The sequence below is a fragment of the Nocardioides sp. Root122 genome, assembly GCF_001425025.1.
Classification (GTDB): domain Bacteria; phylum Actinomycetota; class Actinomycetes; order Propionibacteriales; family Nocardioidaceae; genus Nocardioides.
Map to the genome: position 1 here is coordinate 112,035 of NZ_LMDE01000012.1, position 112,164 is coordinate 224,198.

A 112,164-nucleotide genomic window follows, 5' to 3' on the forward strand; every position below is an offset into this window, starting at 1 on the left:
CGCTCGGTGAGCACGGTCAGCCGGTCCGCCGCGGTCGTCGTGCGCTCCGTCGTGGTCGTGCTGCGCAGCCGGGACACCAGGCTGCGGGTCGCCGAGGGGGACAGCATCGCGTCGCCCGCGGCCACCGTGCGGATGGCGCTGACGATGTCGCTGGGCGGGGTGTCCTTGAGGAGGAAGCCGTCGGCACCCGCTGCCACGGCGCTGACGACGTGGTCGTCGGCGTCAAACGTGGTCAGCACGACGACCGAGGGCGGCGCCGGACGGCTGTGCAGGCGCCGGGTCGCCTCGAGCCCGTCCATGACCGGCATCCGGATGTCCATCAGCACGACGTCGGGCTGCAGGGCGTCCACGAGCTCGACGCCGGCCTGCCCGTCGCCGGCCTCCCCGACCACGTCGATGTCGGTCTGGCCACCCAGCATCAGGGAGAGCGCGGAGCGCACCAGCGGGTCGTCGTCGACGAGCAGGACGCGGATCACGCGCTCCACGGTAGCCACGCCTCCAGCACGAACGTCGAGCCGTCGGTGCGCTGGTCGATCCGGCCACCACGCAGCTCGGCGCGCTCGCGAAGCCCGACCAGGCCCAGACCGGAGCCGGGCGCCCCGGTGGGCACGCCCTCGAGGGGGTTGGCCAGCACCAGCGTGATGCCTGCGTCGGGATCACCCGTCGAGCGGATCGCCATGACCGATCCGGGAGCGTGCTTGCGCGCGTTGGTGATCCCCTCCTGCACGATCCGGAAGACCGTGCGGCCGGTCGCCACCGGCACCGGAACGGAGGTGTCGACCTCGTCGGACCACGCGATGTCGAGGCCGAGGGACCGTGCCTCCGCCACGAGCGCGGGGATGTCGTCGTACGTCGGTTGGGGGCGCGCCGCGGGCGGGCCGGGGTCGTCCTCCCGCAGCACGCCGAGAACGCCGCGGAGCTCGTGCAGGGCCTCGTTGGCCTGGCCCTGGATCTGGCCGAGCCCCTCCCGGAGCCGATGGCCGTCGAGGTCCTCGCGGAAGGCGAGGGCGCCCGCGTGCATCGAGACCTGGGTGATGCGGTGCGCCAGCACGTCGTGCATCTCGCGGGCGATCTGCGCGCGCTCGGTGAGCCGCGCCTGGGCGACGCGCAGCTCCTGCTCGCGCTCGGCGCGCTCCGCGCGGTTGCGGAGGTTCCAGATGACCTCGCGCCGGGACCCGATGTAGAGCCCCCAGCCCATCATCCCGGTGTTGACCGCGAAGTTGACCAAGGTCGTGATCACCGGGTCGTTGTCCTCGATGGGGGCGATCGTCGTGTAGGTCTGCGCGGCGACGAAGTTGGCGGCGCCGACCGCGACCACCTGCCAGAAGTTGCGGCGGGTCGCCACGGACACCGCAGCCAGGGTCGCGGGACCGGCCGCGACTCCCGAGAGCGCGCTCATCGCCGCGATCGCCAGCGCGACGGGCACCGGCGCCCTGCGCCGGAACCACACGAGCACGAAGGCTGCGCAGCCCAGGACCAGCTCGACGACGAAGAACCCCGGGTGATCACGCCACTCGATCACGGCCACGGTCTGCCAGACGGCGGCCGAGATGGCGATGGCGAGCGCGTAGCGCCACGCCTGTGAGACCCAGGTCAGCTTGGGCTGGGTCTCGGAGAGAGCGGGACGGGGCTCCACGGCCCACAGGGTAGCGAGCGCATCTCCTACTTTGGTCGCGCCAAGCACCACCCGAGGGACGATGCGCGACCGGCGTCCGGCGGGCAGGCTGGTGGCGCCACCGCGTGGAGGGAGCTGCGCGGCGTGGGGCCGCGTGCAGTACTGGTCCCGCGGGGTAGGGACCTGTGGGCCGGGCCCGGTGACTCACGGGGGTGACCGGACCCGGCTCCGTCATGTGCAGCCTCTAGGGTCGAGCCATGACTTCGACCCCCCGAGCAGACGGTCGCGCCGACGACGAGCTCCGCCCGATCACCATCACCCGCAACTGGCTCGACCACGCCGCCGGATCGGTGCTGATCGAGTTCGGCGGCACCAAGGTGCTGTGTGCCGCGTCGGCCTCCGAGGGCGTCCCGCGGTGGCGCAAGGGCTCCGGCCTGGGCTGGGTCACCGCCGAGTACGCCATGCTCCCCGCGGCGACCAACACCCGCTCCGACCGGGAGTCGGTCAAGGGGCGCATCGGTGGCCGCACCCACGAGATCTCGCGACTGATCGGCCGCTCGCTCCGCGCGGTCATCGACTACCAGGCCCTCGGCGAGAACACGATCGTCCTCGACTGCGACGTCCTCCAGGCCGACGGGGGCACCCGCACCGCCGCGATCACCGGGGCCTACGTCGCCCTGGCCGACGCGGTCGCGCACCTGCGCGGCAACGGCGCCCTGACCGGCGAGCCGCTCACCGGGTCGGTCGCCGCGGTCAGCGTGGGCATCATCGACGGCGTGCCGCGCCTGGACCTGCCCTACGTCGAGGACGTCCGCGCCGAGACCGACATGAACGTCGTGATGACGGGCGACGGCAAGTTCGTGGAGGTGCAGGGGACCGCCGAGGGCGCGGCCTTCGACCGCGCCGAGCTCGACGCGCTGCTCGCGCTGGCCGAGAAGGGCTGCTCCGACCTGACGCGCCTGCAGCACGAGGCGCTCGCCCGATGAAGGTCTTCCTCGCCTCGGCCAACGCCAAGAAGATCGTCGAGATGCAGCGGATCCTCGCCGAGCACGTGCCCGACATCGAGGTCCTCGGCATCGAGGACGTCGACGGCTACGTCGAGCCCGTCGAGGACCAGCCGACCTTCGAGGGCAACGCGCTGCTCAAGGCGCGCGCCGGAGTGGCGGCGACCGGTCTGCCGTCCGTGGCCGACGACAGCGGGCTGTGCGTCGACGCGCTCAACGGCATGCCCGGCGTGCTGTCCGCGCGGTGGTCGGGCAGCTCGAAGGCCGTCGAGGGCGGGCGCGACGCCCGCAACAACGAGCTCCTGCTCGACCAGCTCCACGACGTCCCCGACGAGCGTCGGGGGGCGCACTTCACCTGTGCGGTCGCCTGGGTCATGCCCGACGGGCGCGAGCGCGTGGTCGAGGGCCGCATGGACGGCCGCATCATCCGCGAGGTCCGGGGGAGCGGTGGCTTCGGCTACGACGTGGTCTTCGTGGCCGCCGAGCACGACGCCGAGGGCCTGACCTCCGCCGAGCTCGACCCGGCCGAGAAGGACCGCATCTCGCACCGCGGCCGCGCGCTGCGCGAGCTGGCGCCCTCCGTCGCCGCCGACCTCAGCTGACCGCGACCTGCTCGCGGGCGCCGACCCGGCGGGACACCCACGACCCCCACAGGGCCGCGAACAGGAACATCACGAGCGAGTAGACAGCGGCGGGCACCGAGATCTCGACCTCGTCGAGCACCTCGACCGCGACGAAGATGGCAAGGGTGGCGTTGTGCACCCCGACCTCCATCGACGAGGCGATGGCCTGCGGGCCGGTGACGCCGAAGGCCTTCGGCACGACGTAGCCCACGACGAGGCTGACCGCACAGAACACCGCGGTGACCAGTCCGACGTCGGCGAGGTAGTCCCCGACGTTCTCGCGCTGGTCGAGCAGGATGCCGAGGACGAGGATCGCGAGGATCACCGCCGAACCGATCCGGACCGGCTTGTCCATCCGGCGGGCGAAGCCGGGCGCACGGTTGTTGACCAGCATGCCGATGCCGACCGGAAGCAGGATGAGCGCGAACACCTTGACGATCTCGACCAGCGGCATCGACACGTCGTCCTGGCGGTCGAAGTACGCGATGGCGAAGCCGGTGATGAGCGGCAGCGTGACCACCGCGATGACGGTGTTGATCGCCGTCAGCGTGATGTTGAGGGCCACGTCCCCGCGGAAGAGGTGGCTGAAGAGGTTGGCCGTGGTGCCACCGGGCGACGCCGCGAGCAGCAGCATGCCGATGCCGAGCAGGGCGGGCAGGTCCAGGAGGACGACCAGGCCGAAGCAGATCGCGGGCAGCAGCACCACCTGGCAGGCCAGCGCCACGGCCACCGCCCTGGGCGCCCGGCCGACGCGCCGGAAGTCGGCGGGGGTGAGGTCCAGGCCGAGCCCGAACATGATGATCGCAAGCGCGAGGGGCAGTCCGACGGTGGTCAACGCGGAGTCCATGCGCGGACCCTAGTGGTGACGTGGCTCACACGGGCGGGACTCACGCGAAACTGGGACGTCGGTCGGGGTGCGCTCGGAGAGACTCGAACTCTCACTGTCACGGACCTAAACCGTGTGCCTCTGCCAATTGGGCTACGAGCGCGCGGGCCAATCCTCACACGTGTCCGAGAGGTCGCCCCGCGGGGCGCCTCCGGAGGGCGACAACTCGGACACGTGCGGCGGTCCTGGCCCGGCACGTCGCGGATCGAGGGCCACGACCGCCGCACGTGCGGCGTACGTCCTCAGTCGAGACCGAGGTCGCGGCGCAGCTTCGCGACGTGGCCGGTGGCCTTGACGTTGTACTGGGCGAGCTCGATGTTGCCGGCCTCGTCGATGACGAAGGTCGAGCGGAGCACGCCCTCGACCTCCTTGCCGTAGAGCTTCTTGGTGCCGTAGGCGCCGTAGGCCCGGTGCACGGCCAGGTCCTCGTCGGACAGCAGGGTCAGGGTCAGGCGGTCGCGCTCGCGGAACTTCGCGAGCTTGGCCGGGGCGTCCTTGGACACGCCGAGGACCTCGTAGCCGGCGCCGCGGAGGGAGTCGAGCGACTCGGAGAAGTCGCAGGCCTGCTTCGTGCAGCCCGGGGTCATCGCGGCGGGGTAGAAGTAGACGATCACCTTCGTGCCGCGCAGGTCGGCCAGGCTCACCTGCTCGCCGGTGTCGCTGGTCAGCGTGAAGTCGGGCGCGGTGTCACCGGTGGTGAGGCGGTCGGTCATGCGAGTCCCTTCTCGATCTGCTCGTCGAACCTGTCCTCGATGCGCGCGAGGTGGTACCACGCCACGCTCGCACCCCAGACGAGGACGAACAATGCCACGAGGCCGAAGCCGGCATACTCCAGGTCGATCCGGCCCGCCCATGCCAGGCCCGGCACCCAGTCGGCCGCGAGCTGGACCAGCAGCAGCAGGCCGATGGAGAGGGCGACCGTGACGGAGAGGATCGTCACGGTGAAGTTGTAGTAGATCTTGCGGATCGGCTTGAGGAAGGCCCACGAGTAGGCCCGGCTCATCAGCACGCCGTCGATCGAGTCGAAGAGCACCATGCCTGCAGCGAAGAGCACGGGCAGCGTGAGCACGGCGTACCACGGGAGTGCGAACGCCGCGGTGCCGCCGGCCAGGACCAGGAGGGCGATCTGGGTGGCGGTGTCGAAGCCGAGGCCCATCAGCAGGCCGACCGGGTAGAGGTGTCGGGCCCGGGTGACCCGCTGCGTGGTGCGCTTGAAGATGCGGGCGAGGAAGCCGCGGTTGTGCAGGTGGTGCTCGAGGTGCTCCTCGTCGAACGTGCCGGCGCGCAGGTGGCGGTAGGCGTGGACGATGCCGAGCAGGGCGCTGAGGTTCATCAGGCCGATGACGATGAGGAAGGTGCCCGCCGTGACGGTGCCGATGGTGCCGAGCGTGCCCTGGAGGACCGAGCCGTCGTCCTTGACGGGGTCGGCGAGGGCGCGTACGCCGATGGCGAGCAGGAAGCTGAGCCCGAACACCACGCTGGAGTGGCCCATGCCGAACCAGAAGCCCGTCGTGGTCGCCGGGCGTCCTTCCCCGACGAGCTTGCGCGTGGTGTTGTCGATCGCGGCGATGTGGTCGGCGTCGAAGGCGTGCCGGGCGCCCAGCAGGAACGCCGCCACCCCCAGTCCCACGCCGAAGACGCCGGAGCTCCCGACCTCGAAGCGCTGCGGGGCGACGACGGCGAGGAGCACGCCCCAGCCGACAGCGTTGAGGCCGAGCACGACCACCGCCATCGCGGCGATGTGGCGTCGGTCGGTGGCGGACCAGCCGCGGGGTGCCTTGTTCACCCCACGATGCTATTGCACATCAGTTGCAACAAGGTCGCCGCACCGGATCGTGCGCACGGCGTTGATAGCCTTCCCGCGTGACCCAGGACATGAGCGCGCTCGAGCGCGAGATCGAGGAGACGCGCCAGCGACTGGCCGTGACCATCGACCAGCTCGCCCACCGTGCCCACCCCAAGACGATCGTCGGACGCCAGGTGACGACGGTGAAGTCGCACTTCGTCGACCTCGACAGCGGGGCGCCGCGCACCGACAACATCCTCAAGGCCGCCGGCGCGGTCGTGGGCGTGATCGTGCTGTTCGCCGTCGTGCGCAAGGTCGCGAGCTGAGCACGGCGTCCGGGGGCGGCAGCCCGAGCAAGTCCGCCCCGATCAAGATGCTGCACGACCGCCTCCTCGTCGAGGTGGACCAGGAGTCCGGCGAACGTCGGTCCAGTGGCGGCATCGTCATCCCGGCGACCGCCGCGATGGGTGCCCGCCGCCTTGCCTGGTCGCGGGTCATCGCGGTCGGGCCGCACGCCCGGTCCGTCGAGGTCGGCGACCGCGTGCTCTTCGACCCCGAGGACAAGGCCGAGGTCGAGGTCCACGGCGAGGTCTACGTCGTCATGCGCGAGCGTGACGTGCATGCCGTCGCCGCCGAGCGCCTCGACGGCGGCTCCACCGGTCTCTACCTCTAGCCCCGAGCACAGGAGCGCCCGATGGCCTACCTCGTCAAGCAGTCCCACCGCGCCGCGGCCGTGACCGAGCCCGTCCCGGTCGACGAGTCCCTGCCGCGCACCTGCGTCATCGGTGCCGGGTCCTCGGGCATCACCGCTGCCAAGCACCTCTACCTCGCGGGCATCCCCTTCGACTGCTTCGAGAAGGGGAGCGACATCGGGGGCACGTGGGTCTACGACAACTCCAACGGCCAGTCCGCGTGCTACGACACCCTCGAGATCAACACGTCGTGCCCGCGCATGGCCTACTCCGACTTCCCGATGCCGGAGGACTACCCCGACTACGCGCGCCACGACCAGGTCCACGCCTACTTCGAGCAGTACGTCGACCACTTCGGGTTCCGCCGCACGATCACCTTCGACACCACGGTCGAGGACGTCTCGCGCGGTGCCGACGGGCGGTGGGACGTCCGGATCAGCGGTCCCGGGGGCACCGAGACCCGCACCTACGACGCGGTCCTCGTCGCCAACGGCCACCACTGGGACCCGCGCTGGCCCGACCCGGCGTACCCGGGTGCGTTCGACGGCGAGCAGATCCACTCCCACGACTACCGTTCCGCCGACCAGTTCGAGGGCCGCGACGTCGTGGTCGTCGGGGCCGGCAACTCGGCCATGGACATCGCCGTGGAGTCGTCCTTCCGCGCCCGTACGACGACGTGGTCGGTGCGGCGCACCGAGTGGGTGCTGCGCAAGTTCTTCCTCGGCAAGCCGAGCGACCAGGGCCTCCTGCCGCCGGGCTGGGTGCCGTGGTGGGTGACCGCCACCCGGCTGCGCATCGGCGCCCTGACCGCGGGCAGCATGACGAAGTACGGCCTGCCCGCGCCCAGCCACAAGCCCGGCCAGTCGCACCCGGTCCAGTCCGAGAAGATCCGTGAGCGGCTGGCCGCCGGGGCGGTGACCGCGAAGCCGGCGATCGAGCGCCTCGAGGGCGACCGCGTCGTGTTCGTCGACGGCACCAGTGCGCCGGCCGACCTGATCGTCTGGGCCACCGGCTACCGCGTGCGCTTCCCGTTCCTCGGCCCCGACCTCGTCTCGGTGGAGGACAACGTGCTGCCGCTGTGGAAGCGCGCCGTGCACCCCGACCTCCCGGGGCTGTTCTTCATCGGCCTGCTGCAGCCGATCGGCGCGGTCATGCCCCTGGCCGAGGCCCAGTCCGCGTGGATCGCCGAGATGCTGGGTGGCGGCTACCTGCCACCGTCCGACGCGGTGATCCGCCGTCAGATGACCGAGGACCACGAGCGCAACGTCCGGCGTTTCTACGACTCGCCCCGCCACACCATGGAGGTCGACTTCGACCCCTACTTGTGGGACCTGCAGCGCGAGCGCGCCCAGGGTCGCGAGCGCGCCGCCGCGGCCAGGGCGCCGCTCGCCGCCGTCCCGCTGGCTCCCGCGCCCACCGGTGCCGCGCGCGTCCGGCGCACGGTCGCCGGGCTGCTGCTCCGAGCCGTGCGGTGGCAGGCCGTGGGGGAGGTGCCCCAGCGCGGGGTGCTGGTCGGCGCACCGCACACCTCCAACTGGGACTGGGTGCTCACCCTCCTCCTCGCCTGGCGCTACGGCATCACCATCCGGCTGCTGGTCAAGAAGGAGCTCTTCGTCGGTCCGCTGGGGTGGCTGCTGCGCCGCACCGGTGCGGTCGAGCTGGACCGCAAGAACCCCGCGGCGACCATCAAGGAGCTGCTCGCCGAGGCCGCAGGCGACGACCCGTGGGTGATCGGGATCGCGGCCGAGGGCACCCGGTCGCGGGGGGAGTACTGGAAGTCCGGCTTCTACCGGATCGCCCAGCAGACCGGGCTGCCGATCACGCTGGCGTTCCTCGACGTCCCCTCGCGCACCGTCGGCTGGGGCCCGACGTTCCACCCGACGGGTGACGTGTCCGCCGACATGGACGTGCTGCGCGACTTCTACGCCGACAAGACGGGCTTCAACCCCGAGGGGTTCACGCCGCCGCGGCTGCGCGAGGAAGGCTGAACCGAGCCTCCCACCCTAGGGGTGTGGGCGATTTCAGGCCCCCACGGCGGGAGGCTAGGTTGAACGCGCAACCGAAGGGAGCATGCAAATGGCATTTCTGCTGTGGATTCTCGCCGTCATCCTCGTGGTGTCCGGCATCGTCTCGCTGGTCCGGGGTCAGATGCTCTGGGGCATCGTCCTCATCATCGTCGGCCTGCTGGTCGGCCCGGGCGGAGTCAGCCTGTTCACGAAGTAGCACCGCACGACGCGAGGAGCCGGTCCCCCGAGGGGCCGGCTCTTCGCTGTTCCCGGGCTGTTCTCGGTCTGTTCGCGGCCTGTTCTCGGGCCGGTGTCGACGTGCGCGGAGGGCGGCCGGACGCGGGAGCTGCGGAAATGACGAGAGCCGGTCCCGAAGGACCGGCTCTCAGCTTCTCGTACGCCATCAGGGACTCGAACCCCGAACCCGCTGATTAAGAGTCAGCTGCTCTGCCAATTGAGCTAATGGCGCGTGCGGTGAAGCGAGGACAACATTACCGCGTCGCCTCCGACGTGCGAAATCGAGGGGGCTCCCCGGTCACAGATCGGCCAGCACGGCCTGCGCGGCGTTGTGCCCGCCGAGCCCGGAGACGGCACCACCGCGCCGGGCGCCGGAGCCGCAGAGGAGCACGACGTCGTGCTCGGTCTGCACGCCCCACTGCTGGGCGGGCGTCTCGAGGCGCGCGCGGTTGGGCGCCCACGGCCACTCCAGGTCGCCGTGGAAGATGTGCCCGCCGGGCATGGCGAGGTCGCGCTCGACGTCCTGGGGGATCTTGGCCTCGATGCAGGGGTTGCCCTCTGCGTCGGTGGCCAGGCAGTCCTGGATGGGCTCGGCGAGCACCGCGTCGAGCGATGCCAGCGCCCGGCTGGTGGCCACGTCGCGCGCCGACGGGTCGGCGTCGAAGAGCGCGGCCGGCGTGTGCAGCCCGAAGTACGTCAGCGTGTGCGCCGAGCCCGCCCGGTCGCCCAGGATCGAGGGGTCGGTGAGGCTGTGGCAGTAGACCTCGCCCGGCATCGGGTCGGGCACCGCGCCGCCGGCAGCGGCGTCGTACGCCCTCTCGAGCTGGGTGTAGTCCTCGGCGAGGTGCAGCGTGCCGGCGAAGGCGACCTCGGGGTCGGCTCCGGAGCGCAGCGCGGGGAGGCGGTCGAGGAGGAAGTTGATCTTCAGCTGGGAGCCGGCCGGCTTGGTGTCCGCGTCCTCGCCCTCGCCGAGCAGGATCCGCAGCACCCACGGCGCCACGCCCGACAGCACCCGGCGAGCGGTGACGGAGCGTTCCCCGGCGCCGTCGTGGAACCTCACCTCGGCGCCGTCCGGGCCCGTGGCGATGGAGCTGACGCCGGCGCCCGTGACGATCTCCGCGCCGGCCTCGACGGCCGCCTTCGCGAGCGCGTCGGTCACGGCGCCCATGCCGCCCACGGGCACCCGCCACTCGCCGGTGCCGTTGCCGATCAGGTGGTAGAGGAAGCAGCGGTTCTGGATCAGCGACGGGTCGTCCAGGGACGCGAAGGTGCCGATGAGCGCGTCGGTCGCCACGACGCCGCGGACGGTGTCGTCGGCGAAGCGCGCGGTGATGGCGCGTCCGAGCGGCTCGGCCACGACCTCGTTCCAGATCCGCTCGTCGACCAACCCGCGCACCTCGCGCTCCAGCGGCAACGGCTGCATCAGCGTGGGGGAGACCGCCTCGGCGAGCCGGCCGACCTCGGCGTAGAACGCCTGCCAGGCGGCGTACTCCTCCTCGCCCCCGGTGAGGTCGCGGAAGGACGCCCGCGTCGCCTCGCCCTCGGGGCGCTCGACGAGGAGCCCGCCGGTCCGGTCGCCGCGCACCCACGGTGTGTACGACGCCGTGGTGCGCGACGCCAGCTGCACGTCGAGGTCCAGGTCGGCCATCAGCTGCTCGGGCATCAGGCTCACGAGGTAGGAGTAGCGCGAGAGCCGTGCGGGGTGTCCCGGGAAGGGCTCGATGGAGACCGCGGCGCCGCCCGTGTGGTCCAGGCGCTCGAGCACCAGGACGCTCAGGCCCGCCCGCGCGAGGTAGGCGGCGCTGACCAGTCCGTTGTGGCCGCCGCCGACCACGACGACGTCATAGCTGCTGCTCCCGGGAGTCACCGGCCCAAGGTAGACCCTCAGCCACTGAAGGAGTCGTTGGGCACGACGACGGCACGCCCACGCACGTTTCCGTGCTCGAGGTCGCGGTAGGCGGCGGGCGCGTCGTCGAGGGTGTAGATGGTCGACTCGGCGTGGATCAGCCCACGCGAGGCCAGCTCCAGCACCTCGACGAGCTCCTGGCGGTTGCCCCAGTAGGTCGTCTGCACGCTGGTCTCGTAGGGGAGGCCGAAGAACGACACCGGCAGGGTGCCGCCGGCGATGCCGACGATGGTGAGGTCGCCCATCTGGCGCACCACCTGGGCGGCGGTCGCCAGCGTGTCGTCGGAGCCCACGAAGTCGAGCACCACGTCGACGCCCCGGCCCTCGAACGTGGCGGCCCGCACCTGGGCGGCCGTGTCCGCACCGGGCGCCATGGCGAGGTCGGCCCCGAGCGCGACGGCGTGCTCGCGCGCCCCTTCGCGACCGTCGATCGCGATCACGCGGGCCGCGCACACGGCCTTGAGGACCTGCACTGCGAGGTGCCCGAGCCCGCCGACACCGATCACCAGCGCGGTGCTCCCCGGCCCGAGCTTGCCGAGCGAGCGTCGTACGGCGTGGTACGGCGTCAGTGCCGCATCGGTGAGCGGGGCCGCGTCGACCACGTCGAGACCCTCCGGCAGCGGGACGAGGTGCCGGACGGAATCGACGAGCATGAACTCGGCCATCCCGCCGTCGAGGCCGAGCCCGCCGCCGCCACCGGGTATCGGCGCACGGTCCGGGCGTTCGCAGTAGGTCTCCAGGCCCGCGAGGCAGTGCTCGCAGTGGCCGCAGCCCCAGGCGCCGACGACCGCGACGGGCTGGCCGACCTGCAGGCCGGTGACGCCCTCGCCGAGCGTGTGCACCCAGCCGGCGTTCTCGTGGCCGAGCGTGAAGGGCGGCGACCACGGCAGGAGGCCGGGCTCGAACTCGTGCATCAGGTGCAGGTCGGAGTGACAGGCGCCGGCGGCGCCCACCTCGATCAGGACCTGTCCGGGTCCTGGCTCGGGGACGGGCACGTCCTCGAGCACCGCGTCGCTCTTCCAGCTGTTCAGTCGCAGGGCCTTCACCGGATCCTCCTGGCTCGTCGGGACCCCTCCAGCATCCTCCTCGCGGGCGTCGCGCGATCAGGGTCGCTCGGCGTACGCCCTCGGGCCCTTGGTCCCTAGGTGGCGCCGCCCCGGCGGAGGACCGTGGAGGTGGGAGATCCCCGACCCGTCGGCCTGAGGAGGACGCCGTGATCGAGCACTCGGACAGCACCGCGGCACCGCCCGTCGTGGTCGCCGTCGGTCCCGACGACGTGAGCTCGGCCGTCCGGTACGGCGCGCAGGAGGCGTTGCGCGCCGGCTGCCCGCTGCACCTCGTGCACGCGGTGCCGGTGGTGCCCCAGGGTCCGGAGACGGTGCTGATCACCGCCGAGGGCGTCGAGAAGTTCGGCCGCGAGAGCCTGGCGATCGCCGTCGAGCAGGCCGAAGACGTCGTGCACGGGCTGGTCCCGGTCGTCGAGGTGCTCCACAAGGGAGCGCCGGTCCCCGTGCTGGTGCGCGCCGCCAAGGACGCGCGGCTCGTCGTGCTGGAGCACCGCCACCTCTCGCGACTGGCCCGACTGGTCAACCGCACGATCGCCGGCGGCGTGGCCGCGCACACGCGCGTGCCCGTGGTCGCGGTGCCGACCGGCTGGACCCCGTCCGGCGCACCCCCCGTCGTGGTCGTCGGCGTCGACGTCCCCGGGCGCTCGGCGGCGGTGCTGGCCGCGGCCAGCGCGGAGGCGCGGGTGCGAGGAGCCACGTTGCGGGTCGTGCATGCCTGGTCGCTGCCCGATCCCTACGACACCCTGCGGATCAGTCCCGAGGAGTCGCAGCGGTGGACCGACCGGTCGCGCGCGGAGGTCTGCGCGGCGCTCGACGCGCTCGGCGACGTCGAGGTGGCCATCGAGGCCGACGTCCGGGTGCGCCGCGGAGGCGCGGTGGAGTCCCTCGTGGAGGCAGCGGCCGACGCCGACCTGCTCGTGGTCGGACGCCACGACCCGATCCTGCCCGTCGGCTCGCACATCGGGCCCGTGGCCCGGGCGGTGCTGCGCGAGGCGACCTGCCCCGTGCTCCTGGCGGCGCCGGAGGTACGCCGCTAGGGAGGTGTCCCGGCTCCCACACCCCGCCCGTAGGGTCGTGACGGGTGGAGGGAAGAGGTCAGGAGATGTGGGCGACGATCCGCGCGCGGGTCGATGACAGGCTCAGCGACCCGGTGTGGTGGAACGACGTCCTCCAGCTGGGCAAGACGGTGCTCGCCGCCGTCGTCGCGTGGGTGCTTGCGGCGAGCGTGCTCGACCTGCCGCAGCCGTTCCTCGCGCCGTGGTCCGCGCTGTTGGTGGTGCACGCCACGGTCTACCGGACCTTCTCGAAGGGGTCCCAGCAGGTGGCCGCGACGGTGGTGGCCGTGGTGCTCGCCTCGGCGGTCGGGGAGACCGTGGGGCTGACCACGGTGTCGATCGCGCTGCTGCTGGGGGTCGCGCTCGTGCTGGGCGCGGTCCCATGGCTCGGCGCCGAGGCGACCACCATCGCGACGACCGGCCTGGTCGTCCTCACGACCGGCTTCGACAGCGACGTGATGCTCATATCCCGGTTGCTCGACACCGCCATCGGCGTCGCCGTCGGCCTCACGGTCAACGCACTGGTGTGGCCGCCGTTGCGACGACACACGGCAGCCAAGGCGCTCGACCGCGTCGACGACGCCGTGGGTGAGCTGCTCGTCGACATGGCCGATGGCATGGCGAGGAGCGGCAGCGTGGAGGACGCTCGCGCCTGGGTCGAGCGCACGCGCGACATCGACGAGGACCTCGACCAGGCGTGGGCGCTGGTCCGCCAGGCGCAGGAGAGCGCCCGGATGAACCCGCGGCGCTCGGCGCGCGCGATGCGCGACCCCCAGCAGTGGCACGACCTCCTGCGACGGCTCGAGCAGTCGGTGGCGGAGACCCGCAGCCTGGCGCGGACGCTCGGGGCCCAGGCCCACCACAGCGCCCTCGACGAGCGGTTCGCCGAACGGTGGATCGGCCTGCTGCGCGAGACCGGCCGGGCCGCGGTCGAGGCGGACCCCGCCACGCTGGTCGACGTACGCCGCCGGCTGCAGGAGTTCAGCGACGACCTGCGCGGCACCGAGCGGTCGCCGCAGTGGGCGGTCTACGGCGCGCTGATCATCAACCTGCGCAACATCGTCGACTCGCTCGACGAGGTGGCCGCGGCCAACCCCATCCGGGGCCGGCCGCTCCGGCTGGGCATCCCCAGCCGCCTGGGCGGGGTCGAGGAGCGCTGACCCGGCAGGCGGGCGGCCGCGGCGGGCTGCCCGCCGCGCCGCCGGTCGCGCCCGATCGTGCTGGTCCGGCCTGCGTCAGTCGGCTTCCCAGTAGGGGCCCGTGCGGTAGTGGTCGGGCTCCACCGTGGTGACCGGGCGGCGCGTGGTGACGTACGTCCTGCGCATCGTGCCGTCGGCCTGGCGCACCATCCGTGCCTGCCGGAACTCCGCGTAGGTGGTGGTGTAGGCGTCCCGCGAGTTGCGCTGGTGGTCCCACTGGTAGTCGAAGTTCGCGACGTACTTCCGCGCGACGCGCTTGCCCTGGACGGTCATCCAGATCTCGTCGTTGGCCGTGCTGAGGCTGGCCCAGTTGGTCGAGCCCGTCAGCACCAGGTTGGTGTCCGGGACGCCGTTGTAGGTGCCCTGGATGACGAAGTACTTCTGGTGGCTGTAGTAGTCGAGGATCAGGTCGTCCTCGCCGTCGTGGTTGAGGTCGAAGTCGTCCTCGGTGTTGTAGTCCATGCCGGTGGACCGCAGCGGGATCCTGCCACGCGCCGTGGGCGCGCCCAGGATCTGCTTGGTGTGGTAGCCGATGAGGCCGTAGCTGACGCGGAAGTCGCAGCCCTCGGCGTACTTGTTGCGGATCGCAGCGGCCAGGTAGTCACCGCGGCGTCCGCGCATCGTGTGCATCGACAGGGCGAGGCGGGTGCGCTTCTGGCCGCCGGCGCCGTCCGGGGTCAGGCACTGGATCCGGTTGAGCATGTCGATGACGAGGTCGTTCTTGGGGCCCGACACCTTGGGGAACGCCCAGACCGTGGACTTGGCGACGGAGTCGTCGCAGTCCGCGCTCGCCGACGTGCCGCAGAAGTGGCGCGGCGGTCGGCGCTTGTCCCAGTCCTTCTTCATGTTGTTGAAGAGCGAGACGAACTGGCGGAAGAGGGTGTGGTCGCCGGAGGAGAAGTAGAGGTCGTTCCACTGGTGCAGGGCGGCGTTGAGCATCATGTTGGCCGACCCGACGGCGATGACGTCCTTCGTCCTGCCGGACTGGGTGAAGGAGTAGAACTTCGAGTGCAGGTTGTTGTACTCGTTCTGCGTGCTGCGGCAGCCGGCCACGCACTTGTAGATGAAGCTCTTCTTCTTGCGGTTGGTGCCCACCTCGGCCCGGATCGCCTGCATCGCGCGGGTGTCCTGGTGGTCGTTGAGCAGCATCTGCACCCGGACACCGCGCTTGTGGGCGTCGATCAGCGCGTTCGCGACGGGCATCCGGTCGAAGGAGTAGACCGCGATCCGGATCGTCTCGCGCCGGGGCGTGTGCCGGATCGCCTTGATGACCTGCTGCTCGATCGTGAAGTGGCCCGCCTTGCGGTGGGGGTCGTTGAAGAAGGGCCCGTTGGGGGCCTTCCACCGCTGCTTCGCGGCGCGCGCGTCGGGGGAGGCGCTCGCGGCCTTCGCGCGGTCTCCGTCGTGGGTCGCGGAGGCCGGGGAGACCCCGGCCAACGCCACGCCGAGGAGCAGGGACGCGACTGCCACGGGGGTCGACCACCTGGACACGAGGCACACCTTTCTGAGCGTCGTGGCGACGTTGGTCACCCCGACGACTGAGGACACGAGCAGCGGACCGAGGCGTGGGAAGCGCGCCCGGCACCCCCTACTTCACGCGACAGACGGCCCGAATGGCAAAACGGCGGCGAGGTGACCTGTGGGCTCGTCGCCCGCTGTCTCGCCGCAACAGGTGTAACACCCTCGTCCTCCGCAGCGCTGTAGGTGGGACGAGGTGTGGCGCAGGGCCACACCGCGACCAGGAGGAATCCAGATGTCTGTCTCCATCCGCTTCGCAAGCGTCGTTGCGACCGCCACGATCGCTCTCGGCGGAGGGTTCGCCGTCTCTGCAGCCAGCGCCGATGACTCCTCGACGCCCGAGCCGTGCGCCAGGCAGCAGGTCCAGGTCGACAAGGCCGAGGCCGCCCTCGAGCGCGTGACCGCCGTGTTCGCGCGCCAGGAGGCCCGCGTGACGAAGGCCAAGGAGGTCGTCGCGCAGGCCGAGACCGGCCGCGCGAAGGCCGAGGCCCGTCGTGCGCTCGCCGACGCGAAGCACGACCGCGACGAGGTGAAGGTGACCAAGCGTGCCCAGCAGCAGCGCGTGGCCAAGGCGCAGGAGCGCCTGACCGAGTGCGATGCCGCTGAGACCACCGAGGCCCCCGCCGCGGGCTGACCCGACGGACGCCGTGCCGGCGTCGGACGTGGATGACGATCGAGCCCCCGACCTGTCCAGGTCGGGGGCTCGATCTCTTCGGGGTGAGCAACGGGACTTGAACTCGACACTGCCAGCATCTTCGAGATCTACAGCAACTACGCCCGCCGCCCGCACGATCGCCGTCAGCCCAACCGGCATCATCGAGACGGCACACGGCCTGACGCTCCTCGCCCTGACCGACGGGGAAGCGCCCGATGCCGACGCCGTCATCCGCGCCGGAGTACGTGGCCCCAGCGGCCATGCCGGCTTCGACGGCGCCCTCGAGCACCTCGCGAACACGGCCGGAGCAGCAATCGCACGGTCCGCCGGCCTCATCCTTGGTCACTCCACCGATCGCAGTGCGGCGACACCGTCAAGCACGAGCGTGAGCCCGGAGTCGAACTCCTTGCCGTAGTCGTAGTCGGGCTGGAGGACGTGCTCGACGGTCATCTCGAAGAGGTAGGGGAAGGTCGTTGCGGGGAACGCTTCCATGATGGAAGTAGTCATGATCGCCAGCTCCGACTGGTCGCGGAACGGCAGGTTTGCTTCCTGGAGCACGAAACCGTGCACGTAGCTGTCCACGGTCGAGATCGCGTGAGCGGCAGCGGCGATCGAGAATCCTCCTTCGCGGAACGAACGGATCCCTGACTCCAGCAGTCCCAGGGTGGCGGGCCCCGGGGTGTTCCTGGACGCCATCAGGCTGACGGCCCACCGGTGGCTGAGCAGGACCGTACGGGTCCGGTGAGCCCGCTGGCTGATCGCCTCGCGCCACTCGGTCGACGGGTCGGGAAGCTCGATCTCGGCGGCAACGACGTCGACCAGCCCGTCGAGAATCTGGTCCTTGCCGTGGAGATGGTGGTAGAGCGACGCGGCTTCCACGCCCAGCTCCCGCCCGAGCCGGCGCATGGTCACGGCTTCGATCCCCTCGCCGTCCGCCACCCGAAGGGCGACTGCCAGCGTCCGCTCCCGGTTCACGGGTGCCCTGGTCGACTCTTCGGCTGATCTGCGTCCCACGGTGTCCCCTTTGCTCGCCCGCCTAGACAATCTAACACCGTTAGGCGTAGGTTGAGACTCCAATCTAACACTGTTAGGGACTCGGGCTCCTTGACGCCGACGGAAGGCGAGCCATGACCACCCTGAGCACCCCGACAGCCACACGATCCAGCGTGGACACCCCGAACAGCAGAAGGACCGCGATCGCGGTGGGCCTCCTCTTCATCCTCCAGATGGTGACCGCCATGTTCGGGACGAACCTGATCCAGACGTTCGTCGACGGCGACCCCGACCGTGTCCGGCTGATCCTCGGGGTCGTCCTGATGGTGTGTTCCGGGCTCGCGGTCGTCGGCATCGGCCTGCTGATGTATCCGGTCCTGCGAGACGTCAGCCCTGGCCTCGCCGGCTGGTATCCGGGCCTGCGAATCACCGAGTGCCTCGTCTCGGCGACCTGCGGGATCTACCTCCTGGCGCAGTCCCACGTGGTGCCGAACCACCTGCTGTGGGTCTACGTGCCCACCGGGCTCGGCGGCATCGTCCTGACCTACCTTCTCCTGATCGGACGGCTGGTCCCGCGGCCCATCGCGATGCTCGGTCTGGTCGGATACGTCTCGCTCACCATCGGCGTACCGCTCGACCTCCTCGGGGTCCTCGACATGGGCGCGGGTGCCGGGCAGCTTCTCCTGGTCCCCGGCGGGCTGTTCGAGCTCGTGTTCCTCCCGGCCTGGCTGATCGCCAAGGGATTCGAGCTACCCGACGCACCAGTCTCGCGCCGCTCGCGGACCGCCTGAGCCTGCAGCACATCCAGGATGCGGAAGACGTCGCGCCAAGCGTCGACGGTGCGCGTCTTCACCGAGAAGCTCCCCTGAGTTGGCATGTGCGCCGACTCAGGAGAGGCCCGGGCAGCTCGACCGACCCGTGACCGGATGGTCAGTGCATGTGCATGTGTCCGGCGTCGGCCTTGCCGGCGGGCATCCGGATGACGGCCACGGCCGCGAAGACCAGAGCTATCGCGGTGATGGCGACCGACCCCCGCGAGTAGGCGTCGACGACGCCTGAAGCGGCGGTGAGGTTGCCGGCTGTTGCGGCGATGGCCGAGAGCACGGCGACCCCGAGTGCTGCACCGACTTCGTGTCCGGTCATCAGGAACCCGGATGCCATTCCGGTGTGCTCGGCCGGGATGCCGTTCAGGGCGGTCCCGGCGACGGCGGCGAACACCATGCCCGCGCCGAGTCCGACCAGGCAGAGCCCGGGGAGCAGACCGCCGAGGTAGGACGATGCGGTGTCGGCGCGGGACAGGAGCAGCCCCCCGCCGGCAACGACGGCGAGGCCGACCGCGGCGATGGCTCGGGCCGACAGGTGGGCGCTGCCGTGGGCGGCGAGGTGCGTGCCGATGACGAGGGTGACGGCCAGCGGGAGGAACGCGAGCCCGGACTCCAGGGCGGAGTAGCCGAGGGCGGTCTGCCCGAAGATCGACGTCAGGAACACCACTGACATGAGGAGTCCGGTGATCCCCAGCATGACCGTGGTGCTCGACACCAGGCTCGAGATCTTCCACGTGTGCGGGTGCACGAGCGGCTGCTCGGCGCGGCCCTCGACGAACAGGAACCCGACCATCAGGACCGCGGCAACAGCCAAGCCGGCAACGGTCTGCACAGACGTCCAGCCCTGCGACTCCACGCGGGCCAGGGTGAACATCAAGGTGGCGAGCGAGCCGACGCCGGCGATGGCTCCGGGGACGTCGAAGTCGGCGAGCTTGGCCGGGGCCTTGTGGTCCTTGGCGACGACGTGGAACGTCGTGGCGATGGCGAGCACACCGATCGGCACGTTGATCCAGAAGATCGCTTCCCAGCTCACCCACGTGGTGAGGACGCCGCCCAGAGCGACGCCGACGGCGATGCCGAGGCCGCCGATGGCTCCCCAGAGGGCGAGGCCGCGCGCCTTCTGCGTGCCGGTGTAGGTGGTGCTGATGATCGAGAGCGCCGAAGGTGTCATCAGGGCGGCGGCTGCTCCTTGGGCGGCCCGTCCGGCGATGAGCTCGGTTGCGCCGCTGGCGAACCCGGTGAACAGCGACGCGGTGGTGAAGAGTGTCAGCCCGGTGAGGAAGACCGCACGCCGTGAGACCAGGTCGGAGATGCGTCCTCCGAGGAGGAGGAAGCCGCCGGACATCAGGAGGTAGGCCGTGACGACCCACTGCAGGTCGCTGCTCGCGAGCCCCAGCTCGTGGCCGATGGTGGGCATGGCGGTGTTGACGACGGAGATGTCGATGACGACGAGGACCTGCGCGACGAGCGCGACGACCATCGGTCCCCAGGATCGTGTGTCGATGTGGGCGTCCGCCTCGACGGCGGGGCCGTGGTGTCCGTGCATGGGTGCCTCCGGGTGTGATGGTGAGCGGTGGATGGGGTCATGGGGTGATGCTGTGGAGCTGACGCTTCCGTCTTCGGGGCTCGCTCGCCCCGGCCACATGGCCGGGGTTGGCCGACTCAGGCGCGGGGTCGCGCGAGCGTCGCTCCCAGAGCTGCGGTGGCGAGTGCCACGACGGCGGCTGCGGTGAACGCTGCGGAGAATCCCGAGGGGTCGAGGGCGCCGTGGATCGGCCGCCCAGCCGTGAGGCCGATGACGATGAGGGCCGCGGTCCCGAGAGCGCCACCGATCTGCACCGATGCTCCCGCGAGGCCGGACGCCAGGCCTGTGTGCGTGGCGGGAACGGCGGAGGCAACGACCATGGTCGTGGGGGTGAAGCTGAGGGCGACGCCGGTCGCGACGAGCAGGAGTCCTGGGAGGACGGCCGTGACGTAGCCGGAACCGGTCGGGACCTGGGCCAGCCACAGGTGGCCGGCGGCGAGGACGACGAGGCCCAGCACCAGGCTGCGTACGGGCCCCATGGCTGCGAGGAGCCGCGGCAGCACGGTCAACGAGACGGCGAACCCGGTCAGCGAGGTGGGGACCATGGCGAGGCCTGCCTGCTCGGGAGACATGGCGAGGACCTGCTGGAAGTAGAGCGCGACCAGGACGAAGGTCGATGCCCGTGAGGCCCCGCCGAACAGCGCGACCACCGTGCCCACGCGCAGGGCACGGGAGGAGAAGAGCTGAAGCGGGACCAGCGGGTCAGTGGCCCGACGTTCGATGGCGACGAAGGCCGCCATCAGGACCAGCGACACGGCGAGGAGTCCGACGACTCGCGGGGAGGTCCAGGCGTGGTCGACCGCGTCGACAGCACTGTGCACCAAGGTGATGACCGCGCCGGTCGCAACGGCTGCGCCGGCCCAGTCGACCGTACGCCGGACACCCGGCACGTCCGCTGGCAGGACCCGGCGCGCCAGCGCCACAGCAGCCAGCGACACGGGAACGGTCACGAGGAACACTGCTCGCCAGCCGACTGTGCCGGCGAGCACTCCGCCGCTCACCACGCCGGTGGCTCCGCCGAGGGCGGAGGCGGCGCCCCAGGCGCCCATCGCCTTGGCGCGTTGCGCGGCTGGGAAGGAGGCCAGGAGCAGAGACATGGCCGCGGGGCTGAGTCCGGCGGCACCGACTCCCTGCACGATGCGGCCGACGATGAGCATCTCCTGGTTGACCGCCGCGGCCGCCAGAACGGTCCCGGCCGTGAACAGCGCCGCCCCGCAGGTGAAGACGCGGCGCCGGCCGACGAGGTCTGCGGCTCTGCCCGAGAGCAGCAGGAGCCCGGCGAACGCGAGCACGTAGGCGTTGACGACCCAGGTCAGGGCTGCCGGACCGAAGTCGAGCTCCTTCTGGATGGACGGGAGCGCGACGTTCACGATCGAGGTGTCGAGCATGACGAGGAACTGCGCGGACACCAGCAGGCCGAGCGTGACCCGGGCGGGCCGAGTCATGGCCGTCGTGATGGTTGAGGGGATGGTGGTCGTGGTCATGGCGGTGCTCCTCACGCGGCCAGTCGGGGCGGCGCGGCTTCGCACCGGGTGGCCCGCGCCGTGCCGCATCGAGGGCAGTGGTGGCCCCGGACGCAGTCCATGTCCTGCCCGCACCAGCAGACGCCGGCCGCCTCACCACGGGTGGGGCGTACCCGCGTCGTGTCCGAGATCGTGGTGTTCGCGATCGTGGTGATCTTGTCCATCGTTCTCACCGCCTTGTTGGTTGGAGCCGTTGCTGGCTGAGGTCTTCACGATGTCGCCGTCCGGACTCGCTCGGACCGGTCGAATGGCCGGGTTGGTGGCCGGGTTGCCAGGTGCGGCGCGAGTCAGGGGGTCGCGACAGGTCCGTTGGTGCGCACCGCACGGACGACGGAGGCGATGGCCTCCATCGAGGCGGCAGCCCCGTCGGCGTCCTCGACGATGCCGGCATGGCTGGTCGCTGCGTCGCGCCGGACGGCGTTGGTCGACAGCCCCGCCAACTCCTCCTGCGCTTCCATCCAGCCATCGCTGTCCCGGGCGTTCTCCGCACTGGTCAGCACCACAAGCGGTCGGTCGCCGAGCGAGGTCAGCGCTCGAGCCTGCTCGAACACCACGGGGAGCATCCAGAGCTCGTCGCGGGCGTTGCGCCCGGCACGGGGTGTGGCGGACATGGCGTCCACGGGTGCCGCATCGTCGCTCGGGAGGTGAGACCCCGCGAGCGCCACTCCCAGGCCCATCCGGGCCAGCGACGGCAGCACCCCGTAGGCGCGCCGCATCATGGCGTACTGCGTGGGGTAGGCAGGGATGACGTCGAACTGGCGAGGAGTCGTGCTGTCCAGCAGCACCATCCCAGCCACCTCGTCGGGGTACTGCTCGGCGTACGTCATGGCGTACGGGCCGCCGATCGAGTGACCGGCCAGCACGAACGGGCCGGTCTCTCCCGCTGCCGCCAGCAGGGCGTGCAGGTCCGCGGCGGCGGCGATGCCGTCCTGGGGGTTCGGAAGGTCGTCACTCCACCCCTGACCTGCGCGGTCGTAGGCGCAGACGCGGGTGGTGGGCGCGACGCCATCACGGATGCGGGCCCAGGAGGCCGAGAACTCACCCATGCCGTTGACCAGGACGACGGTCGGCTGGCCCTGGCCGCGGCAGTCGATGTGAAGGTCGTGATCACCCACGGAGCGGATGACGCCCGGAGCAGGGTAGGTGCTGGCGAAGGAGTCCGTGGTGAGGTTGCGGACGCCGGCCCCGGCAGCGGCGACCGCGAGGAGCACCAGTGCGGTCGTCACCGCCCATCGGCCCAGACCCGCCAGGCTCCGACGCATCTGGACGTACGTCCATCCCGCCAGTGCGAGGGCCAGCGGCGGCCACACCCAGGTGAGCGTGCTGAGAGTGCTCTCGGACGGGGCAGTGAGCACGAGTGCAGCGCCGGTGGCCGTCATCGCGATGGCGGGCACGGTCGCCCAGCGCTGTGGGTGGGTCGTCCAGCGGGACAGCGTGCGCAGCATGGCCCAGCCGAGGCCGAAGCCCAGGAGGGCCGCCCCTGCCGTGACGCCTTCGGTGGCGCCCGGGAACACGACCATGGTGAGGATGGCGGCGGCGCCGAAGCCCGCGGCGAGCGAGCCGACGACGACCGGCCCGGAGGTTCGGTTCACAGGACTCATGTCCTGCGGTCGTGCGCGGTGGTGGAGGGTGACGCTCATCGGACTCTCGCTCTCGCAGTGGGATGTGGCACTGCGGTCGAGCGTGGCCGCACCGACGCGCGCTCACCCCAGCCAGATGGCCGGGATGTCGAAAGCCTCGAGATCCCGAGCTGGTCCAGACGGTCGAGACGGTCTGGTCAGCCGAGGTCGAGCTGGGCGAGCTCGCCCCGCGAGGTGATGCCGGCCTTGGCGAAGACGTTGCGCAGGTGGAACGCGACGGTGCGGGGCGAGATCCAGCACTGTGCGGCCACGTCCTTGTTGGACATCCCCGAGCTGACGAGCTGGGCGATCTTGAGCTCGGTCGGCGTGAGCTGCAGCAACGTGGACGGGTCGCGTTTGCGCGCCGTCTCTCCGGAGGCGCGCAGCTCCTGGTCCGCGCGAGAGGCCAGTGCCTCGGCCCGTACGTCGCGGAAGGTCTCGAGGGCACGGCGTAGGTGGATGCGTGCGTCGACGCGTCGCTGGCTGCGGCGCAGCCACTCGCCGTACGCGAGCTGTACCCGAGCGAGGTCCAGCGGACGGCCACTGACGGCGCCGTGCACCAACGCCTGCTCGAACAGCGACTCTGCGGCAGCCTCCGTGGTCAGGGCACGACCGAACGCCACCGCGCACAGCGCCCACGGCCGCGCGGTGGAGTCGGCGAAGGCCGCGAGCTCGTCGGTCCAGGCGTCCGCCGCCGATGTCTCGCCTGCGCGAACAGCGGCCTCGATCCGCTCCGGCGCGGCCAGGCGGCACAGCACCGGGAGCCTCATGCGACTGAGCTGGTGGAAGGCACCAGACGTGTCGGCCGTACGTGCCGCACGGATGCCTGCGGCCCATCGCGTCATGTCGTGCACCGGGTCGGCCATGATGCCGAGCGGATGGGTGGCGACCAGATGTTCGAGCCGCACGAGCAGGTCGTCGTAGTCGTCTCGCTCCTGCAAGGCTGCCAGGAGCAGGAGCCAGGCGACGGGAAGCGCGGTCACGGCCGGCTGTCCGATGCTCGTTCCCAGGGCTGCCGCCTCCTCGGCGCTGACCCGAAGGGCGATGTGGTCGCCACTCGCCCAGTGGCCGAAGCAGAGCCGTTGCAGGCAGTACGTCACTGCGGTGGCGGCGCCCGCCTGGCGTGCCCGGGAGAGGGCGAAGGAGTAGAACCGCTGCTGGGGGCCGTCGTCGCCGAGCTGGAGTGCGCCGTTGCCGAGGTTCCACAGCACGTCCCGGTCGTCGACGTGCTGACCGACGTCGAGCGCGAGATCGAGCGCTTCCACCGCGGCCTCCCAGTCACCGTCGGCGGCCAGTGTCATCGCCTCGAGCATGTGTCTCAGGCAGCGTGTCCGAGCCGACGTGTCCGCGGCGGTCGCACGCAGGAGGTCGTCGGAACGCAATGGCGTACCGCTGTCGGCGCCGAAGGTCCGCATGACGGCTGCTGCGACCCCGATGTCGAGGGCGCGGACCTGGTCGGCGGGCAGGATGGCGTGCGCGGCGTCGACGAAGATGCGGTGTGCCTCCGGTGCTGAGCCGATGTTGACCTCGATGTGGCCGCACAGTCGGGCCACGTCGCACTGCAGGAGTGGGTCCTCGGTGTCGCGGTCGGCGGCCAGCAGGACCTGGGCGCGCGATGCCTGGCCGCAGGCCCATGCGCTGCGCGCGGCGGCGAACCGTAGGAGTGCGCGTCGAGTCGGGTCGGTGGTCAGCTCCGCCGCACGCTCGTAGGCGGTCAGCGCGGCGGCGTGCCCGCCCCGGCGTTGCGAGCGCTGGCCGACGTCCTCGAGGGCGTCGGCGAGAGCCGCGTCCGGTCCCTCCGCCGCGTGTGCACGATGCCACACCTCACGTTCGAGGTGGCCCGCCCCGGCCAATGCCGCCGCCCACGCCCGGTGTGCGCGTCTCCGGTGGGCTCCGGACGCCGCCTGGTAGATCGCCGAGCGCACCAGCGGGTGCCGCAACGACACCCCGCCGCCAGAGTCGACCAGCAGTCCTGAGTCCAGCGCGTCCTCGAGGACGCCCTCGTTCAGTCCCCACTCGACGCACGCACGGCTCAGCATGCCGCTCGGGCTGCTGTCGTCGGTTGCCGCCAGCAGCAGCAGGCTCTGCACCGGAGCCGGCAGGCTGCGGCTGCGGTCGAGGAAGGCCTGCTCGACCCTGGCAGTCAGGTGCAGCGTCTCGGGCAAGGGTGCGGACCCCTGGAGCTGGGCCTCGGTCAGCTCGCCAGGCAGCTCGAGCAGGGCCAGCGGGTTGCCGCTGCTCTCCGCCACGAGGCGGTGGGCGACCTCGTCGGCCGGTGCCCCAGCCAGGCGGGTGGCGAGCAGGGCACGGGCGGCCTCGACGTCGAGCCCGGTGACAGGGAGGTCAACAAGCCCGGGAGCCTCGAACACCGCTGAGGCACCGTCGCGGGCAGCGAACACCATGACCACGCGGTCTGCTCCGAGCCGCCGGGCACAGAACAGCAGCGCTCCGGCGCTGGCCGGGTCCAGCCAGTGGGCGTCGTCGACCTTGCACAGCACGAGGCTCTCCTCCGCGGCCGAGGTGAGCAGCGACAGCGTCGCTACTCCCACGAGGAACGGCTCAACCGCAGGCCCGTCGTCCTCCCCGAACGCCACCCGCAACGCCCGCGCCTGAGGGGCGGGAAGGTGTTCACGTAGCCGGGCCAGGGGCCGCAGGAGGCGATGTAGTGCTGCGAAGGCGAGCGGCGTCTCGACCTCGAGGCCCTGCGTGTGCAGCACCACGGCCACGCCGCTGTCGGCGACCAAGGCGTCGAGCAACGCGGTCTTGCCGACACCGGGCTCCCCGCGCAGCACCACGCTGCGAGCCGTTCCGTGACGAGCTTCATCGACGAGCGCCGCCAGCAGCGCCCGTTCGGGGTCCCGGCCGACCAGCACGTGTCGAAAGTACCTGCTCGCCAGCCCGACCGGACCCCACAACCCGGCTTTTTGACCGGGGCCACGCCGCCGGTCCAGCCCACATGCTGGACCCGTCAGGAGCTACTCGAACCAGGCCTGACAACCCGACCAGGAGGCACCTCGATGCAACACCGACCCCGCACCGATCCGACCCAGGGCACACCCCCGGACGCAGACCCGGAAGCACCGCACGACGCACACGGGGACGCGACGACACGACACCTCGGCATCCTCGTCTTCGACGGAGTCGAGGAGCTGGACGCCGTCGGCCCATGGGAGGTCCTCTCCCACTGGACGCAGCAGTACCCCGAGGACGGCTGGAACGCCTTCTGCCTGTCGGCCGACGGTGCTCCCGTGGTCGGCGCCAAGTCGTTGGTGCTCGGTGCACACCACTCGATCGATGACGCACCCCCGCTTGACGTGCTCATCCACCCAGGAGGGCCCGGCACCAGGCCGATGCTCCACGACCCCGACCACCTCGACTGGGTCCGCACGACCCGGAAGTCGGTCCCGCTCATGGCATCTGTGTGCACCGGCAGCCTCGTCTACGCCGCCGCCGGGCTGCTCACGGGCCGACGCGCCACCACCCACTGGGCGTCACTGAACCTGCTCTCCGAGATCGACCCCACGATCATCACGGACGTCGCCGCCCGCTTCGTGGATGACGGCGATCTCATCACCAGCGCCGGCGTCAGCGCCGGCATCGACATGGCGCTACACCTCATCGCCCGGTTCGCCGGTGTTGAACGAGCCCGAGAGGTCCGCCGCTACATCCAGTACGACCCCATGCCCCCGATCTGACCACACACCACCGACACGATGCGGGGCCATCACCCAGTCCCGCTACGGCGGCTCCGAGGTCCTGCAGCTCACGCAACTGCCTCGCCCCACTGTCGGCGACAACCAGGTACTGGTCCGAGTGCACGCCGCCGGTCTTGACCGCGGCACCGAGCACCTCATGACCGGCAAGCCGTACGCCATGCGGCTCGCCACCGGCATCCGCCGACCCAAGAACCCGGTGCCAGGACGCGACGTCGCCGGAACCGTAGAGCAGGTCGATGCCGACATCACCTGGTTCAAGCCCGGCGACACCGTCCACGGAGTAGCCCCCGGGGCGTTCGCGGAGTACGCCGTCAGCGGCGAAGACCGGTTGGCGCTCATGCCCGCCGGCCTCACCTTCGCCGAAGCGGCCGTGATCCCCATCTCGGCGGGCACGGCGCCCGGGCCAGTGCAAGCTCTCGGGGGCCACGCACGCCGCAGCACAACGCCCCAACTCCCTTGGAGGGGGCCGGGGCACGGGGCGTTGGCGCCGCGAGCCGTAGCTCTTCGGCGGCGTCTGGCGCGTCGGATGGGGGGTGAGGGCCGACGCGCCGGACGGCTCGTGGCCGAGCTCAGGCGCCCTTGCGGGTCAGGAGCTGGACGCGGATCCGGTGCAGTCGGGGCATCAGGCCGTAGATGACGATGGGGACGGCCACGGTCGCGAGGACGAAGGTCCGCAGGACGGGGTTGGTGTCCTTCAGGCTGGGGCCGATGGTCAGGTTCAGCACCATCAGCGTCGGAAAGACAGCGAGCCAGATCATGAGCGCGAGCTGGTGCTTGGTGGGCGGGGCGACAGGCGGGGCCGTCGACGAACCAGCGGGAGACTGCGTTGCGGAGGTGTTGGCGGACCTGCTGGCGGGCGGTGTGGTGGACATGACGGTGCTCCTTGGTGGGTGGGGGTGGGGTCGACGGCATGGCTGGGACAGCACGTGCCATCAACTGCGGTTCGCGATGAGAGCCCGCGTGCTGAGCGGGCACAGGTGTGGTTGGTTCGGTGGGGCGTCTGAACACCCGGTGGCTAGACGGGGAGGCCGAGCCGGAAGCTGGTGACGGCGATGGGGAGGTCTTCCTCGACGAGGCTGTTGTTGATGGCGATGGCAGCAGACGAGCCTTCCCCGGCAGCGGTGATGACCTGCGCGCGCGGGTTGGTGGCGTTGCCTGCCGCCCAGATGCCAGGGACGCTGGTGGCGCCGGTCGCGTCGACCTGGACCCAGCCGGTGTCTCGGACGATGCAACCCAGGTCGACGAGCAGGCTGTCGTTCGCGACGAGCTGGGGGCGGACGAACACCGCGTCGCGGGGGACGACGCGTCCACCTTCGACGACGACGCCGGTGAGGTGGTCCGCATCGACGGCCAGGCTCACGACCGGTTCGTCGACGACGCCGATGGCGCGGGCGACGAGCTGTTCGCGTTGAGCGGCCGTGAGGGTGGCGCCGTTGACGAAGAACACGACGTCGTCGGACCACTGACGGATGATGTGTGCGTGAGCGAGGGACTCGGCTGTGGTGGCGGGGCCTCCGGCCAGGACGCCGACGGGCCGGTCACGCACCTCGTAGCCGTGACAGTACGGGCAGTGGAGCAGGTCGCGTCCCCACCGCTCGTGGACTCCGGGGATGTCGGGAATGCTGTCGCGAAGACCCGTGGTCACCAGCACGGCCCGCGTCTCCAGCGTCGAACCGTCGGCCAGGGCGACCTCGAAGCGGCGCCGTGACACTCCCGGCGCGTAGCTGCCAGCGCACGGGGCGATGGCCGAGACGATGCCGGTGAGCTGCTCGACGCCGTAGCCCGCGACCTCTGCGCGGCCGCGGGCCAGGAGCTCGGCCGGCGGGAGGCCGTCGGAACCCAAGAAGCCGTGCATGTGGGCGGCCGGCGCGTTGCGCGGGTGCCCGGCGTCCACGACAGCCACGCGTCGCCGAGCCCTGCCGAGGACCAGCGCAGCGGAGAGTCCCGCGGCGCCGCCGCCAACGATGGTGACGTCGTAGGGCCGATTGTCGACCTGGGTCTGGTTCGTGTCGTTCGCGCTCATGACCACAGAGTGGCCTGCCCACGAGCTGTGGGAAACAGTTGTTGCTGATTCTGGGAACCGGCCGGTTCAATGGGGTCATGACTGCACCACAGACGCAGCCGGACGAGGTCCGTGTCGTCGGGTCGGAGACGTCCGCCGACGGGCGCATCGCGGCGGCTCTCGACCTGGTGGGACCTCGCCTGCGCAGGGTCCGCGAGCAGCGACGGCTCACGCTCACCGAAGCAGCCACCCTGGCGAAGATGTCGAAGAGCACCCTGTCGAGGTTGGAGACCGGGCAGCGCAAGCCCAGCCTGGAGCTCCTGCTGCCGCTCGCGCAGATCTACCGAGTGCCTCTGGACGATCTCGTCGGCGCGCCCGAGGTGGGTGACCCCCGGATCCGGTTGAAGCCGCGGCGAGTCAACGGGAGGACTGTTCTTCCGTTGACACGTCCGGGAGGCATTCAGGCCTGGAAGATCGTCATCCCATCCTCGCAGTCGGAACCGAAGCCGCGCACTCACGACGGGTTCGAGTGGCTCTACGTTCTCTCGGGTCGGATGCGGCTGGTGATGGGCGACCAGGACGTGGTCCTGGGCGTCGGAGAAGCGGCTGAGTTCGACACCCTGGTGCCGCACTGGTTCGGCAGCACCGGCGATGGTCCTGCCGAGGTGCTCAGCATCTTCGGTCGACCCGGCGAGCGGATGCACACACACGCCCAGCCCACGGCGCCCGAGCCGGCGCACTGATGGTCGCACCCGTCGTCGAGACCAAGCTCCTCGCGCCGAGTCTGCGACGCGAGGTCGTGCCACGCCCGCGACTGGCCGACCTGCTGGTGCGCGGTGCGCAGGGCCCGCTGACGCTGGTCTCGGCCCCGGCGGGGTTCGGCAAGACGACACTGCTGGCCTCGTGGTTCGCGGCGGCGCCGTCCACCGAGAACGACGACCACGCCGTCGCCTGGGTGTCGCTCGACGAGCGGGACCGTGAGGCTACGACCTTCTGGAGCTACGTCCTGCTCGCCCTCGACCGAGCGGTACCGGGTTCCGGTGCGGCGGCACTCACCCTCCTGCAGTCGGGGCAGACATCGGTGGAAGCGGTCCTGGTCGGCCTGGTGAACGAGCTGAGCGTGCGCTCGGGAGAGGTGACGCTCGTCCTCGACGACTACCACCTCGCCGATGGTGTCGAGGTCGCCTCCGGCATGGCGTTCCTGGTGGACCACCTGCCGCCGCAGCTCCACATCGTCGTTGGCACCCGGGTCGACCCGGCCCTGCCGCTCTCGCGACTGAGGGCCCGCGGGGAGCTCGTCGAGGTCCGCGCCAACGACCTCCGGTTCACTCCACAGGAGGTGTCCGGGTACCTCAACGAGCTGAACGGCCTCGACCTCTCGCCCGACGACCTCGCGGTACTCGAGTCCCGCACCGAGGGATGGGTCGCCGCGCTTCAGCTGGCAGCGCTCTCACTGCGGAACCGGGACGACCGCACCGGGTTCATCGCCGGGTTCGCCGGCGACGACCGATTCGTCGTGGACTACCTCGTCGAGGAGGTCCTCAGCCAGCAGCCCGACGATGTGCGGCGGTTCCTGCTGGACACCTCGATCCTGGATCGGCTCACCGGGCCGCTGTGCGACGCAGTGAGCCCCCAGCCGGAGAGCGCCGGCCCCCGCACCGGCGTTCGCCCCGGCAGGGCGAGGCTCGAGGACCTCGACAGGGCCAACCTGTTCCTCGTCGCGCTGGACGACAACCGCACGTGGTACCGCTACCACCACCTCTTCGGCGACGTCCTGCGCTCCCACTTGATCGACGAACGACCGGACGAGGTCGCGACCCTCCACCGTCGCGCTGCCGGTTGGCATGCGGACGCGGGCCATGTCGACGCAGCGGTCCGGCATGCCATGGCAGCCGGGGACACCGGGCAGGCGGCAGACCTCGTCGAGCTGAGCTTCAGGGCGCTGGGGCGTGAGCGCCGCGAGGACCTCCTGCGCCAGTGGGCCCACCAACTGACCGACGACACCCTCCGCAACCGGCCGGTGCTCGCGGTCGCGCTCATCGGCGGCCTGATGGCCAGCAACGAGTTCGACGGCGTAGATGGCCGCCTCGACCACGTCGAACACCTGCTGACGATGCCGACCGACGAGGTGGTGGTCGTCGACCGCGACGAGCTGCCACGCCTGCCCGCCACCATCACGATGTACCGGGCAGCGCTCGCGCTCGTCGGCGGTGACCCTGCTGGTGCGATCACGTTGGCGGCGCAGGCCATCGCGGTGGCCGAGGACGGCGACGACCTGGCCGTCGGCAGCTCGGCGGCCCTGTCCGGGCTCGCGTCCTGGAGCGCCGGAGACCTGGAGGCAGCCCGCGTCAGCTACGGCACCGCCATCGGTGCCCTGACGCGTGCCGGACACATCGCAGACGTGCTGGGCTGCTCGATCGCCCTGGCCGACATGGAGCTGCGCCTGGGCCACCTGCGCGCCGCTGAGCAGACCTTCGCCCGCGCCCTGGCGCTGGCCGAGGAGAACACCTCGGGGCTGGCGGTCATGCGAGGGACCGCCGACATGCTGGTCGGTCTGAGCCGGGTGGCCTGGTACCGCAACGACCTGGTGGGCATGGCGGAGCACCTGCGCCGCTCCGACGAGCTGGGTGAATCCGCCGCTCTCGCGCAGAACCCCTACCGCTGGCGGGTGGGGCTGGCCCGGATGCGCGCCGCCGAGGGTGACTTGTCCAGTGCGCTGAAGCTGCTGGACGAGGCTGAAAGGGTGTACGTCGCCGACTACGCACCCAACGTCCAACCGATCCACGCGACCCGCGCCCGCGTGCTGGCCGCTCGGGGTGACGTCGCCGAGGCGCACGCGTGGGCCGAGGACCACCTCGTCTCCACCGACGACGTGCTCTCCTACCTCCGCGAGTACGAACACATCACATTGGCCAGGGTCCTGCTGGCGGAGCACGCTGCCACGGGCAGCTCGGCCGCGCTTGATGAGGCCGTCCGGCTGCTGGACCGACTCCTCGCGGCAGCCGCGGGCGGTGGACGCACCGGCTCCGTGATCGAGGTGGAGGTTCTCCGGGCGCTGGCCCACAACGCCGCAGGCGCACGCCGGGAGTCACTCGGTGCACTGCAGCACGCGGTCCAGCTCGCCCGACCGGAGGGCTGGGTCCGGGTCTTCGTCGACGCGAGCCCCGTCGCGTGCGACCTGCTGCGTGAGCTCGCGACCGAACAGCCACGGTCCGGCTACCTGTCCGAGCTGCTCCATGCGACCACCCCGGTCGACGGCGCCCGGGAACAAACGGGTGACGGGCGCGGCGCGAGACCGGGCCTGGTGTTCGGATCCGACCGTTGGCCGGTCGACATGCTGAGCGACCGCGAGATGGAGGTGCTACGGCTCCTCGGCTCGGACCTCGACGGCCCGGCCATCGCGCGCGGGCTGTTCGTGTCCCTCAACACGGTCCGGACCCACACCAAGCACATCTACGCCAAGCTGGGCGTCAACAGCCGTCGCGCGGCGGTCAGCAAGGCCCACCAGCTGGGTCTGCTCTCCGGTCCGGAGAACCGCTGAGCATCCCCGCCCATCGGCGACAGCTGTCCGGACTCACCACGTCAGTCACATCATGTGGTGACGCCAGGTCACCTCGTCGGCTCCTAGGTTCCGGTCATCCCCTGCGGCAGCTGCCGTGGACCGTTCAGACAGGAACCGGACATGAGCATCACATCAACCTCCCTCACGCGGGCGGCGGGCGTCGCCGCCGTCGCCGCTGGGGTCATCTTCATCGGCGTCCAGGTCAATCACCCGGCATCCGACACCTTCACCACCGAGACGACCCAGTGGGTCGCACGCGAGTACGCGAAGGTCGTCATGGCGGGGCTCGCACTGGCGGGCATCACCGGCATGTACCTGCGCCAGCACCGCAGCGCCGGTTTCATCGGCTTGGTCGGCTACCTGGTCCTCGCCACCGGCTACCTGGCCATGTTCTCCGTCGAGGTCATCGCCGCCGTCGTGCTGCCGAACCTCGTCGACACCGAGCCCGGGTTCGTCAACGACGTCGTCGCTGCGGCGAACGGCCGAACCGCCAGCGGTGACATCGGCGGGCTGCAAGCGCTGTTCGGACTGATGGGAGCCGGCATCATCGTCGGCGGCGTCATCTTCGGGATCTCCCTGCTCCGCAGCGGGGTCCTGAACCGCTGGGGCGCGGCCCTGCTCGCTGCGAGCACCGGGGCACTGGCCGCACTGGCAGCGCTCCCGGAGTCCTTCAACCGTCCGCTCGCCGTCCCTGTGGGGTTGGCCCTCATCACGCTGGGCGTGTCCCTGTTCCGCAACGCGGGAGACAACGAGCACGCCGCGCCTGCCGAGACCGCCGCACGCGACCGCGCCCTGCAGCCAGTCGTCCGATGACCGCCCGATGGCCGTCCGGCCCCTCCGAGAGGTTCCGCACCGCAGGGGGTGCCCGATGACGCGGCGGACCGACCGTTGGGTGCCAGCCGGTCTGGTCGTGCTGGCCGCGATCCCCGTCACGGCCGGCACCGCCCGCCTTGTCGAGCTCCTCGGCGGACCGCAGGCCATCGCGACCGACTCCCGCTTCGCTGCCTCACCGGCGCCGGTCGTCATCCATGTCGCGGCTGCCATCGGCTACGCCCTTCTCGGTGCGTTCCAGTTCTCCACCGGCATCCGCCGGCGCCATCCGGGCTGGCATCGACGTTCCGGACGGGTGCTGGTCGCCCTCGGCCTGGCGGTCGCACTCTCGGCGCTGTGGATGACGCTGGTCTTCCCGCGCAAGGAGGGCACCGGCGAGCTGCTGTACCTGTTCCGGCTGCTGTTCGCCTCGGGCATGGCTGCCAGCCTCATCCTCGGCGTCGCCGCCATCCGGCGTCGCGACATCGACCGGCACCGCGCCTGGATGACCCGCGCCTACGCCCTCGCGCTCGGCGCTGGCACGCAGGTCTTCACCGTCGGGTTCGGTGGGGCGATCTTCGGTGCTGGTGTCGTCCGCACGGACCTCATGATGGGAGCGGCCTGGGTCATCAACCTCGCCGTCGCGGAGTGGGTCATCCGACGCCCGTCCGCCCGTCGAGTCCGCCGAAAGGGCACGTCAACCGCGTTGGCCGGTTCACGATGAACACCCGCCCGTCACAACAGCCGCCCGGGCACTACGAGCTCCGCATCGAAGGTCACCTCTCGGAGCACTGGTCGACATGGTTCGACGGCCTCACCCTCACCCACGCCGACGACGGCACCACCATCCTGCGAGGCCCGGTCACCGACCAAGCACAGCTGCACGGCCTCATCGCCAGAATTCGCGACCTCGGCGCCACCCTCCTGTCCGTGAACGTCTCGGACGCTGACTCGTGACACGCCTCCGGCAGGCACCTACCGCTCATGGGAAGACCTCTTGGGTCCAGTGTCGTCCTGGTTGCGCCAGTCGACGCGGTGCTGCTGGCCTCGTTGTTCGATCCACATGATGGGTACTCCCGGTCGGTTGGTGTGGTGACCGGCTTCACCGTGCGGCGGGTTCGAGGGTGTGCAAGCGATCCCGTCACTGCCCCCAGATTCCTTGCGGTGCCCCCGACCTGCCCCAGCCGGGGGGCAGGAGGTGGAACGGATCGAGCCCCCGACCTGTCCAGGTCGGGGGCTCGATCTCTTCGGGGTGAGTAACGGGACTTGAACCCGCGACATCCGCCACCACAAGGCGGCGCTCTACCAGCTGAGCTATACCCACCATGACGCTCGCACTGATGCGAGGACGACGTGAAGTGTAGGGCAATCAGGCGTCAGATTCCGCATCGGGTCCGAGTCCGGTCAGCTGGCCGCCGTGCCGCGCGGCGATCTCCTTGGCCTGCGCGCTGTCCGGGCCGGGCTGCGGGACGAAGACGGCCTCGCGGTAGTAGCGCAGCTCCTCGATGCTCTCCTGGATGTCGGCCAGCGCGCGGTGGTTGCCGCGCTTGGTCGGTGCCGCGAAGTAGGCGCGGGGATACCAGCGGCGCGAGAGCTCCTTGATCGAGGAGACGTCGACGATCCGGTAGTGGAGGAAGGACTCCAGGGCGGGCATGTCGCGGGCCAGGAACGCGCGGTCCGTGGCGACGGTGTTGCCGGCCAGTGGCGGGCGGGTGCCGTCGGGGCAGTGCTCCTTGATGTAGGCCAGCACCTGTCCCTCGGCGTCGGCGAGCGTGGTGCCGCCGGCGAGCTCCTCGAGCAGCCCGGAGGTCTCGTGCATGGTGCGCACGAACTCGACCATCTGGTCGAGCGACTCCTGCGACGGCTTGATGATGACGTCGATGCCCTCACCGAGGACGTTGAGCTCGAAGTCGGTGACCAACGCCGCGACCTCGATCAGCGCGTCCGCGCCGAGGTCGAGGCCGGTCATCTCGCAGTCGATCCACACCAGTCTGTCGCTCACGAGCCGCCACCCTACAGACCGCCACCGACGCCCGTTCTCAGCCTCGACTCAGGCTCACGTCCTACCCTTCGGGATGTGAAGGACTGGTTCGGCCTCGTCGCGCGACTCGTGACGGGCGGCGTGTGGATCGTCGCGGGGGCCCTGAAGCTGCCCTACCCCGCCGACAGCGTCCGCGCGGTGCGGGCGTACGACCTCCTGCCGGAGGCGGTCGTGCCCGCCGTCGGGCACCTGCTGCCGGTGGTCGAGGTCGTGATCGGCCTCTGCCTGGTGCTCGGCGTGCTGGTGCGCGGCTCCGCTGCCGTCTCGGCGCTGCTGTTCGTGGCCTTCGTCATCGGCATCAGCAGCGCGTGGGCGCGCGGGCTCTCGATCGACTGCGGCTGCTTCGGCGGTGGGGGAGAGATCCCCGACGCGGCGGCCAAGTACCCCGGCGAGATCGCCCGCGACGTGGGACTTCTGGCCCTGTCGGCGTGGCTGGTGGTTCGGCCACGCTCACGACTGGCGCTCGACACCGTCCTGTTCCGGTCGTCCACCGACGCCGGACCCGATGCCGACCCCGACCCCGAGCACGACACCCGAATCGACACCGGAGGAAGCCTCGATGGCGCAGAAGAAGAGCTCGCACAGGACCGCGGAGGAGAAGGCCGCCGCGCAGGCCCGGCGTGAGCAGCGCCAGGCGCGCACCGTGCGGGCCCGCGAGCAGGCCGAGGAGCGTCGCAAGGCCGCCAAGCGTCGCGAGCAGCTCACCCGCGCCGGACTGGTCGCCGTCGTCCTGGCGATCGTCGTCGGCGGCTACTTCCTGATCACCAGCCTCGGCTCCGACAAGCCGAGCACCGCCCCCGACGGCGCCAGCGGCAGCTACGGCATGGTCGTCGGTGACCCGGACGCGCCCAAGTCGGCCGTGGTCTACGAGGACTTCCTCTGCCCGTTCTGCGGCCAGCTCGAGAAGACCGTGCGCGAGCGCCTCGACGCGGCTGTCGAGGCCGGCGACGTGAAGGTCGAGTACCGCCCGCTGCCCTTCCTCGAGCGCATCGACGACTACTCGCCCCGCTCCGCCAACGCCTTCGCGGTGGTCCTCGACGCGTCGGGTGCCGAGGTCGCCAAGAAGTTCCACGACCTGCTGTTCGACAACCAGCCCTCGGAGAAGGGTCCGTTCCCCAGCGACGACGACCTCGTCGACCTCGCCGTCGAGGCCGGCGCGACCGAGTCGGAGGTCCGCCCCGGCATCGAGGACATGGCGTTCGAGGGCTGGGTCGACGCGGCCGGCGAGGCGGCGTCCAAGGCCAAGGTGAACTCCACGCCGACGGTGCTCATCGACGGCGAGAAGGCCCAGGGCACCACGATCGAGGCGATCGCCGCGGAGATGGTGAGCTGACCTCCCGGGGCTGACACACTGCCGGGCGTGAGCCTCCAGTCCTTCATCGCCGGCCTGCCCAAGGCCGAGCTGCACGTGCACCACGTCGGGTCGGCGTCGCCGCGGATCGTGTCCGAGCTCGCGGCGCGCCATCCCGACGCCGGTGTCCCCAGCGACCTCGACGGGTTGAAGGACTTCTTCACCTTCCGCGACTTCGCGCACTTCATCGACGTCTACCTGGCCGTCGTCGACCTGGTCCGCACGCCCGAGGACATCCGGCTGCTGACCTACGAGATCGCCCGGGAGATGGCCGAGGGCCAGAACCTGCGCTACGCCGAGCTCACCTGCACGCCGTACACGTCCGTGGTGCGCGGCATCGCGATCCAGGCCTACACCGAGGCGATCGAGGACGCGCGGGTCGCCGCCGAGCGCGACTTCGGGCTGGTGCTGCGCTGGATCTACGACATCCCGGGGGAGTCCGGCATCCCGGCCGCCGACGCCACGCTGGAGTACGCCCTCGGGCACCGCACGGACGCCCTCGTGGGCTTCGGCCTCGGCGGTCCCGAGGTCGGGGTGCCGCGCGCACAGTTCCAGGAGCACTTCGCCCGGGCCCGTGCGGCCGGTCTCCGCTCGGTGCCGCACGCCGGCGAGACGACCGGGCCCGACACGGTCTGGGAGTCCGTGCAGCTGCTCGGCGCCGAGCGGATCGGCCACGGCTGCTCCGCCGCCCAGGACCCCGAGCTGCTGGCCCACCTCGCCGACACGGGGATCGTGCTCGAGGTCTGCCCGACCTCCAACATCGCCACCCGTGCGGTCGACCGGATCGAGGACCACCCCCTGCGGTCCTTCGTCGACGCGGGCGTGACGGTGACGATCAACTCCGACGATCCGCCGATGTTCTCCACGACGCTCAACCACGACTACGAGGTCGCCGCCGGCCTCCTCGACCTCGACGAGCAGGGAGTCGCGGACCTCGCCCGCGCGGCGATCGCGGCGTCGTTCGCCCCGGACGACGTCAAGACGCGGGTGCGCGGCGAGATCGATGCGTACGCCGCTCAGGCCGGCGCATCGAGCTGAGCCATCACCTCGTCGTCCAGCGCGAGCTCGCCGGCCCGCAGGGCTGACTCCAGCTGGTCGAGGCTGCTGACTCCGAGGATCGGCCTGGTGCCGTGTCGTACGAGCCACGCCAGGACCACCACGCTCGGCGCGACGCCGAGGCGGTCCGCGACGTCGGCCAGGACGGCGAGCCGCGCGGTCGTGCCGGGGTGGTCGTAGGCCGCGGGGAACGGGCGGTCCGTGCGGTCGTAGGCCCCCTGGACGAGCGGGCTGTAGGCCCACACCTCCACCTCGGGGTGCTGCTCGACGTAGTCGCGGGTCTCCTCGGTGACCCAGCCGAACCGGTGGTCCTTGCCCTCCACGGCGGCGCCCGGGCGCGGCTCGACGTACGACGTCGAGAGCTGGAGCGCGGTGACGGTCTCCAGGCCCTGGGCGATGGCGTGGCTGCGCGCGCGCTCGACCAGCCACGTGGGGTGGTTGGACAGGCCCAGGCGGTGGGCCATGCCGTCGTCGACGAGGATGCCCATCGCCTCGACGGTCTCCTCGATGGGGGTGCCGAGGTCGCGCGCGTGCGCCCAGAACAGGTCGATGGTCTCCACACCGAGCCGCTCGCGGCTCGCGGTGGCGCCGGCGCGCACGACCGGCGCGGAGAGGCCCTCGGGAGCGCCGTCGACCGGCTCCACGCCGACCTTGGTCGAGAGCGCGACCTGCTCGCGGGCACCCGGGTTGGCGCGCAACCAGGCGCCGATGACGGACTCGCTCTGTCCACCGTGGCCGCTCGGGTCCGCCCAGAACGCGTAGCAGTTCGCCGTGTCGACCCACCTCCCGCCGGCCTCGACGAACCGGTCGAGCAGCGCGAAGGAGGAGTCCCGGTCGGTGCGGGTGCCGAAGTACGTGGTCCCCAGGACGAGGTCACTGATCACGGCGCCGAAGATACTCGCGCGCGACCACGTCAGGAGACGTACATGGCCCGGCGAACTCATACTCCGCCGGGCCTGCTGGGATCTTCACGCGTCGCGGCGCCCCGATGGGGGACGCTCGGCGGCGTGTCGGCCATCTGGACCGCGGCCGAGTAGGGTCCCGCCGTGCGCTTCCTCCTCGGACCGACCATCAGCCACGACCGGTTCCTCGCCGACCGCCACTTCGGCGGCCTCGACGGCGTCCGGGCGATCGCGGCGCTCGCGGTGGTCGGGTTCCACTTCAGCGGGCCTGCCCCGATGTTCGCGGGCGGCTGGCTCGGCGTGCACATGTTCTTCGTGCTCTCGGGCTTCCTGATCACCACGCTGCTGCTGCGTGAGGAGGCCGCGACCGGCCGCGTCTCCCTGCTCGGCTTCTGGGTACGCCGCATCTTCCGCATCGCCCCGGCCTACTACGCCGCCCTGCTCGGCTCGGTGCTGCTGCTGAAGTGGGGCGGCGTCTACGAGGCCGCGGGCGGTCCGCAGGCGATCAAGTGGTTCCTGACCTTCAACCCGGAGCTCGCGCCGAGCCCGATGAACTTCACGCAGGCCTGGACGATCGGCATCGAGCAGAAGTTCTACCTCGTCTGGCCCCTGCTCGGCTTCGTCCTGCTGCCGCTGCTGGGCGTCGTGCTCGGCGGGGCCGGGCGGGCGCGGGCACTCGCGGGCCTGGCCATCCTGCCTGTGATGCTGTGGCTGATCTGGCACCACAACATCTCCTGGGTGCACTACGTAGCGATCTTCCTGGGGTGCGGGGTGGCGCTGATGATGCATGCGCGCCCGACCTTCCGGGTCCTGTCGCTGCTGTCCTCGCGGGTGGTCCAGGTCGGGCTCATCGTCGCGCTCTACTGGGTGCAGAGCCACTCGGCCGAGCTCACCGCGCGCTGGGCCGGCCCGGAGCAGCTGATCCTCCTCTTCGCGGTGCTCTCCGCGCTGAGCCTGCCCAGCCTCTGCGGTCGCACCGAGGTCAGCCGCGTCCTCGCGATCACGCCGTTCAAGTGGCTCGGCGAGCGGTCGTACTCGATCTACCTGTTCCAGGTGATCGCCGGTCACTTCGTCGCCATGGCGCTGCCCCAGTGGCGCAACGACCTGCACAAGACCCTCGTGGTGCTGGTCGTCGTCGTGATGATCGCCGACTTCGTCTACCGCTTCGTCGAGCGACCGGGGATCCAGGCGGGCCGCTGGCTCGCGTCGTGGCTCGCGGCGCACCCGCTGCGCCGCCGGGGCTCGGCGGCCCCCGCAGAGCCCGTGCCGGCAGTGGGCGACGTCCTCCCGGTCGGAGCCGCGCCGGAGCGCCCCCGGCAGGACTCGAACCTGCAACCCACGGATTAGAAGGCCGTTGCGCTATCCATTGCGCCACGGGGGCAACGGCGCCCAGTATCCCAGCCGCCGCTGCCCCCGCTGACGCAGGCACGTCGTTTCCGTCAGGCAGGCACGACCTCCGGCGCCGTCGCCTCCACGTCGTGGCGCGACTGCGCTGATGCGGCGTCCTCGCGCCACGGCGTGCCCGCGCGCGGGGCGTCGTACGCCTCCCGGTCGAGGATGCCCTCACGCTTGGCGACGATCGTGGGCACCAGCGCCTGGCCGGTGACGTTGACCGCGGTGCGGCCCATGTCGAGGATCGGGTCGATCGCGAGCAGCAGGCCCACGCCCTCGAGCGGGAGGCCGAGGGTCGACAGGGTCAGCGTGAGCATGACCGTCGCGCCGGTGACGCCCGCGGTGGCGGCCGAGCCGATGACCGAGACGAAGGCGATCAGGACGTAGTCGGTGATCGACAGGTCGAGGCCGAAGAACTGGGCCACGAAGATCGCGGAGATCGCCGGGTAGATCGAGGCGCAGCCGTCCATCTTGGTGGTCGCGCCGAGCGGCACCGCGAAGGAGGCGTAGGCCCGCGGCACGCCGAGGTTGCGCTCGGTGACGCTCTCCGTGACCGGCATGGTGCCGACCGACGAGCGGGACACGAAGGCCAGCGAGATCGCGGGCCATGCACCGGAGAAGAACTGCTTGACCGACAGGCCGTTGAGGCGCAGCAGGATCGGGTAGACGCCCGCGACGACCAGCAGCAGCCCGGCGTAGATCGCGAGGGTGAAGGTGCCCAGCGAGCCGAGGGCGTCCCAGCCGTAGGAGGCGACGGCGTTGCCGAGCAGGCCGACGGTCGCGATCGGGGCGAGCAGGATGATCCACCACAGCACCTTCTGGACCACGGCGAGCGCGGACCGGACGAAGGTGAGGAACGGGTCGGCCGCCTCGCCGACCTTGAGGGTCGCGATGCCGACGGCGATGGCGACGACGAGGATCTGCAGCACGTTGAACGACATGCCGACGGTGCCGTCGCCGTTGTCGTACCCCTGGAGGCCGAGCACGTTGGCCGGCACGAGGCCGGTGAGGAAGTCGAGCCACGAACCGGTGCTCGACGGGGCGCTCGCCGCGTCGGCGGTCACGCTGGTGTGGTCTCCGGGCCGCAGCACGAGGCCGAGCACGATGCCGATCGACACCGCGATGAGCGCGGTGATCGCGAACCACGTGAGGGTCTTCCACGCCAGCCGCGCGGCACCGGTGACGTCACGCAGGTTGGCGATCGAGGCGACGATGGCGAGGAACACCAGCGGAGGTACGACGGCGCGCAGCAGGGTGACGAAGGTGCCACCCACCGTGCTCAGTGTCTCGGTCAGCCAGTTCGGGTCGACCTCGCCGGTGGAGGCGTCGACGCCGTCCGCTCCGATGCTGCGGGCGACGAGTCCGAGAACCACGCCGAGGACCAGTCCCACCAGGACCTGGACGCCGAACGAGGGAAGCCGGAAGCGGGCCCGCTTCGAGCTCGAAACAGAAGTATTCATACTGAAAAGATAACCTTTCGGAACCGCGACCCGCAGTGGCGGGTGCGGACGACGTGCGGGATCAGTCGACGGCACACGCGAGGCGACAGAGTGCGCTCTCGGTGCGGGCGAGGTCGACGGCACGACGCTGCGTCAGGAGGTCGCCGACGGTCGCCGGGGGAGTCGAGGAGGCACGCACACCTGGCCCAACCGGTGCTCGGTGAGCAGGATTCCGTGGTTCGCGTCACAGGCAGTGCTGGACTTCCCTAGGGTTCAGCGCATGTCTCGCCTTGCCACACGGCTGCTCGCCGTCCTCGCCCCTGCCGCCCTCCTCCTGCCGGCAGCTGCTCACGCCGATCAGGTGAGCGTCGACGACGCCGCCGGTGACGCGAAGGCCGTCAACATGGCCGTCGCCCTCGGCGGGTTGCTCGACGGCTCGACCCAGGACGGGCCGCTCCTCCTCGACGCTGCGGCGGAGACGTCGACCGACGTCGTGCGCACCACGATCGACCACGCGCGCAAGCGCCTCACGCTGACGGTGCAGCTCCGCGACCTCGTCGACACCGATGGACACTCGGTCGAGTTCCGCATCTTCACCCCCGAGGGTCGCTACGCCCTCACCGCCGGCGTCGTGGACGGCCGGACGATGGCCGACCTCTTCCCGCTCGGACGCAGCGGCACCTCCGTCAGCGTGTCCGAGGACGGCACGGTCACGGTCACGGAAGGCCCGGTCACCAAGCCCTGCCGGACGGTGCGGGCCCGCTACGACGTGGCAGCCGACACGCTGACGGCGTCGGCGCCCACCTCCTGCCTCGGCTCGCCGAAGTGGGTGCAGGTCGCTGCTGGGGTGAGCCGCACCAAGGTCACGCCGCAGGCTGACGGTTCGGCCAACCTCGCGAGCTGGGTCGACGACGCCTTCCGCGGTGGCGTGAGCCTCAACAGCCTCGGCCGCAGCCCGAAGGTGCGCCGCGGCTGACCCTCAGCGCGAGAGCAGCACGATCACCTCGTAGTGGGTGGTGTGCGGGAACATGTCGAGCACCCGGGCCTGCACCGGGCGCAGCGACGGCATCGCGGCCAGGTCCCGCGCCAGCGAGTCGGCGTTGCACGACGAGTAGACGACGTGTCGCACGCCCGACGCCTCCAGCCAGCCGCCCAGCTCGGGGCCGATCCCGCGCCGGGGCGGGTTGACCACGACGAGGTCGGGGACGGTCGACTGGTCGAGCGCCCACTGGGTGGCGTCCGCCGCCACGAAGGTGGCACCGGCGACCTGACCATCGAGCGCGGCCCGCACCGCCTCGGCCGATGCCTCGACGCCGACCACCTCGCGGCCGTCGCCCGCCAGGTGCAGCGCGAACCCGCCGACCCCGCAGTAGAGGTCCCAGATGGTGCGCACGTCCGGGAGGTCGTCGACCCAGGTGCGTGCCTGCTCGTAGAGGGCCTCCGCGACCGCGGTGTTGGTCTGGAAGAACGACTGGGGTCCCAGCCACAGGGTCACGCCGGTCGCCAGCCGCATCGGCACCGTCGACTCCGGCGTCAGCACGATCTCGCGCTCGCCCTCGAGGACCGCCTTGTGCTCGGGCTGGACGTTGACGGTCACCACCCGCAGCGCCGGCAGCGCCTCGCGCAGCTCAGGCAGCCGCGAGCGGACGCGCGCCTCGAGCGCCGTCGACCTCATCACGAGCCGCAGCAGCAGCTCGCCGTCGGGTGACTCGGTGAGCAGGACGTGCTTGAGCTCGCCGCGCCGCGCCGCGACGTCGTACGGCGTCAGGGCGGAGGTGGTGACCCACGAGGCGATCACACCGAGGGCCGCCCTCAGGCCGTCGGAGTGCAGGCCGCAGTCGTGCAGGTCGATCCCGGTGTGGTCGCGAGCGAGGATCCCCAGCGTCGGTGCCTCGACCGTCCCGCCGACGGCCATCTTGGCCTTGTTGCGGAAGCCCGCGTCCGCACCGGCCACCGTCGGCAGCCACACCGGGGAGTCGACCAGCGAGCGGGCGTCCGCCTCCTTGTCGCAGAGCTGCTGCTCCCGCGCGGTCCCGAGCAGGGTGCACGAGCGGCAGCGGTGGGCGTCGTAGTGGTGGCAGCGGGGCAGGCCGTCGACGATCGTGAGGCTGGGCGCGGGCGCCGGGTCAGCCACCGATGCGCGCACCCATCCACTCCTCGACGTCGGCCGACGTCCGGGGCAGCGAGGCGGAGAGGTTCCGGTTGCCGTCGGCGGTGACGAGGATGTCGTCCTCGATGCGGATGCCGATCCCGCGCAGCTCCTCGGGGACGAGCAGGTCGTCCTCCTGGAAGTAGAGACCGGGCTCGACGGTGAGCACCATCCCCTCGGCGAGGTCGCCCTTGGGGTAGATGTCGACCGAGGCCCGACCGCAGTCGTGGACGTCCATGCCGAGCATGTGCGAGGTGCCGTGCAGCGTCCAGCGGGCGTAGACCTTCGACTCCGGGTCGAGCGCCTCCTCCGCGGTGACGGGGAGCAGGCCCATGTCCTCGAGCCCGTGGGCGAGCACGTCCATCGCGGCGTTGTGGGCGGCGAGGAACGCCGCACCCGGGCGGACCGCCTCGATGCCGGCCTGCTGCGCCTTCTGCACGAGGTCGTAGAGGTCGCGCTGCAGCGGCGTGAAGGTGCCGTCGACCGGGAGAGTGCGCGTCACGTCGGCGGTGTAGAGGTTGTGGCCCTCCACGCCCATGTCGAGCAGCACCAGCTTGCCGGGCTGGATGGACCCGGTGTTCTCGATCCAGTGCAGCGTCGTCGCGTGCGAGCCGCCCGCGCAGATCGAGTCGTAGCCGATGTCGTTGCCCATCGCCCGGGCGCGACGGAAGAAGGTGCCCTCGATCCAGCGCTCGCCGAACTCGCGCACGCGGTCCCACTCGCGGACCGAGTCCTCGAAGCCGAGGGTCGTGATGTCGCAGGCCTCCTGGAGCTCGCCGACCTCCCACTCGTCCTTGACCAGCCGCAGCTCGTCGGCCACGCGGGCCAGGTCCTCGTCGCTGGTGATGTCGCGCGTCTTGCGGTCGTCGTCGAAGGACGGCAGGTCCTTGACGTGACGGACCTCGATGCCGAGGGAGTCGGAGATCTCCTGCGCCGACGGCCGCCGCCCGGCCCACAGCTCGCCGTACTGGCGGTCGCGGAAGAACTCGTCGGTGGTGCGCTCGGAGCGAGGGCGCGCGTAGAGGACCGACTCGCCGTCCTCGACCACGAGCACCGCGTCCGAGGTCTGGTTGCCGGTGAAGTAGGTGTGGGCGGTGTCGGGGCGGAAGCGGTAGTCGGTGTCGTTGGCCCGCACCTTGTAGGTGCCGGCGGGCAGCACCAGGCGCTCGCCGGGGAACGCCTCGGCCAGCTTCGCGCGCCGAGCGGCCGCCCAGTCGGCCACGGGGTGGCGGGGCAGCTCGAGGTCGCGGTTGCCCCAGCCCTCGCGCATGAACGCGGCGTAGGCCGCCGGGACGGCCGGGTCGTGCGACTCGGTCTTCGGCTGGTCAGCAGGGTTCTCGACGGGGTTCTCCGCAGTGGGCTCGCTCACGCGGCCACTGTACGACGCACGCACGCGCGTGGACGAGGCAGACGAGCCACCCCCGGAGGGGTGCGGCGGGGAGGTCCGCGCGGTGCCTGCTCCGTTAGGGTCAGGACATGCACCGAGGCCGCCGCGACAGTGTTGCCTTCACCGTCGTGGTGGGCATCCTCGTCCTGCTCGGCGGCATCGCGATGGCGCTCGTCGTCGGCCTCTCGGGCGCACCCGGTTCGCTGGCCCTCGCGGCCCTGCTCGCCGCCGTACCCGTGGGGCCGCTCGTCGGCTGCTTCATGTGGCTCGACCGCTACGAGCCCGAGCCGCGCAACCTGCTGGTGGCCGGCCTCCTGTGGGGCGCGTTCGTCGCGACCGCGGCGGCCCTGGTCTTCCAGGGCATCGGGCTGGCCGGCGGCGCCAGCGAGCGCGACAGCCTCGCGGTCCTGGCCCCGGTCACCGAGGAGGCGACCAAGGGATTCTTCCTGCTGCTGCTCCTGTGGTGGCGCCGCCACGAGCTCGACGGGGTGCTCGACGGCATCGTCTACGCCGGCATGGTGGGCATCGGCTTCGCCTTCACCGAGAACATCCTCTACCTCGCCGCGGCCTACGACGGCACCGACGGCATCGGTCCGGGCGGCACCACCGCGCTGACCGGCACCTTCGTCCTGCGCTGCCTCATCAGCCCGTTCGCCCACCCCTTCTTCACCGTCTTCACGGGCATCGGCGTCGGCCTGGCCATCACCTCGCGTCGCCTCCCGGTGCGGGTGCTGGCGCCGCTGGTCGGCTTCGCGATCGCTGCCCTGCTGCACAGCCTCTGGAACTCCTCGACGTTGTCCGGCACCGGCCACTTCTTCGTCGTCTACGGCACCTTGATGTTCCCGGCGTTCGTCGGGGTGGTGGCCTTCGCGGTCTACCGCCGGCGCTCGGAGCGCCCGCTCCTGGCCGAGGCGCTCCAGGACGCCGCCGACCGCGGGCTCCTGCCCGCCACCGACATCCCGTGGCTGGTGGACCTCCGCGCGCGCCGGCAGGCCCGGCGCTGGGCCCGCCGGCAGGGCGGGCCGCAGGCCGAGCGCGGGATGCGTGCCTACCAGGCCGCGGCGGTCGAGCTCGGCTACCTGCACCACCGCTACCTCAAGGGCACGGCCCCGGACGACTTCGGCGTCCGCGGCCAGGAGCACGTCGAGGAGCTGCGACGCATCCGCCCCTACATCTCCTTCCCCGGACAGGTGGTGCCCACCCGATGACCGACAACACCGCGATGGTGACCGCCCTGGTCCGGCTGCGGGGTGCCCTGCAGGAGGCCCGGCTGCCGCTGGAGCTGCCCGGCGCCGGGGAGCAGCGCGAGGCCCGGACCGAGATGGTCGACCAGCTCGAGGACTACGTCATCCCGCGCCTGATGACCCTCGACGCGCCGCTCCTCGCGGTCGTCGGCGGGTCCACCGGCGCCGGCAAGTCGACCCTGGTGAACTCGCTCGTCGGCACCCGCGTCACCACGCCCGGGGTGCTGCGGCCCACCACCCGGTCGCCCGTCCTGGTGCACCACCCCGACGACGCCAAGTGGTTCGGGCAGGACCGGCTGCTGCCCGAGCTCGAACGGGTCTCGCGCCAGACCAACGACCCCGAGGCGCTGCAGCTCGTGGCCTCGCCGGCGATGACCCCCGGCCTGGCGATCCTCGACGCGCCCGACATCGACTCGGTCGAGGAGCGCAACCGCGTGCTCGCCGCCCAGCTGCTCGCGGCGGCCGACCTCTGGCTCTTCGTCACCTCGGCCGCGCGCTACGCCGACCAGGTGCCGTGGGAGTTCCTCCGCAAGGCCGCCGAGCGCTCGGCCGCGGTGGCGATCGTGCTGGACCGCACCCCGCCCGAGGCCGTCGACACGATCTCCACCCACCTGGCCCGCATGCTCGCCAGCCGCGGCCTCAAGGACTCCCCGCTGTTCAGCGTCGAGGAGGGCCCGGTCTCCGACATGGGGCTGCTTCCCTCGGCGTCGGTGGCCGAGATCCGCCAGTGGCTCCAGGCGCTCGCCGACGACCAGGACGCGCGCGCGGCAGTGGTCCAGCAGACCCTCGACGGCGCGATCCGCACCCTCGGTCGTCGTACCCACACGGTGGCCGACGCCGCGACCGAGCAGACCGACGCCGTACGCCGTCTGCGCGAGGACGCCAACGAGGCCTACGACCGCGCCGTTGCCGCAGTCAGTGAGGCGTCGGCCGACGGCACCCTCCTGCGCGGCGAGGTGCTCGCCCGGTGGCAGGAGTTCGTCGGCACCGGTGAGCTGCTCCGCTCGCTGGAGACGCGGGTCGGCTGGATCCGCGACAAGCTGGTCAACGCGATCAAGGGCAAGCCGCAGCAGGCCGAGCGGGTCACCGTCGCGGTCGAGTCCGGCCTGGAGACGCTGATCCTCGAGCACGCCGAGGCGGCAGCCGAGCGCGCCGAGGCCTCGTGGCGCAGCACCGCCGCAGGTCAGGTGCTGCTCAAGGACGCGGGGGAGGACCTCGGTCGCGCCTCGCGCGACTTCCGCCGCAAGGCCGAGCGGGCCGTGCGCGACTGGCAGGCCGACGTGCTGGAGATGGTCCGCACCGAGGGTGCCGACAAGCGCTCGACCGCGCGGTTCCTGGCGTTCGGCGTCAACGGCCTCTCCGTGGCGCTGATGGTCGTCGTCTTCGCCCACACCGCGGGCGTCACCGGCGCCGAGGCAGGCATCGCCGGCGGGTCGGCCGTCCTCGGGCAGAAGCTGCTCGAGGCCGTCTTCGGCGACCAGGCGGTGCGCTCCCTCGCCGATCGCGCCCGGCAGCGGCTGGAGGCCTCCGTCGGGGAGCTGCTCGACGCGGAGCGGCGCCGCTACACCGACCTGCTCGACGCCCTCGAGGTCTCCCCGGAGGCCCCCGAGCGGATGCGCGCGGCGGCGCGCAAGGTCGACGACCTGCGCTATGCCGCGAACCACACCGCCCAGGTTTCGCTGGCCGAGGACAGCGAGCCCTAGGGTTGAGGCCCGAGAAGTCCACCAGTGCCGTGAGGGAGTCATGACGTCGTTGCTCGAAGGGGCCAAGAAGCTGGTCACCCGGAGCTCTGACATCGGCGCCCGCGTCGACGGACTCGAGCGTGCGGCGGCCGCCGCGCGGGGGCGGGTGGACGACGCCGTCGTCGACGACGCGACCGTCGTCGCCGCGCGTGCCGCGGGCCGCCTCAAGCTCTCCGCCGACCACACCGTCGTCGCCCTCGCCGGCGCCACCGGGTCCGGCAAGTCCTCCACCTTCAACGCCCTGACCGAGCTCGAGCTCGCCGCGGTCGGCGTCCGTCGTCCGACCACCTCCTGGGCGACAGCGTGCGTGTGGGGCAAGGAGGGGGCCGAGGAGCTGCTCGAGTGGCTCGGCATCCCCGCCCGCCACCAGGTCACCCGCGACTCGATGCTGTCCAAGGGCGACGAGGACGTGGAGATGCGCGGCGTCGTCCTCCTCGACCTGCCCGACCACGACTCCACCGAGGTCTCCCACCACCTCGAGGTCGAACGGCTGGTCCAGCTCGCCGACATGCTCGTGTGGGTCCTCGACCCCCAGAAGTACGCCGATGCCGCCATCCACGACCGCTTCCTCAAGCCGCTGGCCGGACACCGCGACGTGATGCTGGTCGTGCTCAACCACATCGACACGGTGCCGGAGGACCGACGCCAGTCGATGCTCGACGACGTACGCCGCCTGCTGGAGGCCGACGGGCTGCCCGGCGTGCCGGTGCTGCCGGTCAGCGCGCGTCACGGCTGGGGCGTCGACGAGCTCCGCTCGCTGATCGTCAAGCGGGTGGCCGAGAAGAAGGCGACCCGGGCCCGCCTCGAGGCCGACGTCCGCACGGCCGCGCTGCGGCTGCAGGAGGAGGTCGGCAGCGGCAAGCCGCCGACGCTCTCCACCGCGCGCGTCGCGGCGCTCGACGACGCCTTCGCCGACGCGGCCGGGGTGCCGATCGTGGTGAAGGCCGTGGCCGACTCGACCCGGATGCGCGCCAACCGGGCGACCGGCTGGCCGGTGACCGCCTGGTTCTCCCGCCTGCGTCCCGACCCGCTCAAGCGGCTCCACCTCGACCTCGGCGCGTCCGGCAAGGAGCTGGCCGGCACGGCCCGCACGTCCGTGCCGCAGGCCACCGGGGTGCAACGCGCACGCATCGACAGCGAGGTGCGCGCCCTGGCCGACCAGGTGGGGGAGGGCATGTCCCCGTCGTGGGCCAGCGCCGTGCGCGCCGCGTCGGTGTCGCGGCTGCCCGACCTCAACGACCGTCTCGACCGCGCCGTCGCCGCCACCGACCTCGGCCCCACCCGGATCCCCGTCTGGGCCGGACTGGTCCGGGTCCTGCAGTACCTCCTCATCCTCTCCGCCCTCGTCGGTGCCGGGTGGCTGGCCCTGCTGGCCCTGGGCTCCTACGCCCGTCTGCCCGAGCCGCCGACCCCCGAGGTCGGGGCCTTCCCGGTGCCGACGCTCCTGCTCCTCGGCGGGATCCTGCTGGGGCTGCTGCTCGCGCTCGTGTGCCGCTGGCTGGTGTCGCTGACCGCGAGGTCGCGGGCGCGGGCCGCCGACAAGCGGCTGCGCGACGCGATCTCGGAGGTCTCCGCTGAGGTCGTCGTCGAGCCGATCCAGGCCGAGCTGGCGTCCTACGCCGCGGTGCGCGACGGCCTGTCCGCCGCCCTGAAGTAGCCCGGTCCCGGGCCGCCGACCGTCCACAGGGGCGCTCGGGGACGCGTCGTCCCCAGCCGGGACGTGTCGACGGACGGCAGTGTCGGCCGTCGCGTCGAGCCTTGGGTCATCGCGGCGGACGGTCCGCCGCCGACACAGGAGGCATCGTGCGATGAACGACACCCAGATCACCCTGACAGGCTGGATCGGCGGCGAGGTCACCCTGCGCCAGGTCGGGGAGGACCGCCACGTCGCCTCGTTCCGCGTGGCGTGCACGCCCTGGCGTCTCCGCGACGGCGAGTGGGTCAGGGGCGCCACGACGTGGCACACCGTCAAGGCGTGGAACCGACTGGCCCGTCACGTCGCCCAGTCACTCGGCAGCGGCGACCCCGTGGTGGTGCACGGTCGTCTCGTCGCTGACGTGTGGGAGCGCGACGGCAGGCCGCAGACCAGCTTCGAGGTGGTGGCCACGTCCGTGGGTCCCGACCTGTCCCACGGCACCGCCACGTTCTCCCGGGCGGTGTCCGCCGAGCCCACCACCGAGCCCACCACCGAGCCCACCACCGCGGAGCGCCCCGACGCGGGCGTCGGGTCGAGCACCGGGGTGGGCGCGGAGGCGGCCTGACGCCGCGGGCGACCGGCGCCCACGGGCGGGCGTGCGTCGACCGGGACCACGGGGGCCCTCCGCGCTCGGTGCGATTGTCGGCGGGGGCACCGTTCCCCGTAGGCTCGCCCGCATGGCTGAGTACGTCTTCACACTGCGCAATGTGCGCAAGGCCCATGGTGACAAGGTCGTCCTCGACAACGTCACCCTCTCGTTCCTCCACGGCGCCAAGATCGGCGTCGTCGGACCCAACGGCACGGGCAAGTCCTCGCTGCTCAAGATCATGGCGCAGCTCGACCACGCCAACAACGGCGACGCGATCCTCGACCCCGACGCGACCGTCGGGATGCTCCAGCAGGAGCCGCCGCTGAGCGAGGGCAAGACCGTCCTGGAGAACGTCGAGGAGGCCGTCGGCGACCTCAAGGCCAAGATGAAGCGCCTCGAGGACGCCTACATGGAGATGGGCGAGCCCGACGCCGACCAGGACGCCCTCATGCAGGAGACGGGCGACCTCCAGACCGAGCTCGACAACGCCAACGCGTGGGACCTCGACAGCCGCCTCGACCAGGCCATGGACGCGCTCCGCTGCCCGCCGCCCGACGTGCTGGTCGACAACCTGTCCGGTGGTGAGCGCCGCCGCGTCGCCCTGTGCAAGCTGCTGCTGCAGCAGCCCGACCTGCTCCTGCTCGACGAGCCCACCAACCACCTCGACGCCGAGTCGGTGCAGTGGCTCGAGGGCCACCTCGCCTCCTACCCCGGCGCCGTCCTGGCCGTGACCCACGACCGGTACTTCCTCGACAACGTCGCGCAGTGGATCCTCGAGCTCGACCGCGGCAAGGCGCACCCCTACGAGGGCAACTACACGACCTACCTCGAGACCAAGAAGGAGCGGCTCAAGATCGAGGGCCAGAAGGACGCCAAGCGCGCCAAGGTCCTCGAGCGCGAGCTCGAGTGGGTCCGCTCCAACGCCAAGGCCCGCCAGACCAAGAGCAAGTCCCGTCTGGCGCGCTACGAGGAGATGGCGGCCGAGGCCGACCGGATGCGCAAGATCGACACCTCCGAGATCAACATCCCGGCCGGTCCGCGACTCGGCGACATCGTGCTGGAGGCCGAGAAGCTCGGGAAGGGCTTCGAGGGCCGCACGCTCATGCACGACCTGACCTTCAAGCTGCCCCGCGCCGGCATCGTCGGCGTCATCGGCCCCAACGGTGTCGGCAAGACCACGCTCTTCCGGATGATCACCGGTCAGGAGCAGCCCGACGAGGGCGAGTTGAAGGTCGGCCAGACGGTGAAGATCTCCTACGTCGACCAGAGCCGTGGCGGCATCGACCCCAACAAGAACGTCTGGGAGGTCGTCTCCGACGGGCTCGACTTCATCAAGGTCGCCAACTTCGAGATGAACTCGCGGGCCTACGTCGCCTCGTTCGGCTTCAAGGGTCCCGACCAGCAGAAGAAGGCCGGCGTGCTGTCCGGTGGTGAGCGCAACCGCCTCAACCTGGCGCTGACGCTCAAGATGGGCGGCAACATGCTGCTCCTCGACGAGCCCACCAACGACCTCGACGTGGAGACCCTGTCCTCCCTCGAGGACGCGCTGCTCGACTTCCCCGGCTGTGCCGTGGTCACCTCCCACGACCGGTGGTTCCTCGACCGCGTCGCCACCCACATCCTCGCCTGGGAGGGCGACGACGAGGACCCGGCGCAGTGGTTCTGGTTCGAGGGCAACTACGCGTCCTACGAGGAGAACAAGATCGAGCGCCTCGGCATCGAGGCCGCGCGCCCGCACCGCGTCACGCACCGCCGCCTGACGCGCGACTGACCTCGTCCGACCTCGTCCTGTCCGACAAGCCCCGGGTGTGTCGGACAGGACGAAGTGCGTTCATGCCGGCAGTCCCGGGGGTGCGCAGGTGCAGCCACCCGCGGTTCATCCTGCTCGACGCGCCGCGCGCGCAGCCGTCAGCGGATCTCCGACTCGGGATGGCGGGTAACCAGGTGGTCGGCCACCCGGTCGAAGACCCGGCCCACAGCGGCGAAGTCCTCCTCGGCGACCAGGTCGACGACGTTGCGCCGCACGCTCTCGACGTGGCACGGAGCGGCCCGCACGAGCAGGTCGTAGCCCTTCTCGGTCATCGTCGCGACGACGCCGCGGCCGTCCTCGGGGGTCGTCCCGCGAGTGACGTAGCCGACCGCCTCCATCCGGGCGACCGTGTGCGTCACCCGGCTGCGCGAGTGCGCCATCGCGTCGGCGAGCTGCGCCATCCGCATGGCGCGTCCCGGCCGCTCGGAGAGCCGCACGAGCACCTCGTACTCGGTGAGCGACATGCTGAACTCGCGCCGCAGGTCGTCGTCGAGGCGCTCCTCCAGCAGTGTCATGCCCATCATCAGGGCACGCCACGAGTGCTGCTGGTCGTCGTTCAGCCAGCGAGGTTCCCCCGGGGTGGTCATGGGGGCAGCCTAGTGTCAGGAGACCCGCTCGAGGATCAGCGCCATGCCCTGCCCGCCGCCCACGCACATGGTGATCAGCCCGGTGGACTTGTCGTGCCAGTCCAGGCTGTTGAGCATGGTGTTCTGCAGCCGGGCACCGGTCATGCCGAACGGGTGGCCGACGGCGATGGCGCCGCCGTTGACGTTGAGGCGGTCGAGGTCGATGCCGAGGTCCTGGTAGGACGGCACGACCTGAGCGGCGAAGGCCTCGTTGATCTCGACGAGGTCGATGTCGCCGATGCTCATTCCGGCGTGCTTGAGGGCGTTCTTCGTCGCCTCGACCGGGCCGAGGCCCATGATCTCGGGGGAGAGGCCGGAGACACCGGTGGACACGATCCGCGCGAGCGGCGTGAGGCCGAGCTCGGCCGCCTTGGTGTCGGACATGACCACGACGGCCGCGGCGCCGTCGTTGAGCGCGCAGCAGTTGCCGGCGGTGACCACGCCGTCGGGGCGGAAGACCGGGTCGAGGCCGGCGATGGCGTCGTACGTCACTCCGGCGCGCGGGCCGTCGTCCTTGCTCACCACGGTGCCGTCCGGCGTCGTGACGGGCGTGATCTCGCGCTCCCAGAAGCCGTCGGCGATGGCCTTCTCGGCGAGGTTCTGCGAGCGGACCGCGAACTCGTCGAGCTCCTTGCGGTCGAGACCACGCAGGCGGGCGACGTTCTCGGCCGTCTGGCCCATGGCGATGTAGATGTCGGGCAGCTGACCGTCCTCGCGCGGGTCGTGCCAGTCCTGCCCGCCCTGGGCGTACTGCTCGGTGCGCGCACCGGCGTCCTCGAACAGCGGGTTGCGGGTGCCGGGGATGTGGTCGGAGGTGCCCTTGGCGAAGCGCGAGACGGTCTCCACGCCGGCCGAGACGAAGATGTCGCCCTCGCCTGCCTTGATGGCGTGGAAGGCCATCCGGGTGGTCTGCACCGACGAGGAGCAGTAGCGGGTGACGGTCGCGCCGGGAACCTCGAGACCGAGGAGCGTGGTGACCACGCGCGCCATGTTGTTGCCGGACTCGCCGCCCGGGAGGCCGCAGCCGAGGAGGAGGTCCTCGATGGTCGTCGGGTCCAGGTCCGGGATCTTGTCCAGCGCGGCCTGCACGGCCAGGGCGGTCAGGTCGTCGGGACGGAAGTCCTTGAGCGAGCCCTTGTTGGCGCGGCCGATGGGGGTGCGCGCTGCGGAAACGATCACTGCCTCGGGCATGGAGAACTCCGGTTACTCGTGGGTCACTGTCTCCCCGGCAGACTAGTGCCCCCTCAGGTCGAGGTCTGCCCCAGCCCGGTCAGCAGCTGTTCGACGCTCTCGCTCACGAACGTACGACGTCGCCGCGGCGGCAGCAGCAGGGATGCGAGGAGCACGCCGTCGAGCGCAGCGACCAGCGTCCGGGCCGAGGCGCCGCCCTCCTTCCCCGCGCCGGCCAGCACCGCGTCGACCATGGCGACCAGGTCCTCGCGCCAGAGGGCGAAGCGCTCCTTGAGGTCGTCGTCACGGGTCGCCGCCACGGTGAGCTCCAGCCGGGCGGCCAGCAGGTCGGGCTGGTCGAGCCAGCGCGAGAACAGCCTCGAGACCTCCGCCACCGCTCGCTCGTGGTCCCCGGGGCACGAGGCGAGGCGCCCGCCGAGCGCCTCGACATCAGCGGCGAGCCGGTCGGCCACGAAGTCGCCCAGGGCGCCGAGGAGGGCGCCCCGCGACCGGTAGTAGGCCGAGCTGCTGCCCTCCGGGAGCCCGGCCTCTCGGTCGACGGCCCGGTGGGTGAGCCCGCGGTTTCCCTGCCGGGCGAGGACGGTCGTGGCAGCGGCCAGGATCTCGCGACGACGCGGCGACAGCTCCTCGCTCGCTCGGTTCACAGGCCCTCCTCCGCGTTGGTGCTCGACCGCCCCTGGACGGTGACGCAGGACACTACCGCCACGACTTGCTCTACGTATGTAGAAGCGTATGCTTCTACATACGTAGAACTTCTCCATCTGTAGAAAGGACCCGCCATGCAGCTCATCGACCCCACTGCTGTCGTCACCCTCCTCGTCGTCGTCGGCATCGCCGCCGTCGCCTCGATCGCGCTGGCCGCGGTCGCCCTCCCCGCCACCCTGCGCGTCACCCGCACGGACCGCCAGGCCCGCCGCGAGTCCATCCCCACCTACTACGGGCGCCTCCACTTCGCTGGCTGATGGCGCTCGCTGGCTGAATGGCGCTCGCTCCGCTCGCGCGTGCTCAGGCAGCTGGGGCGATCCGGGCCTGTGCTTGTCGGACTCGCTCCGCCAGCGCGTGCTCGGCGCCACCGAATGACACCGCAACGCCCCGACCGTCGGTTTCTGCGACGATCGGGGCGTGCGCCATTTGTACCGCTGTCCGCTGCGTTGGGCCGACCTCGACCTGCTCGGCCACGTCAACAACGTCACCTACGTCGACTACCTCCAGGAGGCGCGGGTGGACATGTTCCGCACCCACGCCCCGGACAGCCGCAGCGAGGACCTCGCTGAGGGTGTCGTGGTCGTGCGCCACGAGGTCACCTACGTCTCGTCGCTCACCTTCTCCTCCGAGCCGGTCTCGGTCGAGTGCTGGGTCACCGAGCTCCGCGCCGCGAGCTTCACCATGGCCTACGAGATCTTCGCCGAGGACGGCGACGGCGAGCGCAGGGTCTTCCTGCGGGCGCGCACGGTGCTGACGCCGTACGTCTTCGCGACGGAGCGCCCGCGTCGCCTCAACGAGGCGGAGAAGGAGTCGCTGACCCGGTTGCTCGAGCCCGACGAGCCGGTTCGTCCCACGCCCGCACCCGAGGTCGTCGAGGTGCCGGGAGGCGACTACGCGGTGCACGTGCGCTTCTCGGACGTCGACGTCTACGGCCACGTCAACAACGTGAAGTACTTCGAGTACTTCCAGGAGGCCCGCATCCAGCTGATGACGGCGCAGGGCCGCGAGCTGGGGGAGGGCCTCCACCTGGTCGTCGCGCAGACCGACGTCGACTACCGCCGGCCGATCCTGTTCCGCGCCGATCCCTACGACTGCCGCACCTGGGTGTCCCGGATCGGCAGCACCTCGCTGGTCTTCGAGTCCGTGGTGCGCGACGGCGACGAAATCCTCGCCCGGGCCCGCGTGGTGGGGGTCTGCATGGACAGCGAGACCGGGCGGCCGGCACCGGTGCCTGAGGGGCTGCGCGCGCTGGTCAGCGCGTGAGCACCGCCTGCCTTGCCGGCAGGCTCACTCGATCGTGTTGACCATGAACTGGGCTGCGTGCGTCACGTAGTCCCAGAACCGGGCGTCCTGCTCGGGGGTCAGCCCCGCCGCGTCCAGCCCGGCGCGGAAGTGCACCAGCCAGTGCTGGGCGGCCGTCGGAGTGACCTCGAACGGTGCGTGCCGCATCCGCAGCCGGGGGTGGCCTCGCGTGTCGCCGTACGTCGTCGGGCCGCCCCAGTACTGGATGAGGAACAGGGCGAACCGCTCCTCTGCGGGGCCGAGGTCCTCCTCGGGGTACATCGGACGCAGGACCTCGTCGGTGGCCACGCCCTCGTAGAAGCGGTGCACGATGGTGCGGATGGTCTCCGCGCCGCCGATCTCGTCGTAGAACGTGGTGGTCACGCCGCCCATTCTCCCGTGCGACGCCAGCCCGGTCAGGCCGGGGTGTCCCCGTCGCCCGCGTCCGTGGACGCGGCCGAGGGCGCGCTCTCCTGCCACAGCACGCGCTGGGCGACGGCGAGGTTGATGCCGTCGCTCTCGAAGCGCGCCTTCACCCGCTCGCGCATCGTGCGGGCCACGGCCCACTGCTCCATGGGCGCCGTCTTCAGCGTGACGCGTACGACGATCCCGTCGACGCCGAGGGACTCCACGCCCCACACCTCGGGCTCCTCGATGATCACGCCGCGGAAGTCCTCGTCGACCCAGAGGTCGTGCGCGACCTCCTCCAGCGCGCGGCGCACCTGCACCAGGTCCTCGGTGTAGCCGACGGTGACGTCGAGCACCGTCCGCGCCCAGTTCTGGCTCATGTTGCCGACCCGGAGGATCTCGCCGTTGCGGACGTACCAGACCGTCCCGTTGACGTCGCGCAGCCGTGTCACCCGCAGGCTGACGGCCTCGACGGTGCCGGAGGCCTCGCCGAGGTCGATGACGTCGCCGACGCCGTACTGGTCCTCGAAGATCATGAAGATGCCGGACAGGAAGTCCTTGACCAGCGCCTGCGAGCCGAAGCCGAGGGCGACGCCGATGATGCCGGCGCTGGCGATGAGCGGCGCGATGTCGTAGCCGAGCTCGGAGATGAACATCAGCGCGATGACGGTGAGCACGACGCCGGTGACGATGCTCTTGAGCAACGAGCCCATCGTCGCGGCGCGCTGCACGCGCCTGGTGAAGCCGGGGTCCTCGCGGAGGTTGAGGGCTGCGCCCATCTTGCCGCCGGCGATCGCGCGGCTGAGCCGGTTGGGGAGGACGCCGACCTCGGCGCGCTTGACGACCCGGTCGATGACCCGGTGGAGCAGCCACCGGACCAGCAGTCCGATGAGGATCAGGCCCACCAGGGCCGACGGCTTGCCCACGATCCAGTCCACCGCGGTGGCGAGCTTCTCGTTGCCTGTCTGCTCGAGCACCCAGGTGCACAGGTTCTCGTCGCTGGAGCAGGTGACGAGGGAGTTGGCGGTCTCGCTCCCGGAGACCTCGGTCACGTTGATGATCGGGGTGATGAGGGGGTGAGGCATGCCCGCCAGTATGGCGATAGCCTTGGCGCCGTGACCAAGCCCGTCATCACGTCCCCGTCGTCCCCGCCGTCATCCCGGCGTCGTGTCCGCGCGCTCGTCCTGACGAGCGCGCCGGTGCTGGCCCTGCTGGCCACGCCCGTCTGGGCCGACGTGCCCGAGGGCTGGGACGGCCAGACCGAGCACCGCAGCCCGGACTTCCTCCACGCCCTCGGCGTCTACCTCGGCGCCCCGCTGCTGCTGTTCGCGTTGATCGCCCTGGCGGTCTACCTGCCCGCGATGATCCGCGGCGAGCGGCTGCTCCCCGACCACTCCGGCGGTGAGGCGCAGTGGATCGGCGGCCCCCGTCAGGGCGTCGCCGAGCTCCCTGCCGCCGACGGCGAGGACTCCCGAGCGGGTGGCGCCAGTGGCAGCTGGTGAGCCGCTGAGCGACTCCGACCGGCTCGCGCTCGATCGCGCGATCCGCCTGGCCGAGCAGGCCAGCCGGTTCGAGTTCTCCGTCTACGTCGGTCCGGTCGAGGGTGACGACGCCCGCGCCTGGGCCACCCGCCTGCACAACCGGCTCGTCGCCCCCTCGCGCAGCGTGCTGGTCCTCGTCGACCCGCGCCGGCGCGTCACCGAGGTCGTCACCGGTGGCGACGTACGCCGTCACCTGACCGACGCCGAGGTCGAGCTGGCCGTCGTGGCCATGGCCTCGGAGTTCGGCGGCGGCAACCTCCTCGGCGGCCTCCTGCGTGGCATCGCGATGCTCGCCGAGCACGCCCGCCCCCAGAACACCCTCCACGCAGGTTGATGGCGCTCGCTCCGCTCGCGCGTGCTCGACGCCCCTGAAGACGTCGTCTTCCCTCGTCGCTCCCGAGCTGTCTCGCTGCGCTCGTCGCACTCGCTCGCTCCTCAGTCCAGACGACGTCGGGCGCCGAGCTGTGCCTGATGGGGGTTGAGGCGGCCCGGGGGAGATCTGGACAGCGCACGCCGACCGGGCACTTCGTTCCCGTCAAGAGCACCGACCGGGCAGTTCGTACCCGTCACAAAGGCCGACCGGGCAGTTCCTCGCGATACAGCGCGAGGAACTGCCCGGTCGGTGTGTTCTACAGCGAGGAAGTGCCCGGTCAGCTGGCGTCGTACGCCTGGGCGGTGAGGGCGCGGGCGATCTCCGCGCGGGCCTCGCCGATGTAGCGCTTGGCCTGCTTGGGCGCGTCGGAGGTGGCGAGCCACTCGTCCAGCCGGGCGAGGACGGCCTCGGAGCCGAGCGGCTTGGGGAAGCCGTACTCGAGGACGGTCGAGGCCTTGTGGAAGCCCAGCACGTCGACGAGCGTCTCGGAGGCGGTGAGGAACTTCTCGAGGTAGGGCTCGAGGACGTCCTCCTGGCCGAACCGGAAGATCGAGAAGGCGATCTCGCGCGACGTCTCGTTGGGGGTCGTCGGGTCGAGGATCGCGTTCCAGGCGGCCTCCTTGGCCTCCGGCGTCGGCTGCGACGCCCGGGCCGCGGCCGCCTGCTCCTTGCCCGAGATGGTCTTGTCGACCTCGAGCTCGGCGTCGATCTCCGCCTCGCCGAAGCGACCGGCCTTCGCGAGCGCCGTGATCAGCACCCAGCGCATGTCCTGGTCGATCGCGAGCCCCTCAACGGTAAAGGACCCGTCGAGCAGGCCGATCAGGTCGTCGAGGGCGGCGTCACGGTGCGCGGCGCCGGCGTAGGAGCGCGCGAACGTGAGCTGGTGGTCGCTGCCCGGCTCGGCAGCCAGCAGCAGCTCACGCAGGCCGGACTCCCAGGTCGCCCGCAGCTCGGCCCGGTGCGCCGGGTCCGAGTAGAAGTTCACCGCGAGCGCGGTGGAGGCGGGGATCCTGGTGACGGCCCAGGCGTCGCTCTCCTGGCCGATGTTGGCCAGCACGAGGTCGAGCCAGTCGCGGGTGCGCATCTCGCCGTCGCGGGTCATGTCCCACGCGGCACCCCACACGATGGCGCGGGGGAGCGAGTCCTCGAAGGTCGACAGCGCCGAGATCGCCGTCGCGCGCGAGCGCTCGTCGAGGCGGATCTTGGCGTAGGCGTGGTCCTCGTCGTTGAGGAGGAGCAGCGCGGGCTGCTTCACCCCGACCAGCTCGGGCACGTCGGTGCGCTCGCCCTCGACGTCGATCTCGAGGTAGTCCCGGCGGACCAGCCGGCCGTCGACCTCGTCGTACAGGCCGATGCCGAGGCGGTGGCGCCGCAGCGTGGGCCAGTCGGGGTGGGCCGACTGGGCGACCGCGAAGGACGCGTAACCGCCCTGGCCGTCGAGCTCGAAGGCCGGGGCGAGGGTGTTCACGCCGGCCGTCTGCAGCCACTCCTGGGCCCAGCTGTCCAGCTCGCGGCCGGAGGCCTTCTCGAGGGTGGCGAGCAGGTCCTTGAACTCCGGGTTGCCGTACTCCCACTCCTTGAAGTAGCTGCGCAGGCCCTCCAGGAAGGGCTCGATGCCGACCCACGCGACGAGCTGCTTGAGCACCGAGGCGCCCTTGGCGTAGGTGATCATGTCGAAGTTGACCTCGACCGCGTGGAGGTCGACGTTGTCGGCCGCGATCGGGTGGGTGGAGGGCAGCTGGTCGGCGCGGTAGCCGGTCTGCTTGCGGGCATTCGCGAAGCCGGTCCAGGCGTCGGTGAACTCGGTCGCGTTGGCCTCGCACCAGTAGCAGGCCCACTCGGCGAACGACTCGTTGAGCCAGAGGTCGTCCCACCACTTCATGGTCACCAGGTCGCCGAACCACATGTGCGCCATCTCGTGGGTGATCACCGAGGCACGGAACTCGAAGAACGAGCGCGGCTGGCGGCTGCGCGGGAGGTACTCGTCGCGCAGCGTGACGCAGCCGGCGTTCTCCATGGCCCCGGCGTTGTACTCGGGGACGTAGAGCTGGTCGTACTTCCCGAACGGGTAGGGGTAGTCGAACTGCTCCTCGAAGAACTCGAAGCTCTGCTTGGTGAGGGCGACCAGCTCCGCGGTGTCCATGTGCTCCTTGAGCGACTGGCGGCAGTAGTGGCCCAGCGGGATCGTGCCGAACTTGCCCTCGTAGGTGTCGAGCTCGGCGTGGTACTCGCCGGCCACGATGGCGGTGATGTAGGTCGACATCCGCTTGGTGGTGGGGAAGTGCCACACCGAGACGCCGTCCTGCCCGGCGGGCCGGGGCTCGGGCGTCGGTGCGTTGGAGACCACGACCCAGTGCGAGGGGGCGGTGACGGTGAAGGTGAAGACGGACTTCAGGTCGGGCTGCTCGAAGGTGGTGAAGACGCGGCGGGCGTCGGGCACCTCGAACTGGCTGTAGAGGTAGACGCGGTCGTCGACCGGGTCGACGAAGCGGTGCAGGCCCTCACCGGTGTTGGAGTAGGCGCAGTCCGCGGTCACGACCAGCGTGTTCGTCGCCTCGAGGTCGTCGAGCGCGATGCGGCTGTCGGCGTACGCCGTGGCGGGGTCGAGGCTGCGGCCGTTGAGGGTGATCTCGCGCACCGTGGGCGCCACGAGGTCGGCGAAGGTGCTCGCCCCCGGCTCCCGGCAGGTGAACTCGAGCGTGGTGACAGAGGCAAAGGTGGTGTCGCCGGTCGTGAGATCCAGGTCGATGGAGTACGACGTGACGTCCAGGAGGGCGGCGCGGGTGGCGGCCTCGTCCCGGGTGAGGTTGGTTCCAGGCATGCGCGCATCCTGCCACCTGTCGGCGCGGGGTCGTGCCCCGCCGGTGGCGCTCCGGCGCCGTCAGGTTCCAGGGACAGTTGCAACTGCTCGTGACACTCCCGGTGACCGCTCCCTCACGGGGCAGCCGCCGCGGAATAGTCCGGGCCGATGCGCGATTGTGGTCGACATGGCTACTGCTGACCTCTGGTTCGACCCGCTCTGCCCGTTCGCCTGGATCACCTCGCGCTGGATCCGCGAGGTCGAGCAGGTCCGCGACATCGAGGTGCAGTGGCACGTCATGTCGCTGGCGTACCTCAACAAGGACAAGGACATCCCCGCGGACTACCGCGAGATGCTCCAGGGGACCGAGAAGCCCGTGCGCGTCGCGATCAAGATCGCGCAGGAGCACGACAACGCGACCCTCGGCGACTGGTACACCGCGATCGGCACCCGCCGGCACAACAACGGCGAGGAGCTGTCGAAGGAGACCGTCGCCGCGTCGCTGGCCGATGTCGGCCTCCCCGCCGAGCTGATCGAGGCCTGGGACGACGCGTCGCTCGACGACGCCGTCGCCAAGAGCCACCACGAGGGCATGGACCCCGTCGGCGACGACGTGGGCACGCCGACGATCCACATCAACGGCTCGGCGTTCTTCGGACCCGTGCTGTCGAAGATCCCGCGCGGCGAGGAGGCCGGCGAGCTGTGGGACGGCGCCGTCGCCGTCGCGAAGTTCCCGTACTTCTACGAGCTCAAGCGCTCGCGCACCGGCGACCTCGACTTCTCCTGACCCCCGGCGTGCCCGCGTCGTCCCACCCAGCGTGATCACGGACGCCACCCGACGAATTCGGGTGGCGTCCGGTCACTAGGCTTGCGCCCATGACTCGTGTCCTGTCCGCCGTCGCCTGGCCGTACACCAACGGCCCGCGCCACATCGGCCACGTCGCCGGTTTCGGCGTGCCCTCCGACGTCTTCAGCCGCTTCATGCGGATGGCCGGGCACGACGTGCTGATGGTCAGCGGCACGGACGAGCACGGCACGCCGATCCTGGTGCTCGCCGACAACGAGGGCGTGCCCGCCCGCGAGCTCGTCGACAAGTACAACCAGGTCATCGTCGACGACCTGTGCGGTCTCGGGCTGTCCTACGACCTCTTCACCCGCACCACGACGGGCAACCACTACGCGGTGGTGCAGGAGATGTTCGAGACGTGCCGCCGCAACGGCTACATGGTCGAGGAGACCACCAAGACCGCGATCAGCCCGTCGACCGGTCGCACCCTGCCCGACCGCTACATCGAGGGCACGTGCCCCATCTGCAGGTACGCCGAGGCGCGCGGCGACCAGTGCGACAACTGCGGCAACCAGCTCGACCCGACCGACCTGATCAACCCGCGGTCGAAGATCAACGGGGAGACGCCGGAGTTCAAGGACACCCAGCACTGGTTCCTCGACCTGCCGGCGCTGGCCGCTGCGCTGGGGGAGTGGCTCGACCAGCGGGAGGCCACCGGGCTCTGGCGGCCCAACGTCATCAAGTTCAGCCAGAACATCCTCAAGGAGATCCGTCCGCGCGCCATGACGCGCGACATCGACTGGGGCATCCCGGTGCCGGGGTGGGAGGACCAGCCGACCAAGCGGCTCTACGTCTGGTTCGACGCGGTCATCGGCTACCTGTCCGCCTCGATCGAGTGGGCCCGGCGGCTCGGCGAGCCCGAGAAGTGGCGCGAGTGGTGGAACGACGCCGACGCGGAGTCCTACTACTTCATGGGCAAGGACAACATCGTCTTCCACTCCCAGATCTGGCCGGCCGAGCTGCTGGCCTACAACGGCGCAGGTGACCGCGGTGGCGAGCCGGGCGGCTTCGGCACGCTCAACCTGCCGACCGAGGTGGTCTCCAGCGAGTTCCTGACCTTCGGCGACACGCAGTTCTCAACCAGCCGCGGCAACGTCATCTACGTCGGCGACTTCCTGGCCCGCTACGGCGCCGACGCGCTGCGCTACTACATCTGCGCCGCCGGGCCGGAGACTTCCGACGCCGCCTTCACGTGGGCCGACTTCGTGACCCGCAACAACTCCGAGCTCGTCGCCGGCTGGGGCAACCTGGTCAACCGCACCGCGACCATGATCGCCAAGAGCTTCGGTGAGATCCCCGCCGCCGGTGCGCTGGAGGAGGTCGACGAGCAGGTGCTGGCCACCGTCCGCAGCGGGTTCGACACCGTGGGCGGGCTCATCGAGAAGCACCGGCTGCGCGCCGCGATCGCCGAGGCGATGCGCGTCGTCGGCGAGGTGAACAAGTACCTCACCGTCACCGAGCCCTACAAGATGAAGGACGCGTCGCAGCGCGAGCGCCTGGCGACCGTGCTCCACGTGGCCGCGCAGTGCGTGAGCGACTGCAACACGCTGCTCTCGCCCTTCCTGCCGCACTCCGCCAACCAGGTGCACGCCGCGCTCGGTGGGGACGACGACTTCATGCCGATGCCGCGCATCGAGCAGGTCGACGAGCTCGAGCCGGACAACGGCGCCGGCCACACCTCGTACTCGATCATCACCGGCGACTACACGGCGACGCCCGCCTGGGAGTCGCGTCCGGTGACGGTCGGTGCCGCCGTGGCGAAGCCGACGCCGATCTTCACCAAGCTCGACCCGTCAGTGGTCGAGGAGGAGCTCGCACGGTTCAGTGGCTGAGTGGACCTGACTAGGCTCCGGGCATGTCCTCCGAATCGACTGCCGAGATGTACCTGCCCCACTTCGTGGTGAAGCAGAAGCTCACCATGATGATCAACCGCTACGAGATCTCGGAGTCCGACGCGGCGGGCAACCCGGTCCGGCTGATGGCCCTGGCCGAGCAGAAGCGGATGGCGTTCAAGGAGCAGGTGACCTTCTACTCCGACGCCGGCAAGTCGCGGCCGGTCTTCGGCTTCAAGGCGCGCAAGAAGCTCGACCTCAACGCCGGGTACGACATCACCGACGAGGCCGGCGCCCAGATCGGCTACTTCAAGAAGGACTTCGGGGCCTCGCTGCTGCGCTCGACCTTCCACGTGGAGGGCCCCGGCTACACAGGCACCGGTCAGGAGCGCAACCAGCTGGTCGGCCTGCTGCGCCGCTTCACCGACGTCGACTTCCTGCCGATCCACTTCGACTTCGTCGACCCCTCGGGCCAGCCGCTCCTCTCCGTGGAGCGCAAGATGTCCATCGGCGACCGCTACCGCGTCACCGTGCCCGACCAGCGGGTCGACTTCCGGGTCGCGGCCGCGATCGCCGTCGGGCTCGACGCCCTGATGTCGCGCTGAGGCCCGCCCCGTGATGTACCCCGAGGTCCGGGCGGCGGTCGCGGCCGACGCCGGTCCCGACCTCACCGCGCCCGGCTTCGACCTCGCCGCGCACCGCGAGGACGTCCGCCGCTTCAACCTGCGCCAGCCCCGTGAGGACGTCGCCTCCGTCCAGGACGTCGACGCTGACGGCGTGCCGTGCCGCCTCTACACGCCCGCCGACGCGCTCGACGGGCTCGTGGTCCACGCCCACGGCGGCGGCTTCGTCCTCAACGACGTCGACGTGCACGACGCGGTGGTCCGCCGCTTCACCAACCGGCTGCGCCGTCCGGTGCTGGGCGTGGACTACCGGCGCCCGCCGGAGGCGAGGTTCCCGGCGGCACCCGACGACCTCGACACCGTGGTGGGCTGGCTGCGCCGCGAGGGCCCGTCCGGGCCGTACGCCGTCCACGGCGACTCGGCGGGCGCGAACCTCGCTCTGGTCGCCGCGCTCCGCAACCCCGGTGTCTTCCGCGCGGTCGCGCTGATCTACCCGTTCCTCGACCCGCGGGCCGGCTTCGCGTCGTGGTCCGAGGGTGCCGGATCGGGCTTCGACCCGTCCGAGGCCGCCTGGTACTGGCAGCAGTACGCCCGCAGCGAGGCGGACTACGACGACCCCGACCTGGCGCCGCTGCTGTCCGACCGGCTGCACACGCTGCCGCCCACCTTCGTCGCCACCGCTGAGCACGACCCGCTGCGCGACGAGGGCGAGGAGCTGGCCAGGCTGCTCGCCGAGGCGGGGGTCGAGACCGTCGGGATCCGCTGCCTCGGCCAGGTGCACGGGTTCTGGCGGCATGCGCAGTTCACCGCGTCCGAGCCGCTCGTGCGTCAGGTCGCGGGCTACCTCGATCAGCACCTGCAACTCGTGTGAGCCGGTGTCCGCGGGCTCTGGTTGGATTGTCACCATGCGCGTTCACCTGGGCTCCGACCATGCCGGCCTCGAGCTGAAGGACCACCTCATGACCTGGCTCGTCGACCACGGCTACGAGCCGGTCGACCACGGTCCGTTCGTCTACGACGCGCTCGACGACTACCCCTGCTTCTGCCTCCGGGCCGCCGAGGGCGTGGCCGGCGACCGCGCCGAGGGCCTGGACAGCCTCGGCGTGGTGATCGGCGGCTCGGGCAACGGCGAGCAGATCTCGGCCAACAAGGTCGAGGGCATCCGGTGCGCCCTCGTGTGGTCCGAGGAGACCGCCGTCCTCGCCCGGGAGCACAACGACGCCAACGTCGTCTCCGTCGGCGGCCGGATGCACTCGGTGGACGACATGACCCGCTTCGTCGAGGTCTTCCTCACCACGCCGTTCAGCAACGACGAGCGCCACGTGCGCCGCATCGGCCAGGTCATGACCTACGACGCGACCAAGGAGCTCCCCGACCTGCCGGAGTCGGCCCTGCGCGGCCCGGGCGACGACACCCGGGTCACGGATGCCTGAGGGACACACCCTTCGCCGACTCGCAGGCGACCTGAACGACGCCTTCGCCGGACGCCCGGTCCGTGTCTCCTCGCCCCAGGGCCGCTTCGCCGCCGACGCCGAGCAGCTCGACGGCTCCGTGCTGGTCGGGGCCGACTCGGCAGGCAAGCACCTGTTCGTGGAGCTCGACGGCGAGCGCTTCGTCCACGTCCACCTCGGCCTCATCGGCCAGTTCGACGTGCACACCGGCGTCGAGGAGGTGCCGGCCCCGGTGGGGGCGGTGCGGCTCCGGATGGTGACCGCCGACGCACCGCCGACCTCCTACGCCGACCTCCGCGGCGCGATCCTGTGCGACCTCGTCGGGCCGGCCCGGCGCGACGAGGTGCTTGCGCGGCTCGGTCCCGACCCGCTGCGGCCGGATGCCGACCCCGACCTGGCGTGGCGCCGGATCTCGCGCAGCCACCGTCCGATCGGCGACCTGCTGATGGACCAGAAGGTGCTGGCGGGCGTCGGCAACGTCTACCGCGCCGAGGTGCTCTTCCGCCACCGCATCCACCCGCTGCGACCCGGCGACACGCTGCGGGTCGGCCAGTGGCGCGCGATGTGGGCCGACCTGGTCGAGCTGATGGCCGAGGGGGTGCGGTCCGGTCGGATCGACACCGTGCGCCCCGAGCACACGCCCGAGGCGATGGGTCGCGCCCCTCGCAAGGACGACCACGGCGGCGAGGTCTACGTCTACCGGCGCACCTCGATGCCGTGCCTGGTGTGCGGATCGACCGTCCGCACAGGTGAGCTGGTGGGACGCAACATCTTCTGGTGCCCGAAATGTCAACCGGTCTTCCGCTCCCGCGCCGTACGATCTGCCAGCAACACCCCTGAGACGTCGCGAGGAGCTCGGCCATGAGTTCTTCCGCTGAGCGCCGCACCAACACCGGCGCTGGCACGCGGTTCAGCGGTGCCCTGGGCCGGGTCGTGCCGCGGGGCTCGCGGATGCTGACCGCCCTGGTGGTCTCCACGGTGGTGATCGGCCTGGCGATCTGGCGCTTCGACATGGTCGTCCCGCTGGTGATGTTGCTCGTCCCCCTGGTCGTCTCCAGCCTCGTGCTCGGGCCACGTCAGCTGCCGTGGTTCGTGGTGTTCGTGCTGCTCGTGCTGGCCGTGACCGTGCCGACCCAGGAGATCAGCGTCCGCACCGCCGTGGCGGTGGTGGTCATGTTCGCGCTCGGCTTCCTGGTGCTGCTCTCGTCCTTCCGCCGCTCGCGCCTCGGCGTGGCGGGTCTCCAGGGCGAGCAGATGTTCGTCGACCTGCGCGACCGCATCCTGCGCCAGGGCGGCATCCCGGCGCTTCCCCCCGACTGGTACGCCACCGCGGAGCTGCGCTCGGCCGGTGGCACGCCGTTCGCCGGCGACTTCGTCGTCGCCTCGCGCGTCGGCGACCGGCTCGAGGTCGCGGTCGTGGACGTCTCCGGCAAGGGCCAGGGTGCCGGCACCCGGGCGCTCCTGCTGTCCGGTGCGCTCGGCGGGCTGCTCAGCGCGCTGCCCCCCAGCGAGTTCCTGCCGGCCGCCAACACGTTCCTGCTCCGCCAGGACTGGGACGAGGGGTTCGCGACCGCCATCCACCTCTCGCTCGACCTGCGGAACGGGACCTACGACCTGCGCTCCGCCGGGCATCCGCCGGCAGCCCTGCGCCACGCCGGGTCCGGCCGCTGGGAAGTCGTCGAGACGGAGGGCCCGGTGCTCGGCCTGATCGACGGTGCCGTCTACACCGCGACGTCGGGGCAGATGCGCTCCGGCGACGCGCTGCTGCTCTACACCGACGGCATGGTCGAGTCCCGCAACCGCGACATCAGCCTGGGTATCGACAAGATGCTCGGGCAGTTCGAGCGCCTGCTGCGCGGTGAGTTCGAGGGCGGGGCAGTCCGACTGGTCGAGGCCCTCGGCTCGCGCAACGACGACGCCGCGCTGCTCCTGGTCCACCGGCGATGACCGGTCCGGGGGACCTGCACGGCCGGGTTGGGGCGCCTGCTCGCGCGTGTGGCACCATGACTCCCGCACCGGCGATGGAGACGTCGACCGGGGCGCGCGGATGTAGCTCAATGGTAGAGCCCCAGTCTTCCAAACTGGCTACGCGGGTTCGATTCCCGTCATCCGCTCCAAGCAGGCCACCGACCCGGGCAGTCCCGGGCCGGCGGCCGGTTTGGCGGGGCGTAGCGTAGTGGCTAGCGCGCCTGCTTTGGGAGCAGGAGACCGCAGGTTCGAGTCCTGTCGCCCCGACCGGTCAGCCGCTGCGCGGGCGTGATTCGGCCTGTGCCCCACCCGTCGATAGACTGACGAGGTTTGCGGCCGCCGGCTTCCCCCGTGCGCGCGGCCGCGGCGATCCCGTACGACCCCCGTGGTCCATGCCAGTCCACCCCACTGACCTTCAGCATCAGGAGACATTTGTGAAGAGCGCCGTCGAGACCTTGAGCCCGACCCGGGCCAAGCTGACCGTCGAGGTGCCCTTCGAGGAGCTCAAGCCGAGCCTCGACGCGGCCTACCAGAAGATCGCGAAGCAGATCAACGTCCCCGGCTTCCGCCGCGGCAAGGTCCCGCCCGCCGTCATCGACCGCCAGGTCGGCCGTGGCCCGGTCCTCGACGAGGCGATCAACGCCGTCGTGCCGCAGCAGTACATGGCCGCGCTCCAGGAGCACGACCTCGAGCCGCTGGCCCAGCCGGAGATCGAGGTGACGAAGTTCGAGGACAACGAGTCGCTCGAGTTCACCGCCGAGGTCGACGTGAAGCCCGACTTCGACCTCCCCGACTACGAGGGCCTCGAGGCCAGCGTCGAGGACATCGAGATCACCGACGCCGATGTCGAGGAGCAGGTCGAGGCGCTGCGTGAGCGCTTCGGCACGCTCGTGCCCGTCGAGCGCGCCGCCGCCGACGGCGACTTCGTGACCATCGACCTCGTGGCTGCCAAGGAAGGCGAGACCGTCGAGGGCGGCGAGGTCACCGGCATGTCCTACAAGGTCGGCCGTGGCGGGATGATCGACGGCCTCGACGAGGCCCTGGCCGGTCTGTCCGCCGGCGAGGAGAAGACGTTCGACTCCGAGCTCGTCGGTGGCGACCTGGTCGGCGAGCCCGTCCAGGTGACCGTCAAGGTGACCGCCGTGCAGGAGCAGCAGCTCCCCGAGGTCGACGACGAGTTCGCCCAGCTCGCCTCCGAGTTCGACACCGCCGAGGAGCTCACCGCCGACGTGCGCGAGCGCCTCGGCCGCGGCAAGCGCCTCGAGCAGGCCGCCGCCGCCCGCGACGCGGTCCTCGAGGCCCTGCTCGAGAAGGTCTCCATCCCGCTGCCCGAGGTCATGGTGACCGACGAGCTCAACGCCCGCCGCCAGAACGTCGAGCAGCAGCTCGGCTTCGCCGGCATCACCATGGAGAAGTACCTCGAGGACGAGGGCCAGACCCAGGACGAGTTCGAGGCCGACCTCGACCGCCGCGTCCGCGACGCTGTCGCTGCGCAGTTCATCCTCGACAAGATCGCCAAGAAGGAGGAGTTCGGCATCGACCAGGCCGAGCTCTCCGAGCACCTCGTGCGGCGCGCCCAGCAGTCCGGCCAGGACCCGCAGGAGTTCGCCAACCACATGTTCGAGCACAACCACATCCCCGAGCTCGTGCAGGAGATCCTGCGCGGCAAGGCGCTGGCGACGATCGTGGAGTCCGCGACGGTCAAGGACGCCTCGGGCAACGTGGTCGAGCTGAAGAACCTGCGCCCCGACGGCACCATCGGTGACCCGGCCGAGGACGAGGCGGCCGCGACCACCGACGAGAGCACCGACGAGGACACCGAGGCCTGAGCCTCCCGCCCTCCTCGCCACCGGCGTCCACCCCTCGGGTGGGCGCCGGTCGTGCGTCGCGGTCCGGCGTCGACGTGCTGCACCTGCCGCGGACGAGCCCCATGGCCTTGCTCAGCCACCCCGACGTGCACGCCGCGCCGCGGGAGTGGCTGTCCTGGGACCGCTCAGCCCGGCTCGGTCGCGTCGAGCACGTCGAGCGAGTACGCCGCCATCGCGGCACGCTGGGCGACGTGGTGGGTCGCCGCGTCCTGGTCGGCCTCGCCGAGCGCGTCGACCGTGATGCTCGGCAGGCCGTTGAAGAGCACCAGGCTCACGGCGTGCGAGCGCCGGACGACGGCGGGGTCTACCGGGTGCCCCTCGGCGGCCAGCCCGTCGGCGTACGCCTCGAGACAGGCGGCCGCACGCTCGGGCAGGCCGTCGGCGTCGAGGCGACGCATCTGGATCTCCCCGACGAGGAGCTGGGAGATGTCGTACGCGACGGGCTGGGGTCGCCAGAAGCCGTAGTCGATCAGCGTGAAGCCGTCGTCCCCGAGGTGGCGCAGCAGGTTGTTCGGGCAGGCGTCGCCGTGGGCGGCGAGGTGGGGGAGTGCGGCGTACTCGTCGGCGAGCGCATCGAGTCGTGCGGCGACCTCGGCCAGGCGCGGCCGGAGCGGCCCGAAGTGCTCGGCGACCGCCGGGTGCTGCCACACCGTCTCGTCGGCGAGCACGGGGAGCACGGTGTGGGCCACCCGCCCGGCCACGAAGGACCGGATGTGCCACGGCTGGGGATCGATGGCGGCGAGCTCGGCGACCCGCGGGCTGCCCGAGACCCGCCCGAGCAGGCGTGCGGCGCGCACGTAGGTGGTCTCGTCCCAGGGCGCGGGGTCGTGCTCGACCGTCTCGAGCCACAGCACCGCGGTGTCGTCGGGTCGGTCGTCGACGCGCAGCGCCCGCGGCACGGTCAGGCCCGCGGGCAGGCGCTCCGCGAGGTCGGAGCCGTAGACGAGGACCTCCGCCCGCCACGGCACCGACTCGGCGGCCCACGCGGCGATCTCCGGCGGCACGAACGCGAAGGCGGGGGAGTGGCGCCAGTGATGCACCCGCTTGACGAAGAAGGTGAACGGCCGTGGTCCCCGGCCGGCGTCGGCATGGCCGCGCACCCAGGTGCGGGCGCCGGTGAGGATCGAGGGGACGTCGTAGTCGACCTCCTCGGCGACCGAGTCGAGGAGACGCACGGCCGGGACGCCCCAGAGGTCGGCCACCAGCGCAGAGAGCTCCGCGTCGGTGACGTCGTCGTCGCCGAGGAGCTCGTGGCGGCGGTGCTCGCCCGCGGAAGTGAAAGCTACTTTCACGACAACAAGGTAAGTTGCTTTCATGATGGCCGTCAACAACCTTCCCGAGGACCTCGAGCCGCACGTCCCGCTCCTCATGGGACTCGTCTTCGCCCGGCTCCGCGACCGGCTCGCCCAGGACGCTCCGGCCCTGCGACCCTCGCAGCTGCGGGTCATGGAGTGGCTGCCGGCCGAGGGCCTCACCATCACCGAGCTGGCCGAGCGCACGGGCATGACGACGCAGGGCTGCGGCCAGTTCGTGCGCCAGCTCGCGGGCCTCGGCATGGTGGAGGTCTGCCCGGAGCCGCAGGACCGCCGGGCCAAGCGGGTGACCGTGACCGACCGCGGCCGCGACGGTCTGGCGCGTGCTCAGCGGGTCCTGGCGGCGTGCGAGCGGGAGTGGGCCGAGTCCGTGGGTGACGAGCGCTACCGCGTCTTCCGCGAGGTGCTGGACCAGGTGGCCCGCGGCTGAGGCCGTCAGCGAATCCGCTGTGGGCGAACAGGGTGGGTCATCGCGTGGAAGTGTCCGTCCTTCCGGCTAGTGTCGCCAGCGTGAACCAGAACTCCAGCCCAGCCCTCTCGCCTGAGATGAACGGCGCCGGTGGGATGTATGGCCTCGACGACCACATCTACCAGCGCCTCCTCCGCGAGCGCATCGTCTTCCTCGGTTCGGAGGTGCGCGACCAGAACGCCAACGCGATCTGCGCCCAGCTCCTGCTGCTCTCCGCCGAGGACCCGGAGGCCGACATCTTCCTCCACATCAACAGCCCCGGCGGCTCGGTCGACGCCGGCATGGCGATCTACGACACGATGAACTACATCCCCAACGACGTGGCGACCGTCGGCATGGGCCTTGCGGCCTCGATGGGCCAGTTCCTGCTGTGCGCCGGCACCAAGGGCAAGCGCTACGCCCTGCCCCACGCGCGCATCATGATGCACCAGCCGTCCTCGGGGATGGGTGGATCGGCCTCCGACATCAAGATCCAGGCCCAGCAGTCGCTGCACATCAAGAAGGTGCTGCTCGACCTGATCGCCGAGCACACCGGCCAGAGCGTCGAGCAGGTCGTCGCCGACGCCGACCGTGACCGTTGGTTCACCGCCGACCAGGCGGTCGAGTACGGCCTGGTCGACCAGGTGATCACCAGTGCCCGCGAGGCAGCCGACGAGGGTCGCCCGGCCCGGACCAAGGACTGAACATGAACTACTACATCCCGCAGTGGGAAGAGCGCACCTCCTACGGCTTCCGCCGCATCGACCCCTACGCCAAGCTCTTCGAAGAGCGCATCATCTACCTCGGCACGCCGATCAGCGACGACGTCGCCAACGCGGTCATCGCCCAGCTCATGTGCCTGGAGACGATGAACCCCGACACCGACATCAGCATCTACATCAACAGCCCCGGTGGCTCGTTCACGGCGCTGACGGCGATCTACGACACGATGAAGTTCATCAAGCCCGACGTGCAGACCGTGTGCCTGGGCCAGGCGGCCTCGGCGGCCGCGATCCTGCTCGGCGCCGGCGCCAAGGGCAAGCGGATGGCGCTGCCCAACAGTCGCATCCTGATCCACCAGCCCTACACCGAGGGCACGTTCGGCCAGACCTCCGACATCGAGATCCAGGCCAACGAGATCCTCCGGATGCGCGAGCTCCTGGAGAAGATGATCGCCGAGTCGAGCGGCAAGGACATCGAGCAGGTCAGCCGCGACATCGAGCGCGACAAGATCCTGACCGCCGAGCAGGCCGTCGAGTACGGCCTCATCGACGCGGTGATCGAGTCGCGCAAGGGCGCCCCGGCGCTCGCCTGAGGCACACCACAACAATGATCGGCGACATCTCGTGTCCGGCCCCCGACGGGGGCCGGCACGGGGTACCGTCGTGGGGCCCGTTGCAGGGTGATGACAGCCGGGACCCCCGTCCGGCGAGACTGGAGGACACGACTCGTGGCACGTATCGGTGACGGTGGCGACCTGCTCAAGTGCAACTTCTGCGGAAAGAGCCAGAAGCAGGTCAAGAAGCTCATCGCAGGACCCAATGTCTACATCTGCGACGAGTGCATCGAGCTCTGCAACGAGATCATCGAGGAGGAGCTCGCCGAGGGCTCGGAGGTGAGCCTCGAGGAGCTCCCCAAGCCGCGGGAGATCTTCGAGTTCCTCAACTCCTACGTCATCGGCCAGGAGCACGCCAAGAAGTCCCTCGCCGTCGCGGTCTACAACCACTACAAGCGCGTCCAGTCCGGCCTCCAGCCCGTCTCGGGCAAGGCCAAGGACGACGTGGTCGAGGTCGCCAAGTCGAACATCCTGGTGATCGGCCCGACCGGCTGCGGCAAGACCTACCTCGCCCAGACCCTCGCCCGGATGCTCAACGTCCCGTTCGCGATCGCCGACGCCACGGCGCTCACCGAGGCCGGCTACGTCGGTGAGGACGTCGAGAACATCCTGCTCAAGCTCATCCAGGCCGCCGACTACGACGTCAAGAAGGCCGAGACGGGCATCATCTACATCGACGAGATCGACAAGGTGGCCCGCAAGTCGGAGAACCCCTCGATCACGCGCGACGTCTCCGGTGAGGGCGTGCAGCAGGCACTGCTGAAGATGCTGGAGGGCACGACCGCGTCGGTGCCCCCGCAGGGCGGTCGCAAGCACCCGCACCAGGAGTTCATCCAGATCGACACTACCAACATCCTCTTCATCGTGGGTGGTGCCTTCGCCGGCCTCGAGCAGATCATCGAGCAGCGCGTCGGCAAGAAGTCCCTCGGCTTCACCGCGGAGGTGCGCGGGGCCGCCGAGCGCGAGGGCGACGACCTGCTCGCGCAGGTCCGTCCCGAGGACCTCACCAAGTTCGGCCTGATCCCCGAGTTCATCGGCCGCCTGCCGCTCATCGCGAGCGTCAGCAAGCTCGACCGCGAGGCGCTCGTCCAGATCCTCACCGAGCCGCGCAACGCGCTCGTCAAGCAGTACCAGAAGCTCTTCGACCTCGACGGGGTCGAGCTCGAGTTCACCGACGACGCCATCGACTCGATCGCCGAGGCTGCGCTCGAGCGGGGCACCGGCGCTCGCGGACTTCGCGCCATCATCGAAGAGGTCCTCCTCTACGTCATGTACGACGTCCCCTCCCGCGGCGACGTGGCCAAGGTGATCGTCACCCGCGAGGTCGTCGAGGACGAGGTCGCCCCGACGCTGGTCCTGCGTGAGTCCGAGGCGAAGAAGAAGAAGTCCGCCTGACCTCCTGCCGGTCACGGCGACCTCCTCACACGCCCCGCTCCGTCATGCGACGGTGAGCCGATGCGGTCGGGTCGCGATGACGGATCGGCCAGCGGGCACGACGCCTGCTCGATCGGCGCCGCAGCACGCGGCGTGACCCGCAGGGACTAGTCGTCCCTAGTCATTTCGGACTATTCGGGGCCATCGACCGTGCCTCTGCGTCATGACCCGTTCAGACTGACGTCACGTCTGCATGTGGGAAGGGGAACCCGTGGGGGTTGATCAGAAGCGGCCGCTCGCCGGGTTCGCCCTGGTGGCGGTGCTGTGCGCCGTCCTGATGACGCTCTCGGTGAGCCGGGGATGGGGGCTTGACCTGATCCACCCGGGCCGGCCGATCGTGTCCGCGAGTCAGGCCGAGAAGGCCCCGCACGACCCACGGCCCGCCGAGCCGACCGCCGACGAGACGACGGTGAGCGTCCCCGTCGAGCTGAGCGCCCAGCCGTTGGGAACGGCGCGCGGCGTCGTGGCCCGAGCAGGCCGTTCGCAGGCGCGTCCCGTCCGGGCGGCGGGTCACTCCGTGTCGCCCGTGCGCAGCACCAGCACCGGCGGCGACGACGAGCAGGCCGAGCCCGAGATGGAGGACGACACCACCCAGACGGAGGACGAGGCCGAGCAGCAGGCCGAGCAGGAAGCCACCAAGGCGCAGCGCGAGGCCGAGCGGGAGGCCGCCAAGGCGCAGCGCGAGGCCGAGCGGGAGGCCGCGAAGGCGGCCCGTGAGGCCGAGCACGCGGCAGTGAAGGCCGCTCGCGACGCAGAGCGGGATGCCGCCAAGGCCACCCGCCAGGCAGAGCACGAGGCCGCCAAGGCGGCTCGCGAGGCCGAGCACGCCGTGGAGAAGGCCGCTCGCGACGCGGAGCGCGAGGCCGCGAAGGCGGCCCGTGAGGCCGAGCACGCGGCAGTGAAGGCCGCTCGCGACGCGGAGCGCGAGGCCGCGAAGGCGGCCCAGCAGGCCGCGAACGAGGCGGCGAAGGCCACGCGTGATGCCGAGCGGGAGGCCGCCGAGGCCGCTCGGGAGGCCGAGCGGGAGGCGGCGGAGGCCGCTCGTGACGCCGCGAAGGCCGCCCGTCACCCCTGAGCTGGTCTAGTCCTGACCGGGCGTCGACAGAAATGTCGGCCCGAACCGTGTCATGGACCCGCGTGACCCACGTCTCGTCTGCATGTGGGGCGAAGACCCGTTGAGGGCTGAGGAGAAGCGACCGATCATCGCGGCGGTGCTGGTCGCCGTGCTGTGCGTGGTCCTGGTCGTCCTCGTGTGAGGCAGGGGGACGCCCGGCTGCGGCTTCGTGGGTCCGCAGCCGGGCCATTCCCCCGGACGTGTGCTCGGCTCAGGCGTCGGTCGGCGCGAGCTCGGCGGTGACGCGCAGCTCGGTGGCCGACTCGTCGGTGGTGAACACCAGATCGCCCACGATCGTGCCGACCGCGCGGAGGTCGTCCTGGGCCTCCCGGGCCGCGGTGACGAGGTGCTCGGGCCCAGTGATCTCGACGCGGGAGAGCGGCGCGCGCATCTTGGCCTTGGCCTGTGACTTCGCCCCGCGGATGCCGGTGAGGGCGGCGGCGACGGCATCGAGGACCAGCGGCTGCGCGGCCGCGGCGGAGCCGAGGTCGGCGGCCGTCGGCCATGCGGCGTGGTGGATCGAGCCGTCCTGCCACCACGACCACACCTCCTCGGTGGCGTACGGCAGGAAGGGCGCGAGCAGCCGCAGCTGGGTGTGCAGCGCGATGGCGAGGGTGGCCTTGGCCGACTCGGTCGCGACGCCGCCGTCGGTGTCGTACGCGCGCTCCTTGACCAGCTCGAGGTAGTCGTCGCAGAACTCCCAGAAGAACTTCTCGGTGACTTCCAGCGCGGTCGTGTAGTCGTAGGCGTCGAATGCCTCGGTCGCCCTGCGGACCACGATCTCGAGACGACCGAGGAGCGCACAGTCCACCGCGGCGCTGACGGCGCTGGGGACCAAGGTGGTCGCACCGACGTTGCCGAGGACGAACTTGGACGCGTTGAGGACCTTCATCGCCAGGCGTCGGCCGACCTTCATCTGCGACTCGTCGAAGGGCGAGTCGAGTCCCGGGCGGCCGATGGCGGCGCGCCAGCGGACGGCGTCGGCGCCGTAGGTGCCGAGGATGTCGGTCGGGACGACGACGTTGCCCTTCGACTTCGACATCTTCTTGCGGTCGGGGTCGACGATGAAGCCGGAGATCATCGCGTGCGACCACGGCACGGCCTGGAACTCGTAGTCGGAGCGGACCACGCGGGAGAACAGCCAGGTGCGGATGATGTCGTGCGCCTGCGTGGCGAGGTCGTAGGGGAAGACGCGCTGGAACAGGTCGTCGTCGACCTCCCACATGCCGGCGATCTGCGGCGTGAGCGAGGAGGTGGCCCAGGTGTCCATCACGTCGGGGTCGCCGATGAACCCGCCGGGCTTCCCGCGCTGGTCCTCGGTGTAGCCGTGGGGAGCCTGCGTCGACGGGTCGATCGGGAGCTGGTCCTCGGTGGGCAGCAGCGGGTGGTCGTGGTCGGGCTCGCCGTCGGCGTCGAGCGGGTACCAGACGGGGAACGGGATGCCGAAGAACCGCTGGCGGGAGATGAGCCAGTCGCCGTTGAGGCCGCCGACCCAGTTGTCGTAGCGGTGCTTCATGTGGGCGGGGATCCAGGTGATCTCCTCGCCGCGGACCAGCATCTCCTTGCGCAGCGCCGCGTCGCGGCCGCCGTTCTTGATGTACCACTGGCGGGTGGCGATGATCTCGAGCGGCTTGTCGCCCTTCTCGTAGAAGTTCGCCATCCGCTGCGTCGCCTTGGGCTCGCCGTCGAGGTCGCCCGACTCGCGGAGCAGGCCGACCATCGCCTCGCGGGCGCTGAAGGTGGTCTTGCCGGCGAGCTGCTCGTAGGCCTCCGCAGCCTGCGCCAGCCACTCCGGCGTCTCGCGGGCGAGGCGGCCGTCGCGGCCGACCACCGTACGCACCGGCAGGTCCAGCTCACGCCACCACATCACGTCGGTGAGGTCGCCGAAGGTGCAGCACATCGCGATGCCGGCGCCCTTGTCGGGCTCGGCGGCCGGGTGCGCGAGGACCGGGATCTCGACGCCGAAGACCGGCGAGGTGACGGTCGTGCCGAAGACGTCCTGGTAGCGCTCGTCGTCGGGGTGCGCGATGAGCGCGACCACGCTGGGGATCAGCTCGGGGCGGGTCGTCTCGATGTGGATGGGCGTGCCGTCCGGTTTGTGGAAGGCGACGCGGTGGTAGTGGCCGGGGTAGTCGCGGGCCTCGAGCTCGGCCTGGGCGACGGCGGTCTGGAAGGTGACGTCCCACAGCGTCGGCGCCTCGGAGAGGTAGGCCTCGCCGCGGGCGTAGTTGCGCAGGAACGCGCGCTGACTGACCGTGCGGGAGTGGTCGCCGATCGTGGTGTAGGTGGGGTTCCACTGCACGGACAGGCCGAGCTGGCGCCACAGCGCCTCGAAGGCCTTCTCGTCCTCGACCACGAGCTGCTCACACAGCTCGATGAAGTTCGGCCGGCTGATGGAGACCTGGCGCTTGGGGTCGGGCTTCTCCGGCGGCGTGAAGTCGGGGTCGTAGGGCAGGGTCGGGTCGCAGCGGACGCCGAAGTAGTTCTGGACGCGACGCTCGGTCGGCAGGCCGTTGTCGTCCCAGCCGATCGGGTAGAAGACGGCCTTGCCCTGCATCCGCTGGTAGCGCGCGATGAGGTCGGTGTGGCTGTAGGAGTAGACGTGTCCGACGTGCAGCGAGCCGCTCACCGTGGGGGGCGGGGTGTCGATGGAGTAGACGTTCTCGCGCGGCTGGGTGCGATCGAAGGCGTAGGTGTCGTTGTCCGCCCACGCACGCGACCACTTGTCCTCGAGGCCCTCCAGCGCCGGACGCTCCGGTACGACGACAGCACGCGGATCGGTGCTGGTCGTCTCCGGGGCCTGGGTGCTGGGGTTGTCAGTCATGTCGGAAGTCTATTGACGGGCCTCCGGCCTGCGAAAACGAGTATCGACCCATGAGTGCCACGCCCTAGCGTGCCGCCATGGAACCGGACCCCGACGACGCCGTCACCCTGCAGTTCTTCGACGCCCCGGAGCCCTTCCTCGACGCGGCAGGCGGGCTCCTCGCGGCGCAGCCCGTGCTGGGGAGCGTGATCGCCAGCGTCAGCGAACGGGTCCAGCGCGAGCTCGCCGAGGGGCGTGACTCGTGGGCGGAGGCGGCGGCGCCGTTCCCGCGCTGGTGGCTCGTCGTGCGTGACAGCTCCGGCGCGGCGGTGAGCGCCGCGATGCGCACCGCCACCTTCAAGCCCTACCCGACCTTCGCGCTGCCGATGACGGAGGTGGCCGCACGTGCTCTCGCGGCCACGTTGCACGAGCGCGGGGAGCTCCTCGGCGGGGCGAACGGCGCGCTGCCGGGTGCGGAGGTGCTGGCCCGCGCCACCGCGGAGCTCACCGGCGGGGAGATGGTGACCGACAAGGCGACCCGGCTCTGGGAGGCCACCTCGGTCGACGTGCCGCCGGCGCCCGAGGGGCGGCTGCGGCAGGCCACCGAGGACGACGCCGAGCTGGTGCTCGCGTGGTTCACCGCCTTCCACGAGGAGGCCGACGAGCAGGCCGGCCGCGAGCCCGACCCGCACTCGGGCGAGCACAACACCCTCGACAGCGCCCTCGTCCGCATCCGCGAGGGCGTGGAGTGGCTCTGGGAGATGCCCGACGGCGAGGTCGCGCACCTGTCGGGCGTCAGCCTGCCGTCGTACGGCGTCTCGCGGGTCGGGCCGGTCTACACGCCCAAGGAGTTCCGCGGCCGCGGGATCGCGTCGTACGTCGTGGGGGAGCTGACGCACCGCGGGCTCGATGCCGGGCACCGGATGTGCCTGTTCACCGACCAGGCCAACCCGACCTCGAACAAGATCTACGCGAGCCTCGGCTACGAGCCGGTGGTCGACATGGCCGAGCACCTCGTCAGGGCCCCCACCACGCCCTAGGCTCGGCCGATGCGGCGTACGACCCCGGCTCTCGCGCTCGTCCTCCTCGCCCTCGTCCTGCCGGTCACCGCGGCCCCGGCCTCGGTGCCCGACGGCGGAGCCAGGGAGGCGGCACCCCGTGTCCACCGGATCGGCGGCTGCCAGGTCTTCCCGGCTGACAACCCGTGGAACCGGCGCGTCGACCGGCGGCCGGTGTGGCGGTCGTCGGACGCCATCGTCGGACGGCAGCTCGCCGGCCACGACCTGCACCTCGACCTCGGCACGACCGAGGAGTACTACGGCATCCCGGTCAACGTGGTGCCCGAGGACCAGCCGCTGCTGCCGCTGCAGTTCGGTGTCGACGGCGAGGACTACGGCGACGAGAGCGACCGCGGACCCGTGTTCGTCCCGGCCGACGCCGCGATCGAGGGCGGCAGTCGCGCCGAGCCCGACCCGGGGGAGGGGGACCGGCACGTGCTGACGGTCCGCAGCGGCACGTGCGACCTCGTCGAGCTGTACGCCGCCGAGCGGGTGCGCGACGCCTCCGGCAGGGTCGTCGCCTGGCGCGCCGCGGCCGCCGCCCGCTGGGACCTCTCGTCCAACGCGCTGCGCCCGGCTCGCTGGACCTCCGCCGACGCGGCGGGCCTGCCGATCACGCCCGGCCTGCTCTCCTACGACGAGGCCGCGTCCGGACGGATCACCCACGCCCTGCGGTTCACCATGCCGAGCGCCCGCAACGCCTACACCTGGCCGGCCCGCCACTGCGGCCCGAGCGGCAACACCGCGCGCGACCTGCCGGCGTACGGCCTGCGCTTCCGGCTGCCGAGGTCGTTCCCGGCGAACCGCTACACGGGGGTGGCGCGGACGATCGTGAAGGCGATGAAGAAGTACGGGCTGGTCTATGCCGACCAGGGCTCGGCGATGTACGTCACCGGCACCGCCGACCCGCGGTGGGAGGACGCACTCGACCAGTTCCGCGCCAGGCCGCTCGACGGCAAGGCGCTCCAGGTCGTGAAGCCGTGGCGGCGGGTCGTCTCCTGCTGACCGGGGTCAATAGACTCGAGGTCCCATGACTGAGACCCCCCGCCCCGATCCTGGCGCCGCCGACGGCCCGCGCCTCGCCGAGACCTTCGACGAGGTCGAGGACGCGCTGCTCTCGCGCTGGCCCGAGACCAAGCTCGAGCCCAGCCTGGACCGGATCGAGGCGTTCACCGAGCTGCTCGGCGAGCCGCAGCACTCGTTCCGCTCCGTGCACCTGACCGGCACCAACGGCAAGACCAGCACCAGCCGGATGATCGAGACGCTGCTGCGCGCGCTCGACCTGCGCACCGGCCGCTTCACCTCACCGCACCTGGAGCGGATGAGCGAGCGGATCAGCATCGACGGCGAGCCGCTGGACGACGAGGCCTTCGTCCGCGCCTTCAACGACGTCGCCCCCTACACCCACCTCGTGGACGCCGGGCAGGACCACCCGCTGAGCTTCTTCGAGACCATCGTCGGCATGGCCTACGCCGCCTTCGCCGACGCGCCGGTCGACGTGGCCGTGGTCGAGGTCGGCATGGGTGGCAGCTGGGACGCCACCAACGTCATCGACGCCGACGTGGCCGTGGTGCTGCCGATCGCCGTCGACCACGCCAAGTACCTCGGCGACGACCCCGCCACGATCGCGGTCGAGAAGGCCGGGATCATCAAGGCCGGCTCGATCGCCGTCCTGGCCGAGCAGACCCCCGAGGTCGCCGCGGTCCTGCTCGAGCGGGCGGGCGAGGTCGGCGCGACGGTGGCACGCGAGGGCATCGAGTTCGGGGTCCTGGCGCGCACCCCCGCCGTCGGCGGACAGGTCGTCACCCTCAAGGGGCTGCGCGCGACCTACGACGACGTGTTCCTGCCGCTCTACGGCGCCCACCAGGCTCAGAACGCCGCCGTGGCGCTGGCCGCGGTCGAGGCGTTCGGCAGCGGTGAGCTCGACGACGAGCTGGTGCGGGCGGCGTTCGCCGAGGTCACGTCGCCCGGCCGGTTGGAGATCATCCGCCGCAGCCCCACGATCCTGCTCGACGCGGCTCACAACCCGCATGGCGCCGAGGCCGTCGGCGAGGCGCTCGAGGACTCGTTCTCGTTCAGCCCGCTCGTCGGCGTCATCGGCGTGATGGAGGACAAGGACTACGAGGGCGTCCTCGCCGCCCTCGAGCCGCACCTGGCCTACGTCGTGTGCACGCAGAACTCCACGCCCCGCTCCATGTCGGCCGCCGCCCTCGGCCGTGTGGCCGTCGAGGTCTTCGGCGAGGACCGGGTCTCCGTCGTCCCCGACCTGGCCGACGCGATCGACCGGGCCGCCACCCTCGCCGAGGCCGGCGAGGCGATCGACGTCTCGATCGGGTCCGGCGCCGTCCTGGTCACCGGGTCGGTCGTCACGGTCGGCGAGGCACGTGCACTGCTCAAGGGCCGTCGATGAGCGACGAGACCCCCGACCGGATCCTCGAGCAGGACGCGCCCACCAACACCGAGCGCTCGCCGCGCCGCGGCATGTGCGCCGCCGTGCTGAGCCTCGAGGCCATCACCCTCGGCCTGACCACACCGGTGATGATCACCATCGCCGACGTGGACACCGGCACGGCGTTGTCCGTGGGCCTCGGCCTGGCCGTGGTCTGCCTGCTGCTCGCCGGCATGCTCCGGGCGGAGTGGGCCTACCTCGCCGGCTACGCCGTCCAGGTGGCTGCGATCGGCCTCGGCCTCGTCGTCCCGGTGATGTTCGCGCTGGGCGCGGTCTTCGCCGCGCTCTGGGCGGCCGCCGACCTGCTGGGTCGCAAGATCGAGCGGGAGCGCGCCCAGGCATGGGCCGCCTGGCGGGCCGAGCAGGCCCAGCAGGACTGACCGAGGCCGCCGCTGGCTAGGCTGCAGCCCATGACCGACGTCCAGCGCTCCCTCGTCCTCGTCAAGCCCGACGGCGTACGCCGCGGCCTCTCGGGCGAGGTCCTCCGCCGGATCGAGGCCAAGGGCTACGTGCTCGCGGCCGTCGAGCTGCGTGAGGCGACCACCGAGATCCTCGCCGCGCACTACGCCGAGCACGAGGGCAAGCCGTTCTACGGCCCGCTCGTGGAGTTCATGCTCTCCGGACCGGTGCTCGCCGTCGTGATCGAGGGCGAGCGCTGCATCGAGGGCTTCCGCTCCCTCGCCGGCGCGACCGACCCGACCGTCGCCGCCCCCGGCACCATCCGCGGTGACCTCGGGCGCGACTGGGGCGTGGCCGTCCAGCAGAACATCGTGCACGGCTCGGACTCCCCGGAGTCCGCTGCCCGCGAGATCGGCATCTGGTTTCCCGAGCTCAGCGCGTAGCCCACGAGCTCGGCGAGGGGTTGTCAGGCACTCGCTGAACATGTCAGGCCGTGCACGAGCCGACATGTTCAGCGATCCCCGGTCAGCCGGGGATCACTGAACGGGCGAAGGATCAGCCCTTGCGGCCGCCGCCGAGCAACCCGCCGAGCAGGTCGCCCAGGACGCCGCCGAGCCCGCCCGACGGCTGGGACCGCGGCGAGCCGCCTGCGCCCTGGGCCGCGCCGGCGAGGATCGAGGACAGGACCGTGCCGAGGACGCCCCCGCCGGCGGCCCCGCCCTTGGCCCCCATCTGCTTCGCGACGTAGGACAGCACGATCGGCGCCAGGATCGGCAGGAGCTTCTGCACGAGCGAGCTGCCGGCCCCCGTGCTGCCGAGCTGGTGCACGACCTGGTCCTGGTGACCGCCGAAGATGTGGGCGGTGATCCGCTCCCCGTCCTGCGGGTCGACGTCGGCGAGGTCGATCGGCGGTGTGGCCACCGAGGCGTCGTGCTGACCGAGCGCCTCGGCCAGCGAGGCCTCGCCGCCCGGGTCCTCGGCGTTGGCCCTGAGCCCGCCGAGCAGCGCGGGCAGGGCGACGTCCACCGCGCGACGTACGTCGTCGGGGTCCTCGCCCAGCTGCCCCGCGATCTGGTCGACGGGCAGCGACGCCCGGAGCTCGTCGAGGTCGGAGGTGTGGTCAGCCATGTCCCGAACCTAGACCCGCGCGTGTCCTCCCCGGAACACCCCTCCGCGCTCCTTAGCCTGAGCGTGGGTCGGCGAGACCGTTGACCCCACTTCCCGGCACGACCCGACCTGCAAGGGCATCTGCGGCATGGCACTGAACATCACTTCTGGGGGCTTCATCGGCCGCGACATGGCCGTCGACCTCGGCACCGCCAACACGCTGGTCTATGTCCGCGGCAAGGGCGTCGTGCTCGACGAGCCCTCCGTGGTGGCGATGAACACCGCCAACGGCGAGGTGCTCGCGGTCGGCCACGAGGCCAAGCGGATGATCGGCCGCACGCCCGACACGATCGCCGCGATCCGCCCGCTCAAGGACGGCGTGATCGCCGACTTCGAGGCGACCGAGCAGATGCTGCGCTACTTCATCCACCAGGTGCACCGCCGCCGCTACTTCGCCAAGCCCCGCATGGTGATCTGCGTGCCGAGCGGCATCACCGCGGTCGAGCAGCGTGCGGTCAAGGAAGCCGGCTACCAGGCCGGTGCCCGCCGGGTCTACATCGTGGAGGAGCCGATGGCCGCCGCGATCGGGGCCGGGCTGCCGGTGCACGAGGCGACGGGCAACATGGTCGTCGACGTCGGCGGGGGCACCACCGAGGTCGCCGTGATCAGCCTCGGCGGCATCGTCACCAGCCTGTCCGTCCGCACCGCCGGCGACGACCTCGACCAGGCGATCATCGCGTGGATGAAGAAGGAGTACTCCCTCATGCTGGGGGAGCGCACGGCCGAGGAGATGAAGATGACCCTCGGGTCGGCCTTCCCGCTGCCGACCGAGCCCGACGCCGAGATCCGCGGACGCGACATGGTCTCCGGCCTGCCCCGCACGGTGGTGGTCTCCAGCTCCGAGCTGCGCCAGGCACTGGAGGAGCCGCTGCACAACATCATCGACGCGGTGCGCACCACCCTCGACCAGACGCCGCCCGAGCTGGCCGGCGACATCATGGACCGCGGCATCGTGCTCACCGGCGGTGGCGCCATGCTCCGCGGTCTCGACGAGCGCCTGCGCCACGAGACCGGCATGCCGGTGCACGTGGCCGAGGACCCGCTGTCGTCGGTCGCCTACGGCGCCGGCAAGTGCGTGGAGGAGTTCGAGGCGCTCCAGCAGGTCCTGGTCTCCGACGTGAGGCGGTTCTGATGCGTGGCCTCGGGGGCAGGCAGGACGGCAGGGAGCGACGCTGGACCGGTCTCGACCGGCTCGAGTCGCGCAACCGTGCGCCGCGCTCGCTGCTGGTGGCGCTGGTCCTGGCGAGCGTCACGCTGATCACGCTCGACGTCTCCGGAGGTGGCAGCTCGCCGATCGAGCCGGCCCGACGCGTGGTGGGGGAGGCCTTCGGCCCTGCCGAGTCGGCCGCGGCAGCCGCCGTACGCCCCTTCACGGCGGTGCCCGCGTGGTTCCGCAGCAAGGGCGACCTCGCCGACGAGGTCCGTGACCTCGAGGCGAGCAACGCCGAGCTGCGCGGCAAGGTCGAGCTGGCCGGGTTCGACCGCAACCGCCTCGAGCAGTACGACGGCCTCACCAGCGCCGCGACCGACCTCGGGTCCGCGCTGGTCCCCGCCCGGGTGGTCGCCCTCGGCTCCCGCCAGTCGCAGAGCTTCACCGTCACCATCGACGCCGGCTCCGACGCGGGCATCGGGCCCGACATGACGGTCGTCAACAACGACGGCCTCGTCGGACGGGTCCTGCGCGTCACCCGCAGCACCGCGACGGTCCTGCTCATCGTCGACCCCGACTCGACCGTCGGTGGCCGCGTCGGCTCGAGCATGGAGATCGGCTTCGTCACCGGCAGCGGGTCGCTGAAGGAGGCCGCAGGCCTCGACCTCCGCCTGGTCGACGACGCATCCGTGCCCTCGCGCGACGACACGGTCGTGACGTGGGGGAGCAGCACGGGTCCCTACGCCCCGGGCGTGCCGATCGGCACGATCACCGAGGTCTACAGCTCGCTGCGCGAGGCCTCCCAGCGCGCGGTGGTGAAGCCCCTCGTGGACTTCTCCGCCCTCGACGTCGTGGGCGTGATGGTGCCCAGCGGCTCGGCGAGCGACCGCGCGATCATCGAGGCCGACGGGAGCCTGCGGTGAGCTACCTCCGCTGGCTCGCCGCCCTGGCCGCCGTCGTGGTCGCGCTCACCCTCCAGGTGTCGCTGTTCCCGCACGTGGCGTGGCACGGCATCGTGCCCAACCTCTGCCTCCTCGTCGTGGTGGCGGCCGCCCTCACCGTCGAGGCGCCGTTCGCCCTGGTCCTGGGGTTCGTGGCGGGCATCACGCTCGACCTGGCGCCGCCGGCCGACCACATCGCCGGCCGCTGGGCGCTCGCCCTCACCGTCGCGGCCTTCCTCGCCGCGCGCGTGCGCCAGGACCAGAAGCCCACCGCCCTCGCGGTGATCGGCACGGTCGCCGCCTCCTCGTTCGTCGCCACGTCGCTGTTCGCCCTGACCGGCGTCGTGCTCAAGGACCCGACGATGTCGGTCTCCGGCCTGCTGGAGGTCGTGCTCGTCGCCGTGGTCTGGGACGTCCTGCTCACCCCGTTCGTCCTGCCGCCGCTGATGAAGCTGTTCACCCGGCTCAGCCCGCAGTGGGCCACCACGTGAGCCCCGCCGGCCACCGGAGCCGCCTGCGCCTCGTCGTGGTGCAGGTGCTGGCCTTCTCCCTGTTCGCGACGCTGTTCGTGCGGCTCTACTACCTCCAGGTCATCGGCGGCGAGTCCTACCAGGCGCAGGCCGCCAACCAGTCGGTGCGCGACATCGTCGTGCAGCCGCAGCGCGGCCTGATCGTCGACAGCCAGGGCCGCCCCCTGGTGGCCAACCGCACGTCCTGGGTGATCTCGGTCGACCGCACGCTGCTCGGCAAGCTCGACGACGACCAGCGCACCGAGCTGGTCCGACGCGTGGCCGTCGCCGTCGACAGCACGCCGAAGAAGGTCGAGGCGCGCCTGGTCACCTGCGGCGACCCCGGCAGCGTCCGTGACGTGTGCTGGAACGGCTCGCCCTACCAGCCGGTGCCGGTCGCGATCGACGTCTCCAAGGACGTCGCGCTGCGCGTGCTCGAGCAGCCCGAGGACTACCCGGGCGTGCTCGCCGAGCAGCAGAACGTCCGGTCCTACCCCCGGCCCTTCGGCATCAACCTCGCCCACGTCCTGGGCTACCTCAGCCCGATCACCGAGGACGAGTACGACCTCGCCTCCGAGCGCGACGACCGCTCGCTCAACGGCGCCTCCGTCGTCGGCCGTGCCGGCGTGGAGAAGGAGTACGACGAGTGGCTGCGCGGCCTGCCCGGCTATCGACGCGTCGCGGTCGACTCGATGGGTCGCGTGCTCGGTGACGACTCGCTCGTCGAGAGCACGCCCGGCGACACGCTGGTCACCTCCATCGACGCGAAGGTCCAGGCGGTCGTGGAGAAGCAGCTCGCCGAGCGGATCAAGGTCCAGCGCGCCACGCTCGACCCGGTCACCGGCCGCAAGTTCGCCGCCGACTCGGGGGCGGCGGTGGTCCTGGACGCGAAGACCGGCCGCGTCATCGCGATGGCCAGCCAGCCGACCTACGACCCCGACGTGTGGACCGGCGGCATCAGCGAGCCCGAGCTGGCCCGGCTCTACTCCGAGAAGGCCGGCACGCCGCTGCTCTCCCGGGCGACCCAGGGCCAGTTCGCCCCGGGCTCGACGTGGAAGCCGTTCATGACGGCGGGTGCGCTCACCAACGGCTACTCGACCGACACCCGGCTCGACTGCTCCTCGAGCTTCCAGGTCGGCAACCGCCCCTTCAGGAACCACGAGTCCGCCGCCGAGGGCTTCATCGGCTTCGCGCGGGCGCTCGAGGTCTCCTGCAACACCTTCTTCTACCGCATCGGCTACGACTTCTGGCAGCGCTTCGGCAGCGACCCGGCCGACGTCGACGCGAGGGACCCGCTCGTCGAGATCGCCAAGGTCTTCGGCTTCGGATCGCGCACCGGCATCGACCTGCCGGGCGAGGCCCCGGGCCGCATCGCCGACCGTCACTGGAAGCAGGCCTACTACGAGTCGCAGAAGGACTACTACTGCGACCTCAGCAGCAAGCCGCAGGACGCCGACACCAGCGACTTCGTCTACACCTTCGCGCGGGAGTTCTGCGTCGAGGGCAACCTCTACCGGGCCGGCGACGCGGTCAACTTCTCCATCGGGCAGGGCGACACGATCGTCACGCCTCTCCAGCTCGCCCGCGCCTACGCCGCGCTCAGCAACGGCGGCACCCTCTGGGCGCCGACCGTGGCCAAGGCGATCGTGAGCCCCGAGGGCGAGGTGCTGCGACGCATCGCCCCGCGCAAGGTCGCGAAGGTCGACGTGCCGGAGAAGGACATCGACTTCATCGACAACGCGCTCAAGGGCGTCACCAGCGTGGGCACGATGGCCTGGAAGATGGGTGGCTTCCCGCTCGACAAGGTCACCGTCCGGTCCAAGACGGGCTCGGCCGAGGTCTACGGAAAGCAGTCGACCGGCTGGGTGGCGTCCTACACGAAGGACTACGTCGTGGTGATGATGATCAGCCAGGCGGGCACCGGCTCCGGCTCGACGGGCGAGGGGGTCCGCGCGATCTGGGAGTCGCTCTACGGCATCGCCGGCGAGACCGTCTCCCCGAAGCGCGCCGCCATCCCGGGCACGGTCCCGCCGGCGAAGCTGCCGCAGTTCCTCGCCGACGGCTCGATCATGCCGCCGGCCGTCCGCACCAAGCTCGCAGGGGAGTGAGCCGGTGACGATCCGATCGGGACCCGCCTCCAGCAGCCTGCGCGCCCCCGGCCTCGACTGGCTGCTGATGTTCGCGGCCACGACGCTGGTCGCCCTCGGCAGCCTGCTCGTGTGGTCGGCCACGTCCACCCGGGCCGACCTCACCGGCGGTGACCCGAACGCCTACCTGCGCAAGCAGCTGGTCAACGTCGCCATCGGCGTGGTGCTGATGGTCGCGGTGATGGCCGTCGACCACCGCTGGGTGCGGATCCTCGCGCCGCTGGCCTACCTCGCGAGCGTCGCCGGGCTCGTGATGGTGCTGGTCGCGGGCAGCACCGTCAACGGCTCCCGCTCGTGGCTCCAGGTCGGCGGGATGTCGATCCAGCCCTCGGAGTTCGCCAAGCTCGCCGTGGTCATCGGGATGGCGCTCGTCGTGGCCGAGCGGACGGAGCGGCGCTGGGGCCGGAGGGTGGGGAGCCTCGAGGTCCTCGCCATGCTCGCCATCGCCGGCCTGCCAGCCGTGCTGATCCTGCTGCAGCCCGACCTCGGCACCATGCTGGTCCTCTCCGCCACTGTCTTCGGCGTGCTCGCCATCGCAGGTGCCGGACGCCGCTGGCTGGCCGGGCTGACCCTCGGCGCCGTCGTCGGCGCGATTGCCGCGGTCTCGGCCGGTGTGCTCAAGCCCTACCAGGTCGACCGGTTCCTCGCCTTCACCAACCCCGGCCTCGACCCCCGGGGGGCGGGCTACAACACCGAGCAGGCGCGCATCGCGGTCGGCAACGGCGGGCTCCTCGGCCAGGGGCTCTTCGAGGGCTCCCAGACCCGGTCGGGCTTCGTGCCCGAGCAGCACACCGACTTCATCTTCACCGTCGCCGGTGAGGAGCTGGGGCTGGTGGGCGCGGGCGTGATGATCCTGCTGCTGGCGGTGCTGGTCTGGCGCGCGCTGGCGATCTCGGCCGGGGCCGGCGACCTGTTCGGTCGCGTCGCGGCCGCCGGCATCGCCTGCTGGTGGGGGTTCCAGGCCTTCCAGAACATCGGCATGTGCCTCGGCATCATGCCCGTCACCGGCGTGCCGCTGCCCTTCGTGTCCTACGGCGGCAGCTCGTTGTTCGCGGGCATGCTCGCCCTCGGCCTGCTCCAGAACATCCACCTGAGGTCGTCGGGGCAGGTGCGTCGCGGAGTCGTCGCGGAGCCGGCCCTGGGCAGGCCGCTGGCCCGCCGCTGACCCGTCGTTGAGTAGGCCGCACCACCTGCCGCGACGTAACCTAGGTGGTCGGCCGCCGGAGGTGGTGTGCCGGCTTCCCCGTCTCCCGTCCTTCATCGAGGTGTTCCGCCATGTCCGTCGCGTCGGTCTTCCCGCGCCTGGAGGCCAGGCTTCCGTCGGTGCAGAAGCCCATCCAGTACGTCGGCGGGGAGCTGAACTCCGTCGTCAAGGACTGGGACTGCGCCGCCTCCTCGGAGGTCGGCGGCCCGACCGTGCGCTGGGCCCTGATGTACCCCGACGCCTACGAGGTCGGCCTGCCCAACCAGGGCGTGCAGATCCTCTACGAGGTGCTCAACGAGCGTGACTGGATCCTCGCCGAGCGCACCTACTCGGTGTGGCCCGACATGGAGCAGGTGATGCGCACCGGCGACGAGCACGGGCCGATCCCGCAGTTCACCGTCGACAGCCACCGTCCGGTCGGCGCCTTCGACCTCTTCGGCCTGAGCTTCTCCACCGAGCTCGGCTACACCAACATGCTCAACGCGCTGGACCTCGCCGGCATCCCGCTGCACGCCTCCGAGCGCGGCGAGGACGACCCCGTCGTGATCGCCGGCGGGCACGCCGCCTTCAACCCCGAGCCGATCGCCGACTTCGTCGACGCGGCCGTGCTCGGTGACGGCGAGGAGGTCGTGCTGGCGATCTCGGAGGTGGTGCGCGAGTGGAAGGCCGAGGACCGCCCGGGTGGACGTGAGGAGCTGCTCCGCCGGCTCGCCGTCACCGGCAACATCTACGTCCCGCGCTTCTACGACGTCGCCTACGCCGCCGACGGCTCGATCGAGGCGGTCGTGCCCAACCGGCCTGGCATCCCGTTCCGGGTGCGCAAGCACACCCTAATGGACCTCGACCAGTGGCCCTACCCAGCCAACCCCCTGGTGCCCCTCGCCGAGACGGTGCACGAGCGGTTCTCGGTGGAGATCTTCCGCGGCTGCACCCGCGGCTGCCGCTTCTGCCAGGCCGGGATGATCACCCGCCCGGTGCGTGAGCGGTCGATCAAGACCATCGGCGACATGGTCGAGAACGGCATCCGCAAGACCGGCTTCGAGGAGGTCGGCCTGCTGTCGCTGTCCAGCGCCGACCACACCGAGATCGGCGAGGTCGCCAAGGGCCTCGCGGACCGCTACGAGGGCTCGAACGTCTCGCTCTCGCTGCCCAGCACCCGCGTCGACGCCTTCAACATCACCCTGGCCAACGAGTTCTCCCGCAACGGTCGCCGCTCCGGCCTGACCTTCGCCCCCGAGGGCGGCTCCGAGCGGATGCGCAAGGTCATCAACAAGATGGTCAGCGAGGACGACCTGATCCGCACGGTCGCGGCGGCGTACTCCCACGGCTGGCGCCAGGTGAAGCTCTACTTCATGTGCGGCCTGCCCCAGGAGACCGACGAGGACGTCCTCGCCATCGCCGACCTGGCCAAGCGCGTGATCAAGACCGGGCGCGAGGTCTCGGGGCGCAACGACATCCGCTGCACCGTCTCCATCGGCGGCTTCGTGCCCAAGCCGCACACGCCGTTCCAGTGGGCCGCCCAGCTCGACCACGAGGCGACCGACGAACGGCTCCGGCTGCTGCGCGAGGTCGTCCGCGAGGACAAGAAGTACGCCCGCGCGATCGGCTTCCGCTACCACGACGGCAAGCCCGGCATCGTCGAGGGCCTGCTCTCGCGCGGCGATCGCCGCGTCGGTCGGGTCATCGAGGAGGTCTGGCGCGACGGCGGCCGCTTCGACGGCTGGAGCGAGCACTTCTCCTACGACCGCTGGATGGCGTCCGCCGACAAGGCGCTCGCCGGCACCGGCGTGGACGTCGACTGGTACACCACCCGTGAGCGCGACTACGACGAGGTGCTCCCGTGGGAGCACCTCGACTCCGGCCTCGACAAGGACTGGCTCTGGGGTGACTGGGAGGACGCCCTCGCGGCCGCCGACGGCGCCGACATCGAGATCGAGGACTGCCGCTGGACGCCGTGCTACGACTGCGGTGTGTGCCCCGAGATGGGCACCGAGATCCAGGTCGGGCCGACCGGCCAGACGCTCCTGCCGCTGAGCGTCGTCTGACCGGGCGCGACACCTATACTGCTGCACGTTTGACGGGGGCGTGGTGACGCACCCCGGCTGCTCGGACCTAGCCACAGGAGGAATGCGCGTGCTCGATGAGCCACGACTCGATGAGCCGGTGATCATTGGAGTGCAGTCGCTGCTCTACCACACCCCGATGGCGGGCGTGGTGCGCATGCTGGAGGCGCTCGACAACTCCTCGCGCATCGGTCAGAGCGAGGGCATGTGCACCGGTTTCGTGGTGACTCTCGGCGACGCGTCCTCGGAGCGGCTGCTCAGCGACGCCGACCTCGACGAGCTCCGGGCTCGCCTGCCGCACATCCACCAGCTGCGCTACCACTTCTTCGCCGACAACGTCGGGACCTCGCGCGGTCACAACGAGATGGCGCAGATCCTCGACGACCCCGACTACCTCATCTTCTCCAACCCCGACGTCGTCCCCGAGCCGCGCGCGATCTGGCGCATGCTCGCCGCCTTCAAGGACCCCTCCGTGGGCTTCGTCGAGGCCAAGCAGCTGCCCATCGAGCACCCGAAGGACTACGCCAGCGGCACCGGCTTCACCTCCTGGGCCACGACCGCGTTCGCGATGACCCCGCGCGACCTCTTCGTCGAGCTCGGCGGCTTCGACTCCCAGACCTTCTTCATGTACTGCGACGACGTCGACTACTCCTGGCGCGTGCGCGAGGCCGGCAAGCAGGTCGTCTTCCAGCCGGCCGCCGTGGTCTTCCACGACAAGTACCTCGACACCGACGGGCGCTGGATGCCCACGAGCGCCGAGGTGAGGTTCTCCGCGGAGGCGGGTCTGCTCATCGCCCACAAGTGGTCGAAGCCGGGGCTGGTCAAGTCGATCCTGCGCCGCTTCGAGTCCGCCGACGCCAGCCCGGAGGAGAAGGCCGCGGCCCGGGAGTTCCGCCAGCGTGAGCGCGAGGGCACCCTCGTCGAGCAGCGCGACCCCGACCACACGATCGGCACCTTCGCCAAGGGCCGCTACGCAGAGCACAGGTACTCGCTGTGAACGACTTCCACAAGTACGACAACGAGGTCCAGCCCGACAACAAGTTCGGCCACGCCCTCCGCCTGCTCGAGCAGCACCTGCCGGCCGACCTCGACCAGGACGGTGTGCACCTCGACCTGGCCTGCGGGTTCGGGCACGTCGCCGAGCCGATCAAGGACTGGTTCGGGCTGCACTACGTCGGCGTCGACGTCGACGAGCTCGAGCTCGACCAGCTGCGCGCGCGCGGGCTGGAGGCGCACGCGGCCGACCTGACCGACCCCGACGTCGCCGAACGGCTGCGCAAGGTGCTCGACGGTCGACGGCTCGTCTCGGTGACCTTCCTCGACGGGCTCGAGCACCTCACCGACGGCTCGCACGCCCTCGCCGCGCTCGGCGAGCTGCTCGCCGAGCACCGCGCGGTGGCCGTGACGAGCGTGCCCAACGTGACCCACCTCGACGTCGGCATCAAGACCCTCCTCGGCACCTGGGACTACACCGAGGCGGGCCTGCTCGACGTCACCCACGTCCAGCTCTACAGCGAGAAGAGCCTCACGGCCGCGCTCGCCTCGGCCGGGCTCTCGCGCATCGGCCGCGAGGACGTGCTGCTGGCGAGGAGCGACCAGCACTTCCCCGGCGACCACGTCGGGCTCTCCGAGGCGACCACGTTCTCCCGCTACCTCCGCACGGTGCGCGGCGACGCCGAGCCCAACGGCCTGGTCAACCAGTTCGTGTGGGCGCTCACCGCGGCGCCGCCACGCCCCGCCCCGAGCTACGTCGACCCCCGGAGCACCGAGACCGACCGGTTCCTCAGTGTGGTGATGCGCACCCAGGGGCGCCGCATCCAGGAGCTCCGCGAGGCGCTCGTGTGCCTCGCCGCGCAGTCCTGCCAGGACTTCGAGGTGCTGGTCGTCGCCCACAAGACCAACGCCGAGGAGCAGAAGGCCGTCGAGGTCGTCATCGACGACCAGCCGCCTGCCCTGCGCGAGCGGATCCGTCTGGTGCTGCTCGACCACGGCCAGCGCTCCGCCCCGATCAACGCCGGCATCGAGGCCGCAGCCGGACGCTACGTCGCGATCTTCGACGACGACGACGTGGTGATGGGCGACTGGGTCAAGGAGTTCCGCGACGCCGAGCGTGAGCACGGCGGCCGGATCCTCCGCACCATCGCGATGAAGCAGGGCGCCTCGGTCGACACCGTGCGCGGCCTGCCGGGCATCCGGTCCACGACGGCGCCGGAGAAGGCCTACGACGACGACTTCTCCTTGGCGGGTCACCTCGTGGCCAACCAGTCCCCGCCGATCGGCTGGATCTTCCCGCGGTCGCTGGCCACCCACTTCGGCCTGGCCTACGACGACTCGATGACGACCACCGAGGACTGGGAGTTCCTGCTGCGCGCGGCGCAGCTCGCCGGCGTCACCGACATCGGCCGTGGCACCGCGATCTACCGCTGGTGGGAGACCCGCGAGTCCTCCCGCACCGCCCACCCGATCGACGAGTGGGCGCAGAACCAGCGCGAGATCGAGCGCCGCATCGACTCGCGCCCGTTCCTGCTGCCGCCGGGGGAGACCCGGCAGCTGCGCGCCGACCTGCTGGAGCTCACGGAGCTGCGCAAGCGCACCCGGCAGATGCAGCGTCGCGTCACCCAGCTGGAGAAGAAGTCCGCGCAGAAGCAGACCCAGATCCGTCGCCTCCAGCGACGCCTGCGGCAGCAGCGGAGGGCCAAGGCGCCAGCGCCCATGCCTCCGACGCTGCGCCAGCGGCTCCGCCCGCGCACCCGCCTGAAGGCGATGGCGCGCCGGGTCCGCGGGAGCTGAGCCTCAGGCCGTCGGGCGGACCGGTCGCGGCTTGTGCCGCAGCGCCGGCCGCTCGACCAGGCGCCACGAGGCGATGGCCAGCAGCCACACGATAGGAGTGGCGATGATCATGATCGTCCACGGGCTGGTGTCCGGCCCGCCGACCTGGACGATCGTCTGCTGCACGGGGAACGCCCAGATGTAGACGCCGTAGGAGGCGTCCCCGAAGCGCGTGAGCGCTCGGCCCACCGGCGGCACCGCGAAGGCGAACCAGTAGCTCAGGTAGACAGCGGCGAGCGTCCACGTGACGACGCGGACCGGCTCGGGGCCGAGCCCGGCGGCGATGCACAGGGGCACGAGAAGCAGGGCGACCGGCCAGGCGAGCACGATGCGCTCACGCCAGGAGTAGGCCGCCGCACCGACGGCGAACCCGGCCAGGACGTACGTCGCCCCGATGGCGGTCGAGGTCACCGTCACCCACCAGCCGGCCCAGACCAGGCTCAGGACGGCGACCGCGGTGACGACGCCGCGCTTCTTCAGCAGGCCGGTCACGCCCAGCACGAAGAGGAAGAAGTAGGCCAGCACCTCCACCGGCAGGCTCCACAGCGGGCCGTTGACCCCCGGGTGCACGTTGTCCTCGAAGACGCCCGGGAGCGGGGCGCCGAAGGTCCAGAGCAGGGTGATGCGGACCGGGTAGAACCAGGTCTGCCACGACGAGAAGTAGTCGCCCGGCGACAGGCTCGTCACCACCGGCCCGAGCACGAACGCGGTGACCACTCCCACCACGGCCAGCGCCGGCAGCAGGCGCAGCGCACGCTTGGTCCAGAAGTCGCGCGGCCGGGGGTCGTACTCCCAGCTGCGACGGATCAGCAGCCCGCTGACGGCGAAGAAGATCAGGACGGAGACGTGGCCGAGCGAGGTGCCGAACCACGAGAGGGGCTCGGCTCGGCCGACGAGGGCGAAGGAGTGCGAGACGAGGACCGCCCACGCGGCGAAGAGCCGCAGGACGTCGAAGTTGTTGTCCCGGGTCGCGACCTTGTCACCGAGCCGGACCGTCCACCGGTCCTCCGCGGCCGCCGTGGGCGCCTCGTCCCGGCTCGTGCTGCTGACGGGGGGACGCATGCTCGCACGGTACCAACGCGGCCGGGCGGCCGGCGTATCGGCGGAGCCCGGCCTCATGCCTCGGCGCGACCCTCGCGGCCGGCGACACCGGCACGCAGCCCGGCCGCAGCCGCGGACAGCCGGGGTCCGCGCCCCGGCACGAGGACGGTGACGATGCCGAGGTGGCGCACGGCCTTCCAGACCGCGTGCGCCGCCCACCCGGGATGCCTCCGCGCGTGCCGGCGCAGCAGCCGGACGAGGTTGCGCCACTGGTAGAAGTAGCGGAAGTCGGCGGCCACCACGAGGGCGGGCCCGCGCCGCACCGGACCCGCGTGGGCGTCCCCGAGCCGGTGGCCGATCCGGGTCGCGGGCGCGACGACGCAGGTGTAGCCGGCGTCGAGGGCGCGGAGGTAGAAGTCGGTGTCGACCCCGTCGATGAAGAGGGTGTCGTCGAAGTCGCCGACGTCCTCCAGCACGGCCCGCGGGACGAGGAGACCGGACTGGATCGGCTCGCCGCCGACGAGCACCGCGTCCTCCTGCCGGGCGGACATCCGCCCGATCGACTCGACGACCGCAGGCGCGACCATGCCGACGCGTACGCCGTGGTGGTCGGCGAAGCGGTGGGCGGCGACAAGCTCGGCGACGTAGCCGTCCTCGAGCCGGCTGTCCTGGTCGAGGGTGAGCACGAAGTCGGTCTGCCCGTCCAGGGCGCGCAAGCCGGAGTTCAGCGCGGCCCCGATGCCCAGGTTGTCGTCGTGACGCACGAGGCGCGCGCCCTCGGCGACGCAGTGGTCGAGCAGCAGCTCCGTGGCAGGCGCGGGGTCGGCCTCGTCGAGGACCAGGACGACGTCGTCGACCTGCTGCAGGACGCTCGCGACACCGGCTGGGAGGTCGGCACCGGGCCGGAAGACCGGCACCACGCACCCGACGCGTGCTCCGCCGCTCATGGCTCCAGGGTCAGCGTCGGCGGGGGAGGCACTGCGATAGGCTAGCCGACGATGTCCGAGCCAGTCCTGTCGCCCGCTCGGGAGGCTCCGGGCGCCGGACGAGCAGGGCAGGTGGCCCTCGCCTCGCTCCTCGGCGCCATCGTCAGCTACCTCGTCCTGTGGCTCGGCGCGCGCACCCTGAGCACGGCCGACAACACCGTGCTGCTGACCTTCTTCTCGATCCTCTTCGCCGTCTACGGCGTCCTGTCCGGGGTCGCCACGGAGACCACCCGCTCGGTCGCGACGAGCATCCGCGACGACCGCACGGTCGGCCCTCCGGTGTGGGTGGCAGGGGCAGCCGTGGCCGTGATCACCGGTGCCCTGGTGCTCGCGCTCTCGCCGTGGTGGCAGCCGGAGGTGCTGCACCGGACCTCGCCCGTGCTCGTCGGCGTGCTCGCCGTCGGCGCGGTCGGCTACACGTTCCACTCCGCCGTGATGGGCTCGCTCGTGGGCAGCGGCTGGTGGCGCGAGGCCGCCGTGGTCCTCACGGCCGACGCGCTGTGCCGGTTCGCTCTCTGCCTGCTCGTGGTGCTCGCGATCGGCGCGTCGACGACGCTCCTGGCGGCGGCCTCGGCGGGAGGTGCCGGCGCCTGGCTGCTGGTGCTCCTGGCGAAGCCGCACGTGCGCGAGGCACTGCGGCGACGCACGGACTCCGCCCCGCGGGTGCTGGCCAGGCGGATGTCGGCCTCGGTGCTCGCCCAGGCAGCCAGCGCCATCCTCATCGTCGGCTTTCCTGCCCTGCTGTCGGTCACGACCAGCAAGGCCGACTTCCGGCACAGCGCTCCGCTGCTGCTCGCGATCTCGCTCACCCGGGCGCCGGTCCTGATCCCGCTGAACGCCGTCCAGGGGCTGGTGGTGTCCCACCTGGTCCACGCGCCGTCGGTCGGCCTGCGCCTCGTGCTGCGCGCGGTCGCGCTGGTCGGCGCCGTGACGGCCCTCGGTGGTGTCCTGGCCTGGCTCGTCGGCCCGTGGCTGATGGCGACCCTGTTCGGCGCCGACTACCGCGTCGACGGCGCGGTGCTGGCCGGCCTGACCGTCGGCGCGTGCGCGATCGCCGCCCTCACCCTGTCCGGTGCAGCGACCCAGGCCTCGTCCGCGCACACGTGGTTCGTGGGCGGCTGGACGCTGGCGGCGGTCGTCGCCTTCCTCGTGCTGCTGGCCCCGGGATCGATCGAGCAGCGCTCCGTGACCGCGCTCGTCGCCGGTCCCGCGGCGGGCCTGCTCGTGCACGCCCTCGGGTTCGTGCGGGCCATGTCACGACGTCGCCACCGGCGACAGGAGGAGGTGACCCACGATGGCTGACCGCCCGTCCGTGTCGGTCGTGATGGCGACCTACAACGGCGTCGCCTACGTCGAGGAGCAGATCGCCTCCATCCTCGAGCAGCTCCACCCGGGAGACGAGCTCGTCGTGGTCGACGACGCGTCGACCGATGCCACCGCCGACGTCGTCGCCGCGATCGGCGACCCGCGCATCCGGCTGGTCAGGTCGCTCGAGAACCGCGGCTACGTCCGGACCTTCGAGGCCGCGATCGGTGCCTCCTCCGGTGAGGCCGTGCTGCTGGCCGACCAGGACGACGTGTGGCTCCCGCGGCACGTCGAGGCCCTCGCCGAGGCGCTGCGCGACCACCGGGTCGCCGCCAGCAACCTGCGGGTCCTCGGCACGGGGGCGGGCCTGCAGGGCCCGACGGGCAAGGCCGGATGGGAGCTGCGGGCCCGCGACGAGGACCGGACCCTCGCCAACCTGGGCGGGGTGCTGGCCGGGGTGCGTCCCTACTACGGCTGCGCGATGGCGGTGCGCCGCGACGCCCTCGCCACGGCCCTGCCCTTCCCGCACTGGCTGACCGAGTCGCACGACCTGTGGCTGGCGACGTACGGCATCCTGGCGGGCAGCATCGCGCACGTCGAGGAGCCGACCGTGCTGCGTCGGCTGCACGCCGACAACCAGACCCCGGTGCGGCCGCGCGGCGTGGTGCCGGCGCTGCGCTCGCGCCTGATGCTCCTGCGCGCCGTCGTGGAGCTGCGCCGCCGGATCTCGCGGCGACGCTGAGCCGCTGCCGGGCCGCTGCTACCCGAAGGCGTGGCGGGCCAGGCCGCGGAGCACGGTCCTGTCCCCCCGACGGACCGCGCCCGGCACGAGGGAGAGGGCGTGGAGCCGGGAGGTGAGCCGACGGCGGCCCGCGCGGGCGGCTTGCGGCCAGCCACGCGCCTCCATCTGGGCGACGGCCTGCGCGTAGTAGCGGCGGTCGTCGGCGAACCGGCTGCCCGCGGCGAGGGTGAGCGCGGAGGCGCTCCCGCCGTGCCGGCGGTAGAAGAAGCACGGTGTCGGGTCGAGGACCAGCGACTCGCCCGCGGCGACCATGTCGATCACCAGTGCGAGGTCCTGCACGATCGGCAGTCCCTCGCGGAACTCGTGTCGGCGCAACGCATCGGTGCGGAAGACGAGGGAGGGCCAGTAGAGCCAGTTCCCGGTGAGCAGGCTGGCCGCGAGACCCTGGCCGGACAGGACGATCGGCCCGTCAGCCGATGGGCGGATCCTCGCCTTGATGCGGTCGGCGAGCGGGTTGACCTCGGCTCCGTCGCTGTCGATGACACGCACCCCCGGCTGGATGATGGCCGCATCGGGGTGGTCGCGGTGAGCAGCGACGACGGTCTCGACGAAGGTGCGGTCGAGCAGGTCGTCGCAGCCCAGGAACATCATCAGCTCGCGCGAAGCGAGGTCACGGCACAGCTCGTAGTTGGCGGTGATGCCGAGGTTGACCTCGTTGCGCACGTAGCGGATCCGCGGGTCGGCCTCGGCGGCGAAGTGCTCCGCGACGCTGGGGTCGGGATAGCAGTCGTCGACGACCACGACACTCCAAGCGGGGTCGGTCTGGGCCTTGACGCTGTCGATGGTGGCGTAGAGCAGGGCCGGGTCACCCCAGAAGGGGATGAAGATCTCGAGCGGTCCCGCCGAGGGGGCGCTCACTCGCGCGTCTCGTTCTGCTGCCGGTCGGGGTGCAGGACGTCGTGCTCGCCGGCCGCTGCGCTGCGGTGCTGGTCGATCTCGAGGCGCAGCAGCGCGATCTCCTCGGCGAGGGTGCGGGTGCGCTCCTCCAGCCGTCCGAGCTCGGAGCTGTGCTGGAGCGTGAGGACCATGATGACCATCGATGCACCGAAGAAGAGCAGGTTCGCGGGCACCTCGAGCCCGATCGCCGCCGACGTCCTGATCAGCAGGACGGGGAACGCCGCCACGGTGACGATCAGGAGGGCGACCAGCGCCCAGATCAGGGCGTACTTCTCGCGGAGCCGGTGACGGCGCATCATCTCGAAGAGGGCGAGCAGGATGATGGCCGATCCGGCCAGTCCGAGGATGGTCACTCCGCTCATCGTGGCTGCACCTCCTGGGGATGTGCCTCGGCAGCGACCTCTCGGTGCGCGATGGCCTCGTCGCCGTCCTCGATCTGGGCGGGCCAGTCGCGGACGAGTGCGAGGAGGAGGGCGACGATCGCCCGGAACAGGTAGAGGGCTGCCTTCAGGGGCGAGTGGGACGCCCGTCCCGCCGTGCGGGCGCGCATGGTGACGGGGACCTGGGTGATGGTGCAGCCGGCACGGGCGGCGATCACCAGCGACTCCACGGTGTCGCCGAGGTACTCGGCGGGGTAGTGGGTCGCGAAGAGCGAGATCGCCCGCCGGTTGGAGACCCTGAACCCCGAGGTGACGTCCGTCAGGCGCGTGCGAGCGAGTCGCGACAGGACCGCGGCCAGCATCACCATCGCCCACCGGCGAGGCCCGCGGACCTTGTAGGGGTCGTCGGGGGTGGCGAAGCGGGCGCCGATGACGACGTCGGCGGGAGCGGTGTCGGCTCCGCCGCCGAGACGGTCGACCAGCGCGGCGACGTAGTGCGGGTCGTGCTGACCGTCGGCGTCGATCTGCACGGCGACGTCGTAGCCGTTGCGCAGGGCGTGGCGGTAGCCGGTGCGCATGGCGCCGCCGACGCCGAGGTTGAACGGCAGCTGGCACACGATCGCGCCGGCCGCACGTGCACGCACCGCGGTGAGGTCGAGGGACCCGTCGTCGACGACGAGGAGGTCGGCACCGGGGACCGCGGACAGGATCTCGGCGACGGTCCCGCCGACGGAGTCCTGCTCGTTCCACGCGGGGACGATGATCAGCACACGCGGCGCTCGAGTACCCCCGGACATGGCTGGGATCCTAACAACGGAGGCGTTCCTGCCCCGATTCGACGACCGGCCACCGACCTCAGCGACCGAAGAACTCCCTCGGCGTCACGACCTCGTAGGCCGCGGGGTCGGCGGTGCACCCCTTCGCCAGCTTCTTGGTCAGGCGTTCGGGGTCGTGCTTGGTGAGGACGGTGACCCCGCCGTTCCAGGACGTGATCGCCCAGCAGAGCCCTGCCGGGTCGCGGGAGTTCATCGTGTAGGCGGGGAACCGGATCGGGTCGGCGATGCCGTAGGCCCCGGCCTCGAGCAGCCAGAAGTTGGTCTGGCTGTCCTCGCCCTCACCGCCGGGTGGTCCGAAGTAGGAGGACACGACCGTCTTCGGTTCCACCGCCATGATGTCGAACATCTCGTCGTAGACCGCGTCGAGGTTGCTGTCGTGCAGACGGACCGGGGTGAAGACCCCGCTGACGGTGACCGGGCGGTTGGGCGGGCTGAGCTGGAAGAACAGGGCGTAGACGATGCCGAGGGTCAGCAGCGCCCCGCTGCCGCGCCAGAGCCGGCGGGCGGCGCGGGCGACGTAGGGGTAGGTCTCGGCGAAGCCCACGAGGGCCGCGACGGTGATGGCGATCCAGGCGAACTTGACCGGGTAGTAGCCCCAGAAGGGGAGGTCCTGCGCCTGGCGCGCGCGTCCGAGCTGGAGCAGCACCAGGCCCGCCGCGGGTGCGGCGACCCAGAAGCCCCACTGCAGGTCGGCGTCGACGCGGCGGTGCAGCACCACCAGCGCCACCGCGGTCACGGCGAGCACCCCGATGACCCAGTGCTGGTCGAGCGGGGGGTGGGCGCCGTCGGCGCCGGGGACGCCGCCCTGCGCCCTCAGGTCGCGCAGCGTGACCAGCAGGGCGTACGCCAGCGCTCCCGCGAGCGTCGCCAGCGGCAGCACGAGCGCCCGGCCCGCGTGGCGGAGCGCACGTCGCTGCCGCACCGCTGCCGCGACGAGCAGGAAGGCCGGGATCAGGAGGGTCGGACCCCACGCGATGGCGGAGGCCCAGGTGGCCAGCACCAGGCCGGTCACCGCCGTCACGGCGTGCCGCCGCTGCTCGGTCCAGCACAGCCACGCCAGCGCGAGCATCAGCATGCCGGGCGTGGCGTTCTGGTAGCCGTAGCCGAAGACGTAGCCGCTGACGCACCACAGCCACGGGATCAGACCGGCCGCCACGCCGGCAGCCACGCGCTGGGGAGATCCCACGGGGAGCCGGCGGAGGGCCATCATCGAGCCCAGGACGCTGAGCAGCGCGACCAGGGCGAGCATCATCACGCCGGAGCCGGTGACGATCTGGCGCACGGCCTCGGCCGGGGAGTCGAGGTCGAGTCCTGGGGCCGCCCAGCTGCCGTGGAGCACGGTGGCGAGGGGCGCGCCGTTGCCCTGGGAGCGCAGCAGGCCGCCCTGCTGCACGAACTCCCGGTTGAGGATCATGTTGTTGGCCGAGTCGCCCTGCATCGACCACCCGAGCCAGCTGCTCGTCGAGGTGTACGCCGTCCAGCCGAAGTAGCAGGCCAGGGCGAGCGGGACGAGCCCGATCGACACCAGGTCGCGGACCCGCGGGCGGTACCAGGTCCCGGCGGGCAGCCGCGCGACCAGCGCGACGTGGACCAGCGCCCACGCGCACCACGCGATCGCGCTGTCGGTCGCCAGCGACCAGCCCACGTGCGGGGCGAGCCACGACAGCACGACCTGGAGCACGGTCAGCGCCAGCAGCACCACCGCGGTCGAGAGGTGCCAGCCGACCCGCGGGGCGTGCGCGGCGATGGAGACGCCCAGCGTGACCGCGACCACGGGCAGGGCGGTGTCGAGGGTGGCCGAGGCGACCACGGACACCAGCACCAGCAGAGCCAGGGCCAGCGGCGTGGCCAGGCCCTTGCGGCCCTCGGTTCCGAGCATCACGACGTGCTTCCCCCTCTGTCCATCGATCCGGAAGGCTACAAGTTGCCGCCGGAGGCGTCTTCTCGGCGGCGTCCGACTACCGTGGCGCCGTGCCACAGCAACAGCCCGAGCAGCAGGCCCCGCCGGTCCAGCGCCTCCGCGTGCGCTACGCCAAGCGCGGACGGCTCCGCTTCACCAGCCACCGTGACTTCAGCCGCGCCTTCGAGCGTGCAGTCTTCCGTGCGCGGGTGCCGATGGCGTACTCCTCGGGCTTCAACCCGCACCCCCGGATCTCCTACGCCGGCGCCGCACCCACCGGCTCGGCCAGCGAGGCCGAGTACCTCGAGCTCGCGCTCTCCGAGGTCGTCGTGCCGGCCGACGTCCACGCGATGCTCGACGAGTCGCTCCCTGACGGTCTCGACGTCCTGGAGGTCGTGGAGTCGCCCGGCGGGTCGCTGGCCGACCTGCTCGAGGCCAGCCGCTGGCGCATCGACCTCGCCGCCGACCGCGACAGCACCACCGCGGCGGTCGAGCGCTTCCTGGCGGCCGACGAGGCCCTCGTGGAGCGGATGACCAAGAAGGGCATGCGCGAGTTCGACGCCCGGGGGGCGGTCGTCTCGCTCGCCGTCCTGCCGTCCGACGACGTCGCCGGGAGCCGTACGTCCCTGGACGTGGTGCTGCGGCACGGCACCCCGGCCGTACGACCCGACGACGTGCTGCGCGGGCTCGAGGCCGTGGCCGGCCTGGCGGCCGGTGAGGCGCCGCTGATGACCCGGCTCGCCCAGGGCCCCCTGCTCCCGACGGGTGAGATCGGCGACCCGCTGGCCGGTCGCGCATAGGGACTCGTCGGGCGGGGTGTGCGATACTCGCCACGTTCGACGTCCCCGACACCGTCGGGATCCCGTCGAGCCGACGACGTTCTCGCCGGTCACACCAGTGCCCGGCACCCCGGAGGGGTGGACGTCACCGGACCGCGACGCGGCCCCGGGGTTGGTGACAGCGACTCCGACCAGGGCCCGGCGACCGCGGCAGGTGACCGACAGCCGCCGGTGACGCACACGCGGAGGGTGTCGCCGCCACAGAAGCTTTGCGTCCCCGGGATCGCTCACGCGTGAGAGTGGACGCCGTACCCGGCACCCGTGCGGTGCCCGAGGAGCACCACATGCTCGATTCCGACCAGCCCGACAACACCACCGACGCCGGGACCTCCCAGGCCGGCAGCGAGACCGCCGCAGAGGTGCCCGCCGCCCCCGTGGTCACCCGGCGCACGCGCAAGTCGCCGGCCAAGAAGGCCGCCGCACCTGCCGAGACCGCGACGGAGCCGACCGCCCCCGAGGCCACCGACGCACCGGTCGCGAAGAAGACGGCCGCACGCAAGGCACCCGCCAAGAAGGCCGCTGCCAAGAAGACCGCCGCCAAGAAGACCGCCGCCGCCGAGCCGGTCGTGACCCCCGAGGCCACCGAGTCGCGCGTCGCCGACGCACCCTCCGAGGAGCCTGCGAAGAAGACCGCGGCACGGAAGGCGGCCAAGGCGCCCGCCAAGCGGGCTGCGAAGAAGACCGCTGCTCCTGTCGAGCCCGTCGCGAGCGACGTCGCTGCGGACGACTCCACCGACTCCTCCACTGACGCCGCCACCGGTCACGCCGTGCTGTTCCAGGCCCCGGTGGTCACCAGCACGCGACGGACCCGCAAGAAGGCCGTGGCCCCGCCGGTCGAGGACGCCACCGAGGACGCCACCGAGGAGCCCACCGAGTCCGGGACGGCTGCTCCCGAGTCGGAGCAGCCGGCCGACGGGTCGCGGTCCGGCTCGCGGTCCAGGTCCGGTTCCCGGTCCGGCAGGAAGTCGGGCAAGAAGTCCGCCGCGAAGAAGGTCGCCGACACCGAGTCCGACGAGGACCTCGCGGCGCTGACCGACGACGAGGACGAGACCACCGAGTCCGCCGAGACGACCGGCGCGGCGACCACCGAGGGCCAGGACGCGGAGGGCCAGGACACCGGCTCCACCGAGTCCACCGAGGACGCCGACGACGAGGGCGAGGGCGGTCCCGCCCGACGCCGTCGCCGCCGCGGCGGCCGCCGGCGCCGCAAGGCCGGGGACGGCGGGGGCGAGGGCACCGACGCCGACGACGAGGCCTCCGACGAGACCGCGTCCGAGTCCGACTCCGCCACGGGCGACGACTCCGACTCCGCCGACGGGGCCGACTCCGCGGAGGGCAACGGTGAGGGCACCTCCCGCCGTCGTCGTCGCCGGCGTCGCGCCGGCGAGGAGGGTGGCTCGAACGACGACGAGCCCAACACCGTGACGCGGGTCCGCAGCCGTCGTTCGGCCGAGGACCAGATCACCGCCGTCGCCGGCTCCACGCGCCTCGAGGCGAAGAAGCAGCGTCGTCGCGAGGGCCGCGAGGCCGGCCGCCGGCGCGCCCCCATCGTGAGCGAGGCCGAGTTCCTGGCCCGCCGCGAGGCCGTCGACCGGGTCATGGTCATCCGCCAGCGCCACGACCTGACCCAGATCGGCGTGCTCGAGGACCGGGTGCTCGTCGAGCACTACGTCGCCCGCGAGTCGCAGACCTCCATCATCGGCAACGTCTACCTCGGCCGCGTGCAGAACGTGCTGCCCTCGATGGAGGCCGCCTTCATCGACATCGGCAAGGGCCGCAACGCCGTGCTCTACGCCGGTGAGGTGAACTGGCAGTCGCTGGGCCACAAGGAGGGCTCGCCGCGCAAGATCGAGTCGGTGCTCTCCAGCGGCCAGATGATCCTGGTCCAGGTCACCAAGGACCCGATCGGCCACAAGGGCGCCCGCCTCACCAGCCAGATCAGCCTGGCCGGCCGCTTCCTCGTCTACGTCCCGGACGGCACCACCTCCGGCATCTCGCGCAAGCTGCCCGACACCGAGCGCAACCGCCTCAAGACGCTCCTCAAGGAGATCGTCCCCGACACCGCCGGCGTGATCGTGCGCACCGCGGCCGAGGGCGCCAGCGAGGAAGAGCTGACCCGCGACGTGGAGCGGCTCAAGGCGCGCTGGGAGGACATCGAGAAGAAGTCGGGCAACAAGGGCTCCGGCCCGCAGCTGCTCTACGGCGAGCCCGACCTGACGCTGAAGGTCGTCCGCGACCTGTTCACCGAGGACTTCTCCAAGCTCGTCATCGAGGGTGACGACGCCTGGGACACCGTCCGCGGCTACGTCGAGTCCGTCGCTCCTGACCTGGCCGAGCGCGTGGAGAAGTACGAGCGCAACGGCGCCGGCGACGTGTTCTCGACCTACCGGATCGACGAGCAGATCCACAAGGGCCTGGACCGCAAGGTCTGGCTGCCCTCCGGCGGCTCGCTGATCATCGACCGCACCGAGGCGATGACCGTCGTCGACGTCAACACAGGCAAGTTCACCGGCTCCGGTGGCAACCTGGAGGAGACGGTCACCAAGAACAACCTGGAGGCGGCCGAGGAGATCGTGCGCCAGCTCCGGCTGCGCGACATCGGCGGCATCATCGTCGTCGACTTCATCGACATGGTCCTGGAGTCCAACCGCGACCTGGTCGTGCGTCGCCTCGTCGAGTGCCTGGGCCGCGACCGGACCCGTCACCAGGTGGCCGAGGTCACCTCGCTCGGCCTGGTGCAGATGACCCGCAAGCGGATCGGCACCGGCCTGCTCGAGGCCTTCAGCGAGAACTGTGAGCACTGCCAGGGACGCGGGGTGGTCGTCAAGGACCAGCCCGTCGACCCGAACGCGAAGTCCGAGGACGGCGAGGGCCGGCGCAGCAGCCGGCGCCGCGGCCGTCGCGGTGCCTCGGGTGAGGGCGATGGCAACGGAAGTGGAAACGGCAACGGCAACGACAAGCAGGCCGAGCACCACGCCCCGTCGCCGAAGGACGTCGCCGCGATGGCCCGCCACGAGAAGCCCGCGGACGAGGCGCCCGGCGGGTCCGGGGACGACGCCGACGACGCCGACGACATCGAGGCAGCCGAGGTCACCGCGCCCAGCGTGGCGGCCGAGCCCACCGAGCCGACGACCGCTCCTGTCGCACAGGACGAGCCGTCCGCGGCCACCCGGGTGGAGACGCCTGCGGAGACCACTGCGGACACCACTCCGGAGACCCCGGTGGAGACGCCGGCCCACGAGGCCCGGGCCGACGCGGTGGCGGAGCCCGCCGCGGAGACCCCGGCCGAGACGACCGCAGGGACCACCACAGGGACCACCGAGTCGACCACCGCGGGCAGCACCGCTGAGCCGGTCGCCGACGAGGCGCCCGCCGAGCCCGAGAAGCCGCGGGTGGTGACCCGGACGCGTCGCCGCTCCGCGAGCCGTCCTGCCGGCCCCCCGGCCCTTCCCGCCCTGTCCGAGTCGCGACCCGTGTCGTCGGGCGTCACCGGCACGCTGCCGGACTCCGGCGCCGTCGAGCCCGGCACGGCCGGCGTCGAGCCGGGCGTGGGCACGCCGGCGGCGGGGGAGGAGTCCGACGCCGCCGATGCGCCCAGCGTCGGGCACGTCCCGATCAAGAAGAAGGGCTCGCGCAAGCGCTGAGCTCCTCGAGGTCAGCGAGCAGGCGCGACGGAGTCGCGCTCATCGCTGGCCTCTGAGGACGCTCGTGCCGGCACCACGGACGTCGTTTTGCCCGGCCGCCACCCGATCCCGTAGTCTTGTCCCTCGGTGTTCGATCACCAATCCTGCGCACCCGCCCCGCGGCCGCACCTCGCCCGAAGTCCAGGCGGTGTCGTGCGCAGACCCCAAGTTCTCAGACCCGCAGTTCGTATCAAGGAGAGTGACTCGCCGTGTACGCAGTCGTGCGCAGTGGCAGCAAGCAGCAGAAGGTTGCCGTGGGCGACGTCATCGAGATCGACGCGATGGCCGCCGCCGGTGACACCCTCACCCTTCCCGTGGTGATGGTGGTCGACGGCGACAAGGTCACCGCGACCGGCCTCGACAAGGCGAGCGTGACCGTCGAGGTCACCGGCCGCACCAAGGGCCCGAAGATCATCATCCAGAAGTACAAGAACAAGACCGGTTACAAGAAGCGCCAGGGTCACCGCCAGAAGTACACCCAGGTCAAGGTCACCGACATCTCCCTCTGAGCGTTCGCTCGAGGTCGGCTCGTCTCTCTCCACAGATACCTAAGGACTGAACAATGGCTCACAAGAAGGGTGCTGCGAGCACCAAGAACGGTCGTGACTCCAACGCGCAGCGCCTCGGCGTGAAGCGCTTCGGCGGCCAGGTCGTCGGCGCCGGCGAGATCATCGTCCGCCAGCGGGGCACCCACTTCCACCCGGGCACCGGCGTGGGCCGTGGCGGCGACGACACCCTGTTCGCCCTGCAGGCCGGCGCGGTCGAGTTCGGCACCCGCCGCGGCCGCAAGGTCGTCAACATCACGCCCGTCGACTGAGCCTGCGAAGTCGACAGCAGGGCGGGAGATTGAGGAGAGCTCGGCTCAGATCCGAGCTTGCGAGGAGCTGAGCGACTCGTCTCGAAGTCCGACCACACAGGGCGTCCCGATCGGGGCGCCCTTCGTGGTTTCGAGGCTCGCTCCGCTCGCACCTCAACCACCGAGAGCAAAGAAGGAACCACCATGGCCCTCCCCACCTTCGTCGACCACGTCACGCTGCACGTCGCAGCCGGACGGGGCGGGAACGGTGTGGCCTCGGTGCACCGCGAGAAGTTCAAGCCCCTCGGCGGCCCCGACGGCGGCAACGGCGGTCCCGGCGGGTCGGTGATCCTCGAGGTCGACACCAGCGTGACGACACTCGTCGACTACCACCACAGCCCGCGGCGCAAGGCCGAGCACGGCGGCCACGGTGCCGGCGGGCACCGCAACGGGGGGCACGGCAAGGACCTCGTCCTCCCGGTGCCCGACGGCACGCTCGTCAAGGACGTCGAGGGCAACGTGCTGGCCGATCTCGTCGGTCATGGCACCACCATCGTGATCGCCCAGGGCGGCCGTGGCGGCCTCGGCAACGCCGCCCTCGCGTCCTCCAAGCGCAAGGCCCCCGGCTTCGCCCTCCTGGGCGAGCCCGGGGACGAGCTCGACGTACGCCTCGAGCTCAAGGTCGTCGCCGACATCGGCTTGGTCGGCTTCCCGAGCGCGGGCAAGTCGTCGCTGATCGCCGCGATCTCGCGGGCGCGGCCCAAGATCGCCGACTACCCGTTCACCACCCTCGTGCCCAACCTCGGGGTGGTCACCGCCGGCGAGACGACGTTCACCGTCGCCGACGTGCCCGGCCTGATCGAGGGCGCCGCGGAGGGTCGCGGCCTGGGCCACGACTTCCTGCGCCACATCGAGCGCTGCGCCGCGCTCGTGCACGTCGTCGACACCGCCTCCATCGAGCCGGGCCGCAACCCGGTCGACGACCTCGACGTCATCGAGGGCGAGCTCGCCCGCTACGGCGGCCTCGAGGATCGCCCGCGCCTGGTCGCGCTCAACAAGGTCGACGTCCCCGATGGCCAGGACATCGCGGACATGGTCGTGGAGGAGCTGCGCGGGCGGGACCTGCGCGTCTTCGAGGTGAGCGCCGCGTCGGGCGCCGGCCTGCGCGAGCTCACCTTCGCGATGGCCGAGATCGTGGCCGCGTCCCGCGCCGAGCGTCCCGAGGTCGAGGCGCAGCGCATCGTGCTCCGCCCACGCGCGGTCGACGGCGGTGGCGACTTCGAGGTCACCCAGACCGAGGACGGCTGGCGCGTGCGCGGGCCCAAGCCGGAGCGCTGGGTGCGTCAGACCGACTTCAGCAACGAGGAGGCCGTCGGCTTCCTCGCCGACCGTCTCAACCGCCTCGGGGTGGAGCTCAAGCTCACCCAGATGGGCGCGCAGGAGGGCGACACGGTCCTCATCGGCTCCGAGGACAACTCGGTGGTCTTCGACTTCAAGCCCAGCATCGAGTCCGCGGGGGCGGAGATGCTCGGTCGCCGCGGTGAGGACGAGCGGCTCCGCGAGAACCGTCCCGCCCGCGACCGGCGTCGCGACATCGCCGAGGCGATGGAGACCAAGAGCGAGGAGGAGGCCCGCGCCGACGTGGCCCGTCGCCTCGACGCGCAGCGCCGCGCGAAGGGACCCAACCGCAGCACCGGCTCCTCCGGCGTCGGCCCGATGTCCTACGAGATCGGCTCCAAGGACGACCCCGACTGGGACGGCAGTGACGACGACTGACCGGTCGAGCCTCGTCGGCGGCGCCAAGCGCGTCGTCGTCAAGGTCGGCTCGTCGTCGCTGACCACCGCCTCCGGCGGGATCGACCCGGCGCGGGTGCGCCAGCTCGTCGAGGTGCTCGCTGCGGCGCGCGACAGCGGCGCCGAGCTCGTCCTGGTCTCGTCCGGCGCCATCGCGGCCGGCCTCGCGCCCCTCGGCCTGTCGAAGCGGCCGCGCGCCCTGCCCCTCCAGCAGGCCGCGGCCTCGGTCGGCCAGGGGTTGCTCGCCCACCGCTACCAGGAGGAGTTCGCCCGGCACGGCATCATCACCGGCCAGGTGCTGCTCACCGTCGACGACGTCACCCGCCGGGTGCACTACCGCAACGCGCACCAGACCTTCGCCAAGCTGCTCGAGCTCGGGGTGGTCCCGATCGTCAACGAGAACGACACGGTCGCGACGTCCGAGATCCGCTTCGGCGACAACGACCGACTGGCCGCGCTGGTGGCCCACCTCGTGCACGCCGACCTCCTCGTCCTGCTCTCCGACGTCGACGGCCTCTACGACGGTCCACCGGACCGCCCCGGCTCCCGACTGGTCCCGGTGGTGCACTCCGAGGCCGACCTCGCGTCGGTGACGATCGGGACGACCGGCCCCTCCGGCGTGGGCACGGGCGGCATGACGACCAAGGTCGACGCGGCCCGGATCGCCACCGGCGCCGGGATCGACGTCGTGCTCACCTCCGCCGACCAGGCGGCCGCCGCCCTGGCCGGTGCCGAGGTCGGCACGCTCTTCGAGGCCACCGGCAAGAGGCGGCCGACCCGGCTGCTCTGGTTGGCCCACGCCACGTCCGGCCAGGGCACGCTCACCCTCGACGCGGGCGCCGTACGAGCCGTGGTCGAGCGCCGGGCATCGCTGCTGGCGGCCGGCATCACCGCGGTCGACGGCACCTTCGTGGCCGGTGACGCGGTCGACGTGCTCGACCCGGCCGGCACCCCGGTCGCCCGCGGGCTGGTGAACTTCGACGCCGACGAGCTCCCGGCGCTGCTCGGCCGCTCGACCAAGGAGCTCAAGGCGGCCCTCGGGGCGGCGTACGAGCGCGAGGTCATCCACCGCGACGACCTCGTCCTGCTGGGCTGAGCCCGGACGGCAGCTCGTCAGCCCGCCGCGGACAGGTCCTGGTCCAGCTCGTCCATGGTGCTGGTGAAGGCGCCCTCGAGGTCCACGCCGTAGGCGTCGGCGAGCGTCAGCACGCTCCAGAGACAGTCGGCGAGCTCGTGCGCGAGCGCCTCGTCGAGGTCGTCGCGCGGGCGTACGCCGGCCTTGCCCTGCACGAGCTTGGCCAGGTCGCCGACGTCGCCGAGGAAGCCGAGCATGATCTCCTCAGTGGTCCACGACCGTCCGTAGTCCGACGCCTCGACCTCGGCGTACTTCGCGCGGACCGCGCGTGCCCGTGCCTGCATCTGCTGGAACTCCATGGGTCCACCGTTCCACAGCCGGCGAGCAGTAGCGTCGATCCATGACGCACGAGCGGGAGCCGCTGCACCGCACCGCCGAGGAGGTCGCGGAGGACGAGAGGTTCTTCCGCTGGTACGGCGAGTGGGACCCGCTCGACCCCGACGGCGTCGTGGCGATGATGGCCGGCTTCGAGCGGCCGTGGTGGATCGTCGGCGGCTGGTCGATCGAGGCGTTCACCGGTGTGCCCCGTGAGCACGAGGACGTCGACGTCTCCCTCCTCGGCTGCGACCTCACCGCCTTCCGCGAGCACGTCGGCGACGCGTGGCACCTGTGGAGCAACCACGGGGGCACCCTGCGTCCCTTCGACGACCGCCACCCGGAGGTGCTCGACGTGGGCAGCCAGGTGTGGATCCGGCGGAGCGCCCGCGACCCGTGGGTCGTCGACATGGTGCCCACCCCCGACCGCGACGGCCTGTGGACCAACAAGCGCGACCCCGACCACGTCGCGCCGCTGGAGGACGTCACGTGGGTGGCCGACACGGGGGTGCGCTACCAGCGGCCCGAGGTCACCCTCCTCTACAAGGCCCGCCTCGCCCGACCCAAGGACGACCGCGACCTCGCCGTCACGTGGCCCCTGCTCGGTGCGGACGCGCGGGCGTGGCTGCGCGAGGCGGTGGCCCGCCTCCACCCCGGGCATCCCTGGCTCGACGGCACGATGGCGGGTTGACTCCGGTCGCCCCGTAGGCTTGGCAGGTCATGAGCGAGCGCATCGTCTACCTCGACCACGCCGCGACCACGCCGATGCTGCCGGTCGCGGTCGAGGCGATGACCCGCCAGCTCAGCGGCGTGGGCAACGCGAGCTCGCTGCATGCCTCCGGCCGCGGCGCGCGTCGCGTCGTGGAGGAGTCGCGCGAGACGATCGCCGGCGTCATCGGAGCCCGGCCAGGGGACGTGGTCTTCACCTCGGGCGGCACCGAGTCCGACAACCTCGCGCTCAAGGGGATCTTCTGGGCGCGACGGGCCGAGGACCCGCGCCGCACCCGCATCCTGTCGTCCTCGATCGAGCACCACGCGGTCCTCGACCCGCTGCACTGGCTCGCGGAGACCGACGGCGCCGAGGTCGAGCTGCTGCCCGTGTCGGGGCAGGGCGTGCTGGACGTCGAGGCACTGCGGGAGTCCGTGTCCCGCGACCCCGCATCCGTCGCGCTGATCTCGGTGATGTGGGCCAACAACGAGGTCGGCTCGCTGCAGCCGATCGACGAGGTGGTGGCGATCGCCGGCGAGCACGGGATCCCGGTGCACACCGACGCGGTGCAGGCGGTGGGGCAGGTGCCGGTGGACTTCGCCGGCTCCGGCGTCGACGCACTCACCTTCACCGGGCACAAGGTCGGCGGTCCCTACGGCGTGGGTGCGCTCGTCGTACGCCGTGACCTGGCCGTCAGTGCCCTGGTGCACGGCGGCGGCCAGGAGCGTGACATCCGCAGTGGCACCCTCGACGTGCCCGCGATCGCCGGCCTCGCCGCCGCTGTCGAGGCATCGGTGAAGGACCAGCACGAGCACGCCGTGCGCGTCGCCGCGCTGCGCGACGACCTGGTCCGCCGGGTGGTCGAGGTGGTGCCCGACGCCCACCTGCACGGCACGCCGTGCGGTCCGCTCCGACTGCCCGGCAACGCGCACCTCGGCTTCCCGGGCTGTGAGGGCGACTCCCTGCTGATGCTGCTCGACGCCCGCGGCATCGAGTGCTCGACCGGCTCCGCCTGCTCGGCAGGCGTGCCGCAGCCGTCCCACGTCCTCCTGGCGATGGGGTGCACCGACGACCAGGCACGCCACTCCCTGCGCTTCACCCTCGGCCACTCGACGACCCCGGCCGACGTCGACGCGCTCGTCGAGGCGATCGGCCCCGTGGTCGAGCGCGCCCGCGCCGCCAGGGGG

General features: G+C 71.4%; 104 protein-coding genes and 6 tRNA genes (2 of these 110 running past the window's edge). 70 read left to right on the forward strand and 40 right to left on the reverse strand.

Annotated elements, in window-relative coordinates; translation table 11 throughout:
- Window positions 1-476 carry the 5' portion of a response regulator gene (locus ASC64_RS16005; RefSeq protein ID WP_056908743.1) on the reverse strand. The gene continues 175 nt to the left of window position 1, outside the view, so only the first 476 of its 651 coding nucleotides appear in the window; the start codon lies at window positions 474-476; its stop codon lies beyond the left edge, outside the window.
- On the reverse strand, window positions 473-1,636 hold the full coding sequence (locus ASC64_RS16010; protein WP_056908550.1) for a sensor histidine kinase: 1,164 nt from the start codon (window positions 1,634-1,636) through the stop codon (window positions 473-475). The genes ASC64_RS16005 and ASC64_RS16010 overlap by 4 nt, the downstream gene beginning before the upstream one ends.
- A gap of 236 nt (window positions 1,637-1,872) precedes the next feature.
- On the opposite strand from ASC64_RS16010, the gene rph reads away from it, so the two are divergent.
- Both rph and rdgB read left to right on the forward strand, forming a co-directional pair.
- Entirely contained in the window at window positions 1,873-2,601 is a 729-nt protein-coding gene (gene rph, locus ASC64_RS16015; protein ID WP_056908551.1) for a ribonuclease PH, read from the forward strand.
- Complete coding sequence (rdgB, locus tag ASC64_RS16020; RefSeq protein WP_056908552.1) at window positions 2,598-3,221, forward strand: RdgB/HAM1 family non-canonical purine NTP pyrophosphatase; 624 nt, start codon at window positions 2,598-2,600, stop codon at window positions 3,219-3,221. Before rph ends, rdgB begins: the two co-directional genes overlap by 4 nt.
- On the opposite strand, the gene ASC64_RS16025 is transcribed toward rdgB, so the two are convergent.
- The 4 genes from ASC64_RS16025 to ASC64_RS16040 all read right to left on the reverse strand — a co-directional run bounded on the left by ASC64_RS16025 (window position 3,214) and on the right by ASC64_RS16040 (window position 5,914).
- Complete coding sequence (locus tag ASC64_RS16025; protein WP_056908553.1) at window positions 3,214-4,089, reverse strand: bile acid:sodium symporter family protein; 876 nt, start codon at window positions 4,087-4,089, stop codon at window positions 3,214-3,216. The genes rdgB and ASC64_RS16025 overlap by 8 nt on opposite strands.
- 68 nt (window positions 4,090-4,157) lie before the next feature.
- Window positions 4,158-4,231 (reverse strand) — tRNA-Leu (locus tag ASC64_RS16030).
- 139 nt (window positions 4,232-4,370) lie between these two features.
- Window positions 4,371-4,841: a thioredoxin-dependent thiol peroxidase gene (gene bcp / locus ASC64_RS16035; protein WP_056908554.1), complete on the reverse strand. Its 471-nt coding sequence runs from the start codon at window positions 4,839-4,841 to the stop codon at window positions 4,371-4,373.
- Window positions 4,838-5,914: a HoxN/HupN/NixA family nickel/cobalt transporter gene (locus tag ASC64_RS16040; protein WP_235563786.1), complete on the reverse strand. Its 1,077-nt coding sequence runs from the start codon at window positions 5,912-5,914 to the stop codon at window positions 4,838-4,840. Before ASC64_RS16040 ends, bcp begins: the two co-directional genes overlap by 4 nt.
- A 77-nt stretch (window positions 5,915-5,991) precedes the next feature.
- On the opposite strand from ASC64_RS16040, the gene ASC64_RS16045 reads away from it, so the two are divergent.
- From ASC64_RS16045 to ASC64_RS22555, 4 genes are all read left to right on the forward strand, one after another.
- Window positions 5,992-6,240 carry a DUF3618 domain-containing protein gene (locus tag ASC64_RS16045; protein WP_056908555.1) on the forward strand — a complete coding sequence of 83 codons (249 nt, stop codon included), beginning with the start codon at window positions 5,992-5,994 and terminating at the stop codon, window positions 6,238-6,240.
- A gap of 47 nt (window positions 6,241-6,287) precedes the next feature.
- Window positions 6,288-6,587 carry a GroES family chaperonin gene (locus ASC64_RS16050; RefSeq protein WP_056908556.1) on the forward strand — a complete coding sequence of 100 codons (300 nt, stop codon included), beginning with the start codon at window positions 6,288-6,290 and terminating at the stop codon, window positions 6,585-6,587.
- Between the two features lie 21 nt (window positions 6,588-6,608).
- Entirely contained in the window at window positions 6,609-8,594 is a 1,986-nt protein-coding gene (locus tag ASC64_RS16055; RefSeq protein WP_162245817.1) for an NAD(P)-binding domain-containing protein, read from the forward strand.
- 88 nt (window positions 8,595-8,682) lie between these two features.
- Window positions 8,683-8,829 carry a GPGG-motif small membrane protein gene (locus ASC64_RS22555; protein WP_200937839.1) on the forward strand — a complete coding sequence of 49 codons (147 nt, stop codon included), beginning with the start codon at window positions 8,683-8,685 and terminating at the stop codon, window positions 8,827-8,829.
- A gap of 179 nt (window positions 8,830-9,008) precedes the next feature.
- On the opposite strand, the gene ASC64_RS16060 is transcribed toward ASC64_RS22555, so the two are convergent.
- From ASC64_RS16060 to ASC64_RS16070, 3 genes are all read right to left on the reverse strand, one after another.
- Window positions 9,009-9,081: transfer RNA gene (locus ASC64_RS16060), tRNA-Lys, on the reverse strand.
- 66 nt (window positions 9,082-9,147) lie between these two features.
- Window positions 9,148-10,716, reverse strand: coding sequence for a phytoene desaturase family protein (locus ASC64_RS16065; protein ID WP_056908557.1), 1,569 nt, complete (start codon window positions 10,714-10,716; stop codon window positions 9,148-9,150).
- Between the two features lie 17 nt (window positions 10,717-10,733).
- A complete protein-coding gene (locus ASC64_RS16070) occupies window positions 10,734-11,801 on the reverse strand; it encodes an NAD(P)-dependent alcohol dehydrogenase (protein WP_056908558.1) in 1,068 nt (355 codons plus the stop codon).
- Window positions 11,802-11,968: 167 nt separating this feature from the next.
- Between ASC64_RS16070 and ASC64_RS16075 the strand changes: the two genes are divergently transcribed.
- Both ASC64_RS16075 and ASC64_RS16080 read left to right on the forward strand, forming a co-directional pair.
- Entirely contained in the window at window positions 11,969-12,859 is an 891-nt protein-coding gene (locus ASC64_RS16075) for a universal stress protein (RefSeq protein WP_056908559.1), read from the forward strand.
- 65 nt (window positions 12,860-12,924) lie between these two features.
- On the forward strand, window positions 12,925-14,037 hold the full coding sequence (locus ASC64_RS16080; protein WP_056908560.1) for an FUSC family protein: 1,113 nt from the start codon (window positions 12,925-12,927) through the stop codon (window positions 14,035-14,037).
- Between the two features lie 75 nt (window positions 14,038-14,112).
- On the opposite strand, the gene ASC64_RS16085 is transcribed toward ASC64_RS16080, so the two are convergent.
- Window positions 14,113-15,546, reverse strand: a complete 1,434-nt coding sequence (locus ASC64_RS16085; protein WP_056908561.1) for a phospholipase D-like domain-containing protein — start codon at window positions 15,544-15,546, stop codon at window positions 14,113-14,115.
- A gap of 283 nt (window positions 15,547-15,829) precedes the next feature.
- Here ASC64_RS16085 and ASC64_RS16090 point away from each other — a divergent pair, with 283 nt between their 5' ends.
- Entirely contained in the window at window positions 15,830-16,228 is a 399-nt protein-coding gene (locus ASC64_RS16090; protein ID WP_056908562.1) for a hypothetical protein, read from the forward strand.
- Between the two features lie 363 nt (window positions 16,229-16,591).
- Here the strand turns inward: ASC64_RS16090 and ASC64_RS16095 are convergent, their stop codons facing one another.
- Window positions 16,592-17,407, reverse strand: coding sequence for a TetR/AcrR family transcriptional regulator (locus tag ASC64_RS16095; RefSeq protein ID WP_327152675.1), 816 nt, complete (start codon window positions 17,405-17,407; stop codon window positions 16,592-16,594).
- A gap of 8 nt (window positions 17,408-17,415) precedes the next feature.
- On the opposite strand from ASC64_RS16095, the gene ASC64_RS16100 reads away from it, so the two are divergent.
- Window positions 17,416-18,033: a DUF4386 domain-containing protein gene (locus ASC64_RS16100; protein ID WP_162245818.1), complete on the forward strand. Its 618-nt coding sequence runs from the start codon at window positions 17,416-17,418 to the stop codon at window positions 18,031-18,033.
- Between the two features lie 139 nt (window positions 18,034-18,172).
- Here the strand turns inward: ASC64_RS16100 and ASC64_RS16105 are convergent, their stop codons facing one another.
- The 4 genes from ASC64_RS16105 to ASC64_RS16120 all read right to left on the reverse strand — a co-directional run bounded on the left by ASC64_RS16105 (window position 18,173) and on the right by ASC64_RS16120 (window position 25,666).
- A complete protein-coding gene (locus ASC64_RS16105) occupies window positions 18,173-19,612 on the reverse strand; it encodes an MFS transporter (RefSeq protein WP_056908565.1) in 1,440 nt (479 codons plus the stop codon).
- Window positions 19,613-19,728: 116 nt separating this feature from the next.
- Entirely contained in the window at window positions 19,729-21,135 is a 1,407-nt protein-coding gene (locus ASC64_RS16110) for an MFS transporter (RefSeq protein ID WP_056908566.1), read from the reverse strand.
- A 326-nt stretch (window positions 21,136-21,461) separates the two neighbouring features.
- The gene (locus ASC64_RS16115) at window positions 21,462-22,775 is read right to left on the reverse strand and encodes an alpha/beta fold hydrolase (RefSeq protein WP_162245819.1); all 1,314 of its coding nucleotides are present in this window, start codon (window positions 22,773-22,775) and stop codon (window positions 21,462-21,464) included.
- A gap of 176 nt (window positions 22,776-22,951) precedes the next feature.
- Complete coding sequence (locus ASC64_RS16120; RefSeq protein WP_056908568.1) at window positions 22,952-25,666, reverse strand: helix-turn-helix transcriptional regulator; 2,715 nt, start codon at window positions 25,664-25,666, stop codon at window positions 22,952-22,954.
- Window positions 25,667-25,810: 144 nt separating this feature from the next.
- Here ASC64_RS16120 and ASC64_RS16125 point away from each other — a divergent pair, with 144 nt between their 5' ends.
- Window positions 25,811-26,488, forward strand: coding sequence for a DJ-1/PfpI family protein (locus ASC64_RS16125; protein ID WP_082550554.1), 678 nt, complete (start codon window positions 25,811-25,813; stop codon window positions 26,486-26,488).
- Window positions 26,427-27,146 (forward strand): alcohol dehydrogenase catalytic domain-containing protein, encoded by a 720-nt coding sequence (locus ASC64_RS23180; protein ID WP_368858764.1) that lies wholly within the window; start codon window positions 26,427-26,429, stop codon window positions 27,144-27,146. The genes ASC64_RS16125 and ASC64_RS23180 overlap by 62 nt, the downstream gene beginning before the upstream one ends.
- Here the strand turns inward: ASC64_RS23180 and ASC64_RS22840 are convergent.
- Together ASC64_RS22840 and ASC64_RS16135 are read right to left on the reverse strand one after the other, a co-directional pair.
- Window positions 27,079-27,381: a hypothetical protein gene (locus tag ASC64_RS22840; protein WP_235563787.1), complete on the reverse strand. Its 303-nt coding sequence runs from the start codon at window positions 27,379-27,381 to the stop codon at window positions 27,079-27,081. The two genes, ASC64_RS23180 and ASC64_RS22840, sit on opposite strands and share 68 nt — an antisense overlap.
- A 143-nt stretch (window positions 27,382-27,524) precedes the next feature.
- Complete coding sequence (locus ASC64_RS16135) at window positions 27,525-28,532, reverse strand: NAD(P)/FAD-dependent oxidoreductase (RefSeq protein WP_056908747.1); 1,008 nt, start codon at window positions 28,530-28,532, stop codon at window positions 27,525-27,527.
- A 77-nt stretch (window positions 28,533-28,609) separates the two neighbouring features.
- On the opposite strand from ASC64_RS16135, the gene ASC64_RS16140 reads away from it, so the two are divergent.
- From ASC64_RS16140 to ASC64_RS16160, 5 genes are all read left to right on the forward strand, one after another.
- Window positions 28,610-29,254 (forward strand): helix-turn-helix domain-containing protein, encoded by a 645-nt coding sequence (locus ASC64_RS16140; protein ID WP_082550581.1) that lies wholly within the window; start codon window positions 28,610-28,612, stop codon window positions 29,252-29,254.
- Window positions 29,254-32,052, forward strand: coding sequence for a LuxR C-terminal-related transcriptional regulator (locus ASC64_RS16145; protein ID WP_056908569.1), 2,799 nt, complete (start codon window positions 29,254-29,256; stop codon window positions 32,050-32,052). Before ASC64_RS16140 ends, ASC64_RS16145 begins: the two co-directional genes overlap by 1 nt.
- A gap of 141 nt (window positions 32,053-32,193) precedes the next feature.
- Window positions 32,194-32,886 carry a hypothetical protein gene (locus ASC64_RS16150; protein WP_056908570.1) on the forward strand — a complete coding sequence of 231 codons (693 nt, stop codon included), beginning with the start codon at window positions 32,194-32,196 and terminating at the stop codon, window positions 32,884-32,886.
- A 55-nt stretch (window positions 32,887-32,941) separates the two neighbouring features.
- Window positions 32,942-33,607: a DUF2306 domain-containing protein gene (locus ASC64_RS16155; protein WP_056908571.1), complete on the forward strand. Its 666-nt coding sequence runs from the start codon at window positions 32,942-32,944 to the stop codon at window positions 33,605-33,607.
- Window positions 33,604-33,840, forward strand: a complete 237-nt coding sequence (locus tag ASC64_RS16160; protein ID WP_056908572.1) for a hypothetical protein — start codon at window positions 33,604-33,606, stop codon at window positions 33,838-33,840. Before ASC64_RS16155 ends, ASC64_RS16160 begins: the two co-directional genes overlap by 4 nt.
- Before the next feature lie 294 nt (window positions 33,841-34,134).
- On the opposite strand, the gene ASC64_RS16165 is transcribed toward ASC64_RS16160, so the two are convergent.
- Window positions 34,135-34,207 (reverse strand) — tRNA-His (locus ASC64_RS16165).
- Window positions 34,208-34,252: 45 nt separating this feature from the next.
- Window positions 34,253-34,885 carry an oligoribonuclease gene (orn, locus tag ASC64_RS16170; RefSeq protein WP_056908573.1) on the reverse strand — a complete coding sequence of 211 codons (633 nt, stop codon included), beginning with the start codon at window positions 34,883-34,885 and terminating at the stop codon, window positions 34,253-34,255.
- 75 nt (window positions 34,886-34,960) lie between these two features.
- On the opposite strand from orn, the gene ASC64_RS16175 reads away from it, so the two are divergent.
- Genes ASC64_RS16175 through ASC64_RS16185 form a run of 3 tightly spaced genes read left to right on the forward strand, consistent with a single transcriptional unit; the run spans window position 34,961 to window position 37,313 of the window.
- Window positions 34,961-35,548: a MauE/DoxX family redox-associated membrane protein gene (locus tag ASC64_RS16175; RefSeq protein WP_082550556.1), complete on the forward strand. Its 588-nt coding sequence runs from the start codon at window positions 34,961-34,963 to the stop codon at window positions 35,546-35,548.
- A complete protein-coding gene (locus ASC64_RS16180) occupies window positions 35,484-36,257 on the forward strand; it encodes a DsbA family protein (protein WP_082550557.1) in 774 nt (257 codons plus the stop codon). The genes ASC64_RS16175 and ASC64_RS16180 overlap by 65 nt, the downstream gene beginning before the upstream one ends.
- Before the next feature lie 27 nt (window positions 36,258-36,284).
- Complete coding sequence (locus tag ASC64_RS16185) at window positions 36,285-37,313, forward strand: adenosine deaminase (protein WP_056908574.1); 1,029 nt, start codon at window positions 36,285-36,287, stop codon at window positions 37,311-37,313.
- On the opposite strand, the gene ASC64_RS16190 is transcribed toward ASC64_RS16185, so the two are convergent.
- Complete coding sequence (locus ASC64_RS16190; RefSeq protein ID WP_235563788.1) at window positions 37,292-38,215, reverse strand: aldo/keto reductase; 924 nt, start codon at window positions 38,213-38,215, stop codon at window positions 37,292-37,294. The two genes, ASC64_RS16185 and ASC64_RS16190, sit on opposite strands and share 22 nt — an antisense overlap.
- 261 nt (window positions 38,216-38,476) lie before the next feature.
- Between ASC64_RS16190 and ASC64_RS23185 the strand changes: the two genes are divergently transcribed.
- A complete protein-coding gene (locus ASC64_RS23185; protein ID WP_442937988.1) occupies window positions 38,477-39,580 on the forward strand; it encodes an acyltransferase family protein in 1,104 nt (367 codons plus the stop codon).
- Here ASC64_RS23185 and ASC64_RS16195 read toward each other — a convergent pair.
- A tRNA-Arg gene (locus ASC64_RS16195) sits at window positions 39,542-39,614 on the reverse strand. The two genes, ASC64_RS23185 and ASC64_RS16195, sit on opposite strands and share 39 nt — an antisense overlap.
- A gap of 58 nt (window positions 39,615-39,672) precedes the next feature.
- On the reverse strand, window positions 39,673-41,085 hold the full coding sequence (locus ASC64_RS16200; protein ID WP_056908575.1) for a dicarboxylate/amino acid:cation symporter: 1,413 nt from the start codon (window positions 41,083-41,085) through the stop codon (window positions 39,673-39,675).
- Between the two features lie 259 nt (window positions 41,086-41,344).
- Here ASC64_RS16200 and ASC64_RS16205 point away from each other — a divergent pair, with 259 nt between their 5' ends.
- The gene (locus ASC64_RS16205) at window positions 41,345-42,040 is read left to right on the forward strand and encodes a hypothetical protein (RefSeq protein WP_056908576.1); all 696 of its coding nucleotides are present in this window, start codon (window positions 41,345-41,347) and stop codon (window positions 42,038-42,040) included.
- A gap of 3 nt (window positions 42,041-42,043) precedes the next feature.
- On the opposite strand, the gene rlmC is transcribed toward ASC64_RS16205, so the two are convergent.
- Both rlmC and ASC64_RS16215 read right to left on the reverse strand, forming a co-directional pair.
- Window positions 42,044-43,210, reverse strand: coding sequence for a 23S rRNA (uracil(747)-C(5))-methyltransferase RlmC (gene rlmC / locus ASC64_RS16210; RefSeq protein ID WP_082550559.1), 1,167 nt, complete (start codon window positions 43,208-43,210; stop codon window positions 42,044-42,046).
- Window positions 43,191-44,582, reverse strand: a complete 1,392-nt coding sequence (locus ASC64_RS16215) for an aminopeptidase P family protein (protein WP_056908577.1) — start codon at window positions 44,580-44,582, stop codon at window positions 43,191-43,193. Before ASC64_RS16215 ends, rlmC begins: the two co-directional genes overlap by 20 nt.
- 107 nt (window positions 44,583-44,689) lie before the next feature.
- Here ASC64_RS16215 and ASC64_RS16220 point away from each other — a divergent pair, with 107 nt between their 5' ends.
- The 5 genes from ASC64_RS16220 (at window position 44,690) to ettA (ending at window position 51,642) form a co-directional block, all read left to right on the forward strand.
- Window positions 44,690-45,808 (forward strand): PrsW family intramembrane metalloprotease, encoded by a 1,119-nt coding sequence (locus tag ASC64_RS16220; RefSeq protein WP_056908578.1) that lies wholly within the window; start codon window positions 44,690-44,692, stop codon window positions 45,806-45,808.
- Window positions 45,805-47,547, forward strand: coding sequence for a GTPase domain-containing protein (locus ASC64_RS16225; RefSeq protein ID WP_235563790.1), 1,743 nt, complete (start codon window positions 45,805-45,807; stop codon window positions 47,545-47,547). The genes ASC64_RS16220 and ASC64_RS16225 overlap by 4 nt, the downstream gene beginning before the upstream one ends.
- Before the next feature lie 40 nt (window positions 47,548-47,587).
- Window positions 47,588-49,243 carry a YfjP family GTPase gene (locus ASC64_RS16230; RefSeq protein WP_056908579.1) on the forward strand — a complete coding sequence of 552 codons (1,656 nt, stop codon included), beginning with the start codon at window positions 47,588-47,590 and terminating at the stop codon, window positions 49,241-49,243.
- A 151-nt stretch (window positions 49,244-49,394) separates the two neighbouring features.
- Complete coding sequence (locus tag ASC64_RS16235) at window positions 49,395-49,847, forward strand: single-stranded DNA-binding protein (protein WP_056908580.1); 453 nt, start codon at window positions 49,395-49,397, stop codon at window positions 49,845-49,847.
- 112 nt (window positions 49,848-49,959) lie between these two features.
- Window positions 49,960-51,642 carry an energy-dependent translational throttle protein EttA gene (ettA, locus tag ASC64_RS16240; protein WP_056908581.1) on the forward strand — a complete coding sequence of 561 codons (1,683 nt, stop codon included), beginning with the start codon at window positions 49,960-49,962 and terminating at the stop codon, window positions 51,640-51,642.
- A gap of 137 nt (window positions 51,643-51,779) precedes the next feature.
- On the opposite strand, the gene ASC64_RS16245 is transcribed toward ettA, so the two are convergent.
- Genes ASC64_RS16245 through ASC64_RS16255 form a run of 3 tightly spaced genes read right to left on the reverse strand, consistent with a single transcriptional unit; the run spans window position 51,780 to window position 54,142 of the window.
- Window positions 51,780-52,268, reverse strand: a complete 489-nt coding sequence (locus tag ASC64_RS16245; RefSeq protein WP_056908582.1) for a MarR family winged helix-turn-helix transcriptional regulator — start codon at window positions 52,266-52,268, stop codon at window positions 51,780-51,782.
- A 15-nt stretch (window positions 52,269-52,283) separates the two neighbouring features.
- Entirely contained in the window at window positions 52,284-53,498 is a 1,215-nt protein-coding gene (locus ASC64_RS16250; RefSeq protein ID WP_056908583.1) for an acetyl-CoA C-acetyltransferase, read from the reverse strand.
- Between the two features lie 53 nt (window positions 53,499-53,551).
- Entirely contained in the window at window positions 53,552-54,142 is a 591-nt protein-coding gene (locus ASC64_RS16255; protein ID WP_056908584.1) for a TetR/AcrR family transcriptional regulator, read from the reverse strand.
- Between the two features lie 135 nt (window positions 54,143-54,277).
- Here ASC64_RS16255 and ASC64_RS16260 point away from each other — a divergent pair, with 135 nt between their 5' ends.
- Together ASC64_RS16260 and ASC64_RS16265 are read left to right on the forward strand one after the other, a co-directional pair.
- Complete coding sequence (locus ASC64_RS16260; protein ID WP_056908585.1) at window positions 54,278-54,460, forward strand: hypothetical protein; 183 nt, start codon at window positions 54,278-54,280, stop codon at window positions 54,458-54,460.
- Window positions 54,461-54,620: 160 nt separating this feature from the next.
- The gene (locus ASC64_RS16265; RefSeq protein WP_056908586.1) at window positions 54,621-55,466 is read left to right on the forward strand and encodes an acyl-CoA thioesterase; all 846 of its coding nucleotides are present in this window, start codon (window positions 54,621-54,623) and stop codon (window positions 55,464-55,466) included.
- A 24-nt stretch (window positions 55,467-55,490) separates the two neighbouring features.
- Here ASC64_RS16265 and ASC64_RS16270 read toward each other — a convergent pair whose 3' ends face one another.
- Together ASC64_RS16270 and ASC64_RS16275 are read right to left on the reverse strand one after the other, a co-directional pair.
- Window positions 55,491-55,877 carry a globin gene (locus ASC64_RS16270; RefSeq protein WP_056908587.1) on the reverse strand — a complete coding sequence of 129 codons (387 nt, stop codon included), beginning with the start codon at window positions 55,875-55,877 and terminating at the stop codon, window positions 55,491-55,493.
- Between the two features lie 23 nt (window positions 55,878-55,900).
- A complete protein-coding gene (locus ASC64_RS16275) occupies window positions 55,901-56,977 on the reverse strand; it encodes a mechanosensitive ion channel family protein (RefSeq protein WP_082550560.1) in 1,077 nt (358 codons plus the stop codon).
- Between the two features lie 30 nt (window positions 56,978-57,007).
- Between ASC64_RS16275 and ASC64_RS16280 the strand changes: the two genes are divergently transcribed.
- Window positions 57,008-57,394 carry a hypothetical protein gene (locus tag ASC64_RS16280; RefSeq protein WP_156385241.1) on the forward strand — a complete coding sequence of 129 codons (387 nt, stop codon included), beginning with the start codon at window positions 57,008-57,010 and terminating at the stop codon, window positions 57,392-57,394.
- Window positions 57,381-57,767 (forward strand): DUF5130 family protein, encoded by a 387-nt coding sequence (locus ASC64_RS16285; protein WP_056908589.1) that lies wholly within the window; start codon window positions 57,381-57,383, stop codon window positions 57,765-57,767. Before ASC64_RS16280 ends, ASC64_RS16285 begins: the two co-directional genes overlap by 14 nt.
- A gap of 316 nt (window positions 57,768-58,083) precedes the next feature.
- Here the strand turns inward: ASC64_RS16285 and pepN are convergent, their stop codons facing one another.
- On the reverse strand, window positions 58,084-60,627 hold the full coding sequence (gene pepN / locus ASC64_RS16290) for an aminopeptidase N (RefSeq protein ID WP_056908590.1): 2,544 nt from the start codon (window positions 60,625-60,627) through the stop codon (window positions 58,084-58,086).
- 166 nt (window positions 60,628-60,793) lie between these two features.
- On the opposite strand from pepN, the gene ASC64_RS16295 reads away from it, so the two are divergent.
- The 10 genes from ASC64_RS16295 (at window position 60,794) to tig (ending at window position 69,156) form a co-directional block, all read left to right on the forward strand.
- Window positions 60,794-61,393, forward strand: a complete 600-nt coding sequence (locus tag ASC64_RS16295) for a mycothiol-dependent nitroreductase Rv2466c family protein (protein WP_056908591.1) — start codon at window positions 60,794-60,796, stop codon at window positions 61,391-61,393.
- Window positions 61,394-61,482: 89 nt separating this feature from the next.
- Complete coding sequence (gene metG, locus ASC64_RS16300) at window positions 61,483-63,285, forward strand: methionine--tRNA ligase (protein WP_056908592.1); 1,803 nt, start codon at window positions 61,483-61,485, stop codon at window positions 63,283-63,285.
- A 23-nt stretch (window positions 63,286-63,308) separates the two neighbouring features.
- Window positions 63,309-63,890 (forward strand): hypothetical protein, encoded by a 582-nt coding sequence (locus tag ASC64_RS16305; RefSeq protein ID WP_056908593.1) that lies wholly within the window; start codon window positions 63,309-63,311, stop codon window positions 63,888-63,890.
- Between the two features lie 13 nt (window positions 63,891-63,903).
- Entirely contained in the window at window positions 63,904-64,779 is an 876-nt protein-coding gene (locus tag ASC64_RS16310) for an alpha/beta hydrolase (RefSeq protein WP_082550562.1), read from the forward strand.
- 34 nt (window positions 64,780-64,813) lie between these two features.
- Window positions 64,814-65,341 carry a ribose-5-phosphate isomerase gene (locus ASC64_RS16315; RefSeq protein ID WP_056908595.1) on the forward strand — a complete coding sequence of 176 codons (528 nt, stop codon included), beginning with the start codon at window positions 64,814-64,816 and terminating at the stop codon, window positions 65,339-65,341.
- The gene (locus tag ASC64_RS16320; RefSeq protein ID WP_056908596.1) at window positions 65,334-66,224 is read left to right on the forward strand and encodes an Fpg/Nei family DNA glycosylase; all 891 of its coding nucleotides are present in this window, start codon (window positions 65,334-65,336) and stop codon (window positions 66,222-66,224) included. The genes ASC64_RS16315 and ASC64_RS16320 overlap by 8 nt, the downstream gene beginning before the upstream one ends.
- Window positions 66,221-67,306, forward strand: coding sequence for a PP2C family protein-serine/threonine phosphatase (locus ASC64_RS16325; protein ID WP_056908597.1), 1,086 nt, complete (start codon window positions 66,221-66,223; stop codon window positions 67,304-67,306). Before ASC64_RS16320 ends, ASC64_RS16325 begins: the two co-directional genes overlap by 4 nt.
- A gap of 96 nt (window positions 67,307-67,402) precedes the next feature.
- Window positions 67,403-67,476, forward strand: a tRNA-Gly gene (locus tag ASC64_RS16330).
- Window positions 67,477-67,521: 45 nt separating this feature from the next.
- A tRNA-Pro gene (locus tag ASC64_RS16335) sits at window positions 67,522-67,594 on the forward strand.
- Between the two features lie 167 nt (window positions 67,595-67,761).
- Entirely contained in the window at window positions 67,762-69,156 is a 1,395-nt protein-coding gene (gene tig / locus ASC64_RS16340; RefSeq protein WP_056908598.1) for a trigger factor, read from the forward strand.
- A gap of 164 nt (window positions 69,157-69,320) precedes the next feature.
- On the opposite strand, the gene ASC64_RS16345 is transcribed toward tig, so the two are convergent.
- Entirely contained in the window at window positions 69,321-70,487 is a 1,167-nt protein-coding gene (locus ASC64_RS16345) for a phosphotransferase (RefSeq protein WP_056908599.1), read from the reverse strand.
- A gap of 22 nt (window positions 70,488-70,509) precedes the next feature.
- Between ASC64_RS16345 and ASC64_RS16350 the strand changes: the two genes are divergently transcribed.
- The 6 genes from ASC64_RS16350 to ASC64_RS23025 all read left to right on the forward strand — a co-directional run bounded on the left by ASC64_RS16350 (window position 70,510) and on the right by ASC64_RS23025 (window position 74,982).
- A complete protein-coding gene (locus ASC64_RS16350; RefSeq protein ID WP_056908600.1) occupies window positions 70,510-70,938 on the forward strand; it encodes a MarR family winged helix-turn-helix transcriptional regulator in 429 nt (142 codons plus the stop codon).
- 116 nt (window positions 70,939-71,054) lie between these two features.
- Window positions 71,055-71,660 (forward strand): ATP-dependent Clp protease proteolytic subunit, encoded by a 606-nt coding sequence (locus ASC64_RS16355; protein WP_056908601.1) that lies wholly within the window; start codon window positions 71,055-71,057, stop codon window positions 71,658-71,660.
- Between the two features lie 2 nt (window positions 71,661-71,662).
- Window positions 71,663-72,271 carry an ATP-dependent Clp protease proteolytic subunit gene (locus ASC64_RS16360; protein ID WP_056908602.1) on the forward strand — a complete coding sequence of 203 codons (609 nt, stop codon included), beginning with the start codon at window positions 71,663-71,665 and terminating at the stop codon, window positions 72,269-72,271.
- Window positions 72,272-72,406: 135 nt separating this feature from the next.
- Window positions 72,407-73,687, forward strand: coding sequence for an ATP-dependent Clp protease ATP-binding subunit ClpX (clpX, locus tag ASC64_RS16365; protein WP_056908603.1), 1,281 nt, complete (start codon window positions 72,407-72,409; stop codon window positions 73,685-73,687).
- A gap of 250 nt (window positions 73,688-73,937) precedes the next feature.
- On the forward strand, window positions 73,938-74,801 hold the full coding sequence (locus tag ASC64_RS16370) for a hypothetical protein (RefSeq protein ID WP_056908604.1): 864 nt from the start codon (window positions 73,938-73,940) through the stop codon (window positions 74,799-74,801).
- A 52-nt stretch (window positions 74,802-74,853) separates the two neighbouring features.
- A complete protein-coding gene (locus ASC64_RS23025) occupies window positions 74,854-74,982 on the forward strand; it encodes a hypothetical protein (protein WP_268788250.1) in 129 nt (42 codons plus the stop codon).
- A 69-nt stretch (window positions 74,983-75,051) separates the two neighbouring features.
- Here ASC64_RS23025 and valS read toward each other — a convergent pair whose 3' ends face one another.
- Window positions 75,052-77,664 carry a valine--tRNA ligase gene (gene valS / locus ASC64_RS16375; RefSeq protein ID WP_056908605.1) on the reverse strand — a complete coding sequence of 871 codons (2,613 nt, stop codon included), beginning with the start codon at window positions 77,662-77,664 and terminating at the stop codon, window positions 75,052-75,054.
- Between the two features lie 77 nt (window positions 77,665-77,741).
- On the opposite strand from valS, the gene ASC64_RS16380 reads away from it, so the two are divergent.
- From ASC64_RS16380 to ndk, 5 genes are read left to right on the forward strand one after another with little or no spacing between them, the layout of a single operon-like run.
- Window positions 77,742-78,683 carry a GNAT family N-acetyltransferase gene (locus ASC64_RS16380; protein ID WP_056908606.1) on the forward strand — a complete coding sequence of 314 codons (942 nt, stop codon included), beginning with the start codon at window positions 77,742-77,744 and terminating at the stop codon, window positions 78,681-78,683.
- Window positions 78,684-78,692: 9 nt separating this feature from the next.
- Complete coding sequence (locus ASC64_RS16385; RefSeq protein ID WP_056908607.1) at window positions 78,693-79,706, forward strand: hypothetical protein; 1,014 nt, start codon at window positions 78,693-78,695, stop codon at window positions 79,704-79,706.
- A 25-nt stretch (window positions 79,707-79,731) separates the two neighbouring features.
- A complete protein-coding gene (gene folC / locus ASC64_RS16390) occupies window positions 79,732-81,111 on the forward strand; it encodes a bifunctional tetrahydrofolate synthase/dihydrofolate synthase (protein ID WP_056908608.1) in 1,380 nt (459 codons plus the stop codon).
- Window positions 81,108-81,530: a DUF4233 domain-containing protein gene (locus tag ASC64_RS16395; RefSeq protein WP_235563791.1), complete on the forward strand. Its 423-nt coding sequence runs from the start codon at window positions 81,108-81,110 to the stop codon at window positions 81,528-81,530. Before folC ends, ASC64_RS16395 begins: the two co-directional genes overlap by 4 nt.
- Window positions 81,531-81,560: 30 nt before the next feature.
- The gene (gene ndk, locus ASC64_RS16400; protein WP_056908609.1) at window positions 81,561-81,992 is read left to right on the forward strand and encodes a nucleoside-diphosphate kinase; all 432 of its coding nucleotides are present in this window, start codon (window positions 81,561-81,563) and stop codon (window positions 81,990-81,992) included.
- A gap of 112 nt (window positions 81,993-82,104) precedes the next feature.
- On the opposite strand, the gene ASC64_RS16405 is transcribed toward ndk, so the two are convergent.
- The gene (locus tag ASC64_RS16405; RefSeq protein ID WP_056908610.1) at window positions 82,105-82,677 is read right to left on the reverse strand and encodes a DUF937 domain-containing protein; all 573 of its coding nucleotides are present in this window, start codon (window positions 82,675-82,677) and stop codon (window positions 82,105-82,107) included.
- 127 nt (window positions 82,678-82,804) lie between these two features.
- Between ASC64_RS16405 and ASC64_RS16410 the strand changes: the two genes are divergently transcribed.
- The 8 genes from ASC64_RS16410 (at window position 82,805) to ASC64_RS16445 (ending at window position 93,520) form a co-directional block, all read left to right on the forward strand.
- Entirely contained in the window at window positions 82,805-83,848 is a 1,044-nt protein-coding gene (locus ASC64_RS16410) for a rod shape-determining protein (protein ID WP_056908611.1), read from the forward strand.
- Entirely contained in the window at window positions 83,848-84,789 is a 942-nt protein-coding gene (gene mreC / locus ASC64_RS16415; RefSeq protein ID WP_082550563.1) for a rod shape-determining protein MreC, read from the forward strand. Before ASC64_RS16410 ends, mreC begins: the two co-directional genes overlap by 1 nt.
- Window positions 84,786-85,298 carry a rod shape-determining protein MreD gene (gene mreD, locus ASC64_RS16420; protein ID WP_056908612.1) on the forward strand — a complete coding sequence of 171 codons (513 nt, stop codon included), beginning with the start codon at window positions 84,786-84,788 and terminating at the stop codon, window positions 85,296-85,298. The genes mreC and mreD overlap by 4 nt, the downstream gene beginning before the upstream one ends.
- Window positions 85,295-87,424 carry a penicillin-binding protein 2 gene (gene mrdA, locus ASC64_RS16425; RefSeq protein WP_056908756.1) on the forward strand — a complete coding sequence of 710 codons (2,130 nt, stop codon included), beginning with the start codon at window positions 85,295-85,297 and terminating at the stop codon, window positions 87,422-87,424. Before mreD ends, mrdA begins: the two co-directional genes overlap by 4 nt.
- 4 nt (window positions 87,425-87,428) lie before the next feature.
- Window positions 87,429-88,628 (forward strand): rod shape-determining protein RodA, encoded by a 1,200-nt coding sequence (gene rodA / locus ASC64_RS16430; RefSeq protein ID WP_056908613.1) that lies wholly within the window; start codon window positions 87,429-87,431, stop codon window positions 88,626-88,628.
- Between the two features lie 110 nt (window positions 88,629-88,738).
- A complete protein-coding gene (locus ASC64_RS16435; RefSeq protein WP_056908614.1) occupies window positions 88,739-90,712 on the forward strand; it encodes a TIGR03960 family B12-binding radical SAM protein in 1,974 nt (657 codons plus the stop codon).
- Window positions 90,713-90,800: 88 nt separating this feature from the next.
- Window positions 90,801-91,727 (forward strand): glycosyltransferase family 2 protein, encoded by a 927-nt coding sequence (locus ASC64_RS16440; protein WP_156385242.1) that lies wholly within the window; start codon window positions 90,801-90,803, stop codon window positions 91,725-91,727.
- Entirely contained in the window at window positions 91,724-93,520 is a 1,797-nt protein-coding gene (locus ASC64_RS16445) for a methyltransferase domain-containing protein (RefSeq protein WP_056908616.1), read from the forward strand. The genes ASC64_RS16440 and ASC64_RS16445 overlap by 4 nt, the downstream gene beginning before the upstream one ends.
- A gap of 3 nt (window positions 93,521-93,523) precedes the next feature.
- Here the strand turns inward: ASC64_RS16445 and ASC64_RS16450 are convergent, their stop codons facing one another.
- Window positions 93,524-94,621, reverse strand: a complete 1,098-nt coding sequence (locus ASC64_RS16450; protein WP_056908617.1) for an acyltransferase family protein — start codon at window positions 94,619-94,621, stop codon at window positions 93,524-93,526.
- A 53-nt stretch (window positions 94,622-94,674) separates the two neighbouring features.
- Window positions 94,675-95,547, reverse strand: a complete 873-nt coding sequence (locus ASC64_RS16455) for a glycosyltransferase (protein WP_056908618.1) — start codon at window positions 95,545-95,547, stop codon at window positions 94,675-94,677.
- A gap of 51 nt (window positions 95,548-95,598) precedes the next feature.
- Between ASC64_RS16455 and ASC64_RS16460 the strand changes: the two genes are divergently transcribed.
- Both ASC64_RS16460 and ASC64_RS16465 read left to right on the forward strand, forming a co-directional pair.
- Complete coding sequence (locus tag ASC64_RS16460; RefSeq protein ID WP_156385243.1) at window positions 95,599-96,888, forward strand: hypothetical protein; 1,290 nt, start codon at window positions 95,599-95,601, stop codon at window positions 96,886-96,888.
- Window positions 96,881-97,633: a glycosyltransferase gene (locus ASC64_RS16465; RefSeq protein ID WP_056908620.1), complete on the forward strand. Its 753-nt coding sequence runs from the start codon at window positions 96,881-96,883 to the stop codon at window positions 97,631-97,633. The genes ASC64_RS16460 and ASC64_RS16465 overlap by 8 nt, the downstream gene beginning before the upstream one ends.
- Before the next feature lie 18 nt (window positions 97,634-97,651).
- On the opposite strand, the gene ASC64_RS16470 is transcribed toward ASC64_RS16465, so the two are convergent.
- From ASC64_RS16470 to ASC64_RS16485, 4 genes are read right to left on the reverse strand one after another with little or no spacing between them, the layout of a single operon-like run.
- Window positions 97,652-98,551, reverse strand: coding sequence for a glycosyltransferase (locus tag ASC64_RS16470; protein WP_056908621.1), 900 nt, complete (start codon window positions 98,549-98,551; stop codon window positions 97,652-97,654).
- Window positions 98,548-98,952 carry a DUF2304 domain-containing protein gene (locus ASC64_RS16475; protein WP_056908622.1) on the reverse strand — a complete coding sequence of 135 codons (405 nt, stop codon included), beginning with the start codon at window positions 98,950-98,952 and terminating at the stop codon, window positions 98,548-98,550. The genes ASC64_RS16470 and ASC64_RS16475 overlap by 4 nt, the downstream gene beginning before the upstream one ends.
- On the reverse strand, window positions 98,949-99,767 hold the full coding sequence (locus ASC64_RS16480) for a glycosyltransferase family 2 protein (protein ID WP_056908623.1): 819 nt from the start codon (window positions 99,765-99,767) through the stop codon (window positions 98,949-98,951). The genes ASC64_RS16475 and ASC64_RS16480 overlap by 4 nt, the downstream gene beginning before the upstream one ends.
- A gap of 58 nt (window positions 99,768-99,825) precedes the next feature.
- Window positions 99,826-101,685 carry a hypothetical protein gene (locus ASC64_RS16485; RefSeq protein WP_156385244.1) on the reverse strand — a complete coding sequence of 620 codons (1,860 nt, stop codon included), beginning with the start codon at window positions 101,683-101,685 and terminating at the stop codon, window positions 99,826-99,828.
- A 92-nt stretch (window positions 101,686-101,777) separates the two neighbouring features.
- Here ASC64_RS16485 and ASC64_RS16490 point away from each other — a divergent pair, with 92 nt between their 5' ends.
- The 6 genes from ASC64_RS16490 (at window position 101,778) to proB (ending at window position 109,914) form a co-directional block, all read left to right on the forward strand.
- A complete protein-coding gene (locus ASC64_RS16490) occupies window positions 101,778-102,506 on the forward strand; it encodes a TIGR03936 family radical SAM-associated protein (RefSeq protein WP_056908625.1) in 729 nt (242 codons plus the stop codon).
- Between the two features lie 323 nt (window positions 102,507-102,829).
- Entirely contained in the window at window positions 102,830-106,189 is a 3,360-nt protein-coding gene (locus tag ASC64_RS16495) for a ribonuclease E/G (RefSeq protein WP_082550585.1), read from the forward strand.
- Window positions 106,190-106,437: 248 nt separating this feature from the next.
- Complete coding sequence (gene rplU / locus ASC64_RS16500) at window positions 106,438-106,737, forward strand: 50S ribosomal protein L21 (protein WP_056908626.1); 300 nt, start codon at window positions 106,438-106,440, stop codon at window positions 106,735-106,737.
- A 53-nt stretch (window positions 106,738-106,790) separates the two neighbouring features.
- On the forward strand, window positions 106,791-107,045 hold the full coding sequence (gene rpmA, locus ASC64_RS16505) for a 50S ribosomal protein L27 (RefSeq protein WP_056908627.1): 255 nt from the start codon (window positions 106,791-106,793) through the stop codon (window positions 107,043-107,045).
- 183 nt (window positions 107,046-107,228) lie between these two features.
- A complete protein-coding gene (gene obgE, locus ASC64_RS16510) occupies window positions 107,229-108,800 on the forward strand; it encodes a GTPase ObgE (RefSeq protein ID WP_056908628.1) in 1,572 nt (523 codons plus the stop codon).
- On the forward strand, window positions 108,787-109,914 hold the full coding sequence (gene proB, locus ASC64_RS16515; protein WP_056908629.1) for a glutamate 5-kinase: 1,128 nt from the start codon (window positions 108,787-108,789) through the stop codon (window positions 109,912-109,914). The genes obgE and proB overlap by 14 nt, the downstream gene beginning before the upstream one ends.
- 17 nt (window positions 109,915-109,931) lie before the next feature.
- Here the strand turns inward: proB and ASC64_RS16520 are convergent, their stop codons facing one another.
- Window positions 109,932-110,252 carry a MazG nucleotide pyrophosphohydrolase domain-containing protein gene (locus tag ASC64_RS16520; protein ID WP_056908630.1) on the reverse strand — a complete coding sequence of 107 codons (321 nt, stop codon included), beginning with the start codon at window positions 110,250-110,252 and terminating at the stop codon, window positions 109,932-109,934.
- A 41-nt stretch (window positions 110,253-110,293) separates the two neighbouring features.
- On the opposite strand from ASC64_RS16520, the gene ASC64_RS22560 reads away from it, so the two are divergent.
- Complete coding sequence (locus ASC64_RS22560; protein WP_056908631.1) at window positions 110,294-110,959, forward strand: nucleotidyltransferase domain-containing protein; 666 nt, start codon at window positions 110,294-110,296, stop codon at window positions 110,957-110,959.
- A 29-nt stretch (window positions 110,960-110,988) separates the two neighbouring features.
- Window positions 110,989-112,164: the 5' portion of a cysteine desulfurase family protein gene (locus ASC64_RS16530; RefSeq protein WP_200937847.1), read on the forward strand. 6 nt of this gene lie beyond the right edge of the window; the window shows 1,176 of its 1,182 coding nt (coding positions 1-1,176); its start codon is at window positions 110,989-110,991; the stop codon falls past the right edge of the window.

What these genes read in the sequence shown, in the direction of transcription:
- ASC64_RS16160 (WP_056908572.1), top strand. Translation starts at nt 33,604, where the DNA reads ATGAACACCCGCCCGTCACAACAGCCGCCCGGGCACTACGAGCTCCGC.
- ASC64_RS16380 (WP_056908606.1), top strand. Translation starts at nt 77,742, where the DNA reads ATGGAACCGGACCCCGACGACGCCGTCACCCTGCAGTTCTTCGACGCC.
- ASC64_RS16315 (WP_056908595.1), top strand. Translation starts at nt 64,814, where the DNA reads ATGCGCGTTCACCTGGGCTCCGACCATGCCGGCCTCGAGCTGAAGGAC.
- ASC64_RS16260 (WP_056908585.1), top strand. Translation starts at nt 54,278, where the DNA reads ATGCAGCTCATCGACCCCACTGCTGTCGTCACCCTCCTCGTCGTCGTC.
- ASC64_RS16105 (WP_056908565.1), bottom strand. Translation starts at nt 19,612, where the DNA reads ATGCACGGACACCACGGCCCCGCCGTCGAGGCGGACGCCCACATCGAC.
- ndk (WP_056908609.1), top strand. Translation starts at nt 81,561, where the DNA reads ATGACCGACGTCCAGCGCTCCCTCGTCCTCGTCAAGCCCGACGGCGTA.
- ASC64_RS16355 (WP_056908601.1), top strand. Translation starts at nt 71,055, where the DNA reads ATGAACGGCGCCGGTGGGATGTATGGCCTCGACGACCACATCTACCAG.
- ASC64_RS16150 (WP_056908570.1), top strand. Translation starts at nt 32,194, where the DNA reads ATGAGCATCACATCAACCTCCCTCACGCGGGCGGCGGGCGTCGCCGCC.
- ASC64_RS16235 (WP_056908580.1), top strand. Translation starts at nt 49,395, where the DNA reads ATGAACGACACCCAGATCACCCTGACAGGCTGGATCGGCGGCGAGGTC.
- ASC64_RS16110 (WP_056908566.1), bottom strand. Translation starts at nt 21,135, where the DNA reads ATGACCACGACCACCATCCCCTCAACCATCACGACGGCCATGACTCGG.
- metG (WP_056908592.1), top strand. Translation starts at nt 61,483, where the DNA reads ATGACTCGTGTCCTGTCCGCCGTCGCCTGGCCGTACACCAACGGCCCG.
- ASC64_RS16460 (WP_156385243.1), top strand. Translation starts at nt 95,599, where the DNA reads ATGTCCGAGCCAGTCCTGTCGCCCGCTCGGGAGGCTCCGGGCGCCGGA.
- ASC64_RS16520 (WP_056908630.1), bottom strand. Translation starts at nt 110,252, where the DNA reads ATGGAGTTCCAGCAGATGCAGGCACGGGCACGCGCGGTCCGCGCGAAG.
- ASC64_RS23025 (WP_268788250.1), top strand. Translation starts at nt 74,854, where the DNA reads ATGGACCCGCGTGACCCACGTCTCGTCTGCATGTGGGGCGAAGACCCG.
- ASC64_RS16295 (WP_056908591.1), top strand. Translation starts at nt 60,794, where the DNA reads ATGGCTACTGCTGACCTCTGGTTCGACCCGCTCTGCCCGTTCGCCTGG.
- ASC64_RS16055 (WP_162245817.1), top strand. Translation starts at nt 6,609, where the DNA reads ATGGCCTACCTCGTCAAGCAGTCCCACCGCGCCGCGGCCGTGACCGAG.
- rpmA (WP_056908627.1), top strand. Translation starts at nt 106,791, where the DNA reads ATGGCTCACAAGAAGGGTGCTGCGAGCACCAAGAACGGTCGTGACTCC.
- ASC64_RS16405 (WP_056908610.1), bottom strand. Translation starts at nt 82,677, where the DNA reads ATGGCTGACCACACCTCCGACCTCGACGAGCTCCGGGCGTCGCTGCCC.
- ASC64_RS16145 (WP_056908569.1), top strand. Translation starts at nt 29,254, where the DNA reads ATGGTCGCACCCGTCGTCGAGACCAAGCTCCTCGCGCCGAGTCTGCGA.
- ASC64_RS16135 (WP_056908747.1), bottom strand. Translation starts at nt 28,532, where the DNA reads ATGAGCGCGAACGACACGAACCAGACCCAGGTCGACAATCGGCCCTAC.
- ASC64_RS16050 (WP_056908556.1), top strand. Translation starts at nt 6,288, where the DNA reads ATGCTGCACGACCGCCTCCTCGTCGAGGTGGACCAGGAGTCCGGCGAA.
- valS (WP_056908605.1), bottom strand. Translation starts at nt 77,664, where the DNA reads ATGACTGACAACCCCAGCACCCAGGCCCCGGAGACGACCAGCACCGAT.
- folC (WP_056908608.1), top strand. Translation starts at nt 79,732, where the DNA reads ATGACTGAGACCCCCCGCCCCGATCCTGGCGCCGCCGACGGCCCGCGC.
- ASC64_RS16200 (WP_056908575.1), bottom strand. Translation starts at nt 41,085, where the DNA reads ATGAATACTTCTGTTTCGAGCTCGAAGCGGGCCCGCTTCCGGCTTCCC.
- ASC64_RS16155 (WP_056908571.1), top strand. Translation starts at nt 32,942, where the DNA reads ATGACGCGGCGGACCGACCGTTGGGTGCCAGCCGGTCTGGTCGTGCTG.
- bcp (WP_056908554.1), bottom strand. Translation starts at nt 4,841, where the DNA reads ATGACCGACCGCCTCACCACCGGTGACACCGCGCCCGACTTCACGCTG.
- ASC64_RS16090 (WP_056908562.1), top strand. Translation starts at nt 15,830, where the DNA reads ATGTCTGTCTCCATCCGCTTCGCAAGCGTCGTTGCGACCGCCACGATC.
- ASC64_RS16270 (WP_056908587.1), bottom strand. Translation starts at nt 55,877, where the DNA reads ATGGGCGGCGTGACCACCACGTTCTACGACGAGATCGGCGGCGCGGAG.
- ASC64_RS16025 (WP_056908553.1), bottom strand. Translation starts at nt 4,089, where the DNA reads ATGGACTCCGCGTTGACCACCGTCGGACTGCCCCTCGCGCTTGCGATC.
- ASC64_RS16395 (WP_235563791.1), top strand. Translation starts at nt 81,108, where the DNA reads ATGAGCGACGAGACCCCCGACCGGATCCTCGAGCAGGACGCGCCCACC.
- ASC64_RS22555 (WP_200937839.1), top strand. Translation starts at nt 8,683, where the DNA reads ATGGCATTTCTGCTGTGGATTCTCGCCGTCATCCTCGTGGTGTCCGGC.
- rdgB (WP_056908552.1), top strand. Translation starts at nt 2,598, where the DNA reads ATGAAGGTCTTCCTCGCCTCGGCCAACGCCAAGAAGATCGTCGAGATG.
- ettA (WP_056908581.1), top strand. Translation starts at nt 49,960, where the DNA reads ATGGCTGAGTACGTCTTCACACTGCGCAATGTGCGCAAGGCCCATGGT.
- obgE (WP_056908628.1), top strand. Translation starts at nt 107,229, where the DNA reads ATGGCCCTCCCCACCTTCGTCGACCACGTCACGCTGCACGTCGCAGCC.
- ASC64_RS16275 (WP_082550560.1), bottom strand. Translation starts at nt 56,977, where the DNA reads ATGCCTCACCCCCTCATCACCCCGATCATCAACGTGACCGAGGTCTCC.
- ASC64_RS16305 (WP_056908593.1), top strand. Translation starts at nt 63,309, where the DNA reads ATGTCCTCCGAATCGACTGCCGAGATGTACCTGCCCCACTTCGTGGTG.
- ASC64_RS16325 (WP_056908597.1), top strand. Translation starts at nt 66,221, where the DNA reads ATGAGTTCTTCCGCTGAGCGCCGCACCAACACCGGCGCTGGCACGCGG.
- ASC64_RS16350 (WP_056908600.1), top strand. Translation starts at nt 70,510, where the DNA reads ATGATGGCCGTCAACAACCTTCCCGAGGACCTCGAGCCGCACGTCCCG.
- ASC64_RS16320 (WP_056908596.1), top strand. Translation starts at nt 65,334, where the DNA reads ATGCCTGAGGGACACACCCTTCGCCGACTCGCAGGCGACCTGAACGAC.
- ASC64_RS16310 (WP_082550562.1), top strand. Translation starts at nt 63,904, where the DNA reads ATGTACCCCGAGGTCCGGGCGGCGGTCGCGGCCGACGCCGGTCCCGAC.
- ASC64_RS16475 (WP_056908622.1), bottom strand. Translation starts at nt 98,952, where the DNA reads ATGAGCGGAGTGACCATCCTCGGACTGGCCGGATCGGCCATCATCCTG.
- ASC64_RS16180 (WP_082550557.1), top strand. Translation starts at nt 35,484, where the DNA reads ATGGCGCAGAAGAAGAGCTCGCACAGGACCGCGGAGGAGAAGGCCGCC.
- ASC64_RS16080 (WP_056908560.1), top strand. Translation starts at nt 12,925, where the DNA reads ATGTGGGCGACGATCCGCGCGCGGGTCGATGACAGGCTCAGCGACCCG.
- ASC64_RS16435 (WP_056908614.1), top strand. Translation starts at nt 88,739, where the DNA reads ATGTCCGTCGCGTCGGTCTTCCCGCGCCTGGAGGCCAGGCTTCCGTCG.
- ASC64_RS16225 (WP_235563790.1), top strand. Translation starts at nt 45,805, where the DNA reads ATGACCGACAACACCGCGATGGTGACCGCCCTGGTCCGGCTGCGGGGT.
- ASC64_RS16480 (WP_056908623.1), bottom strand. Translation starts at nt 99,767, where the DNA reads ATGTCCGGGGGTACTCGAGCGCCGCGTGTGCTGATCATCGTCCCCGCG.
- ASC64_RS22560 (WP_056908631.1), top strand. Translation starts at nt 110,294, where the DNA reads ATGACGCACGAGCGGGAGCCGCTGCACCGCACCGCCGAGGAGGTCGCG.
- ASC64_RS22840 (WP_235563787.1), bottom strand. Translation starts at nt 27,381, where the DNA reads ATGTCCACCACACCGCCCGCCAGCAGGTCCGCCAACACCTCCGCAACG.
- ASC64_RS16485 (WP_156385244.1), bottom strand. Translation starts at nt 101,685, where the DNA reads ATGCTCGGAACCGAGGGCCGCAAGGGCCTGGCCACGCCGCTGGCCCTG.
- ASC64_RS16455 (WP_056908618.1), bottom strand. Translation starts at nt 95,547, where the DNA reads ATGAGCGGCGGAGCACGCGTCGGGTGCGTGGTGCCGGTCTTCCGGCCC.
- ASC64_RS16360 (WP_056908602.1), top strand. Translation starts at nt 71,663, where the DNA reads ATGAACTACTACATCCCGCAGTGGGAAGAGCGCACCTCCTACGGCTTC.
- ASC64_RS16205 (WP_056908576.1), top strand. Translation starts at nt 41,345, where the DNA reads ATGTCTCGCCTTGCCACACGGCTGCTCGCCGTCCTCGCCCCTGCCGCC.
- ASC64_RS16220 (WP_056908578.1), top strand. Translation starts at nt 44,690, where the DNA reads ATGCACCGAGGCCGCCGCGACAGTGTTGCCTTCACCGTCGTGGTGGGC.
- rph (WP_056908551.1), top strand. Translation starts at nt 1,873, where the DNA reads ATGACTTCGACCCCCCGAGCAGACGGTCGCGCCGACGACGAGCTCCGC.
- mreC (WP_082550563.1), top strand. Translation starts at nt 83,848, where the DNA reads ATGCGTGGCCTCGGGGGCAGGCAGGACGGCAGGGAGCGACGCTGGACC.
- ASC64_RS16140 (WP_082550581.1), top strand. Translation starts at nt 28,610, where the DNA reads ATGACTGCACCACAGACGCAGCCGGACGAGGTCCGTGTCGTCGGGTCG.
- pepN (WP_056908590.1), bottom strand. Translation starts at nt 60,627, where the DNA reads ATGCCTGGAACCAACCTCACCCGGGACGAGGCCGCCACCCGCGCCGCC.
- ASC64_RS16385 (WP_056908607.1), top strand. Translation starts at nt 78,693, where the DNA reads ATGCGGCGTACGACCCCGGCTCTCGCGCTCGTCCTCCTCGCCCTCGTC.
- ASC64_RS16245 (WP_056908582.1), bottom strand. Translation starts at nt 52,268, where the DNA reads ATGACCACCCCGGGGGAACCTCGCTGGCTGAACGACGACCAGCAGCAC.
- ASC64_RS16250 (WP_056908583.1), bottom strand. Translation starts at nt 53,498, where the DNA reads ATGCCCGAGGCAGTGATCGTTTCCGCAGCGCGCACCCCCATCGGCCGC.
- ASC64_RS16450 (WP_056908617.1), bottom strand. Translation starts at nt 94,621, where the DNA reads ATGCGTCCCCCCGTCAGCAGCACGAGCCGGGACGAGGCGCCCACGGCG.
- ASC64_RS16495 (WP_082550585.1), top strand. Translation starts at nt 102,830, where the DNA reads ATGCTCGATTCCGACCAGCCCGACAACACCACCGACGCCGGGACCTCC.
- ASC64_RS16230 (WP_056908579.1), top strand. Translation starts at nt 47,588, where the DNA reads ATGACGTCGTTGCTCGAAGGGGCCAAGAAGCTGGTCACCCGGAGCTCT.
- ASC64_RS16115 (WP_162245819.1), bottom strand. Translation starts at nt 22,775, where the DNA reads ATGAGTCCTGTGAACCGAACCTCCGGGCCGGTCGTCGTCGGCTCGCTC.
- ASC64_RS16410 (WP_056908611.1), top strand. Translation starts at nt 82,805, where the DNA reads ATGGCACTGAACATCACTTCTGGGGGCTTCATCGGCCGCGACATGGCC.
- ASC64_RS16125 (WP_082550554.1), top strand. Translation starts at nt 25,811, where the DNA reads ATGCAACACCGACCCCGCACCGATCCGACCCAGGGCACACCCCCGGAC.
- ASC64_RS16465 (WP_056908620.1), top strand. Translation starts at nt 96,881, where the DNA reads ATGGCTGACCGCCCGTCCGTGTCGGTCGTGATGGCGACCTACAACGGC.